The sequence below is a fragment of the Paraburkholderia sp. HC6.4b genome (assembly GCF_014200875.1).
Taxonomy (GTDB): Bacteria; Pseudomonadota; Gammaproteobacteria; order Burkholderiales; family Burkholderiaceae; genus Paraburkholderia; species Paraburkholderia tuberum.
Genome location: NZ_JACHDC010000016.1, coordinates 112580 through 227922 on the forward strand (window position 1 = coordinate 112580; position 115343 = coordinate 227922).

Annotated in this window: 101 protein-coding genes and 2 pseudogenes (1 of these 103 cut by a window edge); 58 read left to right on the forward strand and 45 right to left on the reverse strand. The window is 64.5% G+C overall.

Going from position 1 to position 115343, the window contains the following annotated elements; all coding sequences use genetic code 11:
• The first annotated feature begins 69 nt into the window (after nt 1-69).
• Complete coding sequence (locus HDG34_RS23735) at nt 70-1680, forward strand: YifB family Mg chelatase-like AAA ATPase (RefSeq protein ID WP_184062569.1); 1611 nt, start codon at nt 70-72, stop codon at nt 1678-1680.
• 332 nt (nt 1681-2012) lie between these two features.
• On the opposite strand, the gene HDG34_RS23740 is transcribed toward HDG34_RS23735, so the two are convergent.
• Nucleotides 2013-2696 (reverse strand): hypothetical protein, encoded by a 684-nt coding sequence (locus tag HDG34_RS23740; RefSeq protein WP_184062767.1) that lies wholly within the window; start codon nt 2694-2696, stop codon nt 2013-2015.
• Between the two features lie 205 nt (nt 2697-2901).
• On the opposite strand from HDG34_RS23740, the gene HDG34_RS23745 reads away from it, so the two are divergent.
• Entirely contained in the window at nt 2902-3438 is a 537-nt protein-coding gene (locus tag HDG34_RS23745; protein WP_184062571.1) for a TlpA disulfide reductase family protein, read from the forward strand.
• Between the two features lie 59 nt (nt 3439-3497).
• On the opposite strand, the gene HDG34_RS23750 is transcribed toward HDG34_RS23745, so the two are convergent.
• The 7 genes from HDG34_RS23750 to HDG34_RS23780 form a co-directional block, all read right to left on the reverse strand.
• On the reverse strand, nt 3498-4847 hold the full coding sequence (locus HDG34_RS23750) for a sigma-54 dependent transcriptional regulator (RefSeq protein ID WP_184062573.1): 1350 nt from the start codon (nt 4845-4847) through the stop codon (nt 3498-3500).
• 31 nt (nt 4848-4878) lie between these two features.
• The gene (locus HDG34_RS23755) at nt 4879-6951 is read right to left on the reverse strand and encodes an ATP-binding protein (protein WP_184062576.1); all 2073 of its coding nucleotides are present in this window, start codon (nt 6949-6951) and stop codon (nt 4879-4881) included.
• A gap of 45 nt (nt 6952-6996) precedes the next feature.
• A complete protein-coding gene (locus tag HDG34_RS23760; RefSeq protein ID WP_184062578.1) occupies nt 6997-8277 on the reverse strand; it encodes a dicarboxylate/amino acid:cation symporter in 1281 nt (426 codons plus the stop codon).
• A 376-nt stretch (nt 8278-8653) separates the two neighbouring features.
• Nucleotides 8654-9406, reverse strand: coding sequence for a glycerophosphodiester phosphodiesterase (gene ugpQ, locus HDG34_RS23765; protein ID WP_184062580.1), 753 nt, complete (start codon nt 9404-9406; stop codon nt 8654-8656).
• Nucleotides 9407-9517: 111 nt separating this feature from the next.
• Nucleotides 9518-10525, reverse strand: a complete 1008-nt coding sequence (gene lipA / locus HDG34_RS23770; protein ID WP_018419279.1) for a lipoyl synthase — start codon at nt 10523-10525, stop codon at nt 9518-9520.
• A 13-nt stretch (nt 10526-10538) separates the two neighbouring features.
• Nucleotides 10539-11264 carry a lipoyl(octanoyl) transferase LipB gene (lipB, locus tag HDG34_RS23775; RefSeq protein WP_184062582.1) on the reverse strand — a complete coding sequence of 242 codons (726 nt, stop codon included), beginning with the start codon at nt 11262-11264 and terminating at the stop codon, nt 10539-10541.
• Nucleotides 11265-11383: 119 nt separating this feature from the next.
• Complete coding sequence (locus tag HDG34_RS23780) at nt 11384-11710, reverse strand: DUF2917 domain-containing protein (protein WP_090802839.1); 327 nt, start codon at nt 11708-11710, stop codon at nt 11384-11386.
• A 98-nt stretch (nt 11711-11808) separates the two neighbouring features.
• Here HDG34_RS23780 and HDG34_RS23785 point away from each other — a divergent pair, with 98 nt between their 5' ends.
• Complete coding sequence (locus HDG34_RS23785) at nt 11809-12792, forward strand: transcriptional regulator GcvA (RefSeq protein WP_184062584.1); 984 nt, start codon at nt 11809-11811, stop codon at nt 12790-12792.
• A gap of 19 nt (nt 12793-12811) precedes the next feature.
• On the opposite strand, the gene HDG34_RS23790 is transcribed toward HDG34_RS23785, so the two are convergent.
• From HDG34_RS23790 to HDG34_RS23835, 10 genes are all read right to left on the reverse strand, one after another.
• Nucleotides 12812-13081 (reverse strand): DUF493 family protein, encoded by a 270-nt coding sequence (locus tag HDG34_RS23790; RefSeq protein WP_129960330.1) that lies wholly within the window; start codon nt 13079-13081, stop codon nt 12812-12814.
• Nucleotides 13053-14012, reverse strand: a complete 960-nt coding sequence (locus tag HDG34_RS23795) for a D-amino acid aminotransferase (RefSeq protein ID WP_184062586.1) — start codon at nt 14010-14012, stop codon at nt 13053-13055. The genes HDG34_RS23790 and HDG34_RS23795 overlap by 29 nt, the downstream gene beginning before the upstream one ends.
• Nucleotides 14013-14025: 13 nt before the next feature.
• Nucleotides 14026-15255, reverse strand: coding sequence for a D-alanyl-D-alanine carboxypeptidase family protein (locus HDG34_RS23800; RefSeq protein WP_184062588.1), 1230 nt, complete (start codon nt 15253-15255; stop codon nt 14026-14028).
• Between the two features lie 321 nt (nt 15256-15576).
• Nucleotides 15577-16221, reverse strand: a complete 645-nt coding sequence (locus HDG34_RS23805; RefSeq protein ID WP_090802833.1) for an alpha/beta hydrolase — start codon at nt 16219-16221, stop codon at nt 15577-15579.
• Nucleotides 16222-16247: 26 nt separating this feature from the next.
• Nucleotides 16248-16571, reverse strand: a complete 324-nt coding sequence (locus tag HDG34_RS23810; RefSeq protein WP_090802831.1) for a ferredoxin — start codon at nt 16569-16571, stop codon at nt 16248-16250.
• A gap of 104 nt (nt 16572-16675) precedes the next feature.
• Nucleotides 16676-17833: a VanZ family protein gene (locus tag HDG34_RS23815; protein WP_090802829.1), complete on the reverse strand. Its 1158-nt coding sequence runs from the start codon at nt 17831-17833 to the stop codon at nt 16676-16678.
• A 31-nt stretch (nt 17834-17864) separates the two neighbouring features.
• A complete protein-coding gene (locus HDG34_RS23820) occupies nt 17865-18491 on the reverse strand; it encodes an ABC-type transport auxiliary lipoprotein family protein (protein ID WP_184062590.1) in 627 nt (208 codons plus the stop codon).
• A 30-nt stretch (nt 18492-18521) separates the two neighbouring features.
• Nucleotides 18522-19490, reverse strand: coding sequence for an MlaD family protein (locus HDG34_RS23825; protein WP_184062592.1), 969 nt, complete (start codon nt 19488-19490; stop codon nt 18522-18524).
• A gap of 46 nt (nt 19491-19536) precedes the next feature.
• Nucleotides 19537-20415, reverse strand: a complete 879-nt coding sequence (locus tag HDG34_RS23830) for an ABC transporter ATP-binding protein (RefSeq protein WP_018419267.1) — start codon at nt 20413-20415, stop codon at nt 19537-19539.
• Complete coding sequence (locus tag HDG34_RS23835) at nt 20412-21545, reverse strand: ABC transporter permease (RefSeq protein ID WP_184062594.1); 1134 nt, start codon at nt 21543-21545, stop codon at nt 20412-20414. Before HDG34_RS23835 ends, HDG34_RS23830 begins: the two co-directional genes overlap by 4 nt.
• A 146-nt stretch (nt 21546-21691) precedes the next feature.
• Between HDG34_RS23835 and HDG34_RS23840 the strand changes: the two genes are divergently transcribed.
• The 3 genes from HDG34_RS23840 (at nt 21692) to HDG34_RS23850 (ending at nt 23865) form a co-directional block, all read left to right on the forward strand.
• The gene (locus HDG34_RS23840; protein ID WP_184062596.1) at nt 21692-22630 is read left to right on the forward strand and encodes a biotin--[acetyl-CoA-carboxylase] ligase; all 939 of its coding nucleotides are present in this window, start codon (nt 21692-21694) and stop codon (nt 22628-22630) included.
• The gene (locus tag HDG34_RS23845; protein WP_184062598.1) at nt 22627-23466 is read left to right on the forward strand and encodes a type III pantothenate kinase; all 840 of its coding nucleotides are present in this window, start codon (nt 22627-22629) and stop codon (nt 23464-23466) included. Before HDG34_RS23840 ends, HDG34_RS23845 begins: the two co-directional genes overlap by 4 nt.
• 159 nt (nt 23467-23625) lie before the next feature.
• A complete protein-coding gene (locus HDG34_RS23850; RefSeq protein ID WP_184062600.1) occupies nt 23626-23865 on the forward strand; it encodes a hypothetical protein in 240 nt (79 codons plus the stop codon).
• A 67-nt stretch (nt 23866-23932) separates the two neighbouring features.
• Here HDG34_RS23850 and rfaE2 read toward each other — a convergent pair whose 3' ends face one another.
• The 6 genes from rfaE2 to HDG34_RS23880 form a co-directional block, all read right to left on the reverse strand.
• Nucleotides 23933-24412, reverse strand: coding sequence for a D-glycero-beta-D-manno-heptose 1-phosphate adenylyltransferase (gene rfaE2, locus HDG34_RS23855; protein ID WP_184062602.1), 480 nt, complete (start codon nt 24410-24412; stop codon nt 23933-23935).
• Between the two features lie 160 nt (nt 24413-24572).
• Nucleotides 24573-25451, reverse strand: coding sequence for a ferritin-like domain-containing protein (locus HDG34_RS23860; RefSeq protein ID WP_184026492.1), 879 nt, complete (start codon nt 25449-25451; stop codon nt 24573-24575).
• Between the two features lie 539 nt (nt 25452-25990).
• A complete protein-coding gene (locus HDG34_RS23865) occupies nt 25991-26782 on the reverse strand; it encodes a PhaM family polyhydroxyalkanoate granule multifunctional regulatory protein (RefSeq protein ID WP_184062604.1) in 792 nt (263 codons plus the stop codon).
• An 82-nt stretch (nt 26783-26864) separates the two neighbouring features.
• Nucleotides 26865-27722 carry an enoyl-CoA hydratase/isomerase family protein gene (locus HDG34_RS23870; RefSeq protein ID WP_184062606.1) on the reverse strand — a complete coding sequence of 286 codons (858 nt, stop codon included), beginning with the start codon at nt 27720-27722 and terminating at the stop codon, nt 26865-26867.
• 54 nt (nt 27723-27776) lie between these two features.
• Entirely contained in the window at nt 27777-29030 is a 1254-nt protein-coding gene (locus HDG34_RS23875) for an ABC transporter substrate-binding protein (protein ID WP_184062608.1), read from the reverse strand.
• Between the two features lie 130 nt (nt 29031-29160).
• The gene (locus tag HDG34_RS23880; RefSeq protein WP_184062610.1) at nt 29161-30144 is read right to left on the reverse strand and encodes a fumarylacetoacetate hydrolase family protein; all 984 of its coding nucleotides are present in this window, start codon (nt 30142-30144) and stop codon (nt 29161-29163) included.
• Nucleotides 30145-30291: 147 nt separating this feature from the next.
• Here HDG34_RS23880 and HDG34_RS23885 point away from each other — a divergent pair, with 147 nt between their 5' ends.
• From HDG34_RS23885 to HDG34_RS23915, 7 genes and pseudogenes are all read left to right on the forward strand, one after another.
• Entirely contained in the window at nt 30292-31227 is a 936-nt protein-coding gene (locus HDG34_RS23885; RefSeq protein WP_184062612.1) for an IclR family transcriptional regulator, read from the forward strand.
• Nucleotides 31228-31269: 42 nt separating this feature from the next.
• Nucleotides 31270-32589 carry a DUF3108 domain-containing protein gene (locus tag HDG34_RS23890; protein WP_184062614.1) on the forward strand — a complete coding sequence of 440 codons (1320 nt, stop codon included), beginning with the start codon at nt 31270-31272 and terminating at the stop codon, nt 32587-32589.
• A gap of 150 nt (nt 32590-32739) precedes the next feature.
• Nucleotides 32740-33528 carry an alpha/beta fold hydrolase gene (locus HDG34_RS23895; protein ID WP_184062616.1) on the forward strand — a complete coding sequence of 263 codons (789 nt, stop codon included), beginning with the start codon at nt 32740-32742 and terminating at the stop codon, nt 33526-33528.
• 118 nt (nt 33529-33646) lie between these two features.
• Nucleotides 33647-33904, forward strand: coding sequence for a DUF3567 domain-containing protein (locus HDG34_RS23900; RefSeq protein ID WP_062125693.1), 258 nt, complete (start codon nt 33647-33649; stop codon nt 33902-33904).
• A gap of 293 nt (nt 33905-34197) precedes the next feature.
• A complete protein-coding gene (locus HDG34_RS23905; RefSeq protein ID WP_184062618.1) occupies nt 34198-35268 on the forward strand; it encodes a homocysteine S-methyltransferase family protein in 1071 nt (356 codons plus the stop codon).
• Between the two features lie 68 nt (nt 35269-35336).
• Nucleotides 35337-38066 (forward strand): annotated as a pseudogene (metH, locus tag HDG34_RS23910) (methionine synthase); the annotation flags it as partial.
• 189 nt (nt 38067-38255) lie between these two features.
• Entirely contained in the window at nt 38256-38453 is a 198-nt protein-coding gene (locus HDG34_RS23915) for a hypothetical protein (RefSeq protein ID WP_018419250.1), read from the forward strand.
• 131 nt (nt 38454-38584) lie between these two features.
• Here the strand turns inward: HDG34_RS23915 and HDG34_RS23920 are convergent, their stop codons facing one another.
• Nucleotides 38585-38911 (reverse strand): DUF1840 domain-containing protein, encoded by a 327-nt coding sequence (locus HDG34_RS23920; protein WP_018419249.1) that lies wholly within the window; start codon nt 38909-38911, stop codon nt 38585-38587.
• Between the two features lie 458 nt (nt 38912-39369).
• Here HDG34_RS23920 and argS point away from each other — a divergent pair, with 458 nt between their 5' ends.
• The 8 genes from argS (at nt 39370) to HDG34_RS23960 (ending at nt 47733) form a co-directional block, all read left to right on the forward strand.
• The gene (gene argS / locus HDG34_RS23925; protein ID WP_184062628.1) at nt 39370-41160 is read left to right on the forward strand and encodes an arginine--tRNA ligase; all 1791 of its coding nucleotides are present in this window, start codon (nt 39370-39372) and stop codon (nt 41158-41160) included.
• Nucleotides 41161-41239: 79 nt separating this feature from the next.
• Entirely contained in the window at nt 41240-42037 is a 798-nt protein-coding gene (locus HDG34_RS23930; RefSeq protein WP_260321301.1) for an SPOR domain-containing protein, read from the forward strand.
• A gap of 176 nt (nt 42038-42213) precedes the next feature.
• Entirely contained in the window at nt 42214-42852 is a 639-nt protein-coding gene (locus HDG34_RS23935) for a thiol:disulfide interchange protein DsbA/DsbL (RefSeq protein ID WP_184062632.1), read from the forward strand.
• A gap of 15 nt (nt 42853-42867) precedes the next feature.
• Nucleotides 42868-43641 (forward strand): SDR family oxidoreductase, encoded by a 774-nt coding sequence (locus HDG34_RS23940; RefSeq protein WP_184062634.1) that lies wholly within the window; start codon nt 42868-42870, stop codon nt 43639-43641.
• Nucleotides 43642-43644: 3 nt separating this feature from the next.
• On the forward strand, nt 43645-44463 hold the full coding sequence (locus tag HDG34_RS23945) for a helical backbone metal receptor (RefSeq protein WP_184062636.1): 819 nt from the start codon (nt 43645-43647) through the stop codon (nt 44461-44463).
• A gap of 281 nt (nt 44464-44744) precedes the next feature.
• Nucleotides 44745-46331: an ABC transporter substrate-binding protein gene (locus tag HDG34_RS23950; protein ID WP_184062638.1), complete on the forward strand. Its 1587-nt coding sequence runs from the start codon at nt 44745-44747 to the stop codon at nt 46329-46331.
• Nucleotides 46332-46561: 230 nt separating this feature from the next.
• The gene (locus HDG34_RS23955) at nt 46562-47302 is read left to right on the forward strand and encodes a LysM peptidoglycan-binding domain-containing protein (RefSeq protein WP_184062769.1); all 741 of its coding nucleotides are present in this window, start codon (nt 46562-46564) and stop codon (nt 47300-47302) included.
• Nucleotides 47290-47733 (forward strand): lysozyme inhibitor LprI family protein, encoded by a 444-nt coding sequence (locus HDG34_RS23960; protein ID WP_184062640.1) that lies wholly within the window; start codon nt 47290-47292, stop codon nt 47731-47733. The genes HDG34_RS23955 and HDG34_RS23960 overlap by 13 nt, the downstream gene beginning before the upstream one ends.
• Nucleotides 47734-47801: 68 nt before the next feature.
• Here the strand turns inward: HDG34_RS23960 and HDG34_RS23965 are convergent, their stop codons facing one another.
• On the reverse strand, nt 47802-48875 hold the full coding sequence (locus HDG34_RS23965) for an MBL fold metallo-hydrolase (protein ID WP_184062642.1): 1074 nt from the start codon (nt 48873-48875) through the stop codon (nt 47802-47804).
• 158 nt (nt 48876-49033) lie between these two features.
• On the opposite strand from HDG34_RS23965, the gene HDG34_RS23970 reads away from it, so the two are divergent.
• The 11 genes from HDG34_RS23970 (at nt 49034) to bioB (ending at nt 61623) form a co-directional block, all read left to right on the forward strand.
• Nucleotides 49034-49438 carry a MerR family DNA-binding transcriptional regulator gene (locus HDG34_RS23970; RefSeq protein WP_090802783.1) on the forward strand — a complete coding sequence of 135 codons (405 nt, stop codon included), beginning with the start codon at nt 49034-49036 and terminating at the stop codon, nt 49436-49438.
• 39 nt (nt 49439-49477) lie between these two features.
• Nucleotides 49478-51295, forward strand: coding sequence for a bifunctional isocitrate dehydrogenase kinase/phosphatase (aceK, locus tag HDG34_RS23975; RefSeq protein WP_184062645.1), 1818 nt, complete (start codon nt 49478-49480; stop codon nt 51293-51295).
• A gap of 72 nt (nt 51296-51367) precedes the next feature.
• Nucleotides 51368-52576 carry an acetyl-CoA C-acetyltransferase gene (locus tag HDG34_RS23980; protein ID WP_184051305.1) on the forward strand — a complete coding sequence of 403 codons (1209 nt, stop codon included), beginning with the start codon at nt 51368-51370 and terminating at the stop codon, nt 52574-52576.
• 28 nt (nt 52577-52604) lie between these two features.
• Nucleotides 52605-53282 (forward strand): SDR family oxidoreductase, encoded by a 678-nt coding sequence (locus HDG34_RS23985; protein WP_184062647.1) that lies wholly within the window; start codon nt 52605-52607, stop codon nt 53280-53282.
• A gap of 33 nt (nt 53283-53315) precedes the next feature.
• On the forward strand, nt 53316-54446 hold the full coding sequence (locus HDG34_RS23990) for an acyl-CoA dehydrogenase family protein (RefSeq protein WP_184062649.1): 1131 nt from the start codon (nt 53316-53318) through the stop codon (nt 54444-54446).
• A gap of 7 nt (nt 54447-54453) precedes the next feature.
• Nucleotides 54454-54909, forward strand: a complete 456-nt coding sequence (locus tag HDG34_RS23995) for a YchJ family protein (protein ID WP_184062651.1) — start codon at nt 54454-54456, stop codon at nt 54907-54909.
• Between the two features lie 618 nt (nt 54910-55527).
• Nucleotides 55528-56835, forward strand: a complete 1308-nt coding sequence (locus HDG34_RS24000; RefSeq protein ID WP_184062653.1) for a dienelactone hydrolase family protein — start codon at nt 55528-55530, stop codon at nt 56833-56835.
• A 352-nt stretch (nt 56836-57187) separates the two neighbouring features.
• A complete protein-coding gene (gene bioA / locus HDG34_RS24005) occupies nt 57188-58549 on the forward strand; it encodes an adenosylmethionine--8-amino-7-oxononanoate transaminase (protein WP_184062655.1) in 1362 nt (453 codons plus the stop codon).
• Nucleotides 58549-59733, forward strand: coding sequence for an 8-amino-7-oxononanoate synthase (gene bioF / locus HDG34_RS24010; RefSeq protein ID WP_184062657.1), 1185 nt, complete (start codon nt 58549-58551; stop codon nt 59731-59733). The genes bioA and bioF overlap by 1 nt, the downstream gene beginning before the upstream one ends.
• Nucleotides 59730-60470 (forward strand): dethiobiotin synthase, encoded by a 741-nt coding sequence (gene bioD, locus HDG34_RS24015; RefSeq protein WP_184062660.1) that lies wholly within the window; start codon nt 59730-59732, stop codon nt 60468-60470. The genes bioF and bioD overlap by 4 nt, the downstream gene beginning before the upstream one ends.
• Before the next feature lie 52 nt (nt 60471-60522).
• Entirely contained in the window at nt 60523-61623 is a 1101-nt protein-coding gene (bioB, locus tag HDG34_RS24020; RefSeq protein ID WP_184062662.1) for a biotin synthase BioB, read from the forward strand.
• A gap of 153 nt (nt 61624-61776) precedes the next feature.
• Here bioB and HDG34_RS24025 read toward each other — a convergent pair whose 3' ends face one another.
• Nucleotides 61777-62118: a hypothetical protein gene (locus HDG34_RS24025; RefSeq protein WP_184062664.1), complete on the reverse strand. Its 342-nt coding sequence runs from the start codon at nt 62116-62118 to the stop codon at nt 61777-61779.
• A gap of 32 nt (nt 62119-62150) precedes the next feature.
• On the opposite strand from HDG34_RS24025, the gene HDG34_RS24030 reads away from it, so the two are divergent.
• The 6 genes from HDG34_RS24030 (at nt 62151) to HDG34_RS24055 (ending at nt 66326) form a co-directional block, all read left to right on the forward strand.
• Nucleotides 62151-63092 carry a glyoxylate/hydroxypyruvate reductase A gene (locus HDG34_RS24030; protein WP_184062666.1) on the forward strand — a complete coding sequence of 314 codons (942 nt, stop codon included), beginning with the start codon at nt 62151-62153 and terminating at the stop codon, nt 63090-63092.
• Between the two features lie 116 nt (nt 63093-63208).
• Entirely contained in the window at nt 63209-64135 is a 927-nt protein-coding gene (locus tag HDG34_RS24035) for a hydroxymethylglutaryl-CoA lyase (protein ID WP_184062668.1), read from the forward strand.
• A gap of 34 nt (nt 64136-64169) precedes the next feature.
• Nucleotides 64170-64691, forward strand: coding sequence for a YbaK/EbsC family protein (locus HDG34_RS24040; RefSeq protein WP_184051277.1), 522 nt, complete (start codon nt 64170-64172; stop codon nt 64689-64691).
• Between the two features lie 5 nt (nt 64692-64696).
• Nucleotides 64697-64942, forward strand: a complete 246-nt coding sequence (locus HDG34_RS24045; RefSeq protein ID WP_184062671.1) for a DUF1289 domain-containing protein — start codon at nt 64697-64699, stop codon at nt 64940-64942.
• Nucleotides 64939-65412 carry a MaoC family dehydratase gene (locus HDG34_RS24050; RefSeq protein WP_184062672.1) on the forward strand — a complete coding sequence of 158 codons (474 nt, stop codon included), beginning with the start codon at nt 64939-64941 and terminating at the stop codon, nt 65410-65412. The genes HDG34_RS24045 and HDG34_RS24050 overlap by 4 nt, the downstream gene beginning before the upstream one ends.
• Entirely contained in the window at nt 65409-66326 is a 918-nt protein-coding gene (locus HDG34_RS24055) for an MBL fold metallo-hydrolase (RefSeq protein WP_184062674.1), read from the forward strand. The genes HDG34_RS24050 and HDG34_RS24055 overlap by 4 nt, the downstream gene beginning before the upstream one ends.
• Nucleotides 66327-66625: 299 nt before the next feature.
• Here HDG34_RS24055 and HDG34_RS24060 read toward each other — a convergent pair whose 3' ends face one another.
• Nucleotides 66626-67564 carry a DMT family transporter gene (locus HDG34_RS24060; RefSeq protein WP_184062676.1) on the reverse strand — a complete coding sequence of 313 codons (939 nt, stop codon included), beginning with the start codon at nt 67562-67564 and terminating at the stop codon, nt 66626-66628.
• A 112-nt stretch (nt 67565-67676) separates the two neighbouring features.
• Between HDG34_RS24060 and HDG34_RS24065 the strand changes: the two genes are divergently transcribed.
• Complete coding sequence (locus tag HDG34_RS24065; protein WP_184062678.1) at nt 67677-68147, forward strand: Lrp/AsnC family transcriptional regulator; 471 nt, start codon at nt 67677-67679, stop codon at nt 68145-68147.
• Nucleotides 68148-68196: 49 nt separating this feature from the next.
• Here HDG34_RS24065 and HDG34_RS24070 read toward each other — a convergent pair whose 3' ends face one another.
• Complete coding sequence (locus HDG34_RS24070) at nt 68197-69087, reverse strand: alpha/beta fold hydrolase (protein ID WP_184062680.1); 891 nt, start codon at nt 69085-69087, stop codon at nt 68197-68199.
• A gap of 314 nt (nt 69088-69401) precedes the next feature.
• On the opposite strand from HDG34_RS24070, the gene HDG34_RS24075 reads away from it, so the two are divergent.
• A complete protein-coding gene (locus HDG34_RS24075; protein ID WP_184062682.1) occupies nt 69402-70361 on the forward strand; it encodes a nitronate monooxygenase family protein in 960 nt (319 codons plus the stop codon).
• A 38-nt stretch (nt 70362-70399) separates the two neighbouring features.
• On the opposite strand, the gene icmF is transcribed toward HDG34_RS24075, so the two are convergent.
• From icmF to HDG34_RS24095, 4 genes are all read right to left on the reverse strand, one after another.
• Entirely contained in the window at nt 70400-73780 is a 3381-nt protein-coding gene (icmF, locus tag HDG34_RS24080) for a fused isobutyryl-CoA mutase/GTPase IcmF (protein WP_184062684.1), read from the reverse strand.
• A gap of 118 nt (nt 73781-73898) precedes the next feature.
• Entirely contained in the window at nt 73899-74831 is a 933-nt protein-coding gene (locus HDG34_RS24085) for a LysR family transcriptional regulator (RefSeq protein ID WP_184062686.1), read from the reverse strand.
• Nucleotides 74832-74982: 151 nt separating this feature from the next.
• A complete protein-coding gene (locus tag HDG34_RS24090) occupies nt 74983-76068 on the reverse strand; it encodes a porin (RefSeq protein WP_184062688.1) in 1086 nt (361 codons plus the stop codon).
• A gap of 504 nt (nt 76069-76572) precedes the next feature.
• Nucleotides 76573-77109, reverse strand: a complete 537-nt coding sequence (locus HDG34_RS24095) for a hypothetical protein (RefSeq protein ID WP_311734904.1) — start codon at nt 77107-77109, stop codon at nt 76573-76575.
• Between the two features lie 554 nt (nt 77110-77663).
• On the opposite strand from HDG34_RS24095, the gene HDG34_RS24100 reads away from it, so the two are divergent.
• The 8 genes from HDG34_RS24100 to HDG34_RS24135 all read left to right on the forward strand — a co-directional run bounded on the left by HDG34_RS24100 (nt 77664) and on the right by HDG34_RS24135 (nt 87975).
• Complete coding sequence (locus HDG34_RS24100; protein WP_184062690.1) at nt 77664-78689, forward strand: bile acid:sodium symporter family protein; 1026 nt, start codon at nt 77664-77666, stop codon at nt 78687-78689.
• 370 nt (nt 78690-79059) lie between these two features.
• Nucleotides 79060-80046, forward strand: a complete 987-nt coding sequence (locus HDG34_RS24105; protein ID WP_090805561.1) for a LacI family DNA-binding transcriptional regulator — start codon at nt 79060-79062, stop codon at nt 80044-80046.
• Nucleotides 80043-81344: an AGE family epimerase/isomerase gene (locus tag HDG34_RS24110; protein ID WP_184062692.1), complete on the forward strand. Its 1302-nt coding sequence runs from the start codon at nt 80043-80045 to the stop codon at nt 81342-81344. Before HDG34_RS24105 ends, HDG34_RS24110 begins: the two co-directional genes overlap by 4 nt.
• Nucleotides 81341-82249, forward strand: a complete 909-nt coding sequence (locus HDG34_RS24115) for a carbohydrate kinase (RefSeq protein ID WP_184062694.1) — start codon at nt 81341-81343, stop codon at nt 82247-82249. The genes HDG34_RS24110 and HDG34_RS24115 overlap by 4 nt, the downstream gene beginning before the upstream one ends.
• Nucleotides 82250-82402: 153 nt before the next feature.
• On the forward strand, nt 82403-82633 hold the full coding sequence (locus HDG34_RS24120) for a hypothetical protein (protein ID WP_018419210.1): 231 nt from the start codon (nt 82403-82405) through the stop codon (nt 82631-82633).
• A gap of 76 nt (nt 82634-82709) precedes the next feature.
• Entirely contained in the window at nt 82710-82955 is a 246-nt protein-coding gene (locus HDG34_RS24125; RefSeq protein ID WP_184051250.1) for a hypothetical protein, read from the forward strand.
• 226 nt (nt 82956-83181) lie between these two features.
• Nucleotides 83182-84144: an ion channel gene (locus HDG34_RS24130; RefSeq protein ID WP_184062696.1), complete on the forward strand. Its 963-nt coding sequence runs from the start codon at nt 83182-83184 to the stop codon at nt 84142-84144.
• Between the two features lie 243 nt (nt 84145-84387).
• Nucleotides 84388-87975 (forward strand): indolepyruvate ferredoxin oxidoreductase family protein, encoded by a 3588-nt coding sequence (locus HDG34_RS24135; RefSeq protein ID WP_184062698.1) that lies wholly within the window; start codon nt 84388-84390, stop codon nt 87973-87975.
• Nucleotides 87976-87992: 17 nt separating this feature from the next.
• Here HDG34_RS24135 and HDG34_RS24140 read toward each other — a convergent pair whose 3' ends face one another.
• Both HDG34_RS24140 and HDG34_RS24145 read right to left on the reverse strand, forming a co-directional pair.
• Nucleotides 87993-88709, reverse strand: coding sequence for a copper homeostasis protein CutC (locus HDG34_RS24140; protein ID WP_184026264.1), 717 nt, complete (start codon nt 88707-88709; stop codon nt 87993-87995).
• 35 nt (nt 88710-88744) lie between these two features.
• Nucleotides 88745-90031: an EAL domain-containing protein gene (locus tag HDG34_RS24145; protein WP_184062700.1), complete on the reverse strand. Its 1287-nt coding sequence runs from the start codon at nt 90029-90031 to the stop codon at nt 88745-88747.
• A gap of 312 nt (nt 90032-90343) precedes the next feature.
• Here HDG34_RS24145 and HDG34_RS24150 point away from each other — a divergent pair, with 312 nt between their 5' ends.
• Complete coding sequence (locus HDG34_RS24150) at nt 90344-91999, forward strand: Na+/H+ antiporter (protein ID WP_184062702.1); 1656 nt, start codon at nt 90344-90346, stop codon at nt 91997-91999.
• Between the two features lie 62 nt (nt 92000-92061).
• Here HDG34_RS24150 and HDG34_RS24155 read toward each other — a convergent pair whose 3' ends face one another.
• Nucleotides 92062-93369, reverse strand: a complete 1308-nt coding sequence (locus HDG34_RS24155; RefSeq protein WP_184051238.1) for a solute carrier family 23 protein — start codon at nt 93367-93369, stop codon at nt 92062-92064.
• Between the two features lie 149 nt (nt 93370-93518).
• Nucleotides 93519-95051, reverse strand: a complete 1533-nt coding sequence (locus HDG34_RS24160) for a sensor domain-containing diguanylate cyclase (RefSeq protein WP_184062704.1) — start codon at nt 95049-95051, stop codon at nt 93519-93521.
• Nucleotides 95052-95384: 333 nt separating this feature from the next.
• Here HDG34_RS24160 and antA point away from each other — a divergent pair, with 333 nt between their 5' ends.
• The 3 genes from antA to antC are packed head-to-tail and all read left to right on the forward strand — an operon-like array spanning nt 95385 to nt 98305.
• On the forward strand, nt 95385-96776 hold the full coding sequence (gene antA / locus HDG34_RS24165; RefSeq protein WP_184062706.1) for an anthranilate 1,2-dioxygenase large subunit: 1392 nt from the start codon (nt 95385-95387) through the stop codon (nt 96774-96776).
• The gene (gene antB / locus HDG34_RS24170) at nt 96773-97261 is read left to right on the forward strand and encodes an anthranilate 1,2-dioxygenase small subunit (protein ID WP_184026235.1); all 489 of its coding nucleotides are present in this window, start codon (nt 96773-96775) and stop codon (nt 97259-97261) included. The genes antA and antB overlap by 4 nt, the downstream gene beginning before the upstream one ends.
• Before the next feature lie 15 nt (nt 97262-97276).
• Nucleotides 97277-98305: an anthranilate 1,2-dioxygenase electron transfer component AntC gene (gene antC, locus HDG34_RS24175; protein WP_184062708.1), complete on the forward strand. Its 1029-nt coding sequence runs from the start codon at nt 97277-97279 to the stop codon at nt 98303-98305.
• A 6-nt stretch (nt 98306-98311) separates the two neighbouring features.
• Here antC and HDG34_RS24180 read toward each other — a convergent pair whose 3' ends face one another.
• Complete coding sequence (locus HDG34_RS24180) at nt 98312-99235, reverse strand: AraC family transcriptional regulator (protein WP_260321302.1); 924 nt, start codon at nt 99233-99235, stop codon at nt 98312-98314.
• A gap of 302 nt (nt 99236-99537) precedes the next feature.
• On the opposite strand from HDG34_RS24180, the pseudogene HDG34_RS39870 reads away from it, so the two are divergent.
• A pseudogene (locus tag HDG34_RS39870) lies at nt 99538-99957 on the forward strand (methyl-accepting chemotaxis protein); the annotation flags it as partial.
• Nucleotides 99958-100429: 472 nt separating this feature from the next.
• Here the strand turns inward: HDG34_RS39870 and HDG34_RS24190 are convergent.
• The 7 genes from HDG34_RS24190 to HDG34_RS24220 all read right to left on the reverse strand — a co-directional run bounded on the left by HDG34_RS24190 (nt 100430) and on the right by HDG34_RS24220 (nt 111488).
• Complete coding sequence (locus HDG34_RS24190) at nt 100430-102991, reverse strand: helicase-related protein (protein ID WP_221309234.1); 2562 nt, start codon at nt 102989-102991, stop codon at nt 100430-100432.
• Between the two features lie 291 nt (nt 102992-103282).
• Complete coding sequence (locus tag HDG34_RS24195; protein WP_184062713.1) at nt 103283-104200, reverse strand: restriction endonuclease; 918 nt, start codon at nt 104198-104200, stop codon at nt 103283-103285.
• A 4-nt stretch (nt 104201-104204) separates the two neighbouring features.
• On the reverse strand, nt 104205-105488 hold the full coding sequence (locus HDG34_RS24200; protein ID WP_184062715.1) for a restriction endonuclease subunit S: 1284 nt from the start codon (nt 105486-105488) through the stop codon (nt 104205-104207).
• Nucleotides 105485-106951 (reverse strand): N-6 DNA methylase, encoded by a 1467-nt coding sequence (locus tag HDG34_RS24205; RefSeq protein ID WP_184062717.1) that lies wholly within the window; start codon nt 106949-106951, stop codon nt 105485-105487. Before HDG34_RS24205 ends, HDG34_RS24200 begins: the two co-directional genes overlap by 4 nt.
• Nucleotides 106952-110329, reverse strand: coding sequence for a type I restriction-modification system endonuclease (gene hsdR / locus HDG34_RS24210; RefSeq protein ID WP_184062719.1), 3378 nt, complete (start codon nt 110327-110329; stop codon nt 106952-106954).
• Nucleotides 110330-110372: 43 nt separating this feature from the next.
• Nucleotides 110373-110945, reverse strand: coding sequence for a recombinase family protein (locus HDG34_RS24215; RefSeq protein WP_184062721.1), 573 nt, complete (start codon nt 110943-110945; stop codon nt 110373-110375).
• A gap of 171 nt (nt 110946-111116) precedes the next feature.
• Nucleotides 111117-111488, reverse strand: coding sequence for a hypothetical protein (locus HDG34_RS24220; RefSeq protein ID WP_184062723.1), 372 nt, complete (start codon nt 111486-111488; stop codon nt 111117-111119).
• 1154 nt (nt 111489-112642) lie between these two features.
• On the opposite strand from HDG34_RS24220, the gene HDG34_RS24225 reads away from it, so the two are divergent.
• The 5 genes in view from HDG34_RS24225 to HDG34_RS24245 are tightly spaced (at most 14 nt apart) and all read left to right on the forward strand, a layout consistent with a single transcriptional unit that may run on beyond the window.
• Entirely contained in the window at nt 112643-112915 is a 273-nt protein-coding gene (locus HDG34_RS24225) for a hypothetical protein (RefSeq protein ID WP_184062726.1), read from the forward strand.
• 6 nt (nt 112916-112921) lie between these two features.
• Nucleotides 112922-113284 carry a helix-turn-helix transcriptional regulator gene (locus HDG34_RS24230; RefSeq protein ID WP_184062728.1) on the forward strand — a complete coding sequence of 121 codons (363 nt, stop codon included), beginning with the start codon at nt 112922-112924 and terminating at the stop codon, nt 113282-113284.
• Between the two features lie 3 nt (nt 113285-113287).
• A complete protein-coding gene (locus HDG34_RS24235) occupies nt 113288-114331 on the forward strand; it encodes an ImmA/IrrE family metallo-endopeptidase (protein ID WP_184062737.1) in 1044 nt (347 codons plus the stop codon).
• Between the two features lie 2 nt (nt 114332-114333).
• The gene (locus HDG34_RS24240) at nt 114334-115008 is read left to right on the forward strand and encodes a C1 family peptidase (protein ID WP_184062739.1); all 675 of its coding nucleotides are present in this window, start codon (nt 114334-114336) and stop codon (nt 115006-115008) included.
• A 14-nt stretch (nt 115009-115022) separates the two neighbouring features.
• Nucleotides 115023-115343, forward strand: partial view of a hypothetical protein gene (locus HDG34_RS24245; protein ID WP_184062741.1) — the beginning only. The gene runs 471 nt beyond the window's last position; the window shows 321 of its 792 coding nt (coding positions 1-321); the start codon lies at nt 115023-115025; its stop codon lies beyond the right edge, outside the window.

Here is a 115343-nt window from a genome sequence, read left to right on the forward strand (position 1 = left end):
GGCCGTGACGTCATCAGCGTTTTAGGGGATTTGCGCGCGATGTGAGCGCGCCGTCCGACGGGAGAGAATATGTCGCTTGCCGTGGTGCGCAGCCGCGCGCCGGCCGCTGGCCGTGCGCCCGAAGTGACCGTCGAGGTTCACCTCGCCAATGGGCTGCCGTCCTTTTCGATCGTCGGCCTGCCCGACCTGGAAGTGCGCGAGAGCCGTGAACGCGTGCGCGCGGCGCTGCAGAACTGCGGTTTCGATTTTCCAGTCCGCCGCATCACCGTCAACCTCGCGCCCGCCGATCTACCGAAAGAGTCCGGTCGTTTCGATCTGCCGATCGCGCTCGGCATCCTCGCCGCCAGCGGGCAGATTCCCGCCGAATCGCTGCTCCATCGCGAGTTTGCCGGCGAGCTGTCGCTGACCGGCGCGCTGCGGCCGATGCGCGGCGCGTTCGCGATGGCCTGCGGCACCGCGCGCGGCGCTCTGGCGAACGCCGGCGACGCCGACGCTTCATCTGAAGCGCGTTCTGCGTTGCCCGCCCTCCTCGATCAACTAGCCGCACCGGCCTTCCATACCCCACAGCTTTACCTGCCGGCCGCGAGCGCGGCGGAAGCGGCGCTCGTGCCCGGCGTCGACGTGTTCGGCGCCGCCGATCTGCCGTCGCTATGCGCGCATCTCGCAGGCTCGCCGGACGCGCGTCTTAGTCCTGTCGCCGCGCCCGAGCTCAACGAGCACGCGGCTGCCCCGGCGCCGGACATGGCCGACGTGATTGGCCAGCGCGCCGCTCGGCGCGCCCTTGAAGTCGCGGCGGCCGGCGGCCATCACGTGCTGCTGATCGGACCGCCCGGCGCCGGCAAGTCGATGCTCGCGGCACGCCTGCCCAGCTTGCTGCCGCCCATGACCGACGACGAAGCGCTCGCCTCCGCCGCGCTACTGTCCGCGAGCCGCATCGGCTTCAAGCCGTCGCAGTGGCGCCAGCGGCCGTTTCGCGCGCCGCACCATTCGTCGAGCGCGGCGGCGCTGGTCGGCGGACGCAATCCGCCGCAACCTGGCGAGATCACGCTCGCGCATCTGGGCGTGCTCTTTCTGGACGAGCTTCCCGAATTCGATCGCGTGGTGCTCGAAACGCTGCGCGAGCCGCTCGAAGCTGGCCGCATCACGATCTCGCGCGCCGCCTGGCAAGCGGATTTCCCCGCCGCCTGCCAACTGATCGCCGCAATGAACCCGTGCCCGTGCGGCTGGCGCGGCGATCCGGGCGGGCGCTGCCGCTGTACGCCTGAAGTTGCGGCGCGCTATTTGCGGAAATTGTCGGGACCGCTGCTCGACCGCATCGACATCCAGCTCGAAATTCCAGCACTGACCGCCACCGAACTCGCGGCACGCGCCGCCACCACCGGCGAAGCAAGCGTGGCGATCGCACAGCGCGTGAGCGCTGCGCGCGAGCGGCAACTGGCCCGGCAAGGCAAAACCAACCGCGAGCTGGACGGACGCGAAGTGGACGATGTATGCCGCCCGGACGCAGCGGGCGAGGCGCTGCTGCGCGAAGCCGGCGAGCGCTTTGGCTGGTCGGCGCGGGCGTACTACCGGGTGTTGAAGGTCGCGCGCACCGTCGCGGACCTGGCTGGCGCGGCGATGCCGAGCGCCGCGCAGGTCGCCGAGGCAATCCAATACCGCCGCGCTTTTGGCTCGTTATGAGGAGAAAAAACGACTGTCAAGACTTGACTTATTCACACATGCGCGATCCTGTTAGATTTGGATACAACTCAAAAGCGCGCAGACGAGCATCTCGCCAAGCCATTGATTTCACTGTATTTTTTTAAATTCCCTACGCCTGTGGATTTTGCCGAAAGGCCCGCCTGATGGGCTTTTGCGGCCATTGAGGCCGACTTCTCAACAGAGTTATCCACAGGCTGTGCGCGTAACTCAAAAATCTCAACGTAAACCGGCAATTAGCGTACAAACCTGCGAAGGAACTTTCACTGCGTTCGGCACTCAGAGGTGCGCCCGACCGGCCAAAAATACCGCATTCAGTACAGCTGGAACGACGAAAAAAACTGGTCGACCTGGTCTTGCGGCAGCGGTTGATCGGCGATGATCGCAGCCTGGTACACGTGCCGGCCGCGCGCGACGAGCCGCGCATACACCGTGCGCGTCTCGTGTTTGGCGCCCGCCGCGCCGCTCACCATCATTTCCAGCCCCGGTATCTTGCCGCCCGCCGCCAGCGGGATTTGCGCTGGGTGAGCATCGGGCGTCGCGCCGACATTGCGCGCCAGTCCCGCGCGCAGGAAATCGAGTGCGGCACGCTGGGTCGCGTCGCTGTCGTCGGGCAGCATCACGGTGCCGACCGCAAAGACTGCATCGCCCGCTTCGGCGGTCTGCATTGCCATCTGCATCGGTGTGCCGCCGATCTGCACCGCGCGCTGATCGTTGTCCGGCTTGGCTGGGAAGTCGACCGTGTAGCCCTTGTCGTTGTTCATCACGGTGCGCCAGTCGAAGGTCGGTGAGCAGGCGCTGAGCGCGACGCCGAGCGCCAACGCGGCCGTCGCCGCGCCGATCACGGTTCGAGCGTGACCGGATCGCGTGAATGCGCGGAGAAATAGGCCCGCCGGTTGGAAGACGCCCGCACGGCGGGCGGACAATCGGCTGAGCAACGGAAAACGGCAAGAAACGCGGGCAACTAAAGAGCAGACGCGAAGAACGGTTCGGAGCATGGGACGGAAGATCGGGCTTCTCGGAGCGTAAAGCGCCATTATCCGCTGATCGACTGCCGGGCCGACGCGCGGAGCGCAGTCGTCCCGCCATTTCGGCGCAGCCGAACCCATTGGAGCTAGAATAGAAGAGTTGTTCAGTACCGGCCCGCGGGCCACCACACCGCCCCATTGTTCCGCGCCGCGCGCGACTCACGAGGTTCCGTCCATGAGTTCCAATTCACCGACCGCCGTCCGGCGCACGAACCCGCTTCGCTATCTGATTGCGGTGGCCATGGCCATTGCGCTCGCCGTCGCCGGTTACTTCGCGTTTGCCGGCCAGCAGCGCGTACCCGATGCGACCTTCACGCTGCTATCGGGACAGAAGCTGACGACAGCGGACCTCAAAGGCAAGGTTTATCTGGTCAACTTCTGGGCAACGAGTTGCGACACCTGCATGAAGGAAATGCCGCAGATGGTCGAGACCTATAACCGCTTCAAGGGCCAGGGCCTCGAATTCGTCGCGGTGGCAATGAACTACGACGCGCCGATGTACGTGACCAATTACACGCAAACGCGTCAGCTGCCGTTCAAGGTCGCGATGGACGACGGCTCGGCCGCCAAGCAGTTCGGCAACGTGCAGCTCACGCCGACCACCTTCGTCGTCGATAAAGACGGCAAGATCCTGAAGCGCTATGTCGGCGAGCCGCAGTTCGCGGAACTCGACCAGTTGCTCGCGAAAGCGCTGAAGGCTGGCGCGGCTTAAGCCGGCGCAAGCAGATCCCCACACGCCGGCGCAACCTCCCGCCGCCGGCGTCCGCCTCCTCACCGCTCCCCTTCCCCTTTGGCCGCAAGGCCATATCGCTTGATCTTCTCGTAGAGCGTCGCCTTGCCGAGCTGCAGCCGGTCCGCCGCGACCGCGACCACGCCGCCCGCCTGCTCCAACGCCTCGGCGATCATCGCGCGCTCGAACTGCTCGACACGCTCCTTCAGCGGATGGGTGGCCCCGCCGTCTTCGCCGAACGACAGCACCGGTTCGTCGGCGATGCCGAGCACGAAGCGGTCGGCGGCATTACGCAGCTCGCGCACGTTGCCCGGCCAGTCTCGCTGCATCAGACTCGCACGTTGGCGATCGGTGAGCATCGGCGCCGGCCGCTGATAACGGACGGCAGCATCGAGCAGGAAATGCTCGAACAGCGGCACGATGTCCTCGCGACGCTCGCTCAAAGGCGGCAGCGCGATCGTCACCACGTTGAGCCGGTACAGCAGATCGCGCCGGAACGAGCCATCCGCGACGTGCTCGGCCATGTCGCCTTTTGCAGCCGCGACCACGCGACAATTGACGCGAATCGGCTGATTCGAGCCGAGCCGTTCCAGCACGCCGTCCTGCAGCACGCGCAGCAGCTTGACCTGCAGCGCGAGCGGCATGCTCTCGATCTCGTCGAGAAACAGCGTGCCGCCCGACGCATGTTCGAGCTTGCCGATCCGCCGTTTGGCCGCGCCGGTGAACGCGCCCGGCTCGTAGCCGAACATCTCCGATTCGAACATCGGCTCGGGCAGCGCGCCGCAGTTCACCGCGATGAACGGCTTGTCACGCCGCGGCGACAGCTCGTGCAGGCTGCGCGCGATCAGCTCCTTGCCCGCGCCGGTATCACCGTTGATCAGGACGGACGCATCGGTCGGCGCGACGTTGGCGATCAGCCGCCGCACCTGCTCGATCGCCGGACTGCGGCCGATGATGCGCGGCGCGACCGCGTTCTGCCCGGCCAGCTCACGGCGCAGCGCGAGGTTTTCGAGCACGAGCTTGCGGCGCTCCAGCGCGCGCCGCACGGTTTCGATCAGCCGCTCGGACGCGAACGGCTTTTCGATGAAGTCGTAGGCGCCATCGCGCATCGCCTGCACGGCCATCGAGATCTCGCCGTGGCCGGTGACCAGAATCACCGGCACGTCGGGCGCGCGCTCGTGGCACTGCGCGAGCAGGTCGAGACCGCTCGCGCCGGGCAGCCGGATATCGCTGACGATCACGCCGGAGAAGTCCGCGCTGATCAGCTTCGCCGCGGCCTCGACCGACGCATGGCCGACCACGTCGAAGCCCGCCAGTTGCAGGCTCTGCACGCTCGCGCGGCGCACCAGTTCGTCGTCTTCGATATACAGCACTTGCAGGCCGTCGTTCATTGCGTGTTCCGGGTGATGCTTCGGGGTGAAATCAGGAGCCCGCGGTCAGCGAATCGTGCGAGGGGCTGGTCTGCACACGCGCGCGACGCAGCGTCAACACGAATGATGCGCCACCGTGCGGCGCGTTGCGCGCGACGAGCGAGCCGCCGCAATCGCGCGCGATCGACGATGAAATCGCGAGGCCAAGGCCGAGCCCCTGGCCCATTTCCTTCGTCGTGAAAAACGGTTCGAACAGGTGCGGCAACACGTCGTCGGGAATGCCGGGGCCGTTGTCGCCGACCGCGATCGACAGGGTCGCGACGCCGGCCTCCACCTCGACCGTGATATGCGGCGGGTTCATGCCGGCGGTTGCGTCGAGCGCGTTGCCGAGCAGGTTGATCAGCACCTGTTCGAGCCGCAGATCGTCGCAATTCGCGACCAGCTCCGGATGATCGTCGGCGAGATTCAGCGGCGTGCGCGCGCCGCCTGCCGCAGCGGCGGCGTCGGTGTCGGTGTCGGTGTCGGCCGCGGTATCGATCAGCACGAACTCGAGTTCGACGCCCTGCAGACGCTTTTGCAGCAACGCGACGACGTTGCGCAGGGCCCGCACGATCGACGCGCGCGCGCTGCGCGGTCGCGCGCGGCCGACGAACAGCTTCAGCTGGTTCGTGATCTTGCCCATGCGCTCGGTGAGCGCCGCGATCGCTTCGAGATTCTCGCGCGCCGATGCCTGATCGCCGCGTTCGAGCAGCACGCGCGTGTTATCGGAAAAACTGCGCAGCGCGGCGAGCGGCTGGTTCAGCTCGTGCGTGATGCCGGCCGCCATCTGACCGAGCGCGGCCAGCTTGCTTGCCTGGATCAGTTCGTCTTGCGCGGCGCGCAGTTCCTGCTCGGCGCGTGTACGCTCGGCGACTTCCTTGTGCAACTGCTCGTTCGCCTCGGACAGATCGGCGGTGCGCTCGGCGACGCGCTGGTTCAGCTCGGCATAGGCCTTCTGCAGCAGCGCGCGGCTGCGCATCATTTCGCGCACACGCGCGCGCCGCATGCGCCAGTAGAACGCGAGCAGCACCAGCGACACATAGCCGAAGCCGGTGACGATGGTCGCCTTGCGCGCGTCGGCATCGACCGGATCGACCGGCGACATCGTGATCAGATGCCAGTCCGGCTCGCCCATGGCGTGACGCGACGCGAGGAAGCGCGGCGCGGAGCGCCCGCCGCCGATGCGCAGGATCTGCGCATTGCCTTCGAGCATGCGCTCGACCGTCACCGGTAGCGGCTCGATCGGCTGCTGCGCGTACTGGCGAGCCAGGTAGATCGAATCGGCGATCTGGCCGGGCAGCGGCCGAATCGTGTGGTACTTCCACGCCGGCACCGACGACAGGAAGATCACGCCATGATCGTCGGTGACGACGAGCGGCTCGGACGCGTCCACGCCCTGAAACCATTCGAGATCGAGCTTGACGACCGCCACACCGACGATCTTGCCGTCGCGCCGCACCGGCTGCGAGATGTAGTAGCCGGGCGCCTGCGAAATCGTGCCGATGCCGAAGAAGCGGCCGACGCCGCCTTTCATTGCATCGACGAAATACGGCCGGAACAGATAGCCCGCGCCGACGAAGCTGCCCGGCCCGCGCCAGTTGCTGGCGGCGATGCAGTAGCCGTCGAGCGAAATGATGTAGGTGACCGTCGCGCGCGCGTGGCGGTTCAGGTCGTCGAGATAGAGATTCGCGCGCTTGACGTTGGCGAGATTCGGATCGATCAGCACGTCCTGCACGATCGGATGCTCGGCGAGCAGATACGGCAGCGATTCGTAGCGTTCGAGCGTGCTCTTGAGCGCGCTCGCGGTGCGCTCGGCGCGCACGGCGGCGTTGCGCCGCAGCGTGTCGACACCGCTTTTCCACGCAAGGCTGTAGGTGAGCCAGCATGCCGCCGCGAGCCCGGCCGCGAGCGCAAAGAGAATCAGCAGGCGGCGGGTCACGTTGGCAAAGTCCGATCGATGTGCATCGGACATTGTGGCATAGGGCGGCAAGGCGTCGCCGCCAGACGCGTCGCGGGCTGGGCCGCGACTTTTGCCGGCGGTGTCGCCGCCAGACGCCTCGAAAGGCCGCGCGGACGCCGGTTTCATGCTCAAGCGTCCGCGCTGGTCACGACAGGGTTGGCGAGGCGCGACTCAAACGCCGGCCGGCTCTTTGACCGCCACCTCGCCGCGCAGCACCTTGTTCAGCTTGCTGCGATCGAGCTCCTTTTCCCAGGCCGACACGACGACCGTCGCGACACCGTTGCCGACGATGTTCGTCAGCGCGCGGCACTCGCTCATGAACCGGTCGATGCCAAGGATCAGCACCATGCCCGACAGCGGAATCGTCGGCACCACGGCCAGCGTCGCCGCGAGCGTGATGAAGCCCGCGCCGGTCACGCCGCTCGCACCCTTCGAGGTCAGCATCGTCACCGCGAGCAGCGTCAGCTGCTGGCCCCACGTGAGGTCGGTGTTGGTCGCCTGAGCGATGAACAGCACCGCCATCGTCATGTAGATGTTGGTGCCGTCGAGGTTGAACGAGTAGCCGGTCGGCACCACGAGGCCCACCACCGAGCGCGAGCAGCCGAGCTTTTCGAGTTTCAGCATCAGCTGCGGCAGCGCGGCTTCGGACGAGCTCGTGCCGAGCACGATCAGCATCTCTTCCTTGATGTATGCGACGAAACGCAGGATGTTGAAGCCCACCGCCCGCGCGATCGCGCCGAGCACGACCACCACGAACACGATCGAGGTCAGATAGAACGTGCCGACCAGCTTGAGCATCGGCAGCAGCGAGCCGATGCCGTACTTGCCGATCGTAAAGGCCATCGCGCCGAACGCGCCGATCGGCGCGAGCTTCGTGATGATGCGCACCATGCCGAACAGGATGTGCGAGAGCCCTTCGATGAAGTTGGTCACCGGCTTGCCCTTCTCACCGGCCGTCGCGAGCACGGCGCCGAACAGCAGCGCGATCAGCAGGATCTGCAGGATCTCACCCTGCGCGAACGCCGACAACAGCGTGTCCGGAATGATGTGCATGAAGAAGTCGACCGTCGACTGGCCGTGCGCCTTCGCGGCATACGATGCAACCGCGCGGCCGTCGAGCGAGGCCGGATCGACGTTGAAGCCGGCGCCGGGTCGCAGCAGGTGCGTGGCGGCGAGGCCGAGCACCAGCGCGAAGGTCGAGACGATTTCGAAGTACAACAGCGCCTTGCCGCCGACGCGTCCGACCTTCTTCATGTCCTCCATGCCGGCGATGCCCGTCACGACCGTGCAGAAGATGATCGGCCCGATCACCATCTTGATCAGCTTGATGAAGCCATCGCCGAGCGGCTTCATGTCGATGGCGAGGTTCGGGTAGAAATGCCCGAGTACGATGCCGACGATGATCGCCACGATCACCTGGACGTACAGCACTTTATGGATAGGTTTCTTCACGATGGTTCCTGCGAGGGATATGAGCTGATGACCCGCCGCGAGGCGCGACACGCGAACGAAACGTCGTCGCGCGGGCGCACGTTAGCGGACCGCTGCAAAGACGACGAATTCAGAAATACCGGGAAGGGAAATCGGACATTTTGTCTCCTTGCTTTTTTGTCGGGCCGTGGCGGCCACGCGCTTTATTTCGCAAGGTCGATGCCAGTTTGATTTCAGACTGGAAGCCTTGATTTTTATGGGTTTCCCGGCACAGCTCGGCGCGCGCCGTCCGGGTTTCCGGAAATCCGGACGAGCGCTGTCGGGGAATCCGGAATTCGGTGCGCGCGCGTTTGCGGGGAAACCCGCAGGGGTTTGTGCGGAGCTTGCGAGCGCAACGTCACGTCAACAGATCGATCCGGTCCGTGCAGATCATGTCGACGCCCCATTCTTCGAGCAACCGCGCGCGCGCCGGATCGTTCACCGTGTAGGCGAGCACGCGCAGCCCGGCCGCGCGGATCTGCGCGACCAGCGGTTCGCTCAGATAGCGGTGACTCGCGTGCAGCGAGACGCAGTCGAGTTCGCGCACGATGCGCAGCCAGTCCGCCGGCACCCGCTCGAACAGCATGCCGCGCGGCAGCGACGGCGCGGCATCGCGCGCGGCGGCGAGCGCGTCGAACGAAAACGACGACACCAGCGGCGGCGTCTGCCCTTGCCAAAGCTCGAGCGCGCCCTGGGCGACCAGTGCGCCGGTGATGACTTCGCGGCCCGGACACGGCTTGATCTCGATGTTCGCCGCGATGCCGTCGCGCGCGCAACGCTCGGCCGCGTCGGCCAGCGTCGGGAGCCGCGTGCCGGTGAACTCCGCGCCGCGCCACGCGCCGGCATCCAGAGCGGCGAGTTGCTGCCATGTGTGCGTGGCCGCCGGCCCGTGGCCGTTGGTCGTGCGATCGAGCGTGTCGTCGTGCAGCAGGAACAGCGCGTTGTCGGCGGACAGCTTCGCGTCGAATTCGACCATGCGATAGCCGTAGCGCACGCAGGCGTCGAAACCGGCCAAGGTGTTTTCCGGCGCAAGCGTACCGCCACAGCGGTGCGCGATCAGCCGCGAATAAGGCCATTGTGCGGAGGTCCCGCGATCCATCGGGGTTGCCACGTGTCGTTTCCTTGCTGATAGAAGAGCGGTCTATGAAAAAAGCCCGCACATCGGCGGGCTTTTCGTTTCTGCGGGCGTGAAGCGAGGCAACAGCGGCGAGGCGCCAGCGCGTCAGACCACGCCGGCTCCATGCGCCTGCACGTCGGCGTGATAGCTCGAACGAACCATCGCGCCCACCGCGGCGTGCGTGAAGCCCATCTTGTACGCCTCTTCCTCGTACATCTTGAAGGTGTCCGGATGCACGTAAGCGCGGACCGGCAGATGGTGCTCCGACGGCTGCAGGTACTGGCCGATCGTCAGCATGTCGACGTCGTGCTCGCGCAGATCGCGCATCACTTGCAGGATTTCCTCTTCGGTTTCGCCGAGGCCGACCATCAGGCCGGACTTGGTCGCGACGTGCGGATGCAGCGCCTTGAAGTCCTTCAGCAGCTTCAGCGAATGCGCGTAATCCGACCCCGGGCGCGCTTCCTTGTACAGACGCGGCACCGTTTCGAGGTTGTGGTTCATCACGTCGGGCGGCGCCGCATTCAGGATGCCGAGCGCGCGGTCGAGGCGGCCACGGAAGTCCGGCGTCAGGATTTCGATACGCGTTTGCGGCGACAGCTCGCGCGTCTGACGGATACATTCGACGAAGTGCGCCGCGCCACCGTCGCGCAGATCATCACGGTCGACGCTGGTGATCACGACGTACTTCAACTTCAGCGCAGCGATGGTGCGCGCGAGGTTGGCCGGTTCGTCGGCGTCGAGCGGATCGGGACGGCCGTGGCCGACGTCGCAGAACGGGCAGCGACGCGTGCACTTGTCGCCCATGATCATGAAGGTCGCGGTGCCCTTGCCGAAACATTCGCCGATGTTCGGGCAGCTCGCCTCTTCACACACCGTGTGAAGATTGTGCTCGCGCAGGATCTGCTTGATCTCGTAGAAGCGCGAATTGCCGGTGGCCGCCTTCACGCGGATCCAGTCCGGCTTCTTCAGCTTTTCGATCGGAACGACCTTGATCGGGATGCGCGCGGTCTTGGCTTGCGCTTTCTGCTTCGCGGTGGCGTCGTAGGCGGCGGGGGCCGGCACGCCTTCGGGCGCGGGGGTGGCTGCTGCGGAATTCGCGGTTACGTCAGTCATTCGTTCGATCCAGTCAGGCGGTGAGCGCACCGGCCTGCGGTTGGGCGACGGCCGCGGGATTGCCGTCGAGGTTTGCGGTGAGACTTGCTGCGAGGGTACGGGCCACGTCGTCCCAGCCGGCGGCGATGCCGAGCGTCGCCATGTCGACTGTTTCGAGCCCCGCGTAGCCGCATGGATTGATCGCGAGAAACGGCCGCAGGTCCATGTTCACGTTCAGACTCACGCCGTGATAGCTGCAGCCGTTGCGGATTTTCAGGCCAAGCGCCGCGATCTTGGCGCCGGCATGGAGCCCGGCGTCGGGCCCAGGCGCCACGTAGATGCCGGGGGCGCCCGCCTTGCGTTCTCCGGCGAGATTATACGCCGCGAGGGTGTCGATCACGGCCTGCTCGATCCGGGTGACCAGCTCGCGCACCATCAGCTTGCGCCGACGCAGGTCGAGCAGCAGATAGGCGACCACCTGGCCGGGCCCGTGATACGTGATCTGCCCGCCGCGGTCGACCTTGACGAGCGGAATGTTGCTGTCTGCCGTGAGCAGGTGCGCCGGATCGCCGGCCTGGCCGAGCGTGAAGACGGGTGGATGCTCGACGAGCCAGATTTCGTCGGCGGTGTCGGCGGTGCGGGCGTCGGTGAAGGCGCGCATCGCGTCGAAACTGGCTTCGTAGGGTTCGCGGCCGAGCCAGCGCAGCATGAGCGGCTCGATGGCAGGTAGCGGAGACGGAGAGACCGGGGTGGCGCACATGATTCCGGGAGTTTACCGAAATCTCGGAAACCGCGCCCGCGGCCACCGGGAACCTGCACAGCCGGGGCCGGTACGCTGCCGGCCCCGGCGTCATGCACGGCTTTTGCGCCGCGCCACCGTCAAACGGTGTGCCAGCCGCCGCGCACACGCATCATCCAGCGCTCGCCGATGCGAGCGAGCCAGTTCAGCGCGCGCTCGTCGCAGCGCGTCGGCACCGAGAACGTAACCTTCGCGAACGTGGCACCCTCGGCGCTGAGCCAGAGCCGCTCGCCGCGCCGCAGATGCAGCGTCTGCCCAGGCTGCAGCCAGTAGTCCTTCGTGTCGTCGCTGCGCGTGACCCACACTGCGCCGCCATGCACGCGCAACTTCGTGCTGCGCGCGACCTTCAGCGGCAGCGTGTCGCCAGTGCGGATTTCATATGCAATACTAGAGGAAATTTCTCGCATGAGGCCCTCGCCAAAAATCGTTTCATGACTAGAATCCTATGTGCAGCAAGGACTTGGGCAAAACGATCAATTTTCACGTCTATGTGAGAAATATTGCGATGGACCTCCGTCAACTCCCCGCCCTGAACGCGATCAAGGCGTTCGAAGCCGCCGCCCGCCACGAAAGCTTTTCGCGCGCCGCCGACGAGTTGTTCGTCACGCACGGCGCGGTCAGCCACCAGATCCGCGCGCTCGAGGCCGAGCTCGGCGTGTCGCTGTTCGCGCGCGACGGCAAGCGCGTGCGCCTCACCGAAACCGGCCGTCGCTACGCCACCCAGGTGCGCGCCGCGTTGATGGAGCTCGCCGACGCGACTCGCGCGATCCGTGCCGGCGACCGCGAGCGGCGCCTCGTGATATCGATGCTGTCGTCGTTCGCGGCCCGCTGGGTGACGCCGCGCATCGGCAGCTTTATCGAGGCAAATCCGCAGTGGGATCTCGAATTGCTGACCACCAATGCGCTGACGGACTTCGCGCGCGACGACGTCGACGTCGCGATCCGTTTCGGCTTCGGCAAATATCCGGGGCTGCACGCCGAGCTGCTGCTCGACGAGATTTTCTTCCCCGCCTGCTCGCCCAACTTCAACGGCGGCAAGCTGCCGCAAACCCCGGCCGATCTCGCCAAAGTCCCGCTGCTGCGCTCCGACGACGAGCTATGGCGCCCATGGTTCGACGCCGCCGGCCTCACCGACTGGCCGGAGCCGAAGCGCGGCGTGCTGTATCAGGATTCGTCGAATCTGTTGCAGGCGGCCGTCGACGGCCAGGGGGTCGCGCTGACGCGCCGCTCGCTCGCGATGCACGAAATCGCGGCGGGCCGGCTCGTGCGGCTCTTTGATGTGGATGGGCCGAGCCCGTGGCAATACTATTTGGTCTGCCTGCCGCAGACGCTGGGGACCGCGCGGGTCAAGGCGTTTCGCGACTGGTTGTTCGACGAGGTGGCGCGCTTCAGGCTGCTGTTCGATCTCGCCTGCGAGGCGGGTCCCGCGGCGAGCGCGCGCCTGGCGGCGCAGGGAGTGACGGCGGACGCGTTGCGCGTCGCGCCGTAAGGTGAAAAACCGCGCGGTGTTACAGCACGACCTTGACCATCGGATGGCCGGTCAGCGCGCGATAGATGTCGTCGAGATGCGCGCGGCTCGTTGCCCGCACGTGGACGGTCAGCCCCGTGTAGGTGCCGCTGCTCGACGGCCGCGTCTCGACGCGCGACGCATCGACCTCGCTATCGAACACGCGCACCACTTCGACGATCGTCGCGGCAAACTCGGGGTGCGATTTGCCCATGATCTTGATCGGGAAATCGCAGGGGAATTCAAACAGTGAGTCGTTCTCGGGGTTCATTCTCTACTCCTTCTTCCGCCGCGGCGGCTTCAGCCGCCTTGGCTCGCTGATACGCCGCATACAGCTGCGCAAACACCGCGCCCGGGCGGCCCGCGCCGACCGGCGCGCCATCGAGCCGCGTGACCGGCAGCACTTCCTTGGTCGCCGAGCTGACGATGATTTCATCGGCCGCGCGCACTTCAGCTTCGGTGATGTCGCGCGCTTCGAAGCGGATACCGCATTCGGCCGTCAGCTCCTCGATGAGCCCATAGCGGATCCCTTCGAGAATCCTGTTGCTGCGCGGCGGCGCGGCCAGCACGCCATCCTTCACGATCCACACGTTCGACGACGACCCTTCGGTCAGCAAACCATCGCGGAACTGCAGCGTCTCGAAGGCGTCGTTTTCGGCCGCGTATTGCGCCATCAGCACGTTGCCGAGCAGCGACACCGACTTGATGTCGCAATTGAGCCAGCGACGATCCTCGGCGCTCACGCACGGGACACCGCTTGCGCGCTGCGCGGCGGCGGGCAGGTTCAGCGCGGTGACCATCACGAACACGGTCGGCTTCACGCCGGCCGGAAATGCGTGAGCGCGCTTCGCGACGCCACGCGTGACCTGGATGTATGCGATCGCGTCCTGATCGACACGCAAGCCGCCGTCCGTTTCGTTGGCCTCGGCCACGCGTCCGATCAGCTCGCGCCAGCCAGCGTCGTCGAGCGGATTGGCGATGCCGATCTTGGCGACCGAGCGCGCGAGACGCGCCAGATGCTGCTTCAGACGAAACGCGGTGCGCCGTCCGCTCGCGTGCGCGTACAACGGCGCCACTTCGTAAATGCCGTCGCCGAAAATGAAGCCGCGGTCGAGCACCGGCACGCGCGCTTCGGACAACGGCACCAGTTCGCCGTTCAGATGAACGATCGGGTCCGGCGAAACCTCGGAGACAACGGTCATTGCGACGTAGCCCTTACTTTTTCTTGTTGAACATCAGCATCAGCGAATCCCACACGCGGCCCACCACACCGGCTTGCTGCACCGGCTGCAACGCGACCACCGGGAATTGCGCGAGCACCTTGCCGTCGGCGACGAGCTTGGCGGTGCCGATCTGCTGGCCGTTGGCGATCGGCGCGACGAGCGGATCGTTGAGTTCGATCTGCGGCTTCGCCTTGTCGGCGGCGCCCTTCGGCAGCGTGATGTACTGGTCGCTCTTCACGCCGACCTGCACGCTGTCCTGCGAACCCTTGTAGACGCGCGGCGTGGCCACGACCTGGTTCGCCTTGTACAGACGCGTCGTGTCGTAGGCGGTGTAGCCGTAGTTGAGCATCTTCAGGCTGTCCTGCACGCGGTCGTGCTCCTTGGTCTCGCCCATCATCACCGAGACGAGACGGCGCGACGCGTCGGTCGTGCCCGGCAGCGGACGCTTCGCGCTCGCGATCAGGCAGTAGCCGGCCGCTTGCGTGTGACCGGTCTTCAGACCGTCGACGGTCGGGTCGATCCACAGCAGACGGTTGCGGTTCGGCTGCTTGATCTTGTTGTACGTGAATTCCTTGACCGAGAAGATGTTGTAGTACTCGGGATAGTCGCGAATCAGGCGGGCCGACAGGATCGCGAGATCGCCCGCCGTGGTGTAGTGCTGCGGGTCGGGCATGCCGTTCACGTCGGCGAAATGCGTGTGCGTCATGCCGAGCTTTTGCGCCTCCTTGTTCATCATGTCGACGAACTGCGCCTCGCTGCCGCCCACCAGTTCGGCGAGCGCAATTGCCGCGTCGTTGCCCGACTGCACGATCATGCCGTACACGAGGTCGTGCACGGTCACCGGCTTGAGCGCCTCGATGAACATGCGCGATTCGTCGTTGCGCACGCGCCGCACGGCTTCGCTCGGCTCGATGCTCTGATCCATCGTGATCTTCTTCGTGTCGAGCGCCTCGAACACGAGATACGCGGTCATCAGCTTGGTCAGCGACGCCGGCTCGACGCGCTCGTCGGCATTGGCGGACGCGAGCACCTGGTTGCTGGTCGCGTCGACGAGCACCCACGAGCGCGCGTTGACGCCCGGCGGCGGCACCTGAGCGAACGCGGTGCCGGCGACGAGCGTGGCCGGCAGCACGAGGCCGACGGCGATGGCGCGATTGAGCGAAGCGGGAACGAAAGAAGCGAGTGACGGGAATGCCGTGCGGCCAGAGGAGGAGAAACGCATAGGGTCGATTCGTGCAGAAAAATTCGTTGCGCGACAGCGCGCGGAGTTGGGGGAGCCGGTCGGCGGGGCATCTGGCCGTAAAACGGCGGGCGCCCGTTGGACTGATGGCGACGCAATCGGTTCGCGAGCGCAGCGCTGCGCACCCGGCCGCGCCCTCCCGCGAAATGATTCCGCGGCGCGCGATTCTGCCGGCTGGGCGGCGCTGTGCCCAAAAAAAGAGCGCCCATTATACGCGCGCTACCTGGTCAGCTTCGCGCGCGTGTCGTCGATTTGCACACGTTTGCGCGCACCTGTCCCCCGCAAAATGCGCGTCGCGCGTTTTCAGCGCCAGGCGTCGACGATGATCCGCTTCAGGATGTGAAGCTTGCGATGCAGAAAGTGCTCGGCGCCCGGAATCACGACGACCGGCAGTTCCTGCGGCCGCGCCCAGTCGAACACGGACTGGACGGGGACGGTCTCGTCGACTTCGCCGTGGATCACGAGCGTGCTTTCGGGCACGGGTGCGACGTCCCAGCGGCTCGCCGCGGTACCGACGAACACGATGCGCTCGATTTCCCGGCCTTCATCGCGCAGCTTCGCCGCGACGTGCGACAGCACCACGGTGCCGAACGAAAAGCCCGCCAATACGAGCGGCAGATCGCCGTAGTCCGGATCTGCGCGCATGTGCTCGAGCACCGCGCGCAGATCGTCGCGCTCGCCGACGCCCGCGTCGTGCTCGCCCTGGGTCTGGCCGACGCCGCGGAAATTCGACCGGTAAGTGACGTAGTTCAGCTGCACGAGCGTGCGCGCGAGGGTCTGCGCGACCTTGTTGTCCATCGTGCCGCCAAACAGCGGATGCGGATGCGCGACGAGCGCGATGCCGCGTGGCGCGGCGCCTTTTTCGCGCACGCCGTCGGGCAGGTCCAGCGCGACCTCGATCTTGCCGACCGGGCCGTCGATCAGATACTTCTTCGTGTTGACGTTCATCGGGATGGATCGTTTTGTGGTTCGCGCTATTGATCGATCTTCAGACGCTCGACGATCTTGCCGTTCGCAAGATGCGATTCGACGATCTCGTCGATGTCGCTCTCGTCGACATAGGTGTACCAGACCGCCTCGGGATACACGACGAGCGTCGGGCCCAGTTCGCAGCGATCGAGGCAGCCGGCCTTGTTGATGCGCACCTGGCCGGGCCCGGCGAGGCCGAGTTGCTTCACGCGTTGTTTCGCGTATTCCTGCATCGCCTGTGCGTTGCAGTTCGCGCAGCTCGGACGCTCGGCGCCGGGGTCGCGTTGATTCAGACAGAAGAAAACGTGGTGCTTGTAGAAGGAATCCATGATGTTCGGGAGGCGAGCCTGAAAGGAAGTGCAATGGCGGTGCGGACGATTATAGCGACCGGGCTGTGCGAGCGTCGGGACCTGGCGGCCGGCGCGCAAGCACGTCACGCCCGCCTCGCGCGCCGCTTGAGCCACGCCCGCTCGACCGCGAACGCGAGCCACACCAGCGCCGCATAGGGCCATATCCATGCGAGCCAGCGCGCGAGCCCGTTGAAATGCAGATAGCGTCCCTGCCGCCAGTCGGCGAGCACGGCGTCGAAATACGGGTTCACCGGCAGCAGATTGACGAACACGAGTGCGACGACCAGCGCGACCCCGGCGAGCGTCGCACGCAACCGCCGCCGCAGCGGCAGCGCGACGAGCGCCGCGACGGTGCCGCACACGAGTCCGATTAGCGCGCCGGGCGTCGCCCAGTCGAACGCGAGGCCCGATTGCGATTGCAGGAACGTCGCGCCGGCCTTCACGCACAAGGTCGCGACGATGAACACGAACAGCAGGCGCACGCGCGGCGCATGGCGGCGCGCCGGCAGCGATGCAAGCGCGAGCGCCGCGAACAGGTTTAGCGCCGTGATCAGCGCTTCCCATGTGTCGTCGTCCAGCCACGCGGCGGCCGCCGCCGGCCATGCGCCGACATGCCACGCGGACGGCGTCCACGCGAGCAGCGCGTCCTGGGTGGCCGGATCGACGCTCAGCCACAGCGCGCGCGGCCAGTTGCCGAGACCGAACAGACGCGGCGACGGATACATCGTCGCAAACGGCCACGCGGCGACGAGGCACGCGAGCGTCGCATGGCCGCGCTCGAACCACAGCAACCGCAAACGCCTGAGCAGGCCGCGGTCGAGCAGCGCGCCGGTCAACGGCGACATCACCGCCGCGCCGACGAGCGCGCCCAGCGTGTTGGCGGCGAGATCGAGATTGGAGGCGACGCGTGTCGGCAGATAGGTCTGCACGGCTTCCATCGTGCCTGACAGCAGACCGCCCAACACGAACGCGAGCGCGACGGCCAGCGTGCCGCGCCAACGCGGGTACACCGCGAGCACCACCAGCGCGCCGAACGGCATATAGCCGAGCACGTTGGTGACGACGTCGAACGCCGTCAGGTACTGCGGCATCGGATCGAACAGATAGGCGAACGGCGTGATGCCGAGCGAGCGCCAGCCCGAGAACGGATACCACGACCCGTAGACGATCAGCGCCGTGTAAAGCAGCAGCGCCTGACGGGCCAGCGTCGACGGGCGGCGCAGCCAGGGGCGTTCGCTCATGCAGCGCTCCGTTGCGTGCGCTGCCCGCCCGTCATTGCGCGGCGACCAGCGCCTGCGAGCCGAGCCACGTGGTGATCTGCGCGACGAGGTCGTCGCTGGCCGCGGCGAGCGCCCGCGCGCCGCCGGCCGCATCCGCCGAATGCGCGGGCGCGTGCGCGACGAAGGTCTGCTGGCCGATCACCTTGCCGCCCTGCATCAGCGTCGCGCGCGCGGTGATCGCGCCGTGGCTGTCCGTCTGGCTGTCGAACACCTGCTCGAACTCGGTCAGATCGACCCGCAGCACCGGCGCGCTCACGCCGTCCGCGCCCGTCAGCACGGTGCCGCGTTCGCTCAGCGTGTTGCGCAGGCGCTGCGTCAGCAGTTGCGACGGCATCATCGTCCAGTGGCTGTTGGCGTAGGCGGCCGTCTGCTGCGCGTCGGCGTAGCTCAGCCGATAAGTCATCCGGTCGGATTCGAGCACGGACGGCGCGCTGACCTCCAGCACCTTGACGGCCGGCAGCCGGCTCGCCGCGGCGGCCTGCGGCGGTGGTCCGAAGTCGTAGCGGACATCCGACACCACCGCGGACGTGCCCGCGCAGCCCGCCGCCAGCACGCCGAACGCAAGCAGCGCCGCGAGCGCGGCGCGCGCGGACAACAGTCGGTGAATCGAGCGTGACATGGGCATCTTCCTCTGTTCTAGCCTGCGGATTTAGTGAGCTGCGGGCGCGGTAGCGGCGGGCCACGCGAAGCCGGCCTCGCCCGGACCCGGTGCCGGGCGCGGCGCGCCGAACAGCACGCTGCGCGGATTGGTGTTGAAGGTGTCGGCGGCGCGGTCGATCGATTGCGCCGCCGCGCGCACGTCCTCGGTCAGCGAATTGACGCGCGGCAGCGTCTCGTAGCCGACCCGCGCGGACAGGTCCTGCAGCGACATGTTCATCTGCCCGAGCGCATCGCCCGCCTGCTGCGCGGCCGTGCCGACCTTGTCCAGATTGCGCTCGAGGGGCCCGTCCGGACGGTTCAGGCCGGTGATCATCTGGTTGGTCGACGCGAGCGTGCGGTTCAGCTGGTCGATCGTGCCGGGCAGCTTGCTGGCGACGGGCCCCATCTGACGGGTCAGCGTCGCGACGCCCGAAGCGGCCTGCGCGATGCTCGCCGCCGTGTCGTGCAACTGCGCGACCATTTCCGGCGACAGCATGTCGTTCACGTTGTCGGTGACTTTTTCGAGCTTGCGCAGCAGCACCTCGCCGCGTCGCTGCAACTGGTCGAACAGACCCGGGCGCATCGGCAATTGCGCGACCTTTTGGGCCGACGACGGCAGCGGGGTCAGATCGCGCCCGGTATCGTCGAGCTGGATGAACGCGATGCCGGTCACGCCCTGCAAGCCGAGGCTGCCGAACGTCGAATGCGTGATCGGCGCGTGCTCGTCGACCATGATGCGGATCAGGATCTGCCCCGGATGTGTCGGATCGAACTTGATCGACTGCACACGGCCGACGTCGAGCCCGCGAAAGCGCACCGCCGCGTCCGCAAAGAGGCCGTTCACGCTGGTGCGCGCGATCAGGTCGTACGGCACCCGCACGGTGCGGTCGACGTTGAACAGATACGCCGCCAGCGCGATCGCCGCCGTCAGCACGACCGTGAAGAGCCCGGCCCAGAACGCATGCGCTTTGTTTTCCATTGTCAGTTTCCCTGGTTCATAGCGGCCCGCTTCATGGCGGCCCGCCTCACAGCGGCAACTCGGACGACGCCGGCTCGAGCGCCGCCTGCGGCAGCTTCGCGCGGCGCTCGGGCGGCAGCGCCTGCAGCGCGCGGCGCCCGCGCAGGCCGAGGAAATATTCGTGGATGAACGGATGGTCGACGCCCGCGGCCTCCTCGACCGGGGCGTTGACGAGCACTTTGCGATCGGCCAGCACGGCCACGCGTGTCGACAGTGCGACCATCGTATCGAGATCGTGCGTGATCATCACGACCGTCAGACCGAGCGCGCGATGCAGCCCCGAGATCAGCTCGACGAATTCGTCGGACGCCTCCGGGTCGAGGCCGGCGGTCGGTTCGTCGAGGAACAGCAGTTCGGGTTCGAGCGCGATCGCGCGCGCGATGCCAACCCGCTTGATCATGCCGCCCGACAGCGCCGATGGCATCTTCGACGCGTGCTTGCACGGCAGCCCGACCATTTCGAGCTTCAGCATCACGATGTCGCGCAGCAGGTCTTCGGGCACCTTGCCGAGCTCGCGCACCGGTTGCGCGACGTTGTCGAACACGGACAGCGACGAGAACAGCGCGCCGCGCTGGAACAGCATGCCGGAGCGGCTGCGCATCAGCAGCGCGGTGTCGGGCGAGATCGTTGCGAGGTCTTCGCCGAACAGCTTGATCGTGCCCCTCGACGGGCGCTCGAGGCCGAGAATCTGCCGCACCAGCGTGGTTTTGCCCGAGCCCGAGCCGCCGACGATCGACACGATCTCGCCGCGCCGCACGTCGAGGCTCAGATGCTGATGCACGATGTTGCGGCCGTAGCGCTTGGTGATGTCGATCACCTCGATCACCGGCTCGGCGATCGACGGTACGGGTTGGCCGCGTACGGCTTCGGTGAGTGGCGCGATCATCCTAGCCCCACGTTTTGAAAGAGGATCGCGAACACCGCGTCCGCGAGAATCACGATGGTGATCGACGTGACCACCGAGGTCGTCGTGCCTTCGCCGAGACTCTGCGAATTGGCTTTGATACGGAAGCCGAAATGACAGCCGGCGATCGCGATCAGCATGCCGAATACCGCGCCCTTGCCAAGCCCGATCCACAGGTTCGCGATCGGCACGACGTTCGGCAGCTGGCGCGCGAAGAAGCTCATGTCGATGCCGAGCACGAGCTTCGCGGCGAGCGCGCCGCCCGTCAACGAGATCACGTTGGTCCACATCACGAGCAGCGGCATCGCGACGGCCAGTGCGATCACGCGCGGCAGGATCAGCCGCAGGCCGTGCGGGATGCCCATTACGCGCATCGCGTCGAGCTCCTCGGTCACGCGCATCACGCCGATCTGCGCGGTGATCGCCGAGCCCGAGCGGCCCGCCACCAGAATCGCCGACAGCACCGGGCCGAGTTCGCGAATCACCGCGAGGCCGAGAATATTGACGATGAACTGGTTCGCGCCAAACATGCGCAATTGCTGTGCCGACAGATAGCTCAACACGATGCCGATCAGGAACGCGACCAGCGCGGTGATCGGCAGCGCGCGAGCGCCGGCGTTGTAGATATTCGCGGAGATTTCGGTCCACGGCGTGAGTTTCGGCTTGCGCGCGATCGCGAGCAGATCGAGCACGAAGCGCCCGAGCATCGCGACGCCGCCCTGCAGGTGCTCGACGAACGAGAAGAGCCCGAGGCCGAGACGCGTAAAGGGATCGAGGCGCGTGACCGGCTCGGCGCTCTCGCGCACCGTGTCGAGCAGCGCGATGCGCTCGAAGATGTCGCGCTGCGTGTCCGTGAGCGCGGTGCCCGGCGGCATCTTGCGGCCCCACACGCGCCACAGCGCCTGGCCGCCGACGTGGTCCATCCTGTCGACGCGCGACAGGTCCCACTCGCCGATGCCCTGCGCGCCGGTCAGCGAACGCAGTTGCGGAATCACGTGCCCGGTGTCGCGATCGCGCGCGAGCGCGAGCGCCGTCCACTGGCCCGAGAGACGGACGATCTTGCCTTGGCTGCCGGCCGCGACTTCAAGGCCGGGCGGAGTGTCATTGTTCAAGGATCGCGTGAATCTGGTTATCGGATTAGCGGCCATTGTAACGAAGGCTCGGCCGCCGGTCCGCACTGATGCACATCGATCGGCGTCGCCGTTCACCGCTGCGCATTCGAGTCCCGGGCGGGTTCGCTGTGGCTACAATATGGGACATGAATGCCTCCAAGAATCCCGCCTCCCCGTCCGCAGCGACAAGCGCGGCACCAGCCTCGTCGTCGGCTTCGACCGACTGGCGCATCGATCGCGAACGCGCGGTCAAGCTGTTCGGCGCGCATGCGCATGACTGGCCGATCGAAATCGTCGAAGAAACCGGCTCGACCAACGCCGACTTGATGACCCACGTGAAAGCCCTGCCGCGCCGCGCGAGCGCGCTGCCGCGGCCGATCGTGCGCGTCGCGTATCTGCAGACCGCTGGGCGCGGTCGCCGTGGGCGGCCGTGGTACGCGGAGCCCGGCAACGCGCTGCTGTTTTCGGTCGCGTGCGTCTTGCCGCGACCGCTCGAAGGGCTCGGGGGCTTGAGTCTCGCGGTGGGCGTCGCGCTCGTCGACGGGCTGCGCTCGCTGCCGGTCGCGGGTCCCGGACAGATCGCGCTGAAGTGGCCGAACGACGTGCTGCTCGAAGGCGACAAGCTCGCCGGCATCCTGATCGAAACCGCGTGGAGCACCGACGACGCGAGCGCGGTCGTGATCGGCATCGGCACCAACGTGAAAGGCGCCGACGAACTCGCGGCGAAGGTCGGCGCGCTGAACGCCGAGGTACCGCCGCAGGCGCTCGGCACCGTGCCGACCGCGTTGCAACGCGCGCTGCCGAACGCGAATCTGACCGATACGCTGGCAGCCGAATTGAACGCGCTCGAACCGATGCTGCAGCGCTTCGGCGCCGAAGGCTTCGCGCCGTTCCAGCCGCGCTGGAACGCGGTGCATGCTTACGCGGGCCGCGACGTCGTGCTGCTCGAACAAGGCCAGGAGCTCGCGCGCGGCGTGGCGGCGGGCGTTGACGAGCGTGGCCAGTTGCTGCTCGATACGGCTGAGGGCCGCCAGAGCATCGCGACCGGCGACGTGTCGCTGCGCCTCGCCCACGGTGTCGCATGAGGCAGCGCGCGCCATATCTGCTGATCGACGCGGGCAATAGCCGGATCAAGTGGACGCTGGTGCAGCCCGATGGGACGCAGTTGGCGAGCGGCGCGCTCGCGCATGACGACCTTGCCGGGCCACGCGCGCGGTCAGGTGCGCAACCCGCTTGGACTGACTGGCCGGCGCCATGCGGCGCGTGGCTCTCCAACGTCGCGGGCGCGGAGGTCGCGACGCACATCGCGGCGCTCGTCGACGCGCACTGGCCGCGACTGCCGCTCGCGACGATCCGCGCAAGTGCTCGTCGATGCGGCGTGACCAATTGCTACACGACACCGGACTCGCTCGGCAGCGACCGCTGGGCCGGCATGATCGGCGCGCACGCGACCTTTCCCGGCGAGCATCTGCTGCTCGCGACCTTCGGGACCGCGACGACGCTCGAGGCCTTGCGCGCCGATGGCGCGTTTATCGGCGGATTGATTGCGCCGGGCTGGACGCTGATGATGCGCTCGCTCGGTGAGCACACCGCGCAACTGCCGACGCTCGACGCCGCGCACGCGCGCGGCCTGCTCGACGCCGCCGATACCACCGGCGCGGTCCGTCGCGGTCCGTTCTTCGCAACGGATACGCCGCGCTCGCTGTCGGCGGGCTGCACGCTGGCGCAGGCCGGATTGATCGAGCGGATGTGGCGGGACCTGCAGGATGAGTGGCAGGTGCCGGTGCGTCTCGTGGTCGGCGGCGGCGCTGCCGACGAAGTGGCGAGCGCCCTGAAAGTGCCGCATACTCGCCACGATTCGCTGGTGCTGTCAGGGCTTGCGCTGATCGCAGCCGAGGATACGGCGCGGCAAAGCGGCTGATTGCCTGCCGTGGCTAACGTTTGATTCACGACCGGGTGGCGCGTGATGTACGTGTAGAACGTGCGCCTCAGTTGCGCGCAATTCGCCGCCCATTTTCCGAACCCGAGTCTTTCCCGCACGCCCCAGGCTCAACTTCTTTCTGAATTGGAAACACCCACAATGCTTCGCTGGCCGATCGCCATTCTGATTGTTGTCAACGTGCTGGCTTTCGTCGCGCTGCTTGGCGTCTTCGGCCCCACACCCACCGCCAGCGGACGCGAGCCGAATCATCTGAATCGCCAGATTCATCCGGACTGGCTGAAGGTGCGGCCGGTCAGCGCCGCCGATGCGGCCGACCAGGCGGTGGTCGGCGGACCCGCGCCGCAGGCGCCGATTTCGACATCGGAGTTGCCGCAGTAATCAGGTGAGCGACGCGGTCGGTTAGAAGTTCAGCAGTGCGCCGCGCGTTTTGCGGTAACGGGCGGCATCAACCCTGCCGCACCTTCTTCAACAGCGCGCTCGTCGAGCGATCGTGCTCGAACGCAATCGCGAGCGCCTTGCCGCCCCAACCGCGCACGAGCGCCGATTCGGGCAGCGCGTCCATGTCGTAGTCGCCGCCCTTCACGAGCACGTCCGGGCGCAGCGCGGAAATCAGCTCGACCGGCGTCTTCTCGCCGAAGCCCACCACGTAATCGACGCTTTCCAGCGCCGCTAGCAAGGCCATGCGGTCGGCCTCGTTGTTGATCGGCCGGTCGTCGCCTTTGCCGAGCATCCGCACCGACGCGTCGCTATTGACACCAACGATCAGGCACGCGCCCAGCGCCTTTGCGTCGGCCAGATAGGTCACGTGACCACGATGCAGGATATCGAACACGCCGTTCGTAAACACGACGGGCGCGCGCAGCGAAGGACGAAGCTTCACCAGGGCATCGCGCGTCAGAATCTTGCGTTCAAAGATGGCGGTCATCGCACGGTCACAGAGTTGGGGAATTAGGGAGTTGGGGCGTGACGGGAACAGGAATGCCAGGTGCCGTCACGATACACGGTGGACGGCCCGAAGCAAAACGGTCCGGCAAGCTCGCGCTTGCCGGACCGCCGTTTGATACGGTGCTGAAACGCCTGAGTCGTTACGCCGGCTGCTGCTGCGCCGGGTTTTGTTCAGCGGCTTGCAGACGCGCGACCACTTCCTTGCGATAACGGTTCAGTTCCTGCGCGGTGTTGAACGTGCGTTCGAACAGCAGCGACAGGTTGTGCAGAATGCGCTCGATGACCTTCTTTTCCCAGCCGTCGTCGAAACGGATCTGCTCGTCGAGCCAGCGCTCGAGCCATTCCGGATCCGGCAGACGCGACTGGATCGTGTCGCGCGGGAACAGCGCCTGGTTCACGTGCAGGTTGGTGGGGTGCAGCGGCTTTTCGGTGCGACGCGCCGACGCCATCAGCACGCCGATCTTCGCGAACGCGGCACGCGCGATGTCGCCGGTTTGCGCCATCGCCTTCTTCATGTAGCGCAGATACGCGCCGCCGTGGCGCGCTTCGTCGCGCGAGATAGTTTCGTAGATGTGCTTGATGACTGGCTCGGTATGCCATTCGGCGGCGCGGCGATACCAGTGATTCAGGCGGATTTCGCCGCAGAAGTGCAACATCAGCGTTTCGAGCGGCGGTGCGGGATCGAACTCGAAGCGCACTGCGTGCAGTTCCTCTTCGGTCGGGACCAGTTCCGGCTTGAAGCGGCGCAGGTATTCCATCAGCACCAGCGAGTGCTTCTGCTCCTCGAAGAACCACACGCTCATGAATGCGGAAAAATCGCTGTCGTGATGATTGTCACGCAGAAACATTTCCGTGGCGGGCAACGCCGACCATTCCGTGATCGCGTTCATCTTGATCGTCGCGGCTTGCTCGTCGGTCAACAGCGATGCATCGAATTTGTCCCAGGGAATGTCCTTCTCCATGTCCCATCGAACGGATTCGAGCGATTTATAAAGTTCCGGATAAAGCATGGTGTTCATAGTCCCACCCCTGTTCTGCACATACTGTGTGTGTCTGTTGCTGCTACGTGTAGCCGTTTTTACCTACGACGAACGGACGCGCCGTTTATCGGCCAAGCATTCAATTTTACGCGTTAATCAGCCGCCCAGAAGCATCGGGCAGCAAAGAAGTCCGGGCTTTTGTATTGGCGCCTGAAGCGTGAATCAGGCGCCGTGGCCAACCGTGGGGAGGGATACCCTTTGCCTGAGGTCGAGCCAGTCTGGGTCTGGCAACCGCACGGTCCCGCCCCGTACCGGTAGCGCCGGCGGCGACTGACGCGAGGGCGGCGGGATTGGTTGTTTTCGGCGCACGCCCCAAAGCCAGATCAAGCTTACACAATGATAGCACGCGCCTCCCACGAAACCCGTGACAGAAGCGGCGCGAGCGCACGGTGGTATTGACTTCTCTCAATAAAGTCGGCGATTCGCGCGGGCGGAAACCGCCGGCGCTGGAATAGGGAAAAACGCAGCCGATCAGTGGCCTTCATCAACGGCCACTGATTCCCGGCGCGCCGTCCGGCTCACGTCGACTTTTTCGGCGTTGCCGCGCTCGTTCCGGCCGCGCGTTTGGCCGACGGCGCGGCGCGCTTCGCCGCCGGCCGTTTGACGGCGGGCTTCGCGTTTTGCGCGGCGGCGCCCGACGCATCGGCGCCCGACGCATCCGCGGCCTTCGACGGTTCCGGCTTGCCCTGCGTGCCCCCGCCCGCCGCGGCGACCGCGACGGACGGCTGCGTCATCGCGAACTGCGCGATCTGGTTGAACTGCGATTGCAGCAGATTCCACCACGCGGACGCATCGAAGCCGGGCGCCGCGGGCGCTTCCTCTTCGTCGCTGTCGGCCTGCGTGGCGCTTTCGGGCGTGGGCTCGGCCGGCTTCGTCCAGCTCGGCGCACGGGCGGGGCTCGGGGCGGTGTTCGGCGCGTCACTCGCGGCGGCACCCGACGCAGCAGCCGCCGCCTGCGACATCGACGATTGCGCGAACGCGCCGAACGCCCGCAGCGTCGCTAGCGTCGCACGTTGCACTTCGAGCGCCTGGATCGCCGACTGCAGCATGCTCAGGTTCAGCTTCAGCCATTGCTCGACCGCGCGCATGTCGGTGATGCGCTTGTCGAGCTCCTCGACGCTCGTGAGCGGCGCCATCATGTCGGACATCATCGACAGCGACGGACTCGTGCCCCCACCCGGCTGCGCGCCCGTCATGGCGGCGCCGAACGGCGACAGCCGAATCATGCTCCACATGCGATCGAGCATTTCAGCGGGCGGAAAACCGGGGAAGCCGGGAAAGGGCGGCGCGGAGCCAGTGGTGTCGGTCATGGTTGTCGCCTCGGTGCTGGATGATAGGTGGAGCGCGCGATGCCGCGCGCGTCGATTCGATCATACCGTGTGGGGTATGACATCACGATCGTTGGTCGTTACGTGGACCGCCCGTGCCAAAATCGGGCGCGCGCCGCTCGCGCAACGAGCTCAGGCCCTCGCGCACGTCGGGCCCCGCGAAGCCCATGAATTCCAGCGCGAGCGACGTATCGAACGCCGGGCCCGCCGTGCGCAGCCAGTTGTTCAACGCGTACTTGGTCCAACGGATGGCGGTCTGCGAACCGTCGGCCAGCTTGCGCGCGACTTCGAACGCCTTCGGCAGCAGATCGCTTTCGTCGACGGCCAGCGACACGAGCCCGATGCGCTCCGCCTCCTCGCCGCTCACCGGCTCGCACAGCAGCAGGTAGTACTTCGCCTTCGCCATGCCGCACAGGAGCGGCCAGACGATCGCCGCATGATCGCCCGCGGCGACGCCGAGGCGCGTGTGTCCGTCGATGATGCGGGCCGTCTTCGCCGCGATCGAGATATCGGCGAGCAGCCCCGCGACGAGCCCCGCGCCGACCGCCGGCCCGTGCATCGCCGACACGATCGGCTTGCCGCAGTTGATCACGTTGTAGACGAGATCGCGCGCTTCGCGCCACACACGCGTGCGCACCTCGAAATCGTTCGCCATGTCCTCGACGAGCTGCAGATCGCCGCCGGCCGAAAAGCCTTTACCCTCGCCGCGAATGATCGCGACGCGCGTATCGGGATCGCGATCGATATCGCGCCAGATTTCCGCGAGCTCGTAATGCATGCGTGCGTTCGCGGTCGCGAGGCCGCTTTTATTCGCGCCCTCGCCGCTCATCACGACTTCGAGCACGCCATGCGGATGACGCTGCAAACGCAGCGACTGGTAGTGCGCGTAGTACGCGTCGTTCGGTTGCGATGGCTGAGGCATGGTGAGCAGTCCGGAGGAGATTCGTTCAGTCGCGCGCGGAACGGCGCGCCCCGTTCAATGCGGCTGATAAAGCCACTTGCCATTGGTGATTTCAACCATCACGCGGGCGCGCTGATCGAGCCCGAGATGATCGGCCGCGCTCATGTTGACGACGCCATTGGTGTCCGCGAGACCGCGTGTTCCTTCGAGCGCGTCGCGCAGCGCGCGGCGAAACGGCGGCGTGCCGGGCGCGCCGGCTTTCAGCGCGAGCGGAATCGCATGCTCGAGCAACGCGCCCGCGTCCGACGTGTACGAACCGAATGCCGACACGCTGCCCGCGCCGTGCCGCGCCTCGAAGCGCGCAATGTAATCGAGGGCGAGACCCTTCGCCGGATGATCGGCCGGCAATTGCGTGGCGACCAGCACCGGGCTCGCGGGCAGGAAGGTGCCGTTGCAATCGGCGCCGCACACGCGCAGGAAGTCGTTATTGCCGACGCCGTGGTTGTGATAGATGACGCCTTTGTAGCCGCGCTCGCGCAGCGTTTTCGGCGGCAGCGCGGCAGGCGTGCCGGCCGCGCCGACCACCACCGCGTCGGGATGGGTCGCGAGAATTTTCAGCACCTGCCCGGTCACGCTCGGATCGGTGCGATTGAAACGCTCGCTCGCGACCACGTCGATGTGATGCAACTGCGCGAACTTCGCGACCTCGGCGTAGAACGTCTCGCCGAGCGCGTCGGCCTGGCCGATGAACGCGATCGTCTTCACGCCGTGTCCGCTCGCATGCTCGGCGATCGCCGAGGCCATCATCGCGTCGGTCTGCGGCGTCTTGAAGACCCAGCGACGTTTCGCGTCGACCGGTTCGATGATTTTCGCGGACGACGCGAGCGAGATCATCGGCGTTTCGCCCTCGGCGACCACGTCGATCATCGCGAGCGAATTCGGCGTGATCGACGAGCCGATGATCGCGTCGACGTGATTCTCGCTGATGAGCTTCCTGGTGTCCTGCACGGCGTGGGTCGTGTCCGATGCATCGTCGAGCACGATGTATTCGACGTTCTGCCCGCCGATCTGTTTGGGTAGCAGCGCGACCGTGTCGCGCGCGGGAATGCCGAGCGACGCGGCCGGCCCGGTCAGCGACAGCACGAGACCGATCTTCACCTGCGCGAACGATGTCAGCGGCAACGCGCAGGCAAGCGCGGCCCACAGCGTCGCGGCGCGCCGCGCGAAGCGCCGACCACGTTGAGGCAAGCCACGCGCGCTCGTGCGCGCTTCAACGGGCGACGCGCAAGCGCGCCGACGTTCAGCTGCGGAGAAGTCCAATCGCGGCATGCTGTCCTCACGTCGGGGTTTTCGTTGTGATGTTTGCCGCAGTGTAGCCGCGCGCGCAAGTGGCGGCATCGGGCGAAACCCTTTCGCGCGTGCCGCCCGCGTCACAGCATTGCCGCGTGAGCGCCGCGCTTCATTCGAGCGGCGCGATGCTCTGCTCGATCGCACCGAAAATCGACTTGCCCGCATCGTCGAACATTTCGATCCTCACGGTGTCGCCGTATTTCATGAACTCCGTTTGCGGCGCGCCGTGCTCGATCGTTTCGAGGCAGCGCTTCTCGGCGATACAGCAGTAGCCGCGTTTCGCGTCCTTGTTCGACACCGTGCCCGAACCGACGATGGCACCAGCACGCAGATTGCGCGTTTTCGCGGCATGCGCGATCAGGTGACCGAAGTGAAACACCATATCGGTGCCCGCGTCGGGCTGGCCGACCTTCCTGCCGTTCCAGTGGACGATCATCGGCCGATGCACGCGGCCTTCGCGCCAGTGTTCGCCGAGCTCGTCGGGCGTCACGGCGACCGGCGCGAATGAGGTGGCCGGCTTGCTCTGGAAAAAGCCGAAGCCCTTCGCGAGTTCGGCGGGGATCAGGTTGCGCAGCGACACGTCGTTGACGAGCGTGACCAGCCGCACGCCGCGCAGGGCCTGCTCGGGCGTCGCGCCCATCCGCACATCGCCGGTGACGACCGCGACTTCGGCCTCGAAGTCGATGCCGTACTCTTCCGATGCGCACGCCACGTCGTCGCGCGGGCCGATGAAGTCGTCGCTACCGCCCTGGTACATCAGCGGGTCGGTCCAGAATTCGGGCGGCATTTGCGCGCCGCGCGCGCGCCGCACGAGCTCGACATGGTTCACGTACGACGAGCCGTCGGCCCACTGGAACGCGCGCGGCAGCGGCGCCATGCACTCTTTGGCGTCGAATGAAAAGCTGTTGCGCGCACGGCCCTGGTTCAGCGCATCGTAAAGGTCGTGCAGTTGCGGCGCGTAGAAGGCCCAGTCGTCGAGCACGCGCTGCAGCGTGGGCGCGATCGCGTCGGCGATGGCGGCCGTGTGCAGGTCGCGGGACACGACGATCAGTTGACCGTCGCGCGTGCCGTCCTTCAGCGAGGCAAGTTTCATAGAGCTGTGAACCGTGTATTAGTGACGATGGAAGGAATGTATTCTACGATGGTGAATCGGCGCGGCCCAATATCTGCGTGTTCGTCGTCGTGTCACCGTAGCCGTCTCCATTACGATCACCGAACGCGCTGCCCGCGCCTTTTGCACATGTCCGCCAACGCCCGCTCCGGCACGATCCGCACCCGCACCGACCCCGCGTCCGCCGACGATCTGCTCGATCCCGCCCATGCAACCGACGCAACCGGCGCCGATGACGAACCCGGCGAACCCGGCGAACCCGGCGAAGAAAAACTGCGCTCGGGCATCCAGTCGATCGAGGTCGGTTTCAGGCTGCTCGACGTGCTGACCCACGAGCCGCGCGCGATGATGCTGCGCGATCTCGCGCAGCGCGCGGGCATGAGTCCGGCGAAGGCGCATCGCTATCTGGTCAGCTTTCTGCGTCTCGGCGTGGTCGCGCAGGACCCGCTGTCGGGCCGCTACGAACTCGGCGGCTTCGCTTTGCAGCTGGGGCTCGCGCGGCTTGCTCGCGTCGACGGTGTGAAGCTCGCGCGCATCGCGCTCGCCGAACTGCGCGACCGGCTCGACCTGACCGTCGGCATCGCGGTGTGGGGCAATCAGGGACCGACGATGGTGCACTGGATGGAGTCGAGCTATCCGGCCAAGGCGTCGCTGAAGCTCGGCGACGTGATGCCCTTGCTCAGTTCGGCGACCGGTCTGCTGTTCGCCGCCTACCTGCCGTCCGGCAAGACCGCCGCGATGCTCGAGCGCGAGCTGGCCGACTCGCGGCGCTCGTCGTATAGCGGCGCGCCACGCACCCGCGAAGAGGTCGACAAGGTGCTCGCCGAGGTGCGCGAGCACGAGGCTGCGCGCGTCGAAGGCATGCTGCTGCCGACGATCCACGCGTTTTCGTTGCCGGTGTTCGATTCGACCGGCGAACTCGCGCTCGGTCTCGTCGCGCTCGGCCATGAAGGCGCGTTCGATATCCGCTGGGGCGGCGAGATCGATACCGCGCTGCGCGAATGCGCGCGCAAGCTGTCATACGAACTCGGCTATAGCGCGACCCCGCGTGGTGACAACGGTTGATACGCACCGTATCCTTTCACGCTCTCACCGATTCAAACGCCGATGGATTTTGCTTCCGCCAACCGCCGTCATGATCGCCTGCCCGCTTTTGGTAGCGGGCCGGGACGCGGCGCGCGCGCGTGGCGCTGGATCGCCGTCCTCGCGGCCGTCGCGGTTGTGCACTGGATCGCGGCGCAATGGTTCGAGCGCAATCGCGTGGATCTGAATCCGGCGAATCGCGAGCATGTGCCGGTGCAGGTCGTGCTGCTGACGCCCGAAAGGGTCGAGCGTCAACCCGCGCCACCGCCCGCCGTGCCGGCACCGCATCCCCCCGCGCCAGCACGCAAGCCCGCGGCGAGGCCGCCGCGCGAGCAGCATGTGATGACCGCGTTGCAACCGGCCAAACCGAACGAGCCCGCGGCCACGCCGGCATCGGAGGTGGCGGCTAGCGCGCCACCCGCCACCGCGAACGCGAATCCATCGGCCCATGCGAATGCCAGTGGCGCCGTCGCGAGCGCCCCTGCCGCGGCCAGCGCGCCGCAAGCGTCGCAGGGCGTGAAGTTTTCGGTACCGCCGTCGGCCGAACTCGACTACGACACGTTCTACAACGGCGTGCGCAACGCGCCCGGCACGATCCATTGGGCGAGCGACGGGCAGGGCTACGAAATGGTCGTATCAGTGCCGCTGCCGTTCGTCGGTCCGTTCGTGTTTTCGAGCCACGGCGGCATCGATGCCTTTGGCCTCGCGCCGGCGCAGTACAGCGAAAAGCGTGGCCGTCGCGCCGAAGACATCGCGATCTTCAATCGCAACGACAAGAAGGTTGGCTTTACGCGCACGCCCGCCTCGTTGCCGTTGCCCGACGGCGCACAGGATCGCTTCAGTGTCGTGATGCAGCTCGCGAGCCTCGTGCGCGGCGATCCTGACGCCTATAAGCCTGGCGTGACGCGAGAGTTTTTCGTCGTCGATACCGATAGCGGGGAGAATTGGCCGATCGAGACGATCGGCGACGAAACGATCCGCGCCGCGCAAGGCTATCTGGAGACGCGTCACTTCAAACGTCTGCCGCGGCACGATGGCGACCAGCGCCGCGTCGACGTGTGGCTCGCCCCGTCCCTTGGCTGGCTGCCGGCGCGCATCCTGCAGACGGAGCCGAACGGTACCCAGTTCGAACTGGTGTGGCGCGGCAAGCTGAATGTCGATGGCACGTCGCCGGATGACCGCGGCAATGGTGGCGCGCCGGCCACGCCTGCTGCACCCGCAGCCCCCGCTGCCACGGGCCCTGCAACGCCGGCGCCAGCTCCGGCCGACGCATCGGCAGTAACACCCGAGGCCGCCCCAGCTGCACCGGTCGATTCGACCGCTCCGACCATCATCAAACCGTGACAGGTTTCGTGACAGAGTGTCACGAGCAAATCCGCACGAGATCGGCGAAACTTCCTTTGCAACGCTGACTCGCACGTCAATGGAGCCCCGTTCGCGCGAACGAGGCGACCCACCGCGCTTTTTCACTGCGTTTCCTTCAAAGGAGTCCGCATGCAAGTGAACATCAACGGTATCGACACACGCTACGTGCTGAGCAACGAAGGCGGCGGCCCGTGGCTCACGTTCATCCATCAGTTGGGCGGCGATCTTTCCATCTGGGATCAGATGGCAGGCTATTTCCGCGACGATTACACGGTGCTGCGCTACGACGTGCGCGGCCACGGCCACAGCGCGGTTGCGCGCGAGCCGTTCGCCATGCGCGATCTGGCCGACGATCTCGCCAAACTGCTCGATGCCCTCGGCGCGCGGACGACGCACCTGGTCGGCCTGTCGCTCGGCGGCATGATTGCGCAGCAGTTCGCGCTCGACCATCCATCGCGAATCGACACGCTGACGATTGCCGACAGCACCGGCGGCACTCCGCCCGAGAACCGTGAGTTGTGGAATCAGCGCGCCCACACCGCGCGCAGCGACGGCATGGAGGCGCTGTTGCCGTCGACGATCGCGCGTTGGCTCACGCCCGACTTTCAGGCCGGCCATCCCGAAGCGGTCGAGCCGATCCGTGAGACATTTGCGCGCACCTCGCCGGAAGGTTTTGCGATGGCCTGCGAGGCACTGCGCGATTTCGACCTTCGCGGCCAGCACGGCGCAATCCGCTCGCCGACGCTGACGGTGGCCGGACGTCACGACACTGGCACGCCCCCTGCTGCTACGCAGGCAATAGCGGAGGCGATCGAGGGCGCCCGCTTCGAGTTGCTGGACGCCGCGCATCTCGCGCCAATCGAGCAATCACAGCGTTTTGCCGCCTTGCTTGAATCGTTTCTGGAGCGGCGAGTCTAACCGTCAGGTCCGGAGTTTTTACTTGCGTCGTCCGGACCCACCCCTTGAATTCCATCCCACATGCTCCACCTACGGTGCAGAAAAGGGCAGGAGCCCAACGGAAATAAGGAGTGTCGCCATGCAAATGATCTATAACAGCCCTAACTACTGTGTCGTCGAGTTTCCTCCGCAGGAAGGTCTGCTTGCCATGAAGTCGGGCGGCTATGAGATTGTCGACAAGAACATGCAGCGCGAAATCTACATCGACGGGGCAATGGCGGCGCGTTTTCGCGAGCATGTGCAAAAGCTGATCGAAGGCGAGCCGACGCTCGACGAGGTTGATGAATTCCTCGGTCAATTCGACAGTCTGATGCATCAACCGGTGGTCCTGCATTGACCGGAGGGGTTCAGCTGGCGCTCTGGCGACATCGATCGACCGCACCGCGCGGCTTTGGCGGCGGGTTCCATCAAGCGGTCGGCGGCAGCGAAACGGCCCAGCAGGCTTTGGCTTGCCGGGCCGTTTTTTATTGCATCGTTTGTTAGCGCGTTTCTGAATTCCCGGCGCGGCGCGTTCGTATCGGTCGATTTTGCCGGCCGCGCCTCGCACTCTCCTCCGCGGCGGGCGCATCCGCCCGGCTGCGGCTACAATGACAGGCTTTCCGCCAACGCCGGCGCAAGCCCTCGTCCGCCATGACCCAGCCTGCTCAATCCATCACGCCAGTCCGTTCGGAGCCTGCCTACACCCGCGGCGCAGCGCTGCCCGCGCTGCTGAACTCGCGCATCCTGATTCTGGACGGCGCGATGGGCACGATGATCCAGCGCTACAAGCTCGACGAAGCCAGCTATCGCGGCGAGCGCTTCAAGGACTACGCGCGCGACATCAAGGGCAACAACGAACTGCTGTCGATCACCCAGCCGCAGATCATCGCCGAGATTCACGAGCAGTATCTCGCGGCGGGCTCGGACATCATCGAGACCAACACGTTCGGCGCGACCACGGTCGCGCAGGCCGACTACGGCATGGAATCGCTCGCCGTCGAGATGAACATCGAATCGGCGAAGCTCGCGCGCGCCGCGTGCGACAAATACACAACGCCGGACAAGCCGCGCTTCGTCGCCGGCGCGATCGGCCCGACGCCGAAAACCGCCAGCATTTCGCCGGACGTCAACGATCCGGGCGCGCGCAACGTGACCTTCGACGAACTGCGCGCCGCGTACTACGAGCAGGCGAAAGCGCTGCTCGACGGCGGCGCGGACCTGTTCCTCGTCGAAACGATCTTCGACACGCTGAATGCGAAGGCCGCACTGTTCGCGCTCGACGAGCTGTTCGAAAACACCGGCGAGCGTCTGCCGATCATGATCTCGGGCACCGTCACCGATGCGTCGGGCCGCATTCTGTCGGGCCAGACCGTCGAGGCCTTCTGGAACTCGTTGCGTCACGCGAAGCCGCTCACGTTCGGCCTGAACTGCGCGCTCGGCGCGGCGCTGATGCGTCCGTACATCGCCGAGCTCGCGAAGCTGTGCGACACCTACGTGTCGTGCTATCCGAACGCCGGCCTGCCGAACCCGATGAGCGACACCGGCTTCGACGAATTGCCCGCGGATACCTCTGGCCTGCTGAAGGAATTCGCCGAAGCGGGGCTCGTGAACATCGCGGGCGGCTGCTGCGGCACGACGCCCGAGCACATCGCGGCGATCGCGAAGGCGCTCGCCGAGCTGAAGCCGCGCAAGTGGCCGAGCCAGTATCGCGACGCGGCCTGAGCCCGCCTGAAACACTTCGCCCCGACGCCCTGCACGTCCTGCACGTCCTTTAACGCACGCACCCGACTCGCACACACGCCATGACCGATCACACCATGCGCCTTGCCGGCCTCGAGCCGTTCAACGTCACGTCCGGGACGCTCTTCATCAACGTTGGCGAACGCACCAATGTGACCGGCTCGAAAGCGTTCGCGCGAATGATCCTGAACAATCAGTTCGACGAAGCATTGGCCGTCGCGCGCCACCAGGTCGAGAACGGCGCGCAGGTAATCGACATCAACATGGACGAGGCGATGCTCGATTCGAAAGCGGCAATGGTCCGCTTCATGAATCTGATCGCGTCGGAGCCGGACATCGCGCGCGTGCCGATCATGATCGACTCGTCGAAGTGGGACGTGATCGAGGCGGGTCTCAAGTGCGTGCAGGGCAAGGCGATCGTCAACTCGATCTCGCTGAAGGAAGGCAAGGAAGCGTTCGTTCATCATGCGAAGCTGATTCGCCGCTATGGCGCGGCTGCGGTCGTGATGGCGTTCGACGAACAGGGCCAGGCCGATACGTTCCAGCGCAAGACCGGGATTTGCAAGCGCTCGTACGACGTGCTCGTTAACGAAGTCGGCTTTCCGCCCGAGGACATCATCTTCGATCCGAACATCTTTGCGATCGCGACCGGCATCGAGGAACACAACAACTATGCGGTCGACTTCATCGAGGCGACCCGCTGGATCAAGCAGAACCTGCCGTACGCGAAGGTGAGCGGCGGTGTGTCGAACGTGTCGTTCTCGTTCCGCGGCAACGATCCGGTGCGCGAGGCGATTCACACCGTGTTCCTCTATCACGCGATCCAGGCGGGGATGGACATGGGCATCGTCAACGCGGGCCAGCTCGGCGTGTATGCCGAACTCGATCCCGAACTGCGCGAGCTCGTCGAAGACGTCGTGCTGAATCGCCGTCAAGACGGCACCGACCGCCTGCTCGAAATCGCCGACAAGTTCAAAAGCGGCGGCGCGAAGAAGGAAGAGAACCTCGAGTGGCGCAAGCAGCCGGTCGAGAAGCGTCTCGCGCATGCGCTCGTGAGCGGCATCACCACGTTCATCGTCGAAGACACCGAGGAAGTGCGCGCGAAGATCGCCGCTGCAGGCGGCCGTCCGATCAACGTGATCGAAGGCCCGCTGATGGACGGCATGAACATCGTCGGCGACCTGTTCGGCCAGGGCAAGATGTTCCTGCCGCAGGTCGTGAAGTCGGCGCGCGTAATGAAGCAGGCGGTCGCGCATCTGATCCCGTTCATCGAGGAAGAAAAGCGCCAGCTCGCGGCGGCCGGCGGCGACGTGCGCGCCAAGGGCAAGATCGTCATCGCGACCGTGAAGGGCGACGTGCACGACATCGGCAAGAACATCGTGTCGGTCGTGCTCCAGTGCAACAACTTCGAAGTGGTCAACATGGGCGTGATGGTCCCGTGCAGCGAGATCCTCGCGAAGGCGAAGGTCGAGGGCGCGGACATCATCGGGCTGTCGGGCCTGATTACGCCGAGTCTCGAAGAAATGGCCTACGTCGCATCGGAAATGCAGCGCGACGACTACTTCCGCGTCAAGAAGATTCCGCTCCTGATCGGCGGCGCGACGACCTCGCGTGTGCACACGGCGGTGAAGATCTCTCCGCACTACGACGGGCCGGTGGTCTACGTCCCGGACGCGTCGCGCTCGGTATCGGTCGCCTCGAGCCTGCTGTCCGACGAGGGCGCCGCGAAGTACATCGACGAACTGAATGCCGACTACAACCGCGTCCGCGATCAGCATGCGAACAAAAAAGCACAGCCGATGGTCACGCTCGCGCAAGCGCGCGCCAATAAGACGAAGATCGACTGGGCAGGCTATCAGCCGGTCAAGCCGAAGTTCATCGGCCGGCGCGTGTTCAAGAACTTCGATCTGAACGAGCTCGCGAACTATATCGACTGGGGTCCGTTCTTCCAGACGTGGGATCTCGCCGGCCCATATCCGGCGATTCTCAATGACGAGATCGTCGGCGAATCGGCGCGGCGCGTGTTCTCCGACGGCAAGTCGATGCTCGCGCGCCTGATTCAGGGCCGCTGGCTGCAGGCCAACGGCGTGATCACGCTGTTGCCGGCCAACACGGTGAATGACGACGACATCGAAATCTACACGGACGAATCGCGCACCGAAGTCGCGCTGACGTGGCGCAATCTGCGTCAACAGAGCGTGCGGCCGGTGGTCGACGGGGTGATGCGACCGAACCGCTCGCTGGCCGACTTCATCGCGCCGAAGGACTCGGGCGTCGCCGACTACATCGGCATGTTCGCGGTGACGGCGGGTCTTGGCGTCGACGTGAAGGAGAGGCAGTTCGAGAAGGATCTCGACGACTACAGCGCGATCATGCTGAAGGCGCTCGCGGACCGGCTCGCCGAAGCATTCGCCGAAGCGTTGCACGCGCGCGTGCGGCGCGACCTGTGGGGCTACGCGAACAGCGAAAACCTCTCCAGCGACGAGCTGATCGCCGAAAAATACCGAGGCATCCGCCCGGCGCCAGGCTATCCGGCCTGCCCCGACCACCTCGTCAAGCGCGACATGTTCGACGTGCTGCGGGCGAACGAAATCAACATGAGCGTGACCGAATCGCTGGCGATGCTGCCGGCGGCGAGCGTGTCGGGCTTCTACCTCGCGCATCCGGACAGCACCTATTTCTCGGTCGGCAAGATCGGCGCGGATCAGCTCGACGACTACGCGCAGCGGATGTCGCTCACGAAAGCGGACGCCGAGCGCGCGTTGGCGCCGTTGCTTTGAGCGTGAAGCGATACGTGGCCGGGCCGTGCGGCCCGAGCCGCGCGTGCGCGACTATATTGAGTCCGAAAGACAGAATATTTGGCGCCACCGCAATTTCGGCTTTGTAGACTGAGTCGGCTTTCATCGCGTCAGGCGCGAGCACAACGCGCCGGCTCACCGAGATTGCAACCGTCAACGGAGAAAAATCGTATGAAGAAGCTGACACTGTTATTGACCGCTGTTTCGCTGGCCGCGGGCGCTTCCGTGGCGCTCGCACAACCCGCCGCGCCGGGCGGATCGAGCGCGGTCAGTTCCTACTCGCCCCCCACCGAGGCGCATGTCAAAAAGGCGAAGAAGCAAAAGATGAAGAAAGGCGCGGCAGCCTCGGCGGCCCCCGCGAGCCAGTGAGCGGCGAGGCCGACAAGCCCTCTGAATGACAAAGAGCCCGCGTCAAGCGGGCTCCTTTCTTTGAGTGCGCCCCAAAAGCGCTTATGAAGGCCTTCTGAGATCGGGCCGCGGCGCTCGGGACCCAGCAGAAATCAAAGCCCCCAGACGATATCCGCGTTTTCCTTCTGCGCCGCGCGCAGCATGTCGAGGAACGGATACGCGCGCTGCGCGAGTCCGGGCGGAATCTCGTGACGATCGCGGCCGTCTTCGCCCTCGTGGAAATGGCCCTCGTGCTCGGCGCGCTCCTGCTTGTCGGAGGTGATCGCCGCTTCGAGCTTCTCGATGGCCGGGCCCAGTTCGTCGTGAGTAATGACGCCCCGCTGCCCAAGGCGTTTGCCGACAATGCCAACCAGATACTGCGCCAGATTCTCCAGCATCATCACGTCCGGGCAGGCGTGGCACTTGAAAGTAATCAGCATGACTGTTCCCTTTTTCGTTATGTCGGGTTAATGCATGAGCGTCCCAAGGGCGGCAACAGCGCGCGCCTGACGTGGCGCCGGCAAGGCGCGGCGGCCCCAGCCCCTCGTGGGCAACTCATTGAACATATTAGCACCTGCTAAAATCCGTCTGAACGGAAAAGCGCGCCGCCCAGCGCCACGTATGGCAAGGCTCGACGAGCATCGCGCACGTGGGCCAAGCGGGGGCGTCGAACCATCGGCCGCGATCCGCATGCCGCGCGAGCCTGCGTGCCGGCGGGCCGCCGAGCGGAGTCCACCGGGTTGCGCTGCTTGCGTCTCGTCGCATCGCCTGGGGGACACTCTGCCGGCGGCGCAGCCATCGGCGCCGCAAAGCGCTGCCGCGTTCAACGCTTGCGACACCGGCCTCGGCCGGCGCCTCTTCCGCCTTACCGGATTGCCTCACTGGACTCGCAACAAGCATGCTGCCCGCACACAAACACACACTCGAAACACTGCTCGCCGAGACGGTGAAGCAGGTCGCGACTGCGACCCAAGGCGCGACGGAAGCCGCCTTCGTCTCGCCCGCCATCGCGCTGGAGCGCCCGAAAGTCGCCGCGCACGGCGACGTCGCGTGCAACGTCGCGATGCAGCTCGCCAAGCCGCTGCGCGCCAATCCGCGCCAGCTCGCGCAACAGATCGTCGATGCGCTGCTCGTCAATCCGCAGGCCAAAGGCCTGATCGACACCGCCGAAGTGGCGGGCCCTGGCTTCATCAACCTGCGGCTCACGGCCGCCGCCAAGCAAGGCGTGATCGCCGCCGTGTTAGCCGAGAAGGACGCGTACGGCCGCTCACGGCGCGACGCCGGCAAGCACGTGCTGATCGAGTTCGTGTCGGCCAACCCCACCGGCCCCCTGCACGTCGGCCACGGCCGCCAGGCCGCGCTCGGCGACGCGCTCGCGAACGTGCTCGCGTCGCAGGGCTGGGACGTGCACCGCGAGTTCTACTACAACGACGCCGGCGTGCAGATCCACACGCTCGCCCTGTCGACCCAGGCACGCGCACGCGGCTTCGCCCCCGGCGACGAAGGCTGGCCCGCGTCGGCCTATAACGGCGAGTACATCGCCGACATCGCGAAAGACTATCTGAACGGCATCACGGTCGAGGCGAGCGACGGCGAGCCCGTCACCGGCGCGCGCGACGTCGAGGACCTCGAGGCGATCCGCCGCTTCGCCGTCACGTATCTGCGTCGCGAGCAGGACATGGACCTGCAGGCGTTCGGCGTGAAGTTCGACCAGTACTACCTGGAATCGTCGCTGTACACGGAAGGCCGCGTCGAGAAAACGGTCGACGCGCTGATCGCCGCGGGCAAGACCTACGAGCAGGAAGATGCGCTGTGGCTGCGCACCACCGACGACGGCGACGACAAAGACCGCGTGATGCGCAAGACCGACGGCACCTACACGTACTTCGTGCCGGACGTCGCCTATCACGTCGCGAAGTGGGAGCGCGGCTTCACCAAGGTCATCAACGTGCAGGGCTCGGATCACCACGGCACGATCGCGCGCGTGCGCGCAGGTCTGCAGGGTCTCGGCATCGGCATTCCGAAGGGCTACCCCGACTACATCCTGCACAAGATGGTCACGGTCATGCGCAACGGCGAAGAGGTGAAGATCTCGAAGCGCGCGGGCAGCTACGTGACGGTGCGCGACCTGATCGAATGGTCGGGCGGCGCGACGCCGGGCTCGGAAGCGGCCGTCGATCTGATCGACGAGGAAACCATTCGCCGCGGCCGCGACGCGGTGCGCTTTTTCCTGATCTCGCGCAAGGCGGACACCGAGTTCGTGTTCGACATCGACCTCGCGCTGAAGCAGAACGACGAGAATCCGGTGCACTACGTGCAGTATGCGCACGCGCGCATCTGCTCGGTGATCGCCGAGTGCAACGCGCGCTACGGCCTCGACGAGAACGCGCTCGCAAGCGTGGACTTCGCGCCGCTCACGAGCGAGCGCTCGATGGCGCTGCTCAACAAGCTCGCCGAATTCCCGGACATGCTGCAGCACGCCGCCGACGAACTCGCGCCGCACGCGGTCGCCTTCTACTTGCGCGAACTCGCCGGCGAATTTCACTCGTTCTACAATGACCGTGCCGAGCGCGTGCTGGTCGACGATGCGGCCGAACGCAACGCTCGCGTCGCGCTGCTCGCGGCCACGCGCCAGGTGCTGGCCAATGGTCTCGCGACGATCGGCGTCTCCGCTCCCGTCAAGATGTAACTCCTCCAGCGTAATATGCGCGCGGCCGTCGTTATAATCGGCGGCCGTTCCTGGATTCTTTTTGCAGGTGATTCGTACGATGGCAAAACCACGCCGCACAACAAAGCAATCGAAGCAAACCGGGGGCACTTTTCTCGGCATCGTGCTGGGCCTGATCGTCGGCCTGGCGATCGCGGTAGTGGTGGCGCTGTATATCACCCGTGCACCTACGCCGTTCGTGTCGAAGGTCGCGCCGCCAGCGGCGACCGACAACGGTGCGAGCCAGCCGCAATACGATCCGAACCGTCCGCTGCAAGGCAAGACGCCGGGCCAGCCGGTGCCGCAGGCCGCGCAACCGGCTCCGCCGAACACCGCGCCGGGCCAGACCAACGCCCAGACCCAGTCGGGCATGCTCGAAGAACCGCAGATCGTCGAAGTGCCGCCGTCGGGCGGCAACGCGAATAACAACGGCACGGCGGTCGCGCCGAATCCCGCGCAGGAGAACGGCACCGGCGGCATCGTCGCGCCGGCGCCGGCGAAGAAGCCGCAGACCTCGAGCGCGCCGGCCGCCACGGCGGCAGGCTCCGCGCCTAAGAGCGCGACCACGGTCGCCAACGCCAAGCCGGGCTCGGCTGCCGCTCCGGCACCGGGCGAGGCGAACACCGGCTATTTCCTGCAGGTCGGCGCGTACAAGACCGCCGCCGATGCCGAACAGCAACGCGCGCGCCTCGCGTTCCAGGGCTTCGAATCGAAGGTCACGCAGCGCGATGCCGGCGGCGTCACGTACTACCGCGTGCGCATCGGGCCGTTCTCGAAGTTCGAGGACATGAATTCGAGCCGTCAGCGTCTGTCGGACGCGGGTGTCGATACCGCGGTGATCCGCTTCACCAAACAATAAATAAACGGTAATGCCGGCTCGCACGGTGCGTCGAACTATCCGCGCGGCGCGCGGGTCACAAGCACGATGGCCGCTTCGACCTGTATTGTGGCGGGCGGCCACACCGAATCCGACCAGCGGCGACGGGCCTTTCGCATGGCGTCGCCGCGCTACCGCCTTATCTGGGTCTACACAACATGAAAAAGCTGCTGAGCATCCTGTTTCTCTCGCTGGGCCTGATCGGGGCCAGCGCGCATGCGTCGCCGACCGCGCCGGTTGCCGGCAAGGACTACACCGTGCTGGCCTCGCCGCAACCGACCGACGTGCCGGCCGGCAAGATCGAAGTCATCGAATTCTTCTGGTACGGCTGCCCGCATTGCAATGAATTCGACCCGTTCCTCGAAGCCTGGGTCAAGAAGCAGGGCCCGGACGTCGTATTCCGCCGCGTGCCGGTCGCCTTCCGCGACGACTTCATCCCGCACTCGAAGATGTACCACGCGCTCGACGCGCTCGGCGTCGCGAACGAACTGACGCCGAAGGTGTTCAACGAAATCCATGTCAACAAGAACTATCTGCTGACGCCGGAAGACCAGAGCAAATACCTCGCGACGCTCGGCGTCGATCCGAAGAAGTACATGGAAGCGTACAACTCGTTCTCGACGCAAAGCGCGTTGCAGAAGGACAAGAAGCTGCTCGACGACTACAAGATCGACGGCGTGCCGACGCTCGCGGTGCAGGGCAAGTATGAAACCGGCCCGGCCGCGACCGGCACCCTGCCGGGCACGATCCAGGTGCTCGACTACCTCGTCTCGCAAGTCCGCGCCAAGAAGATGTAATCACGAGGCGCCGGTATGAGCTCTCCGCTGAAGGTTTTCATTACCGGCGCTTCGAGCGGCATCGGCCTTGCGCTCGCCGGCGAATACGCACGGCGCGGCGCGATTCTCGGCCTCGTCGCCCGCCGCGGCGACGCGCTCGCCGCGTTCCAGCGGTCCCATCCCCAGAACACCGTCTCGATCTATGCAGTCGACGTGCGCGACGCGGAAGCGCTCGCCGATGCGGCCGCGCGCTTCATCGCCGCGCACGGCCTGCCGGACGTCGTGATCGCCAACGCCGGCATCAGCCGCGGCGCGCTGACGGGTCACGGCGATCTGCGCACGTTCCGCGAGGTGATGGACATCAATTACTTCGGCATGGTGGCGACGTTCGAGCCATTTGCCGCCGCGATGGCCGCATCGAAGCGCGGCACGCTGGTCGGCATTGCGAGCGTCGCGGGCGTGCGCGGCTTGCCCGGTTCGGGCGCGTACAGCGCGTCGAAGTCGGCGGCCCTGAAGTATCTCGAGGCGTTGCGCGTCGAGATGCGGCCGTTCGGCGTCGGGGTCGTCACGATCGCGCCCGGCTATATCCGCACGCCGATGACCGAGCACAATCCGTACAACATGCCGTTCCTGATGGACCCGGACCGTTTCGCGGCGAAGGTCGCGCGGGCGGTCGAACGGCAGACGTCGTTCGGGGTGTTTCCGTGGCAGATGCGCGTGGCCGCGATGCTGCTGCATGTGCTGCCGCGCTGGCTCTACGACCGCGTGTTCGAACGCGCGCCGCGCAAGCCGCGCGCCGCCACCGAGTAAGCCATGCAGTCACGTGCGGTCGATGCAGCCGGCGTCGCGCACGAATCCGCGGGCACCGACGCGCGCATCGTGTCGCTGGTGCCGAGCCTCACCGAAACGCTTTTCGCGCTCGGCCTCGAACGGCAGATCGTCGGGCGCACCGGCTTTTGCGTGCATCCGCACGACAAGGTCCGGGCGGTGCCGAAGGTCGGCGGCACGAAGGCCGTCAAACTGGACGCGATCCGCGCGCTGCGCCCCACCCATCTGATCGTCAATGTCGACGAGAACGAACGCGACACCGTCGAGCAACTGCGCGCGTTCGTGCCGCACATCGTCGTCACCCATCCGCAGACGCCGCACGACAACCTCGCGCTGTTCGCGCTGCTCGGCGCGATCTTCGGGCGTAAAGAAGAAGCGCGGCGCTTGAGCAACTCGCTCGAAGCGCGTCTGCGCGAAGCCGGCGCTCACGCCTTCGCCGCGCAGAACGTGCTGTACCTGATCTGGCGCGAACCGTGGATGAGCGTCGCACGGGACACCTACATCGCCGCGATGCTGCGCCTCGTGAACTGGCATACGCTGCCCGACGTGCGCGGCGGCAGCGCGGGCGCCGCGCGTTACCCCACGCTCGACTTCGATGACGCGCCGTGGCTCGCGCAGGTCGAGCGCGTGCTGCTGTCGAGCGAGCCGTACCGCTTCACGGCCGCGCATCGCGATGCGCTCGCGCGCGATCCGCGTCTCACCGGCAAGCGCATCGATCTGATCGATGGGGAAATGACGTCGTGGTACGGCGTGCGCGCAATAAGTGGCATCGGCTACCTGCTGCGTCAGGCCGCCGCAGCCTGAGGCGGCGGCATGGTCGCGCCGCCCCCATATGGATATGTCGATTAAATTGTTGTCGCCAAAATGGCGCTTCGATAAGCTTTCGCGAAGGCGCGCCGCCGGCCAGGCCTCGAAGGCCGGCCCCCAGGCCTCGGGCCGGGATCGCCCGACCTGTACGACGGCGCCGGGAACGTATCACAATCGTGGCGACGCGCGCGCCGGGACCGCTGACCTGCCCGCTCACGCATCGCCGCCATAAACACAACCAGACGCACTGCCTGACTGCGCTCGTTACCGGAGATCCTATGCGCTTCAAACTGCTCGCAGCCGCCATCCTGCTCACTGCGCCCGCGCTCGTGCTCGCCAAACCGTTGACCGTCTGTACCGAATCGAGCCCCGACGGCTTCGACGTCGTGCAGTTCAATTCGCTCGTCACGACGAATGCATCGGCCGACGTGATCTTCAACTCGCTGGTGTCGTTCGACGAAGCCGCGAAGAAGGTCGTGCCCGCGCTCGCCGACAAGTGGGAAGTGAGCCCCGACGGCCTGACGTACACGTTCCACCTGCGCCCCAACGTGCAGTTCCAAACCACCGACTACTTCAAGCCCACCCGCGCGCTCAATGCCGACGACGTGATCTTCACGTTCGACCGTATGCTCAACGACAGCAATCCGTGGCACAAGGTGGCGGGCGCGAGCGGCTTCCCGCATGCGCAATCGATGGGGCTGCCGAAGCTGATCAAGTCGATTACCAAGGTCGACGACAACACGGTCAAGTTCGAGCTGAACGAGCCGAACGCGACGTTCCTGTCGATCCTGACGATGGGCTTCGCGTCGATCTATTCGGCCGAGTACGCGGACCAGTTGCTGAAGGCCGGCAAGCAGGTCGATCTGAATGCAAAGCCGATCGGCACCGGCCCGTTCGTGCTGAAAAGCTATACGAAAGACGCGGTGATCCGTTATGACGCGAACCCGACCTACTGGGGACCGAAGCCGAAGATCGAGCGCCTGATCTACGCGATCACGCCGGACGCGACCGTGCGCGCGCAGAAGGTGAAGGCTGGCGAATGCCAGATCGCGCTGTCGCCGAAGCCGCAGGATCTCGCCGACGCGAAGAACGACAAGTCGCTCGCGATCGTGCAGACGCCCGCGTTCATGACGGCCTTCGTCGCGCTGAACACGCAGCAGAAGGAACTTGAAAACCAGAAGGTGCGCGCCGCGCTGAACATGGCGTTCGACCGCACGACATATCTGAAGACCGTGTTCGACAACACCGCGACGCCGGCCGTCAACCCGTTTCCGCCGAATACGTGGAGCTACAACCACTCGATCAGGGGCTGGCCGTACGACCCGGCGAAGGCGAAGAAGCTGCTCGCCGACGCGGGCTATCCGAACGGTTTTGAAACGACGATCTGGGTGCGTCCGAATGGCAGCGTGCTCAATCCCAATCCGAAGGCCGGTGCCGAACTGCTGCAGGCCGACTTCGCGAAGATCGGCGTGAAGGCGGACGTAAAGGTGATCGAATGGGGCGAGCTGATCAAGGAGGCGAAGCAGGGTCAGCATGACACGCTGTTCATGGGCTGGGCCGGCGACAACGGCGATCCGGACAATTATCTGTCGCCGCTCTTCAGTTGCAACGCGGTGAAGTCGGGCATCAACTTCGCGCGCTTCTGCGATCAGGACCTCGACAAGCTGATCGCCGAGGGCAGAGCGACGTCCGATATCGCCAAGCGCACGAAAGCGTATGAAGCCGCGCAGCAGATCATCCACGACGAAGCGCTGTGGATTCCGCTCGGCTATCCGACCGCTGCCGCGATCACGCGCACGAACGTGAGCGGGTATCACGTGAGTCCGTTTGGACGGCAGAATTTCGGGGCGGTGGTGGTGCAGTGATTTTGCGCTGCGGTTAGCGCAGGCGGCCCTGCAAGAAAGCCCGGTTTTTGAACCGGGCTTTTTTTATTCAACGCGCGAATTGGCTGGTTGCATCTGACACTGCGTAACCTTTTTTCGACGTGATCTCGGGCCTTCGCTCGCCAGACCGATTCCTAATGCAATTTTCCTCAGGCAAGAAGCTGATAATTGCTTGCAAAGTAGCCGCCCACACTTTGACAGAAGGAATGGTTATGGCAATGCAAGCTCCAACGAGGACAGGTTTTGAACGGTGGCAGGATGGCGTTAGCAAGGCTGTAAGCGATGCCAAATGGAATTCCTGGGACTGCGAGATCCAGATGGCAGTCCTTGAGTACAACCGCCATCTTCACGGCACTTCCGGGTACGTGCCCTTGGACTGGCAGCTTATCAAGGCGATGTTGTGGGTCGAAACAGGTGCCCACGATCCTCAGTGGAACTCCAAGCCGATGCGAATTGGGGTTGCAGGCGATCCTGGATTAGCATCGCTGCTTTCAGGTAATGAAGGCGGCGATTTGATTGTGCCGCCAGCCTGGATAGGACGGCTGACAATGGCCTCAGTCAGAACGATACCGGCGTATAACATCCGCGCTGGTATTGGTTATTTGCTGATGCGCATGGCACATTTTAAGTACCGAAGCGTACTTCGTGCTGACCCTAAGGTTTACGAAATCGCCGTCAGGCTAGGAGACAGCCTCGACAAGATGGCGAAGGCTCAGGGCACGACGAACGACACGTTAAAAGAGCTGAATCCCACCGCCACCGTTCTGCGACCCGGACAAGTGTTGAAGTACCGGAAGGCTTCAGCTCAAAAGGCTATTACGAGCTGGCGCCCCTTCTCCGCGGCATTGATAGCGGAGCGTTATAACGGAGGCGGTGACCTCAACTACGCCAGAAAGCTTGATTACACTTTGTCAATGGTGCGTAAAGGAAAGGTGGCCCTATGCGCGCGATAAAGCTGATCTGTTTAGGCATGGCCGTCTGCCTGCCAACGTTGGTCCTTGCGGCCTCAACTGCTCTCGTTGCAAGCGAGCGGGCTTTACGCGAAGAATGCAGTGCATTCTCGCAAGCGGGAATGCGGGACTGTCTGGCAGAAAAAGCAGAGGCCAGTCAGAAGGCCCTCAGACGAGCCGAGGAGAAGATGGCTGGCACCCTCTCCAAATGGGATGAAGACAACAAGTACGTGAACCAGGCCAAGGCAAGACTCGTCGCATCAAACAGCAAATTCGCTAAGTACCGCGAGACTCAATGCCAGTTCGCAGCTTCGCTAAGCGGTGGCGGAGCCGGCAGTGCACGCGAAGTGCGCAGTTTGGCTTGCGTTGCGGAACTCAACAACCGGCGTGCCCAGCAACTTCGCGACGCTGCATCTGACTTGCCGTTGAAATAGTTCGAATGAACACACCCAGCACCGTTGCGCCGCTGAGTGCGCTCATATAGCGCATCGAATCGAAAAGATCACGCCGCCGCAAACCGAATCACCCCATCCGCATCCTGCGTCCGCTTCAAATCCCCCGCCCGCCACAGCAGATGCAAATGCGCGAGCGCCTCACCCATCGCGAATGTCATCTGATGGATATCGAGCTGGCGCTTGAACATCAACGGCACGATATCGGCGGCGCTGCGCGGCTTTTCCGCACATGCTTCGCGCACTTCGGCGAGCCGCGCGTCGTGATGCTCGCGCAGTTGCTGAATGCGCGTGCGCACGCCGCGAAACGGCTTGCCATGCGACGGCAGCACGAGCGTGTCTTCAGGCATCGTCTCGTAGCGGCCGAGCGACTCCAGATACAGTTCGAGCGGCGAACCCTCAGGCTCGATATCGAACACCGACACGTTGGTCGAAATGCGCGGCAGCACCATATCGCCGGAAATCAGCGTGCCGGTTTGTGCGCAGTACAGCGCGCAGTGTTCCGGCGAGTGGCCGAAGCCCGTCACCACGCGCCACGCCCTACCGCCAATCCTCACGTCCTCGGCTTCGCGCAAACGGCGGTATTGCCCCGGAATCGCCGGCACGAGGCTCGCGTAGTAGCTATTGCGATTGCGCAGTTTTTCGAGCGATTCGGCGTCGGTCAGACCGTGCCGCGCGAAGTGCCGCGCCGCGGCCTCGCCACCCGCGTTCGAGCCGTCGCCGGTCGCCATCACGCGCGCCTGCATGTATTCGCCAAGCGTCATCCACAGTCGCGCGTCCCAACGCTTTTTATCGCCACCGCCGCACACCCAATGCGCGAGGCCGATGTGATCCGGATGGCAATGCGTGACGATCACGCGCAGCACCGGCAGGCCGTCGAGCACCGATTCGAACACGCTCTCCCAATTCGCCTTGATCGTGTCCGACGTGATGCCGCAATCGACCACGGTCCAGCCTTGCTGGCCATCGATCTCATCGCGCAGCAGCCACAGGTTGATATGGTCGAGCGCGAATGGCAGCGGCATGCGCAGCCAAAGCACGCCGGGCGCGACTTCCATCGTGCGGCCCGCGTCGGGCATCGTGTCGTTGAAGGGGTATTCGAGCTGGTGTTCGAGTGCATTCATGGGGACTGTCTTCCTCCGACGACCCTCCGGCATGGCGAGGTGTGCGATGCCGGTCGGCCGGGTTGTGGTTGCTTTCCGCTCAGGTTGACGATAACGTAAACGTCGATTCTATCGTCCAATCCGGTTTTGTGCCGACCAAGCGGCCACGAGATGTCCCGATGAATACGCAATACACGATTACCGAGCTGGCGCGCGAATTCGACGTCACGCCACGCGCGATCCGTTTCTACGAAGACCAGGGTTTACTCTCACCGAGCCGCGAGGGTTCGAGCGGCTTGCGGCGCGTCTATTCGGGCCGCGACCGCACCCGTCTGAAGCTCACCTTGCGCGGCAAACGGCTTGGCTTCACGCTGTCGGAGATCCGTGACCTGCTCGACGTCTACGAATCGCCGACCGATACCGTACCGCAGTTGCACGCGTTCCTCGCGACGGTCGCGCGTCATCGCGAAGTGCTCGAACGTCAGCGAGAAGATCTCGACGCGACGCTCGAAGATCTCGCGCAGTATGAAGCGCAGGCGCGCGCGCTGCTCGATGGCGCGAGGCACGACGCGAAGCCTGCCTGAAGCGGCCTGACTCTGACCGGCGTTTGCGGAGCGCGCGTGATGAATCACTTCCCCAAGCTGTTATCGTCGCAAATCGGTTTCGACGTCGCGCAGACGATGCTCGATGGGTTCGACCGTCACTACCGGATCTTTCGCGACGCGGCGATCCACGCGAAGACGCTGTTCGAAGCCGGCGACTGGCACGGCCTGCAAAAGCTCGCGCGCGACCGCATCACGTCGTACGACGATCGCGTGCAGGAATGCGTGCAGTTGCTCGAAGACGAGTACGACGCGGAGAACATCGACAGCGAAGTGTGGCAGCAGATCAAGCTGCACTACATCGGCCTCCTGACCACGCACCGTCAGCCGGAATGCGCGGAAACCTTCTTTAATTCGGTTTCCTGCAAGATTCTGCATCGCTCGTACTTCAACAACGATTTCATTTTCGTGCGCCCGGCGATCTCGACCGAATACATCGAGAACGACGAACCGGCCGCGAAGCCGACGTATCGCGCGTATTACCCCGGTACTGATGGACTTGCCGCAACGCTCGAACGGGTCGTCACGAACTTCCAGCTCGATCCGCCGTTCGAGGATCTGACGCGCGACGTCGCCTGCGTGATGCAGTCGATTCGCGAAGCGTTCGGCGTGTTCGACGAGGCGCCGAACTTCCAGATTCACGTGTTGTCGTCGCTGTTTTATCGCAACAAGGGCGCGTATATCGTCGGGCGCATCATCAACGGCGAGGCGCTGCTGCCGTTCGCGGTGCCGCTGCGTCACGTGAAACCGGGCGTGCTCGCGCTCGACACCGTGCTGCTCAAGCGCGAGCAGTTGCTGATCATCTTCAGCTTCTCGCACTCGTATTTTCTGGTCGATATGGAAGTGCCGTCCGCGTATGTCGAGTTTCTGCGCACGATCATGCCGGGCAAGCCGAAGGCGGAAATCTATACATCGGTGGGTCTGCAGAAGCAGGGCAAGAATCTGTTCTATCGCGATCTGCTGCATCACCTGAAGCATTCGAGCGACCGCTTCATCGTCGCGCCCGGCATCAAGGGGCTCGTGATGCTGGTGTTCACGTTGCCGTCGTTCCCCTACGTGTTCAAGCTGATCAAGGACAACTTTCCGCCGCCGAAGGAAACCACGCGCGCGCAGATCCAGCAGAAGTATCTGCTCGTCAAACGTCATGACCGGCTCGGCCGGATGGCCGACACGCTCGAATATTCGAGCGTCGCGCTGCCGCTCGCGCGGCTCGACGAAACGCTGTTGCGCGAACTCGAAAAGGAAGTGCCGTCGCTGATCGAGTACGACGGCGACAACCTCGTGATTCGCCATCTGTACCTCGAGCGACGCATGGAGCCGCTCAATCTGTTCCTGCAGAACGGTAACGACGACGACGTCGAGCGCGGCATCAAGGAATACGGCGACGCGGTGAAGGAGCTGATCCAGGCGAACATCTTCCCGGGCGACTTGCTGTACAAGAACTTCGGCGTCACGCGACACGGCCGCGTCGTGTTCTACGACTACGACGAGATCGAATACCTGACCGACTGCAACGTGCGTGCGGTGCCGGCGCCGCGCAACGAGGAAGACGAAATGTCGGACGAGCCGTGGTACGCGGTAGGCCCGCACGATATTTTCCCGGAGACGTACGGCACGTTCCTGCTCGGCGATCCACGCGTGCGGCGCTCGTTCATGCGGCATCACGCGGATCTCTTCGAGCCCGAGCTGTGGCAGCGATACAAGGATTTTCTGTTGAAGGGCGATCTGCCCGATTTTTTCCCGTACGACCCGAGCGTGCGCTTCTGCGTGCGCTATCCGGAGCGGTTCGCCGAAGCAACCGATGCGCAGGCGAACGAGCCAAATGTGCGCGTGGCTTGATGAATCCCACAAGGGTTCGCAGCGGGCAACGCGCGGCGGTAGCCATCCAAGCTATGACCAAGGAGTTCGAACATGAGTGACGCAAACCACAGTGGTATCAACGCCGATCCAATCGTAATCGTCAGCGCGGCGCGCACGCCGATGGCCGGCTTTCAGGGCGACTTCGCGTCGCTGAGCGCGCCGCAACTCGGCGCGGTCGCGATCAAGGCGGCCGTAGAACGAGCGGGTCTGAAGCCCGAGCAGATCGACGAGGCGGTGATCGGCTGCGTGCTGCCCGCCGGCCTCGGCCAGGCGCCCGCGCGCCAGGCCGCGCTCGGCGCGGGTCTGCCGCTGGCCACCGGCTGCACGACGGTCAACAAGATGTGCGGCTCCGGCATGCGCGCGGCGATGTTCGCGCACGACATGCTGGCCGCCGGCTCGCTCGACGTGATCGTCGCGGGCGGCATGGAGAGCATGACGAACGCGCCGTATCTGCTGCCGAAGGCGCGCGGCGGCATGCGCATGGGCCACGGCCAGGTGCTCGACCACATGTTCTACGACGGCCTCGAAGACGCCTACGACAAAGGCCGTCTGATGGGCGCGTTCGCCGAGGAATGCGCGGCGTCGTTCGACTTCACGCGCGAGGCGCAGGACGCGTTCGCGGTCGAGTCGCTGAACCGCGCGAAGCGCGCGAACGAGGACGGCTCGTTCGACTGGGAAATCGCGCCAGTCACCGTAGCGGGCCGAAAGGGTGACGTCACGATCGCGCGCGACGAGCAGCCGTTCAAGGCCAACCTCGACAAGATCCCCACGCTGAAGCCCGCGTTCAGCAAGACCGGCACCGTGACGGCGGCGAACTCGTCGTCGATCTCGGACGGCGCGGCCGCGCTCGTGATGATGCGCGAGTCGACCGCGAAACGGCTCGGCGTGGCGCCGCTCGCACGCGTCGTCGGTCATTCGACGTTCGCGCAGGCGCCCGCGAAGTTCACCACCGCGCCGGTCGGCGCGATCCGCAAGCTGCTCGGAAAGAACGGTTGGCGCGCCGGCGACGTCGATCTGTACGAGATCAACGAAGCGTTCGCGGTCGTCACGATGGCCGCGATGAAAGAGCACGATTTACCGCACAACAAGGTCAACGTGAACGGCGGCGCGTGCGCGTTAGGCCATCCGATCGGCGCCTCGGGCGCGCGCATTCTCGTCACGCTGATCGGCGCGCTGAAGAATCGCGGTCTGAAGCGCGGTGTCGCGACGCTGTGTATCGGCGGCGGCGAGGCGACTGCGATGGGTGTCGAACTGATCTGATGCATCCACAAAATCTTCGAGGAATACGATGAAGACAGTGTTAATCGTCGGTGCATCGCGTGGCATCGGCCAGGAATTCGTCCGGCAGTACAGAAAGAGCGGCTGGCGCGTGCTCGCGACCGCGCGCGACGGCGCCGCGCTCGATGCGCTCAGCGAACTCGGCGCCGAAACCTTCGCGCTCGACGTCACCGCGCCCGAAGACATCGCGGCGCTCGGCTGGAAGCTCGACGGCGAACGGCTCGATGCCGCGATCCTGGTGTCGGGCGTGTACGGTCCGCGCACCGAAGGCATCGAAACGATCACCGCCGAGGACTTCGATCACGTAATGCACACGAACGTGCGCGGCCCGATGCAGCTGCTGCCAATCCTGCTGCCGCTCGTCGAGGAAACGGACGGCGTGCTCGCGGTGATTTCGAGTCGCATGGGCAGCATCGCCGATGCAAGCGGCACGACCGGCTGGCTGTATCGCGCGAGCAAGGCGGCGCTGAACGCCGTGCTGAAGCTCGCGTCGCTCGACGCGCAGCGCGCGACCTGCGTGTCGCTGCATCCCGGCTGGGTGCGCACCGACATGGGCGGCGCGCAGGCCGCGCTCGATCCCGAGCGCAGCGTCGCCGGCATGCGCGAGGTGCTGGCGCAGGCCGCGGCATCGCGCGACGCGTTCCACGGCCGCTTCTTTCAGCACGACGGCACGCAGCTCGACTGGTAGACAACTACGTTGCATGGGACCGGAGACACGCTCATGGTGCTTGATCAGGATCACCTGATGGTGCGCGACGCGCTGCGCACCTTCGTGCGCGAAGAGATCACGCCGTACGCGGCGCAATGGGACCGCGAGCGCACCTTTCCGCGCGACGTGCACCGGCAGCTCGCCGAGCTCGGTGCTTATGGCGTGCTGGTGCCCGAAGCGTATGGCGGCGCGGGCATGGACGCGCTCGCGCTCGCGTTGATCCTCGAAGAAATCGCGGCCGGCGACGGCGGCACGTCGACCGCGATCTCGGTGAACAACTGCCCCGTGTGCAGCATCCTGCTCACTTATGGCAACGACGCGCAGAAGCGCGACTGGCTCACGCCGCTCGCGCGCGGCGAGATGCTCGGCGCGTTCTGCCTGACCGAGCCGCAAGCGGGCTCGGATGCGTCGGCGCTGCGCACCACCGCGACACGCGACGGCGACGCGTACGTGCTGAATGGCGTCAAACAGTTCATCACGAGCGGCAAGAACGGCGACGTCGCGATCGTGATGGCCGTCACCGACAAGGCCGCTGGCAAGCGCGGCATCAGTGCGTTCATCGTGCCCACCGGCACGCCGGGCTACGTGGTCGCGCGGGTCGAAGACAAGCTCGGCCAGCATTCGTCGGATACCGCACAAATCGTATTCGAGGCGTGCCGCGTGCCGGCCGCGAACCTGATCGGCTCGGAAGGCGAAGGCTACCGGATCGCGTTGTCGGGTCTCGAAGGCGGGCGCATCGGTATCGCCGCGCAAAGCGTCGGCATGGCACGCGCCGCGTTCGAGGCGGCGCTGACTTACGCAAAAGAACGCGAGAGCTTCGGCGCGCCGCTGTTCTCGCACCAGGCGGTGCAGTTTCGCCTTGCCGACATGGCGACCCAACTCGAAGCCGCGCGTCAATTGATCTGGCACGCGGCATCGCTGAAGGACGCGGGCCAGCCGTGTCTGACCGAAGCCGCGATGGCAAAACTGTTCGCCTCCGAAGCGGCCGAGCGCATCTGCTCGGCCGCCTTGCAGACTCACGGCGGCTACGGTTATCTGAGCGACTTCCCGGTCGAGCGGATTTACCGCGACGTGCGCGTGTGCCAGATCTACGAAGGCACGAGCGACATCCAGAAGATCCTGATCGCTCGCGCGCTCAACTGAAATTTCAATGAACAAGCCATTGTTGTCACTGCAAAGACCTGTCGACTGTCCGTGCGGCGGCGCCGCGCCCGACGCACGCGGGGGCACCGCGACCAAAGCCCCGCGTTTCGCGCAATGCTGCGGCCGCTATATCGACGGCGGCGAAGCCGCGCCGCGCGCGCTCGAACTGATGCGCTCGCGCTATAGCGCGTACGTGCTCGGTGCAACCGACTACCTGCGCGCGACGTGGGACCCCAGCACCTGCCCCGCCGATCTCGACGTCGATCCCACCGCGACCGACGCGCCCCGTTGGCTCGGACTGCAGATCAAAGGCTTCGCCGAAAGCGATGCCGATCACGCGACCGTCGAATTCATCGCCCGCTACAAAGTGGGGGGACGTGTTTATCGGTTGCATGAATCGAGTCGATTCGTGCGCGGCGATGATGGCCGCTGGCGTTATGTCGATGGCGACGTCAATGAGTAAATGAAGAGCACGCGCCGATTAAGCAATCGCTGCATTACGCGCCGAAGCTTTCTCGTGTCTTTCACTTGCCCTCCACAAACTTTATAAAGGCCTTTGCATAGGCCTTTTTTCGTTCCTTTCACGCGGGCTTCTTCGTTGGCCTCGCGCCACAGCACTGACACGACCTTTGCTCGCCGCTTCCCGCCACATGTCCCCGGCCCTTGCCCGGCAAGGCTTTGAAGCCTCGTTCGCACATGCAGCAATTTTTTCGTCACGGGTTCTCCTTGATTGCACAAAACAAAATTGTCGTGCCAGGATGAGTCCGTAGTTTCATGACGTCACATTGCGAGAGCGGGTCATACCGGCTCCGCAACATGCAAAGGAAGGCTGACCGGCCGCTGATCGAACGCGAGCCGCGCGGACTCCGACAGCATCAAGTGACGTTCATCCTCGACGCGTGGGGTCGCGTCGGCCGTTGGGTTCATCCCGTGCGATCTCGATTTGCGTGCGTGCGCTTCCCGCAACGTTCGCGAGTGAGTCTGTTTGTGTCGAAATCGCGAACGAAAGCTGAATGTCAGCCGCGTTTTGCGCAACCGGACAGCACGGAGTTCAGGACATGTCTTTAAAGCAGGTGCGTCAATGGTGTTGAGCAAGGTTCTGACGAAGTGTGCGGCGATCTGCGCCGCGGCCACGTGTGCTGTCACGATCGCGCATGCCGATCCGCTCGCCTACTCGTCCCTTTCCGCACACGACGCGACGCCGTCGAGCGACATCCAGGGACCGCTGTCGCGCGCCCGCGTGCCGCGCCTCGCGCTGGACGACGACGTCTACCTGCCCACCGCTCACCTGAACGAAAAGATCATCCGCGTGCCGGTCGACGCCGCCGGCACGGTCACGCTTGAAACCACGATCTACAAGCCGGACGGCCCCGGCCCGTTCCCGATGATCGTCTTCAACCACGGCAAGATTCCGGGCGACCCGCGCACGCAGGAACGCAGCGATCCGCTGCCGTTCGCGCGCGAATTCGTGCGCCGCGGTTACGTGGTCGTCGCGCCGAACCGTCAGGGCTTCGGTCACTCGGACGGCGTGTACGAGCAGGACGGCTGCGACGTCGAGCGCAACGGCCTTGGCCAGGCCGGCGACGTCGCAGCGACGATCGATTACATGTCGAAGCAACCTTATGTCGACGCGACGCACATCGCGGTGGCCGGCACCTCGCATGGCGGTCTTGCGACGATCGCATACGGCACCGAAGCGGCGCCCGGCGTGCGCGCGCTGATCAATTTCTCGGGCGGCCTGCGCCAGGACGCCTGCGAAGACTGGCAAGGCAATCTGACGCGCGCATTCGGCGCGTACGGCGAGAAGACTGCGGTGCCGTCGCTGTGGCTCTATGGCGATAACGATTCGGTGTGGAGCGCGCCGCTCGTCGCGGGCATGTACGCCGCGTACGGCGCACACGGCGCCAGCGCGAAGATGGTCGACTTCGGCCACTACAAGAACGACGCGCATCGGCTGGTCGGCGACCGCGACGGCGTGCACGTATGGTGGCCGGCCGTCGAAGCGTTCCTCGCGCGCGCCGGTATGCCGACTGCCGTGCAGTATCACGTCGCCGATCCGGCCGCGCCGAAGGCAACCGGATTCGCCGCGCTCGACGCGGTCGACTCGGTGCCGTACCTCGACAACGAGGGCCGCAATGGCTATCGCAACTTCCTGCATCAGTATCCGAGCCGCGCGTTCGCGGTGTCGGATTCGGGCGCGTGGTCGTGGGCCGAGGGCGGCGACGATCCGATGTCGGTGGCGGTGACGAATTGCCAGAAGCAGAGCTCCGATCCGTGCCGGTTGTATGCGGTCGATAACGCGGTCGTGTGGGGCAATCAGAACTCGCAGACGGCGGATGCAAGCGATGCCGATGCCAATGGGCGCAAAGCGATAGCGAGCCGGGAGTGAAGTACGAATAGAGCCGTGAATCGAGGCGTGAATCGCGCCTGATTCTGATGTGCCGCAAGCCCGCCGTATCGGCGGGCTTTTTCTTGTGCGCTCAGTTCCCCCGCAAAAAACACCTCGTCGCCCCAAATTCTGGCCAGTAACAGCCCACTACTTTCACGTCGCTATCTCCGTCGATTGGCGAGCTTCCCTCACGAACTCGAACGAGCTGCATCGAACGATGCTAAACCTCGACGCCACCGCGAAAAACGAGCATTTCGCGGTTGATGCGCGCGACCAAATAAACCGCTAATCTCGACCCCGCGCACTCGCCGAGGCTTGCGTGCGTGGCAAAAAAGCACCCTGGAGTACCTCTTTGGAAAAGTCAGCAGTCCCCCCGGTCGCCCCTGAAGATTGGGTCGCCCGCAGCCTGCGCGCGGTGTGGCATCCGTGCACGCAGATGAAGCACCACGAACGTCTGCCGCTGATCCCCGTCGCGCGCGGTCAAGGCGCGTGGCTGTACGATCGCGCCGGTCATCGCTATCTCGACGCGATCAGTTCGTGGTGGGTCAATCTGTTCGGTCATGCGAACCCGCGCATCAACGCGGCGCTGAAAGATCAGCTCGATACGCTCGAACACGCGATGCTCGCCGGCTGCACGCACGAGCCCGCCGTCGAACTCGCGGAACGTCTGCACGCGTTGACCGGCAACACGCTCGGCCACGCGTTCTTCGCGTCGGATGGCGCGTCGGCGGTCGAGATCGCGCTGAAGATGAGCTTTCACAGCTGGCGCAACCGGGGCTACGCCGACAAGCAGGAATTCGTCTGTGTTGCCAACAGCTATCACGGCGAGACGATCGGCGCGCTCGGCGTGACCGACGTCGCGCTGTTCAAGGACGCGTACGATCCGCTGATTCGTCACGCCCACGTCGTCGCCTCGCCCGATGCGCGGCTCGCGCAAGCGGGCGAAACCGCCGCCGACGTCGCGCGCCGCGCGCTCGACCATGTGCGCGCGCTGTTCGAGGCGCGCGCGAACCACATCGCCGCACTGATCGTCGAGCCGCTCGTGCAATGCGCGGCCGGCATGGCGATGCACGACGCGTCGTACATCGCCGGATTGCGCGCGTTGTGCGACCGGTACGGCGTGCATCTGATCGCAGACGAAATCGCAGTCGGCTGCGGCCGCACCGGCACGTTCTTCGCGTGCGAACAGGCGGGCGTGTGGCCGGACTTCCTGTGTCTGTCGAAAGGCATCAGCGGCGGCTATCTGCCGCTGTCGATCGTGCTGTCGCGCGACGAGATCTTCGCGGCCTTCTATCACGACGACACCGCGCGCGGCTTCCTGCACTCGCACTCGTACACCGGCAATCCGCTCGCGTGCCGCGCCGCGCTCGCGACGCTCGATCTGTTCACGAGCGACGACGTGCTCACCACCAACGCACGCAAATCGGCGACCCTCGCGGCCGCGCTCGCGCCGCTCGTCGAGCACGCGCAGGTGCGCAATCTGCGTCAGCGCGGCACGATCTTCGCATTCGACGCAATGATCGACGATCCTCAGCAAGCCAAAACGTTCTCGCGCCGCTTCTTCGAAAACGCGCTGCAACGCGAGCTGTTGTTGCGCCCGATCGGCACCACCGTGTACCTGATGCCGCCGTACATCCTCGACGACGAAGAACTCGCGCTGCTCGCCACGCGCACGCGTGACACCTTCGACGCCACGCTCGCGGAGGCCCGCTGATGCATCTGCTCGACACACTCGCCGAAGGCCTGAAGGAAATCGACGCGCGCGGCCTGCGCCGACGCCGGCGCACCGCCGACACACCATGCGCCGCGCACATGACGGTCGACGGCCGTGAAATCATCGGCTTCGCGAGCAACGACTATCTGGGCCTTGCCGCGCATCCGCAATTGATCGACGCGATCGCCGAAGGCGCGCGCCTGTATGGCGCGGGCAGCGGCGGCTCGCATCTGCTCGGCGGTCATTCGCGTGCGCATGCGCAACTCGAAGACGATCTCGCCGAATTTGCCGGGGGCTTTCTCGACGACGCCCGCGCGTTGTATTTCAGCACCGGCTATATGGCGAATCTCGCGACGCTGACCGCGCTCGCGGGCCGCGGCACGACGCTGTTCTCCGATGCGCTCAATCACGCTTCGCTGATCGACGGCGCGCGGCTGTCGCGCGCGGATGTGCAGATCTATCCGCACTGCGACGTGGATGCATTGAGCGCGATGCTCGAAGCGTCGGAGGCGGACGTCAAGGTGATCGTGTCCGACACGGTGTTCAGCATGGACGGCGACATCGCGCCGCTGCCGCGTTTGCTCGAACTCGCCGAGCGGCACGGCGCATGGCTGATCGTCGACGATGCGCACGGCTTCGGCGTACTGGGTCCGCAAGGCCGTGGCGCGATCGCGCAGACCGCGCTGCGCTCGCCGCATCTGATCTCGATCGGCACGCTCGGCAAGGCGGCGGGTGTCTCCGGCGCGTTCGTCGTCGCGCATGCGACCGTGATCGAATGGCTCGTGCAGCGCGCGCGTCCGTATATCTTCACGACCGCGTCGGTGCCGGCGGCCGCGCATGCGGTGTCGGCGAGTCTGCGCATCATCGGCGGCGTGGAAGGCGATGCGCGCCGCGCGCATCTGCAGCAACTGATCGAACGCACGCGCGCGATGCTGAAGGCGACGCCGTGGCTGCCCGTCGATTCACATACGGCCGTGCAACCGCTGATCATCGGCGCGAACGATGCGACGCTCGACATCGCCGCGTCGCTCGATCGCGCGGGGCTGTGGGTGCCCGCGATCCGTCCGCCGACCGTGCCGACCGGCACGTCGCGCCTGCGCATCTCGCTGTCGGCCGCGCACTCCCATGCGGATCTCGACCGGCTCGAGGCCGGCCTGCAACAAGTCGGAGCGCGCGCGGCATGAGCAACATGATTAACGATGACGGCGCGCTGTCGCTGTTCGTCACCGGCACCGATACGGAAATCGGCAAGACCTTTGTGTCGTCGGCGCTATTGCGCGGCTTCGTGCGCGAAGGCCTGCAGGCAGCAGCGATGAAGCCGATCGCGGCGGGCGCGTTCGAAGTGAACGGCGTGCTGCACAACGAGGACGCGGATCAGCTCGATGCCGCGTCGAGCGTGCTGCTGCCGCCCGCCATGCGCACGCCGTATCTGCTGAGGGAACCGGCCGCGCCGCACATCGCGGCGGCGCTGGAAAACGTCTCGTTCGATCTCGAGCACATCGTCGCGTGCCACAGCCAAGCGTTGAAGCTCGCCGAGGTGGTCGTTGTCGAAGGTGTCGGCGGCTTTCGTGTGCCGTTGACCGCGACGCAGGACACCGCCGATCTCGCCGTCGCGCTGAAGCTGCCGGTGGTGCTGGTGGTCGGCATGCGGCTCGGCTGCATCAGCCACGCGCTGCTGACTGCCGAAGCGATCGCCGCGCGCGGTCTAACGCTCGCGGGCTGGGTCGCGAATCGCATCGACCCGGACATGACCTTTCCCGACGAAAACATCGCGTCGATTCGCGTGCATTTCGCGCAAGCGTACGACGCGCCGTTGCTCGGCGTCGTGCCGCATATCAGCCCGCCGTCGCCGGAGCTTGCAGCGCAACAGCTCCACATTCGACGGCTTCTGCAAACGCTGCGCCAATTGCGCGCGGCATAGCGCTGCCCCGCAGCGCCGAACCCAAATTCATCCGTTTACGAGGATCGATCACATGACACAACTGAATATCGCAGCGGGCACCGCCGACATGAGCGCCGCCAACGGCAATCCGACTGCCGCCGCCACTGAAGCGAAGCCGCTCGCGCGTTGGCGCGTCGCCGATATCGTCGCGTTGTACGAACTGCCGTTCAACGACCTGCTGTTTCGCGCGCAGCAAACGCATCGCGAGCATTTCGACGCCAATGCGGTGCAACTGTCGACGCTGCTGTCGATCAAGACCGGCGGCTGCGAAGAGGATTGCGCATACTGTCCGCAATCGGTGCATCACGACACGGGTCTCGCCGCCGACAAGCTGATGCCGGTCGACGAAGTGCTCGCCGCCGCGCAGGTCGCAAAGCAGAACGGCGCAACGCGCTTCTGCATGGGCGCCGCGTGGCGCAATCCGAAGGACCGCCACCTGGAGCCGATCAAGGACATGATCCGCGGCGTGAAGGCGATGGGCCTCGAAACCTGCGTGACGCTCGGCATGCTCGAAACGCACCAGGCGCAAGCGCTGCGCGATGCGGGCCTCGACTACTACAACCACAATCTCGATACGTCGCCGGAGTTCTACGGCCAGATCATTTCGACGCGCACGTACCAGGATCGGCTCGACACGCTCGAACGCGTGCGCGACGCGGGCATCAACGTGTGCTGCGGCGGCATCGTCGGTATGGGCGAATCGCGCCGCGAACGCGCGGGGCTGATCGCGCAGCTCGCGAACATGGAGCCGTATCCGGAATCGGTGCCGATCAACAATCTGGTGCAGGTGCAAGGCACACCGCTGAGCGGGACCGAAGCGATCGATCCGTTCGAATTCGTGCGCACGATCGCGATTGCGCGCATCACGATGCCGCGCGCGATGGTACGTCTATCGGCCGGACGCGAGCAGATGGATGAGGCGTTGCAGGCAATGTGCTTCCTCGCAGGCGCGAATTCGATTTTCTACGGCGATCAGTTGCTGACCACGAGCAACCCGCAGGCGGAAGCGGATCGCAAGCTGCTCGCGCGCCTGGGGATTCGCGCTGAGTCTGCGCAGCAGATGCCGGTCGAGCAGAGTGGGGGCGAGCATGGGTGTGCGCATGGGCATGGGGATCACGGCGTGGCGAATTGAGTCGCGGAAGCGCTGAGCCGCATGCGCTGCGTGCACGAACTAATGGTCTGCGTCGCCGCATAGTGGCGAAATTCACCCCGAAAGTTGGACGTTGATCCAATCTTCGGGGTGTTTTTCATGGCGAAGCTTTGAACACCAATTCAAGAAACCTAATCAATATTCAAATTGCGTCAAATAGGAATTGTTGCGATCGATCGGGTGCATGAAAGCATGTGCGTGCCTCGCTGCGCAAGGAATCCAGGCAATCATTGTCCCGCCCGGTCGCGCATCGATGAACCAGGTTTTTGTGCTTTCGTTATCGGGCAAACGAAGAAATGCGCGGGTACGCGCGAACTCGACGCCCACCACGGCATGCATCTCGAAGCGCACGTGCGTGCGCAAACGCGCGCGATTTGCGTCGAAAAAGTAGAATGAAGCCTGTTCATACCGGGAGGAGACCCGATCCCGCACGCGTCGTCCGATTGCCGTCGCGCGCTCCGGGTCCGTCCCGCTCACGCCCACATCGACGCCGACGCATTCCGCACCGCATGAAAATACTCTTCTACGCACCGCACACCGAAGCCGCCGCGTGGCTGCACGACTTTGCGCGCGCTCTGCCCGCCGCCGAGCTGCGCGAATGGAAGCCCGGCGACACCGGCCCAGCCGATTTCGCGGTGGTCTGGCGTCCGCCGCGCGAGATGCTGGCCGGACGCAATACGCTGCGCGCGATCTTCAATCTCGGCGCTGGCGTCGATGCGATTCTCGCGCTCGAACGCGCGCATCCGGGCACGTTGCCGCCCGAGGTGCCGTTGATTCGCCTCGAAGATACCGGCATGGGCGCGCAGATGGCCGAGTACGTGACGCATGCGGTGCTGCGCTATCTGCGCCGCTTCGACGAATATCAGGTGCTGCAAGGCGAGCGCCGCTGGAAAGTGCTCGAGCCGCATCCGCGCGCAACGTTCACGGTGGGTGTGCTCGGGCTCGGCGTGCTCGGCACGCAGGTCGCGCAAACGCTCGCTTCGTTCGGCCTGCCGGTGCGCGGCTTTACTCGCGGCGAGAAGCAGATCGATGGCATCGCGACGTTCGCCGGCGACGCGCAATTCGATAGCTTCCTCGACGGCGCGAAGGTGCTCGTCAATCTGCTGCCGCATACACCCGACACGGAAAGCGTGCTGAATGCGCGAGTCTTCGCGAAGCTCGCGCGCGGCGCATATCTGATCAACGTCGCGCGCGGCGCGCATCTCGTCGAAGCGGATCTGCTCGCTGCGCTCGCGAGCGGCCAGCTCGCCGCCGCGACGCTCGACGTGTTCCGCGAGGAACCGCTGCCCGCCGATCATCCTTTCTGGCGCGAGCCGCGCGTCACGATCACGCCGCACACGTCGGCGCTGACGTTGCGCGAGGACAGCGTCGCGCAGGTCGCGGACAAGATCGGCGCGATGATGCGCGGCGAGCAGGTGAGCGGCGCAGTGCAACTGGAACGCGGCTACTGAGTGAAACCCGCGCCCGCACGCGTCGCAGGCGTGCGGGCTGAATTGAATTGCAGCAACGCGGCAGCACCCATCCCGGATGGGACAGCGATCAAACCGCATCGGATCGGAGACACATCATGGCCTTACCGAAGCAAGTGAAAATCGTCGAAGTGGGTCCGCGCGACGGGCTGCAGAACGAGAAGGAATTCGTGCCGACCGCGACCAAGATCGAGCTGATCAACCGGCTGTCGGCGGCGGGCTTCCGCAACGTCGAGGCAGCGTCGTTCGTGTCGCCGAAATGGGTACCGCAGATGGCCGACGGCGCCGACGTGATGGCCGGCATCGAGCGCCGCGGCGGCACCATTTACTCGGTGCTGACGCCGAACCTGCGCGGTCTCGAAGGCGCGCTCGCCGCGCGCGCCGACGAGATCGTCATCTTCGGCGCGGCGAGCGAGGCGTTCTCGCAGAAGAACATCAACTGCAGCATCGCGCAGAGCATCGAGCGATTCGCGCCAGTCGCCGCGGCGGCGAAACAACATAAGCTGCGGATTCGCGGCAGCGTGTCATGCGCGCTCGGCTGTCCGTACCAGGGCGAAGTGCCGGTCGCGTCGGTCGTCGACGTCGTCAAGCGCTTCGCGGCGCTCGGCTGCGACGAGATCGATATCGCCGACACGATCGGCGTCGGCACGCCGAAGCGCACCCGCGAAGTGTTCGAGGCCGTGACCGAAGCGTTTCCGCGCGAGCATCTGTCGGGACACTTCCACGACACCTATGGCCAGGCGCTCGCGAACATCTACGCGGCGCTGCTCGAAGGCGTCGAGATTTTTCATGCATCGGTCGCGGGGCTCGGCGGCTGTCCGTATGCGAAGGGCGCGACCGGCAACGTCGCGACCGAAGACGTGCTGTATCTGATGAACGGCCTCGGCATCGAGACCGGTATCGACCTCGCGCAAGTGGTCGAAATCGGCGACTTCATTTCGAACGCGATCGGCCGGTCCAACGTGTCGCGCGCCGGTAAAGCGCTGCTCGCGAAGGCGCGCAGCGAAGCAAACACCTGCGTATAACCGCAGCATCCATTTTCATTCAGGGTCCCAAACAATGAACGACCTCGCGTCCTTCGACTCCGACGATCTCGCCGCGCTGCCCGACTCGGCACGCCGCGTCGCGCTGCTGCTGCGCGAACGCGGTCACGCGGGGCGAATCGTGATGCTGCCGGAAACCGGCAAGACTTCCGCCGAAGCGGCCGCCGGACTCGGCTGCTCGGTCGCGCAGATCGCGAAGTCGATCCTGTTCCGGCGCCGCGAAGACGACGCGCCGGTGCTCGTGATCGCGAGCGGCGCGAATCGTGTCGACGAAAAGAAAGTGGCCGCGCAGGTCGGCGAGATCGGCCGCGCGGACGCGAAGTTCGTGCGCGAAAAAACCGGCTATGCGATCGGTGGCGTGTGCCCGGTCGGTCACGCGACCGAGCCGGTCACGTTGATCGATGCGGATCTGCTCGAGTTGGAGAGCCTGTGGGCGGCCGCCGGTCATCCGCACGCGGTGTTCAATCTGACCGCGCAGGAGCTGATCTCGCTCACAGGCGCGCCGGTCGTCGATGTCGCGTTGCGCGAGCCGGCCTGAACACGATGGCGAGCGGCAACGACTACGACGACAGGGACGACGGCGGTTGCGTGCCGTCGCCGTGCATCAGCGTGTGCAGGATGGATGCATCGACCGGCTGGTGCGAAGGATGCCTGCGCACGATCGACGAAATCGCCGGCTGGTCGACGCTCGACAACGACGCGAAGCGCGCGGTGTGGGACGCGATCGAAGTGCGCCACGCGACGTTAATGGCGCTGCGCACGACATCGACGGCGAAGGAGAAGCAATGAACGCCGCGCCGCGCATCGTGACGCCCGGTGAGACGTTCAGTTCGACGCTCGAGTTGTCGGTGGATTCGATCAAATCGTTCGCGACGCTCGTCGTCGATCTGAACCCGTTGCATCACGATGAAGCGTATGCCGCGCAAAGCCGCTTTGGAGGCTTGATCGCGTCGGGCACGCAACCCACCGCGTATTTCATGGCGCTGCTCGCCACGCATTTCTCTACTTACGCGCAACCGCTCGGCCTCGAATTCGATATCAAGCTGAAGAAGGCAGTGCAGGCGCACGACACGCTGACGATCACGTGGCGTGTGCGCGACGCTCACTGGAAGCCGAGCCTGAACGGCGATCTGACCTATCTCGAAGGTGCGGTGGTCAATCAGCGCGGCGAGCTGATGTTGACGGGTACCTCGACGATCCTCGTGATGCCGAAGCCCGACGCAGTCGCAAACGCGCACGCGAGCACGGCCACGCCATGATCGCGCTGCCCGCATCGATCCGGGTTTTCGAACGCGGCTGGCTGTCGTCGAACAACGTGCTGCTCGTCGACGACACATGCGCCGCGCTGGTCGATACCGGCTATGCGACGCACGCATCGCAAACGGTCGCGCTGGTACGCAATGCGTTGCGCACGCGGCCGCTCGATCTGATCGTCAACACGCACCTGCATTCGGATCATTGCGGCGGCAACGCACTGTTGCAGGCAACGTGGCCGTGCCGCACGCTGATTCCGTCATCCGAAGCCGATGCCGTGCGCGGCTGGGACGAAACTCGCCTCAGCTTTCGCGCGACTGGTCAAACCTGCGAGCGCTTCGGCTTCACCGGCACGCTGGCACCCGGCGCACGTTTGCGGCTGGGCGCACTCGACTGGCAGGTGCTCGGCGCGCCGGGCCACGATCCGCATTCGCTGATGCTCTATTGCGCGGACGAACGCTTGCTGATCAGCGCGGATGCGCTGTGGGAAAACGGCTTCGGTGTGATCTTTCCAGAACTCGAAGGCGAAAGCGGCTTCGCCGAGCAGCAAGCCGTGCTCGACCTGATCGCAACGCTCGACGTGCGCGTCGTCATCCCAGGCCACGGCGCGCCGTTCACGCAGGTCGAAGCGGCGCTCGAACGCGCGATGTCGCGCGTCGCCTGGTTGCGCGCCGATCCCGCGCGCAACGCAAGGAACGCGCTGAAGGTGCTGATCGTATTCAAGCTGCTCGAAGTCCGCGAGATGAGCGTGGACACGCTTTTGCGCATGCTCGACGACGCGGCCGTGATGCGCGCCGCCGCCTCGATGCTGAAGCCGCGCGGCGAATGGCCCGCGTTGCTGAAGGGAATGATCGGGGAGCTCGCGGCGAACGATGGGCCGCTCGAAGTGGACGGCACGCGCATTCTCGCGCGGCATTGAACTGTGATGTGACCGGTTCGACCGGCGCGGTGGAAAAGCGCACCGGAACGCAAAACCGTGCTCCCAAAAAGAAAACCGCTCGACGAAGCGAGCGGCGGAACATCTGTTGGACGTGATCAGCGTCGCTGTCGATGATACGCGTGTGGGTTTTTGCATCGCATCGGTGATTTCCCTACAGAAATTTGACGCCACGTTTTACGAATGCATACATGATCTGTCATCAAACGGCGTTAGGCGCTTGAACGCTTGCGCGTTGTTCCGGGATCCGTAGCAATATCCGATTGAATGTCGAATCGGCATCACGTGGACGATAAGCGCTTTCTCTGCGGCACGATCCGCCACCCGAGATTGACGCCCGCCGCCGCCAGCAGAATCAGCGCGGCGCCGAGCACCTGAATCCATGCGAGCGTCTGTCCGAACGCAAGCCGGTCGACGATGATCGCGACCACCGGATAGATGAACGACAACGCGCCCGTCATCGACGTCGGCAGCTTCTGGATCGCGCCATACAGCAGCACGTACATGAGCCCGGTATGGACGACGCCGAGCACGATCAGTTCGAGCCACTGCGCGCCGTTTGCCGGCAACGCGTCGAAGCGTACGAACGGCGCGAGCAACAGCACGCCGAGCGATACCTGGATCAGCGCGAGCAGATGCGGCGGCGTGCCCTTCAGCCGCTTCGTGATGATCGACGACACCGCGTACATCGCCGCCGCACCGACCGCATAGGCGACGCCGACCAGATACTGCCCCGGCACCGCGAGCACGGCCGGCTCGACCTTCACGACGAACACGAGCCCGACGAACGCGACCACGAGCCACGCGATCGTCGATGCGCTGATGCGCTCGCGAAACACCAGCGCGCCGAGCCCGACCAACATGAACGGCTGCGTGTTGTAGACGGCCGTTGCCATCGAAATCGACGCGCGTGAATACGCGGCGAACAGCAATACCCAGTTCACGACGATCGCCGCGCCGCCGAGCGACGCGAGGCCGAGCATCTTCCACGAAAACAGCTCGCGGCGGAACAGGCCGAGTACGGCGCACACGAGCGCGAGCGTCGCGCCGCCGAAAATGCAGCGGAAAAACACCACGTTGAAGGGGCTTTGCTGCGAAGACACGACGAGCCAGCCGATCGTGCCCGACATCAGCATCGCGACGCTCATCTCCGCCGCGCCACGGCGGATGTCGCTGGGCGAACTGCTCGAGGTCGTGACGGAAGCCTTGTTCGAAGCCATGATTCGATCCCGGATTGTGACTGCATAACTGGCAGTCTAATTAATCCAGCCGCGCGAATACATGGCTAAACTTAAGCGTTAGCGCATTTTCACCTCATAAACGAAGGCCATCATGAGCAAACGCCTTGCATCGATCGCGCCGGTCGCACTCGACGACACCGACCGCGCACTGCTCGCCGCGCTCGCGCAGGACGCGCGCCAGCCGGTCAGCGAACTCGCGCGCGTCGTCGGCTTATCGGCGCCCAGCACGGCCGAACGCGTGCGGCGGCTCGAAGCGCAGGGCGTGATCGAGCGCTTCACCGTGCAGATCGATCCGCGCGCGCTCGGCTTCACGCTGCAGGCGGTAGTGCGCGTGAAGCCGCTGCCCGGGCAGCTGCATCTGGTGGAGGAAGTGATCCGGCGCATTCCGGAGTTCGTCGAATGCGACAAGGTGACCGGCGACGACTGTTTCATCTGCCGCCTGTACCTGCATTCGATCGAGCAGCTCGACGAGATCCTGTCGAAAGTGACCGAGCGCGCGGAGACCAGCACGGCGATCGTCAAGTCGACGCCGGTCGCGCGACGGCTGCCGCCGCTCGGCTAACGAAGGTCGAGCGCAGGTCAAACGAAGGTCGCGCGAAGCGGCCCGATGCTTATCGTTCGACCGCCTCGAAAAACGACAGCATCTCGGCGACCAGTTCGTCCGGCGCTTCCTCGGGCAGATAGTGCCCGCACGATAGCGCTCGGCCGCTCACGTCGCGCGCGACATGCCGCCATTCGTCGAGCGCATCGAAGCATTTTTCGATCACGCCCTTGTCGCCCCACAGCACCCGCAGCGGACAGCCGATCTTGTTGCCGCGCTCGATATCGGCGCGATCATGTTCGAGGTCGATGCTCGCCGACGCGCGATAGTCCTCGCACATCGCGTGCACCGCACCCGGTTGCGCGAGCGCCGCCCGATACGCGTCGAGCGCAGTGGGATCGAACGGAGCGAGACCCGCGTGACGTCCGCCCATCACCGCGTCGACATAGGCGGCCGGATTTGCGCCGATCAACGTTTCGGGCAGCGGCTCGGGCTGGATCAGGAAGAACCAGTGGAAGTAGTGCGTTGCGAACGCGCGGTCGGTGGCTTCGTACATCGCGAGTGTCGGCGCGATATCGAGCAGCATCAAACGCTCGACCGCGTCGGCGTGATCGAGCGCCATCCGGTGCGCGACGCGCGCGCCGCGATCGTGCGCGCAGACGAGGAAGCGCTCGAAGCCGAAGTGGCGCATCACCGCGACCTGGTCGGCGGCCATCACGCGTTTCGAATACGGTGCGTGCGCGGCATCGCTCGGCGGTTTGCCCGACGCGCCATAGCCGCGCAGATCGGTTGCGATCACCGTGAAGTGCTGCGCGAGCGGCGCGGCGCAGCGTTCCCAGATCAGATGCGATTGCGGATGCCCGTGCAGCAGAAGCAGAGGCGGCCCGGTGCCGCCCTTCACTCCGAAAATGTCGACATCGCCCACGGCGACGCGAAAAGACGTGAAATTTTCGAAGGCCATGACGTCTCGTTGATCGTTTGAGGTCCGTGCATTGTAGAAGGCCAACAGGTCCGTGCGAGGTGGGATATCCCACGCAGACATGGAACCTGAATACTCCTTCGAACCGTTCCAAACGGGCCTACCGCGCGCGGGTCGCCCGCTTCGCCTATAATCGAACGACCGTTCTTAAATGTTTGGCGCGACTTCGACTTGCCGGTTTCGTTCGATTGTCACACGCATTCGCCGGTCAACACGCCGCAAGCCGTGTCGCTAAACTCATTCATCTATTCGCCGGCGCACGTCGCACCGGTTGGCCCAACCTGGAGACTCGCACCATGGCATTGCCCGCCGTTCTGCAAAACCTCGCGCTACCCGTCGTCGCTTCGCCGATGTTCATCGTCAGCTATCCCGAACTGGTGCTGGCGCAGTGCAAGGCCGGTATCGTCGGCTCGTTCCCTGCCCTCAACGCGCGCCCGGCCGAACTGCTCGACGAATGGCTGACGCAGATCCAGGCGCAACTCGCCGGGCACAAGGCCGCGAACCCGGATGCGGTGATCGGCCCGATCGCGGTCAATCAGATCGTTCATCAGTCGAATACGCGGCTCGAGCACGACGTGCGCGTCTGCGTCGAACACAAGGTGCCGATCTTCATCACCAGCCTGCGCGCGCCGGCACGCGAGATCGTCGATGCGGTGCATAGCTACGGCGGCATCGTGCTGCACGACGTGATCAATCTGCGTCATGCGCAGAAAGCGCTGGAAGCCGGCGTCGACGGGCTGATTCTGGTCGCATCGGGCGCGGGCGGCCACGCGGGCACCACCTCGCCGTTCGCGCTGGTCGGCGAGGTGCGGCGCATTTTCGACGGCCCGATCGTGCTGTCGGGCTCGATCGCGAACGGCGGCTCGATTCTCGCCGCGCAGGCGATGGGCGCGGACCTCGCGTACATGGGCACACGCTTCATCGCGACCAAAGAGGCGCACGCGGTCGACAGCTACAAGCAGGCGATCATCAATGCGAAGGCGTCGGACATCATCTACACGAACCTGTTCACCGGCGTGCACGGCAACTACATCCGCGAGAGCATTACGAACGCGGGGCTCGATCCCGACGCGCTGCCCGAATCGGACAAGACCAGGATGAACTTCGGCGGCGACAAGACGAAGGCGTGGAAGGACATCTGGGGCGCGGGCCAGGGCGTCGGCCTGATGGACGACGTGCCGGACGTCGCCGAGCTCGTGCGGCGTCTGAAGAAGGAATACAACGACGCGAAGGCGCGGCTCGGCATCGCGCGCTGAGGTGAAGAACGGAGCGGGCCGGGCCGCCCGCTCGCGGCCTACATATTCCGCCGATACTGCCCGCCCACCTCGAACAGCGCGTGGGTGATCTGCCCGAGCGAACACACGCGCACCACGTCCATCAGCACCGCGAACACGTTGCCGTCGTCGATCACCGCGCGCTTCAGGCGTTCGAGCGCCTCGGGCGCGGCGTCGCGGTGGCGCGCCTGGAAGTCGCGCAACCGCCGCAGCTGACTCTGCTTCTCCGCGTCGGTGGAACGCGCGAGCACCAGCGGCCGCGGCGCTTCATGCGGATGCGCGCTCAGGAACGTATTGACGCCGACGATCGGGTACGAACCGTCATGCTTGCGATGCTCGTACAGCATCGACTCGTCCTGAATCCGTCCGCGCTGATAGCCAGTTTCCATCGCGCCGAGCACGCCGCCGCGCTCTGTCAGCCGCTCGAACTCGGCGAGCACCGCTTCCTCGACCAGATCGGTCAATTCATCGATCACGAAGCTGCCCTGATTCGGATTCTGGTTCTTCGCGAGCCCCCATTCGCGATTGATGATCAGCTGGATCGCAACTGCGCGGCGCACCGATTCCTCGGTCGGCGTCGTGATCGCTTCGTCGAACGCATTGGTGTGCAGCGAGTTGCAGTTGTCGTAGATCGCGATCAGCGCCTGCAGCGTCGTGCGGATGTCGTTGAAATCGATCTCCTGCGCGTGCAGGCTGCGGCCCGACGTCTGCACGTGATACTTGAGCTTCTGACTGCGCTCGTTCGCGCCATAGCGCTCGCGCATCGCGACCGCCCAGATGCGTCGCGCGACGCGGCCGAGCACCGTGTACTCCGGGTCCATGCCGTTCGAGAAGAAGAACGACAGATTCGGCGCGAAGTCGTCGATCGACATGCCGCGCGCGAGATACGCCTCGACGTAGGTGAAGCCGTTCGCGAGCGTGTACGCGAGCTGCGAGATGGGGTTCGCGCCGGCCTCGGCGATGTGATAGCCGGAAATCGACACCGAATAGAAATTGCGCACGCCGTGTTCGACGAAATACGCCTGAATGTCACCCATCACCTTCAGGCTGAATTCGGTCGAGAAGATGCAGGTGTTCTGCCCCTGGTCTTCTTTCAGGATGTCGGCCTGCACGGTGCCGCGCACGTTTTCGAGCGCGGCGCGGCGCGTTGCGGCGAGTTCGGCTTCGGTCAACAGGCGGCCTTGCTGTTGCTCGCTCAGCGCGATCCGCTGGTCGATCGCGACGTTGAAGAACATCGCGAGGATCGTCGGCGCGGGGCCGTTGATCGTCATCGAGACCGACGTATCCGGCGAGCACAGATCGAAGCCGTCATACAGCGTCTTCATGTCGTCGAGCGTCGCGACCGACACACCCGAATTGCCGACCTTGCCGTAGATGTCCGGGCGCTCGTGCGGCTCCTCACCGTAAAGCGTCACCGAGTCGAACGCGGTGGATAGCCGTTTGGCCGGCATGCCTTCCGACAGCAGCCTGAAGCGACGATTCGTGCGCTGCGGATCGCCCTCGCCCGCGAACATGCGCGTCGGGTCCTCGTTCTCGCGACGAAACGGAAAAACGCCAGCGGTGAATGGGAAATAGCCGGGCAGATTGTCGAGCATCAGCCAGCGCAGGATCTCGCCGTGATCGACGAATTTCGGCAGCGACACTTTGCGGATTTCGGAGCCGGACAGCGTCGTGACCGTCAGCGCGGTCCGGATTTCACGCTTGCGGATGCGCACCACATGTTCGTCGCCCGCATAGGCGGCCACCGTTTGCGGCCACGCGTCGAGCAGCTTGCGTTCGCGCTCGCCGAGCGCGGCGCCGCGTTGGTCGATCAGCGCATCGAGCGACGAGGCGTCGCTGCCCGCCTCGCCGAGCATGCGGCGCGTCTCGACGATCTGCCAGCGTTCCCGCGCGATTTGCGCCTGCGCGTCGGCCCGCGCTCGATAGCCGCGTACCGTCTGCGCGATGTCGGCCAGATAGCGCACGCGCGCGGGCGGCACGATTGCATGCAGGTTGCTCGAAAAGCGCAGGCCTTCGGTCGCGCCGAGCCGTGCGCCGCCCTCGCGCAGGCCGTGCGTGCGCAGCGCATTAGCGATGCGCCGGTACAGCGCGCTCACGCCGTCGTCGTTGAAGCGCGACGCGATCGTGCCGAACACCGGCATCGCGTCGGGCGATGTCGCGAAGTCCCCACGATTGCGCTGCACCTGCTTCGCGACGTCGCGCAGCGCATCCTGCGCACCCTTGCGATCGAATTTGTTGATCGCGACGAAGCTCGCGAAGTCGAGCATATCGATCTTCTCGAGCTGGCTCGCGGCGCCGAACTCCGGCGTCATCACGTACAGCGATTCGTCGACGAACGGCACGATCGCCGCATCGCCCTGACCGATCCCCGACGTCTCGACGACGATCAGATCGAAGCCCGCCACCTTGCACAGCATCAGCGCGGCGGGTAGCGAATCGGAGAGTTCGGTCGACGCCTCGCGCGTCGCCATCGAGCGCATATAAATGCGGGCGCCGTCGCCCCAATCGCCGATCGCATTCATGCGGATGCGGTCGCCGAGCAGGGCGCCGCCGGATTTTCGGCGCGACGGATCGATCGCGAGCACGGCGATGTTCAGCGAGTCGCCGTAGTCGAGCCGGAAACGGCGGATCAGCTCGTCGGTCAGCGACGACTTGCCCGCGCCGCCGGTGCCGGTGATGCCGAGCACCGGGATGCGTGGCGCTTGCGCGAGCGTCGCTAGCTGGTCGCACGCGGCGGCGTCGACGCTGTTCGTTTCGAACGCGCTGATCAGTTGCGCGAGGCGGCGGAAGATCGGCGCGGCGGGATCGGCGGGGTGCGAGCCAGCAGCAGTGCCAGCGTGCGGAGCATGGGCCTCACCGCAACGCGGCAACGGCCGCGCGGCCAGCTCGGCGAGCCATTCGCGCACCGGCGTCGGCCGCGCCGCGTCGGCCGCGCGCGCCCCTTCGACGCAGCGCGCGATCATGTCGTCGATCATGCCTTGCAGACCGAGCCGCTGACCGTCGTGCGGCGAGTAGATTTTTTCGACACCGTCGCGTTCGAGCGCGGCAATTTCCTCGGGGACGATCACGCCCCCGCCGCCGCCGAACACCTTGATGCGCTCGCCGCCGCTTGCACGCAGCAAATCCACCAGGTAGCGGAAGTATTCGTTGTGGCCGCCCTGATAGCTCGACACGGCGACGCCGTCGGCGTCCTCGTTGAGCGCGGCGGTCGCGACTTCGGCGACTGAGCGGTTGTGGCCGAGGTGGATCACCTCGACGCCGCTTGCCTGCAGGATGCGCCGCATGATGTTGATCGACGCGTCGTGGCCGTCGAACAGTGCGGCAGCGGTGACGAAGCGCAGGCGCCGGCCCGCGGGCAGCTCGTGGCTGCCGGCACGCTGCGGCGTGGACAGATCGGTCATGTCTCCCCCAGATCATTTAACTGATGGGTGTTCACAATCAGTATATAGAAACGGGGTAACACGGCGCCGGGGCTCGGGGCGGGCGATTGGCGACGTATGCTCGGTGCTTCGCGAAACGCTACCGCACCGCCAACGCCTTGATCTGGTCGAGCGACGGCCACAGCGATTCGTTTGCGAACCGCGCCGCCAGAAAATCGACGAATGAGCGCACCTTGGCCGATAGATGCCGCCGGCTCGTGTAGACGACGTGGATCGGCAGCTCCCGCGGCGGCACCTGGTCGACGAGCAGCGGCACGAGCCGCCCTTCGGCGAGATCGCTGCCGATCACCTCGGTGCCGAGCCTCGCGATGCCCGCGCCATGCAGCACGACCACGCGCTGCGCCTCGAGCTGATTGACGATCAGGTTGCCCGACAGGCGCACACGCGAGCCCGCGTCGCCGGTCGCGACTTCGAGCGCCGATACGCCCGCGTACTGCAGATAGTTGTGGCGCGCGAGATCGGCGACGCTCTTCGGCGTGCCATGCTTGCGCAGATAGGCGGGCGATGCGCACAGCACCAGATGCGCGGTCGCGATCTGCCGCGCGATCAGCGACGACGACTTGAGCCCGCCCGGCGACGCGCGGATCGCGACGTCGAAGCCCTCGTCGATCAGCTCGACGACGCGGTCGGACAGTGTCATATCGACGGTGACCTGCGGATACTGCGCGGCGTAGTCCGCGACCGCGGCCATCACGTGATTCAGGCCGAACGCCGACAGCGACGACACCCGCAGCCGCCCGTGCGGCACGACGCTTGCCGCGCCGACCGCCTGGCCGGCTTCGTCGAGCTCGGTGAGCGCCTGACTCAGCCGCTCGTAGTACTCGCGGCCTGCCTCGGTCGGCGCGACGCGACGCGTGGTGCGGTTCAGGAGCCGCGCGCCGAGCTGCTGCTCCAGATGCATCACATGCTTGCTCGCCATCGCCGCCGACATCTCCATCTTCTCCGCCGCGCCGACGAAACTGCCGGCTTCGACCACGTGGCGAAACACTTTCATGCTGACGAGGGTGTCCATCTCAGTCGCTCGCTTCAGGAATCAATCGACGTCATTTTGCCGGGTTTATCAAAAGAACGGCAGCAAACGCTCGTATCCGGCGGCGCCCGAAATCGACAAAGCCCGCGTTCCGGGCGGAACGCGGGCTTTGCGGTGACACCGTGGGCCGAGCTCAGAACTTCGCGCGCAACCCCGCGCCATATGTATTGCCGCTCGACTGACCGGTGATGTGGTCATACAGGTACGCGGCATAGACATCGGTGCGCTTGGACAGCGGATAGTCGTAGCCGACCGCCGCCGTCTGGCGCGTCTGGTTCGAACCGCCGCCGTTACGCGAATACGCATACGAAGCCATCACCGAGCCAGGCCCGAACGGCACCGTGACGCCGCCCTGGCCCGTGTTGACGTGCCAGCTCGTGACCTGCTGGTCGTTGTACGTGTACATGTACTGGCCGTACAGCTTGACGAACTTCAGGTCGTACGACACGCCCGCCTGCGCGACGCTCTGGCTGCGCAGACCCGGCACGCCCGAGGTTTCGAAGCTGCCGAGGTCGCCCGGCACGTTGTTGAAGTTCACGTACTGGTACACCGCGGTCGCCGCGAACGGGCCGTGGAAGTACAGCACCTGGCCGCTCCACTTCTTCGCGCCGTTCTGGGTCGTGTTGCCGAGCGCGTACATCGCGGTCGCCGAAAGGCCGTTGAAGTTCGGCGACGTATACGACACCGCATTGTTCCAGCCCGAGTCGCCGGTCACGCCCTGGTCGGTCGTGTAGGTCGGGAAGGTGCCGAGGCCGAGGTACACGTGATAGACCATCGGCGAGAACCAGTACGAATCGACGAACGGGTTGAACAGGATCGTCGACACGAACAGCGGCGTCGTCAGGCGGCCGGCGGTCACCGTGCCGTACGGCGATTCGATGCCGACGTACGCGTTGCGCGAGAACGTCGTGTCGCCGGTGAAGCGGCCGTACTCGCCGGTTTGCGCGCGGAAGAAGCCTTCGATAGTGAAGATCGCCTTGTAGCCGTTGCCCAGATCCTCGGTCCCCTTGAAGCCCCAGTACGACGTCGACATGCCGCCGCCCGACACGACCACCGCGGTCTTGCCGCCCGGAAACTTCTGCGAGCCGACCCATTCGTCGACCTGGCCGTAGAGCTGCACGCTCGATTGCGCGAACGCCGACGACGCGCTCGCCAGCGCGACGACGCATGCGGTGGCCTTGAGAGTAGTCTTCAGCGCGCTGCTGAGGCTTGTGTTCATGGGTTCTCCAATCTTTGTCAAAAGGGTGTGGCTGTGCGAAAGGGGGCGCTCGCGCGAAACGTCGTTGTTATCCGTTCGATCGTCGAGTCAATCTGGGCGGGTCCCATCTTTGCGGACCATTTTTATAAACAAAAATATCGCTGCTTATTGCGGGTATATCGGTCTGATTAGTTTGGTCGGTTATCGGCTTGATATGACGCTTCAGAGCGGACTGGCGCCGCCCCCTGGACGCAATGCGGCATGCGGCGAACGGCGCGCCACAGCGTGCTTGAACGCCTTAAATGACGGGCCGATGGCGCGACGCGGCAGAATGCCAAGATTTGACGCTGACCGGTAATTCGATGCCGGGTGTTTTCAAAAAAGTGTGGCGTCGAAACGTCAGATTCGGGGCTACGGCGCAGAGGAAGGCGCGCGAAGCCGCGCGAGGGATCGCGGGAAGGATCTGGAAGACGGGTTTCGGGACTGCGGTTGGGGCGGTGCGGTGGTTTGCGAAATCGCGCTCAGCTAATTCCGGTACGGTGAACCGCCCGGCTGACGCGGATCGTCGGCTGGGCGTTGCAGCGGGCGCGCTGCGCCCCGCTCTTCGTTGTAGCGGGCGACGTCGGCGCGGATCGAGCCGTTGCGCATCGGCATGTTGGACGGGGGATGCGGCACCGGACGCGACTCCGCGCTGACCGGCGTGATCGCGCCCGCATAACCGGACGGATCGCCGACACGGCGCATGCCGGACTCGTAGCTGCCGAAGCCATAACCGAAATTGGCGTCGGCGATATTCGGGTTGCCGCGCTGCGCGCGTGCGTCACGAGAAGCCATCGCATTGCGCGAGCCGCGCGGAGCAGGTGCGCCGCGCGCACCGGCATAACGGCCGTCGCCACGCATCTCCATGCGCGGCGCGCGCCCGGCAGTGTCGCGCGAATAAGCGCCGCCCGCGGCGGCACCGCCGCCATGCGGCCCACCCGGCTCCTTCGCATAGGCGAACGAGCACAGCACGGCGATGACCGCGCCCCACGCCCAGTGCCTCGTTCTCGACAACCCGTCCACCTGTGACTCTCACGCCCGAAGACTTGCCTGAAATCCACCGTTCGAGCTGCGATGGACCTGTTGCGGGAGGAGAAAAGCGCCGCGTTCCTGTCGCGGCGCAGGGCATCCCTGCGGCCTTTGAACGAGTAATTTATGGTCGGGGGCAGAGGGTGTCGAGCCAAAAAGTGTTAGGTCTCGTCGGTGGATGTAACACCCTGTTACTGCGGCGTTTTTTCGCGCCGGAGCCCTCGTGCGGACGCGCCTCGCGGCTTGCTGGCCGGCGTTTTCGCCTGGCCCGCGCGGGTGCCGTTTGTTGCAAATAAACGCCGCTTGCAACGTCAATGGTTAAACGGTTTGTCGCGAGAAAGCACCTCGCCAATACTGAGACCTGGCACGTCGCACGAATGGGCTCGGCCTGATTGGGGAGTCAATGCGCAAACTTCATTAATCGATTCGGCAAATGAATTTGCGTTTTCAATCGGCTTTCGACAACAATAGCCGCTTTCCATTGGCATGGACCACGCCTGACAGACCCGTCCCATGCTTACACCGCGTCATTGAATCGAGATTGCGACATGGCCCGCCCGAAATTCCTGCCCGATAACTTCACCCTGTGCCTCGTCGGCACCGTGATCCTCGCCAGCTTCCTGCCCGTTCATGGGCAGGCCGCCGTGGGGTTCAACTGGGTGACGAACATCGCGGTCGGCCTGCTGTTCTTCCTGCACGGCGCCAAGTTGTCACGCGAGGCGATCATTGCGGGCGCGACGCACTGGCGCCTTCACCTCGTGGTGCTGCTGAGCACGTTCGCGCTGTTTCCGCTGCTCGGCCTCGCGCTTAAACCGGTCCTTTCGCCGCTGGTCACGCCGTCGCTCTACGCCGGCGTCCTCTTCCTCTGCACGCTGCCGTCGACGGTCCAGTCGTCGATCGCGTTCACGTCCATTGCCAAGGGCAACGTGCCGGCCGCGGTATGCAGCGCGTCCGCCTCGAGCCTGCTCGGCATCTTCTTCACTCCAGCACTCGTCAGCGTCATCGTGACGAATCAGGCCGCGAGCGGCGGTGCGTCGCCGTGGCATACGATCGGCAACATCGTGCTGCAACTGCTCGTGCCGTTCGTTGCCGGCCAGCTGCTGCGCCCGCTGATCGGCAAGTGGATCGAGAAGAATCGCGGCGTGCTGAAGTTCGTCGACCAGGGCTCGATCCTGCTCGTCGTCTACGGCGCGTTCAGCGAGGCCGTCACCGAAGGCCTGTGGCACACGATTCCGCTGTCGGCGCTCGGCGGCCTCGTCGTGGTGAGCGCCGTGCTGCTCGCGCTCGCGCTGGCCGTGACGATCTTCGCGAGCAAGCGGCTCGGCTTCAGCCGCGCGGACCAGATCACGATCATCTTCTGCGGCTCGAAGAAGAGCCTCGCCGCCGGCGTGCCGATGGCCAAGGTGATCTTCGCGTCGCATGCGGTCGGCGCCGTGGTGCTGCCGCTGATGCTGTTCCACCAGATCCAGCTGATGGTCTGCGCCGCGCTCGCGCAACGCTGGGGCGCCCGCGACCTCAGCGGCGAGAGCAATGCCGCGGCGCGGCGACCCGCCGCCGCCGTCGCGCGCCGTTGAAAACACACGCAATGCAAACAGGACATTCATTAGCGCCCTCCCTGAGCGTCGTTTTGATCGTGTGAAGCAAGCCGCCTTCGGGCGGCTTTTCTTTTGGCTCTTCACTGGCCTTTGTCGTTATTTCACGCGCAAACGCTCTCGTTGTCGCCTCGGCCGGATGGCATAGGACGATTCTCGAACCGTCTCGAAAACGGCGGCCCGCCTGCTGTTTAGCCTGTTTTACTAAACATTTTAATTTCCGACAACTCCATACAATACGGGTATTTACCTGTGTCATGCTGGCGTTTTGCGAGCGGCTTTAGCTGCGTTTTACTATACAATCGCCCGACCTGAACCCGTGCTGCCTCGCCTCGCGCGGCAGCTTCATTCGATGGCCACAACCATCCGCGACGTCGCCCGCGCGGCCAGCGTTTCGATCGGCACCGTGTCGCGCGCGCTCAAGAATCAGCCGGGCCTTTCCGAGGCCACGCGCGAACGCGTCGTCGAAGCGGCGCGCCAGCTCGGCTACGACTCGGCGCAGCTGCGTCCGCGCATCCGCCGGCTAACTTTCCTGCTGCATCGTCAGCACAACAACTTCGCCGCGAGCCCGTTCTTCTCGCACGTGCTGCACGGTGTCGAAGACGCGTGCCGCGAGCGCGGCATCGTGCCGTCGGTGCTGACTGCCGGGCCGACCGAGGACGTGATTCACCAGATGCGCCTGCACGCGCCCGACGCCGTCGCGATCGCCGGCTTCGTCGAGCCCGAAACGCTCGCCACGCTGGTCGCGATGCAACGCCCGCTGGTGCTGATCGATCTATGGTCGCCGGGCTTGCGCTCGGTCAATCTCGACAACGCCGGCGGCGCCACGCTCGCAATGCGCCATCTGTTCGCGCAGCAGCGCAAGCGCGTCGCGTTCATCGGCGGCTCGCTCGCGCACTTCAGCATCGCCGAGCGCGCGCTCGGCTACCGGCGCGCATTCTTCGAAGCGGGGCTGCTGTTCGATCCGTCGCTCGAAGTGAACATTGACGCCGGGCTCGATCCCGACACCGGCGCCGCGCGCGCGATGCAGCGCCTGCTCGACGCGCCGGGCCCGCGCCCCGACGCCGTATTCGCGTTCAACGACGCCGCCGCGCTTGCCGCGCTGCGCGTGTGTCTCGCGCGCGGCTTCAGCGTGCCCGACGACATCGCGATCATCGGTTTCGACGACATCCCCGCCGCCGCCCACGCTACCCCGCCGCTATCGACGATCGCGGTCGACAAGGAAGCGCTCGGCCGACGCGGCGTCGAACTGCTGCTCGAAGACTCGCCCGCCGAACTCGAAGTCCGCTTGCCCGTTCAACTCGTTGCCCGTGCCAGTACTTTGGTGAAAACGCCATGACGCTAACCGATCCGCTTCAACTTTCCAGCGACGCCGCGAAGGCGCCGCCGTTCGCCAGCTTCCGCAAGCGCGAGTTCCTGCTCGCGCACATCGAAGACACGCTGCGCTTCTATGCGCCGAACGTGCTCGACCCGAGCGGCGGCTTCTACCACTTCTTGCGCGACGACGGTTCGATCTACAACCGCACCACGCGCCACCTGGTCAGCAGTTGCCGCTACGTGTTCAACTACGCGATGGCGTACCGGCAGTTCGGCGACCCGAAGCACCTCGAATACACGCGCCACGGCCTGCGCTTTCTGCGCGACGCGCACTGGGACTCGCAGCACGAGGGCTACGACTGGGAAATCGAATGGCGCGACGGCAAACGGCGCACGCTCGACGCGACGCGCCACTGCTACGGCCTCGCGTTCGTGCTGCTCGCGTACTCGCACGCGGCGATGGCCGGCATCGAGGAAGCGAAGCCGATGATCGGCGCGACCTTCGAGCTGATGGAGCACCGCTTCTGGGACGCCGCCGCCGGCCTCTATGCCGACGACGCGTCGGCCGACTGGCATGTCAGCACGTATCGCGGGCAGAACGCGAACATGCATACCACCGAGGCGCTGCTCGCCGCGCACGAAGCGACCGGTCATCTGGTGTATCTCGATCGCGCCGAGCGCGTGGCGTCGAATATCACGCTGCGCCAGGCGAAGCTGTCGCAAGGGCTCGTGTGGGAGCACTTTCACGCGGACTGGTCGGTCGACTGGCACTACAACGAAGAGGACAGCTCGAACATCTTCCGTCCGTGGGGCTTCCAGCCCGGTCATCAGACCGAATGGGCGAAGCTGCTGCTGATTCTCGAACGCTTCCGTCCGCTGCCGTGGCTGCTGCCGCGCGCGATCGAACTGTTCGACGCCGCGATGACGCACGCGTGGGACGAAGACCACGGCGGCCTCTATTACGGCTTCGGCCCCGACGGCACCGTGTGCGATCACGACAAGTACTTCTGGGTGCAGGCCGAAACGTTCGCGACCGCCGCGCTGCTCGGCAAGCGCACCGGCAACGAGCGCTTCTGGGACTGGTACGACGAGATCTGGCGCTATAGCTGGACGCACTTCGTGGACCACAAGTACGGCGCCTGGTATCGCATCCTCACCTGCGACAACCGCAAGTACAGCGACGAAAAGAGCCCGGCCGGCAAGACCGACTATCACACGATGGGCGCGTGCTACGAAGTGCTCGCCCATGCGCTCGGCGAAAACGCTGCGGCTGAATCAGCCGCTCCCGCCGCAGCGGCTTCCGCGGAGAAAGCACAATGAGCGCGACGACCAACCTCCCCGTTTTCGTATCCGCCGGCGACATCCTGACCGATCTCGTGCGCACCGGCGCATCGCACTGGCTGTCGCGTCCGGGCGGCGCGGGCTGGAACGCCGCGCGCTGCGTCGCGCGGCTCGGCCTGCCGACCGCGTGCGCGGGCTCGCTCGGCGTCGATAACTTTTCCGACGAGCTGTGGGACGCGAGCGTCGCGGCCGGCCTCGACATGCGCTTCCTGCAGCGCGTCGAGCGCCCGCCGCTGCTCGCGATCGTGCATCAGACGCATCCGCCCGCGTACTTCTTCATGGGCGAGAACGGCGCCGACCTCGCGTTCGAGCCGGCGAAGCTGCCCGCCGGTTGGATGAACGCGGTGAAGTGGGCGCACTTCGGCTGCATCAGCCTCGTGCGTCAGCCGCTCGGCGACACACTGGCGAAACTCGCCGCCGAGTTGCGTTCGCACGGCGTGAAGATCAGCTTCGATCCGAACTATCGCAACCTGATGGAGCACGGCTACGAGCCGACGCTGCGCAAGATGGCGGCGCTCGCGGATCTGATCAAGGTATCGGACGAAGACCTGCGCATGATCTTCAAGACCAGCGACGAAGCCGCCGCGCTCGCGCAATTGCGCGCGATGAATCCCGCCGCCACCGTGCTCGTCACGCGCGGCCCCGAAGCGGCGATGCTGCTCGACGGCGCCGCGGTGATCGAGGCGAAGCCGCCGCGCGTCGAAGTGGTCGATACGGTCGGCGCGGGCGATGCGTCGATCGGCGGTCTGCTGTTCAGCCTGATGAGCGCGCCGCAACGCGGGTGGCCCGAGCATCTCGCATTCGCGCTCGCGGCCGGCGCGGCGGCTTGCGGGCACGCCGGCGCGCACGCGCCGACGCTCGACGAGGTGGTCGCGCTGCTATAAAACGCGACGCTGTAATTCTGCTGCCCTGGGGCGCGCGTAGCGTAACGGATGTCGAGCACGTCGCGCGGCGCGAAGCTGCCCCGGGCGGGAACCGATCCCGCCACGCCGTGCTAGGATGAAAACATCGAAACCTTTGCGAAAAGGAGCGAGGCCATGGAGGACGTCACCTACACCAAAGGGCTCTACACGGCCACCGCGTCGATAAGAGAAGTCGCACATGACGCCTGGCAAGGTGTCGTCACCCTCGCGCGCGACGAAGGCGAACCCAGCGCCGATCAGGAAACCACGCTCTACGAAGTCGACTCGACGTCGTCGACGCCGGGAGAAGCGCTCGAAGAAGCCAAAGCGCTCGCACATCGTATCCTCGGGGAAATCGAACTGTAGGCCGAACCAGGGGCTGCGCGTCGCGCGTCCTCGCGCATCGGCGCGCCGCTGCCGGATCGGCCGGCTGGAGGCGATCATGGCTGAACAGCTGTTCCAATACGGCGTGTATTCGATTCACGTTCGTCCGCTCGAACTCAGTGGCGCGCGCTGGGACGCGGAATACGAAATCCGTCATCGCGAGAAGGCCGTCAAGGCGTGGACCACGGTCGGCGGCGACGCGGGTTATGCCGAGCAGGCCGAAGCGGTGGAAAGTGCGCATCGGCAGGCGGTCGACGATATCGAGCATGGCGCGGGAATTCCGAAGCCGCACGTGTTTCCGTGACGGCGAGTGGGTGGGTGTGGCGCGCGGCTGCGCCCGACCCGCACGCCGCGCGTGATGCGACCTGACCCAGCCTGAATTCCGGGACGCGCCCGGAAGCATTTCAACGACGGCATCGCGCAACCTCGCACCCTGGCGATACATCGCGCCGCGCCGCCTTCGCACCGCGCGGGAACTCGCGCAGCGCGCCATGCTACGCTGTCCACGTCTTGATTCCCACGAGCGCGTGATGGCAAGCGAACCGTCAGACCGTTTTTCCACGCTCGGCGACACCGACGCGAGGCGCCGCGCGCACGGCAGTCGCGAAATGCGTCTCGACGATCGCGTGGTGATAGCGCACGGCATGCCGACGCCGCTGTGGCAAGACCTGTATCACCGCGCGCTCGGCGTGCGCTGGCCGGGGTTCTTCGTGTCGCTCGCGCTGCTGTTCCTGCTGCTCAATATCGTGTTCGCCACGCTCTACATGTTCGGCGACGCTCCGATCGCGAATCAGTTTCCGAAGGGCTTCGGCGGTGCGTTCTTCTTTAGCGTCGAAACCCTTGCGACGGTCGGCTACGGCGACATGCATCCGCAAACCGTCTACGCGCACTGGATCGCGACGCTCGAAATCTTCATCGGCATGTCGAGCATCGCGTTGGCGACCGGACTGATCTTCGCGCGCTTTTCGCGGCCGCACGCGAAGATCATGTTCGCGCGCTACGCGGTGATCCGGCCGATCGACGGCCGCATGACGTTGATGGTGCGCTCGGCCAACGCGCGTCAGAACGTGATCGCCGAGGCACGCGCGCGGCTGCGCATCATGCGTCTGGAGACCTCGATCGAAGGCTTTACGCTGCGCAAGCTCTACGACCTCGCGCTGGTGCGCGACCAGCACCCGGTCTTCAAGCTCGGCTGGACGCTGATGCACATCATCGACGAAGCGAGCCCGCTGTTCGGCGAAAACGCCGAATCGTTGAAAGGCCGCGACGTTTCGCTGCTGCTCACGCTCGAAGGCATCGACGAATCGACGTCGCAAACCATGCAAGCGCGCCACATGTGGACCTGCGACCAGATCGTCTGGCAGCACCGGTTCGTCGACATCATGAGTGAGCGCGACGGCGTGAGCCACATCGACTACGCGCACTTCGACGAAATCGTGCCGCTCGATGCGGCACCGCTCCAACCGGACATCGCGGCGAACACGGCGCAATAGCAATAGCCATCGTCCCATTCGCCGCCTCACGATACCCCAGGGCATACCCGAAGCGCGCCGCCGCGTGGCAAATCCGGCTCAAAAGCGGGCCGAAACGCGCGACTCGTCGCGCCCATTCGCGCACGCCCGATTAAAGAAGAAATAATTCACTCTCATGAGCGCTAAAAAATAGAGTCTCTTTCGCTGCGCGGCATCCGTGACCCCACCGCCCGCGCGCGAAGCCAGAACATTGGAGACTCCCCCATGACCGCTCGCCTGCCCATCGACGGCACGCCCGCACTCGCCGACTACAAGCTTTCCGACAATCTCACCGCGACGCGCGGCCGGATCTTTCTGACCGGCACGCAGGCGCTCGTGCGCCTCGCGCTGATGCAGCGCGCGCTCGACAAGACCCGCAACCTGAACACGGCCGGTTTCATCAGCGGCTATCGCGGCTCGCCGCTCGGCATGGTCGATCAGCAGTTGTGGAAGGCAAAAAAACTGCTCGCCGCCAGCGACATCCGCTTTCTGCCCGCGATCAACGAAGAACTCGGCGGCACCGCCGTGCTCGGCACGCAGCGCGTCGAAGCCGATCCCGAGCGCACCGTCGATGGCGTATTCGCGATGTGGTACGGCAAAGGCCCGGGCGTCGACCGCGCGGGCGATGCCTTGAAGCACGGCAACGCGTACGGCTCGTCGCCGCACGGCGGCGTGCTGGTGGTCGCGGGCGACGATCACGGCTGCGTGTCGTCGTCGATGCCGCATCAGAGCGACTTCGCGTTGATCGGCTGGCACATGCCGGTCGTGAATCCGTCGAACATCGCGGACATGCTCGAATTCGGCCTGTATGGCTGGGCGTTGTCGCGCTTCTCCGGTGCGTGGGTCGGCTACAAGGCCATTTCGGAGACCGTCGAATCGGGCTCGACCGTCGATCTCGACGCGCTGCAAACCGAATGGACACCGCCACCGGAATTCGAAGCACCAGCCGGCGGTCTGCACAACCGCTGGCCCGATCTGCCGAGCCTGACGATCGAAGCGCGTCTGCACGCGAAGCTCGACGCGGTGCGCCAGTTTGCGCGCATGAACAGCATCGACAAATGGATCGCGCCGAGCCCGCACGCCAATGTCGGCATCGTCACCTGTGGCAAGGCGCATCTCGATCTGATGGAAGCGCTGCGCCGGCTCGATCTGACGGTCGCCGATCTCGACACGGCCGGCGTGCGCATCTACAAGGTCGGGCTGTCGTTTCCGCTGGAGATGACGCGCATCGACGCGTTCGTGTCGGGTCTGTCCGAAGTGCTCGTGATCGAAGAGAAAGGCCCGGTCATCGAGCAACAGATCAAGGACTATCTGTACAACCGCACACAAGGCACACGGCCGGTCGTGGTCGGCAAGCACGCCGAAGATGGCACGTTGCTGCTGTCGTCGCTCGGCGAATTGCGGCCGTCGCGCATTCTCCCGGTGTTCGCGAACTGGCTCGCGAAGCACAAGCCGGCGCTCGATCGCCGTGAACGCGTCGTCGATCTGGTCGCGCCGCAGATCCTGTCGAACGCGGCGGACAGCGTGAAGCGCACGCCGTACTTCTGTTCCGGCTGCCCGCACAACACGTCGACGAAAGTGCCGGACGGCTCGATCGCGCAGGCGGGCATCGGCTGTCATTTCATGGCGTCGTGGATGGAGCGCGACACGACCGGGCTGATTCAGATGGGCGGCGAAGGCGTCGACTGGGCCGCGCATTCGATGTTCACGAAAACCCGCCACGTATTCCAGAATCTCGGCGACGGCACCTACTTTCACTCCGGCATTCTCGCGATCCGCCAGGCGGTCGCCGCGAACGCGACGATCACCTACAAGATCCTCTATAACGACGCGGTCGCGATGACGGGCGGCCAGCCGGTCGACGGCAGCATCTCGGTGCCGCAGATCGCGCGACAGGTCGAAGCCGAGGGCGTGTCGCGCTTCGTCGTGGTCAGCGACGAGCCGGAGAAATACGACGGTCATCACGGCCAGTTTCCGCAGGGCACGACGTTTCACCATCGCAGCGAGATGGACGCGGTGCAGCGCCAGTTGCGCGACACCGACGGCGTGACCGTGCTGATCTACGACCAGACCTGTGCGGCCGAAAAACGCCGGCGCCGCAAGAAGGGCGAATTCCCCGACCCGAACAAACGGCTCTTCATCAACGAGGAAGTCTGCGAAGGCTGCGGCGATTGCGGCGTGCAGTCGAACTGTTTGTCGGTGGAACCGGTGGAAACCGCGCTCGGTCGCAAGCGCCGCATCGATCAGTCGTCGTGCAACAAGGACTACTCGTGCGTGAACGGCTTTTGCCCGAGCTTCGTCACCATCGAAGGCGGTACGCTGAAAAAAGCCGCGGGCGACGCGTTCGATCCGCAGGCGCTCGCCACGCACGTCGACGCGTTGCCGATTCCCGCGACGCAACTCGATGCCGCGCCGTACGACATCCTCATCACGGGTGTCGGCGGTACCGGCGTCGTGACGGTCGGCGCCTTGATCAGCATGGCCGCGCACCTCGAAGGCAAGAGCGCGTCGGTGCTCGACTTCATGGGCTTCGCGCAGAAGGGCGGCGCGGTGCTGTCGTTCGTGCGCTTTGCCGCCCGCGACGAATGGCTGAACCAGGTCCGCATCGACACGCAGCAGGCCGACGTGCTGCTCGCCTGTGACATGGTGGTCGGCGCGAGTGCCGATGCACTGCAGACGGTGCGACATGGCCGCACGCGCATCGTCGTCAACACGCATGCGATTCCGAACGCGAGCTTCGTGCAGAACCCGGATGCGACGCTGCATGCCGACGCGCTGATCGACAAGATGCGTCACGCGGCCGGGGAAGAGCGTATGTCGACGTGCGACGCGCAAGCACTCGCAACGCGTTTTCTCGGCGATACGATCGGCGCGAACATTCTGATGCTCGGTTTCGCGTGGCAGCTCGGTCTCGTGCCGGTGTCGTTCGCCGCGATGATGCGCGCGATCGAACTGAACAACGTCGCCGTGCAGATGAACCAGCTCGCGTTCTCGATCGGGCGCATGGCAGCGGCCGATTCCGCCGCGCTCGAATCGCTGTGGCAGTCGCGTCATGCACCGAAGCCGAGCGTGCGGGTCGATACGCTCGACGAGCTGATCGCCCATCGCGAAGCACGGCTGCTCGCGTATGGCGGCGCGGCTTATGTGAAGCGGTATCGCTCGCTCGTCGATGCGGCACGGCGCGCGGAAACCGCCGTCGATGCGGCGAGCGAGCGCGTGACGCGCGCGGTCGCGAGCACGTTCTACCGGCTGCTCGCGGTAAAGGATGAATACGAAGTTGCGCGTCTGCATACGGATGCCGCGTTCCGCGATGCGCTCGAAGCGCAGTTCGAGGGCGTCGCCGGCAAGGACTTCACGATCCGCTTCAACCTTGCGCCGCCGACGCTCACGCGCGCGCAACCCGGCGCCGTGCCGACGAAGAAAACCTATGGTCAGTGGATGTGGCCCGTGCTCGGCCTGCTCGCGAAATGGCGCGGTCTGCGTGGCTCTGCGCTCGATCCGTTCGGCCGCACGCTCGAGCGCAAGATGGAGCGCGAGCTCGCGAGCGATTACGAAGCCACGCTGCACCGTGCGCTAGCGAAACTCGACGCGAGCCACTTCGACGACGTCGCGAAACTCGCTGAACTGCATGCGCGCGTGCGCGGGTATGGGCACGTGAAGCTGGCGAATCTGGCGGGGGTCAAGCGTGGTGAGCGTGACCTCGCCGCGCGCCTCGGCATCGATGCGGCGACGGGTGTCGCGGTGAAGAAGTCGCTCGAGGAGATGAAGGGCGCCGGACAGTTGCGCGGCATTCCGGTGGTGGTCGCGAAGTAAGTGGTTCGTTGCGCTGCTCACCGTTGCATTGCGTCGAGCAGCGCCCTCACCTGCATCACCTTCGCCGGATCGACTGGCGCGAGTCCGTTGCCGTTCACGCGCACGCCGGAGCCGAAATGCACGGCCTCGACGTGCGTTTTGCTCACGAACTCCGCGACCGCATCGACCGTCAAGCCGGCACCGGCGAGCACCGTGCAATGCGAGCCGGCAGCCTGCCGCAGCAGTTCGCCGATCGTCGCTTGCGCCCGCAGCACCGACGGCTGTCCGCCCGACGTCAGCACATTCGTCACCGCCTCGAAACCGAGCAATACGTCGAGCGCTTCGCGCAGATCGCGCGCCTCGTCGAACGCGCGATGGAACGTGATCGCGAGTCCATCGGCAGCTTCGCACGCGCGCGCGAGACCTTCGCGGTCGATCGCCCGCTCGGCATCGAGCATGCCGATCACGATGCCGTTCGCGCCGGCCGCCTTGACGGCCCGGATGTCGCGCAGCATCACCGCGTAGTCGTCGGCGTCGTAGACGAACGCGCGGCTATGCGGCCGCACGATTACGTTCACGGGTACGCCCGCTGCCCGGACGCCGACCGCTGAAACCACCGCCTCGATCAACCCCACACTCGGCGTCAGTCCGCCCTCGCCCATCGCGGTCACGAGTTCGAGACGGTCGGCACCGGCCTGCGCGGCAGCGCGCGCATCGGCGACGGTCGTGGCAATCACTTCGAGCAGCACGGACATGAGCGCAACCTGGTGTCGTTGAAAACGACATCATGTCAGATGCGCGCGTCGCGTTCGTCTTCGACCCAGTCGATATCGCCGCACAGCACGCAGGTCTCGCTGCCGACGCGCGTTGCCACCGACAGCGTCACGCACGGCAACGCCTCGTTGATCGACAGATACGGCCGCGTCACATGCACCCGCTCCGGCGCATTGATCGCGACGCTGAAATACGGACGACGCAGCCAGTTCGCGCCCTGCGCGTCGGCGAGCGGCAGAAAGCGCGTTTCGTGCGCCGCGCGATCGGCGCGCAGCACGACGTTGCGGCCGGCCTGGCGCCCCTTCGCGTCGAGCAGAAAACAGCGCGCCACGTGATCGAGCGCGAGGAAATTCCAGCACACCTCGTCGAGCGGCTCACCGGCGGCGAGACGCTCCGCGGCGCGCTCGAACGCGCGCAGATACGGCGCGAGCCGACTCGCGCTGCGCCGCTCGCGTGCCTCGGCCTGCTCACGATAACGCTCGGTGACTTCGCCGATGCAAACCGCCGCGTGGATCGGATCGGCAACACCCGGATTCGGCCGGCCAAAGAAAAAGCCCTGCACGAAGTCGGCATTGCAGGCGAGCGCCATCTGCGCTTCGTGCTCGGTTTCGATGCCCTCGATCAGCACGAGCTTGCCCGCTTCATGCAGCATCGCCACGAGCCCCGGCAGGATCGTCGCCATGTCGGCGCGATGCGCGGCATGCGACAGCATGACGCGGTCGAGCTTCACGATGTCGGGATTCAGTTGCCAGATCCGCTCGATGTTCGAATGGCCGGCGCCGAAATCATCGAGCGCGATCAGGAAGCCGCGCTCGCGAAACTCGCGCACCGCGTCGGCAAGTCGATCGAGATCTTCGGCGCTCTGCTCGAGCACTTCGAGCACGACGCGCCGTGGCGACAGATCGAGCCGCCGCAGATTGGCGAGCAAAGCGGCCGCGAGATACGGGTCGGTCAGCACGCCCGGGTGCACGTTCAGAAACAACCATTCGCGCTCGGCGCCGAGCACCTTGAAGTTCTCCAGATGCAGCGTCTGCGCCAGCCGGTCGACCTGCAGCGCGTCGCCGAGGCGCGCGGCCTCGCCGAACACATCGAGCGGCGACACCGCGCGATCGAGCGCGTCGTGCGCGCGCAGCAAGCCCTCATAGCCGACCGCGCGCAGGTGCGACAGACTGAAAATCGGCTGGAACACGCTGGTAAGCGTCAGTTCGCCGTGCTGCACCGAATAGCGTTGAAGGCCCGAGCTCACCTCGACCTCGAAGCCGTGCGGCACGCTCGCCGCCCTGTCCTGTTGCGCAATCGTCATGCAATCCTCTCACGCGAGAGCCGGCCGGTCCGAACGCGACCGGCAACGAGCTCTCAAAATGTGCGTCATCGTTACCGGTTAAGCAAGGTCCATGCGCACGCTGGCGCACACTGCGCTATAACTCGCTCGAAAGATTGCACCGGCGACAGCGCTCGTGCGCCGCCCGTGGGCGTCGCGCGCACCGTTGCGGTGCACGGATTCGCAGGCCACGTCGCGGCGAAGCTCGCGGCAACTGCGCGCGCCGCCGGGCTACACTCGACCCTGCGCATCGCGCCCTCTCCCGGGACAACCCTGCATCCCCCGAAACACACGATGGAAATTGTCTTTACCGTCCTGATCCTGCTACTCGCCGTCGCCGCGTCCGGCATGCTGACCCGCGCGCTGCCGTTCAAGCTGCCGCTGCCGCTCGTGCAGATCGCGATCGGCGCGATGCTCGCGTGGCCGCGCCTCGAATTGCACGTCGCGTTCGATCCGGAAATCTTCATGCTGCTGTTCATCCCGCCGCTGCTGTTCGCGGACGGCTGGCGCATCCCGAAGCGCGAGTTCTTCATGGCGCGCCGCGCGATCCTGATGCTCGCGCTAGGCCTCGTGTTCATGACGGTGCTGGTGGTCGGTCACTTCGTGCACGCGCTGGTGCCGCAGATCTCGCTGCCGGTCGCATTCGCGCTCGCCGCCGTGTTGTCGCCGACCGACGCGGTCGCGCTGTCCGGCATCGCCGGCAAGGGCAAGATTCCGGTCCAGTTGATGCATATCCTCGAAGGCGAGGCGCTGATGAACGACGCGTCAGGCCTCGTCGCGCTGAAGTTCGCGATCGCCGCCGCGCTGACCGGCGCGTTCTCGCTGCGTGAAGCGTCGGTGAGCTTCGTGATCATCGCGGTGGGCGGCCTCGCGGTCGGCGCGGCGGTGAGCGCGGTGTTCAGCTTCGTGTCCGCGCGCTTCCTGAATCTCACCGAAGAAGGCGATCCCGCGCCGGGCGTCGTGATGACCCTGCTGATCCCGTTCGCCGCCTATCTGACCGCCGAGCGCTTCGAGCTGTCGGGCGTTCTCGCCGCGGTCTCCGCCGGCATGATGATGAACTACGCGAGCATCACGGAAAAATGGCAGGTCGCCTCGCGCGTGCGGGCCTCGAGCACGTGGACGATGATCGAGTTCGTGTTCAACGGCATGGTGTTCATCATGCTCGGCCTGCAGTTTCCGCACATCCTCGGCCGCGCGCTGCTCGACGCGCACGAAACCAACGACGCGCAGGTCGCGCTGCTGATCGGCTATATCGTTGCGGTGGCGCTCGCGCTGTACGCGATGCGCTTCGCGTGGGTGTGGCTGCTGCGCTGGTTCGCGAGCCGCGGCGCGACGAAGCACGGCGTCGCGAACGCAGTGCCCGGGTTGCGCATGGTGTCGGTGACGACGGTGGCCGGCGTGCGCGGCGCGGTGACGCTCGCGGGCGTGCTGTCGCTGCCGGAGGTGCTGCCGAACGGCACGCCGCTGCCGGGACGCGATCTCGCGATCTTCATCGCGTCGGGGGTGATCCTGGTGTCGCTGCTGGTGGCGGTGGTCGCGTTGCCGCTGCTGCTGCGCGGCTGGCGGCGCGGCAAGGACCCGCATGCCGCAGAGGAAGCACTCGCGCGTACGCTCGCCGCGCAGTCGGCGATTCGCGCGGTCGATCATCTGCACGACACGGAATGCGCGGACCTCGAGGAATCGGCTCAGGCGTATGCGACCGATGTAACCGCGCGGGTGATGGACCTGTACCGCCGCCGGCTCGCGACGCTCGACGACGAACAGGCGCCACGCGAACTCGCGCGCCGTGCCGATGCCCTCGAATTCCGCATGAAGCTCGCGGCGATGCGCGCCGAGCGCAAGACGCTGCTCGACCTGCGCGACACCCAGCGCATCAACGACGAGACGCTGTACAAGCTGATGCGCGAGGTGGATCTGTCGGAAACGGCGCTGACCGCGCGCAAAAGGTAGGAGGTGGCTGCCGCATTGGCATCGGCACCGGCGCTTGACATGCCAGTGCCGATAAAAGACGCTCAGGCCACCGGCCCTTGCGTCGGCTTTCTTCTCAGCAGCGCGTACAGGATGATCGCGCCGAACGTCGCGGTGCCGATGCCGCCGAGCCCGAAGCTGCCGAGCTTCAGCGAGAAGTCGCCGGCGCCGAGCACGAGCGTGACGGCCGCGACGATCAGATTGCGGTTGTCGGAGAAGTCGACCTTGTTGACGACCCAGATGCGCGCGCCCGTCACCGCGATCAGCCCGAATACGACGATCGACACACCGCCCAGCACCGGTCCCGGAATCGTCTGGATCACCGCGCCGAACTTCGGCGAGAAGCCGAGCACGAGGGCGATCAACGCGGCGATCACGAACACCAGCGTCGAATAGATTTTCGTGACCGCCATCACGCCGATGTTCTCCGCGTACGTGGTCACGCCGGTACCGCCCGCGAAGCCGGACACGATCGTCGCGAGCGCATCGCCGAGAAACGCGCGGCCGATGTAGCGGTCGAGGTTCTGGCCCGTCATCGCGCTGACGGCCTTGATGTGGCCGAGGTTTTCGGCGACGAGGATCACCGCGATCGGCGCGAGCAGCGTCATCGCGTGCGGGTCGAACACCGGCGACATGAAGTGCGGCATGCCGAACCACGCGGCGTTCGCGACGATCGAGAAATCGATCGGCTTGCCCATGCCGAGGCCGTTCGTGACGATCGCGTAAATGACGTAGGCGAGCAGCAGGCCGACCAGGATCAGCAGACGCTGAAGCATGCCGCGCGTGAACACCGCGACTGCGCCGACGCACAGCACCGTGACGAGCGCCATCCACGACTCGAAATTGCTGCCGCTCACGCCATGCACGGCGATCGGCGCGAGGTTCAGACCGATCACGCAGACGATCGCGCCGGTCACGACCGGCGGCATCAGCGTTTCGATCCAGCCCGTGCCGACCGCCGCCACGATCAGACCGATCACCCCGTACGCGACGCCGCACGCGATGATGCCGCCCAACGCGACCGCAATATTCGGGTTCGCGCCGTGTCCGCCGTAGCCGGTCACCGCGATCACGAGGCCGATGAACGCAAAGCTCGAACCGAGATAGCTCGGCACGCGCCCGCCGACGAGCACGAAGAACAGCAGCGTGCCGATCCCCGACATGAAGATGGCCAGGTTCGGATCGAAGCCCATCAGCAGCGGCGCGAGCACGGTCGAGCCGAACATCGCGACGACGTGCTGGACGCCCATCGCAAACATCTGCGGCCACCCGAGCCGTTCGTCGATGCCGACGATGCCGCCTTCGGCGCCGGCAGGCTGGCGGCGCCAGCGGGGGAAATAGGATGCGGCCATCGCGGGGATTCTCCTCAGGGTCGGCGTGGTGTGTGCCGATCACGCGCTGCGGCGTGGGTCCGGCAAAAGTTACGCGCGAGTTTACGGAGAGCAATAAGGGCTGGCAAGCGGGCCGACGAGTGGCTCGGGAAACGAGCCCTGGAAGCGCGTCAATTCGCGCGGCGCGGGTCGGGGTCCGGCGTCACCGCGGCGCCGTCCCGCGAGGAGTGGTCCGTCGGCGCGCCGTACGGCATCACCCGATTGCGGCCGGCATCCTTCGCGCGATACAGCGCTTCGTCGGCGGCGTCGACGAGCGCGCGGCTCGTCGCGAGCGCCGCGCCCTGCGCGGTCGCAACGCCTGCGCTCACCGTCAGCACGTGATGCGTGCTGGCCACATGGCGGCATTGCAGCGCCTGCACCGCCGCGCGGATCTGCTCGGCGATCCGCTCTGCGCCCGTCGCATCGGTGTCCGGCAGCAGCACCGCGAACTCCTCGCCGCCGAAGCGCGCGGCCGTATCGCCCGGACGTCGTGCGTTCTGCGCGATACAGCGCGCGACGCCGATCAGCGCTTCGTCGCCGGCCGAATGGCCGTAAAGGTCGTTGAAGCCCTTGAAGTTGTCGACATCGATCAGTAGCAGCGACAGCGGCCGGCCGGTGCGCTGCGCGCGTCGCCATTCGTCGTTCGCGTGCTGCTCGAAGGCGCGGCGGTTGTTCAGGCCGGTCAGCCCGTCCGTGCGCGCCAGTTCGCGCAACTCTTCCTCGGCCGCGCGGCGCAGACGCAACTGGCGTGAGAACAGGATCGCGAGCGCGATGATCGTCACGTCGAGCGCGCCGATCAGCGTGCCGATGATCCATGCGCGCCGCCGCCACTCGACGTAGATGTCGCGCGTCGAGAGCGCGACGTCGAGGATCAGCGGAAAGCCGTCGATATGGCGGAACGCATACCAGCGCTCGACGCGATCGATCGCCGCCGTGCCGAAGAAGTCGCCGCTCGGCCGCTTGATGAAGCGCGAGAAGTTGGCCGTGCCGGTCAGGTTGATGCCGATCGTTTTCGAATCGTAAGGACGGCGCATCAACATCGTGCCGTCGCTGAGCATCAATGCCATCGAGCCGCTCGGCCCGAGCTTCATGCCGTCGAACAGCCGATGGAAATACGTGAGGCGCAGCGTGCCGACCACCACGCCGCTGAAGCTGCCGTCCGGCCTCGAGATGCGCCGGCTCAGCGCGATGCGCAGGTCGTCGTCGGTGCCGCTCAGGCTGAACGGATGGCTGATGTACAGGCCGACGTCGGGTGAAGCGCGCTGCGTCTTGAAGTAGTCGCGGTCCGCATGGTTACTTGCGCGCGGCGGCCACGCGCGCGAATCGAAGCGCACGTTGCCGTTCTCGTCGAGCACGAATACCGAGCCCATGTCCTTTGCGCTGATCGAGCCGTCGAACAGCACCATCTGGCGGATCTCCGGCGGCAGATCGAGCACGCCCGGCTGCTTCAGTCCGTCGATCACCGCGCGCAGCGACAGGTCGTAGATCTCGAGATTGCGCGAAACATCGCGCTGGACCAGCAGGGATATGTTGGCGATGGAGTCCTGCGCGCGCCGCAACGCATCGTCGCGCATCTGTGCGAGCAGCGACACGGCGATCGCGAGGATCGCGCCAGCCAGTAAGACACTGATCGCAATCACGTTGTTCGGTCGGCGCGTCACCATGCGTTTTTGGTTCTGACATGCGCTGAACGTCGCGCGTGAAGAAGCGGCCGCGTCTCGGCAATCACCGTCAAAAACGCGACCTACGAAAACGTGAGCGTAGCAGACATGGCGCGCAGGCAAACGTTTGCGTAGCCGGGTGTTTGCCCGCATGCACCGGAACGGCACGCCAGAAGTCCCGTCCGGCGGGGGTTGCGTCCGATCGCCAGATTATCCAGGCGCGGTCCAATTATTCGGATAGCAAATGCGAATTGGCTGGATAGTTGGCCTCGCCACTTGGGTATTCAATCGAGCCTGTCACGTTCAAACGATTGGACACAAGGAGAGAGAGACATCATGAGCGAGAAGCGCAGCGCCTCGGAATGGCGCGAATTCGTCAGCGGCTGTCTGGACTTCCGCCCCGCGGAAGGCGTGTACCGGATTGCCCGCGAAATGTTCACGGAGCCCGAGCTGTTCTCGCTCGAGATGGAGCACATCTTCGAGAAGGCCTGGATCTATGCGTGCCACGAAAGCGAGATCCCCAACAAGGACGATTTCCTGACGATGCGCGCGGGCCGCCAGCCGCTGATCATCTCGCGCGACGGCGCCGGCAACCTGAACGCGATGATCAACGCGTGCCAGCACCGCGGTGCGACGCTCACGCGTATGACCAAGGGCAACCAGTCGACCTTCACGTGCCCGTTCCATGCATGGTGCTACAAGAACGACGGCCGGCTCGTGAAGGTGAAGGCGCCGGGCGAATACTGCGACGACTTCGACAAGTCGGTGCGCGGCCTGAAGAAAGCGCGCATCGCGAGCTACAAGGGCTTCGTGTTCGTGAGCCTCGACGTCGACGGCATCGACACGCTCGAAGACTATCTCGGCGACGCGCGCATCTTCTTCGACATGATGGTCGCGCAGTCGCCGACCGGCGAGCTCGAAGTGCTGCCCGGCAAGTCGACCTACACGTTCGACGGCAACTGGAAGCTGCAGAACGAGAACGGTCTCGACGGCTATCACGTGAGCACCGTGCACTACAACTACGTGGCGACCGTGCAGCACCGCATCGAGGCGAATGCGAAGAAAGGGGATAACCCCGGCGGCACGCTCGACTACAGCAAGCTCGGCGCCGGCGACAGCGAAACCGACGACGGCTGGTTCGCGTTCAGGAATGGCCACAGCGTGCTGTTCAGCGACATGCCGAATCCGCAAGTGCGTCCCGGCTACGAGAGCGTGATGCCGCGGCTCGTCGAAGCCTATGGCGAGGACAAGGCCGAATGGATGATGCACCGGCTGCGCAATCTGAATGTCTACCCGAGCCTGTTCTTCATGGACCAGATCAGCTCGCAGCTGCGCATCGTGCGGCCGCTCGCGTGGAACAAGACCGAGGTCATCAGCCAGTGCATCGGCGTGAAGGGCGAATCGGCGAAGGATCGCGAGAACCGCATCCGTCAGTTCGAAGACTTCTTCAACGTGTCCGGCATGGGCACGCCCGACGATCTCGTCGAGTTCCGCGAGCAGCAGCGCGGCTTCCAGGCGCGCCTCGAACGCTGGAGCGACATCTCGCGCGGGCATCACAAGTGGGCCAGCGGCGCGACCGCGAACACCACGCTGCTCGGCATCGAGCCGAATCTGACCGGCACCGAGCTGACCCACGAAGGGCTTTACGTGAACCAGCACGGCACCTGGCGCGACACGATCCTCAAGGGTCTCGACAAATCCATCGAATCGCAGGGAGAGCAGGCATGAGCCAACTCCAACACTCCGTCGAGCAGTTTCTGTATCTGAAGGCCGATCTGTGCGACAAGCAGCAATGGGACGAATACCTCGATCTATTCGATCCGCAGAGCGTGTTTCATGTGCCGCAGTGGGATTCCGAGCACGTGTACACGACCGATCCGAAGCAGGGCATGTCGCTGATTTACTACTCGGATCGCGCCGGTCTCGAAGACCGCGTGTTCCGGCTGCGCACCGGCAAGTCGGCCGCGTCGACACCGCTGCCGCGCACGATGCATCAGATCAGTAACGTGCGACTGAGCGAGCGCGAAGATTCGAGCGTCGAAGCGAACGTGAACTGGTCGACGCTGTACACGCGTCACGGCTCGACCGACTACTTCTACGGCCGCGCGGTGTACGACCTGCAAGCGTCGGGCGATAGCTGGAAGATCAAGCGCAAGCACGTGCTGCTGCTGAACGACCACATCAACGCGGTGCTGGATTTCTACCATCTGTAAGCCGGGAGCACGACGATGAAACATAAGGTCGCGTTGAGCTTTGCCGACGGCAAAACCGCGTTCTTCGATGTGAGCCCGAACGAGTTGCTGCTCGACGCGGCGCTGAAGAACGGCGTGAACATTCCGCTCGACTGCCGCGAAGGCGTGTGCGGCACCTGTCAGGGGCGCTGCGAATCGGGCGACTACACGCTCGATTACGTCGACGAGGAAACGCTCAGCGAAGAGGACCTCGCGCAGCGCAAGATCCTCTCGTGCCAGACGCGCGTGAAGTCGGATGCGTCGTTCTATTTCGACTTCGACTCGACGCTGTGCGAAGGCGCCGGCACGAGCACCGTGTCCGCGAGCGTGGTCGGCGTCGAGCTGGTGTCGGCGACGACCGCGATTCTGCGAGTCGATGCGAGCGCGCATGAGCGTCAGCTCGATTTTCTGCCGGGCCAGTATGCGCGCGTGAAGGTGCCCGGCACCGAAGAATGGCGTTCGTACTCGTTCGCGAATCATCCGAACGCGCGCAACGAGTTGCAATTCCTGATCCGTCTGCTGCCCGACGGCATGATGAGCAACTATCTGCGCGAACGTTGCAAGGCCGGTGATACGGTCGAGTTCGAGGCGCCGCTCGGCGCGTTCTATCTGCGCCAGGTCGAGCGTCCGCTCGTGATGGTGGCGGGCGGCACGGGACTCTCTGCCTTCCTCGGCATGCTCGACGACATCTCGGCGAAACGCAAAGTCGCGCATCCGGTGCATCTGTACTACGGCGTCACGAATGCAGCCGATCTGTGCGAGACCGGGCGCATCAACGGCTACAAGGCGAGCATCGAAGGATTCGCGGTCGAGACGGTCGTGATGAATCCGGCGCCGGAATGGTCGGGCAAGACCGGGCTGATTCCCGAGCATTTCGACCGCTCGTTTCTCGAATCGAATGGCTTCGACATGTACGTGTGCGGACCGCCGCCGATGGTCGAAGCGATCAAGACCTGGCTCACCGAACAGGGTATTCAGGATTACCGGCTGTTTTACGAGAAGTTCGGCGAAAGCAACGCGCGATAGGACGTTCTAACGCCGCGCCGCGCGCTTCAGCGTCTCGGATGGCGACTCGCCGAACAACGCCTTGTATTCGGTCGAGAAACGGCCGAGATGGGACATCCCCCAGCCCAACGCCACCGACGAGATATTGCGCACCGAGCGGTCGTCGAGAATATCGCGCCGCGCCGATTCGAGCCGGTAGCGTTTCAGATACGCGATCGGCGCGCAGCCAAAATATTGACGGAAGCCGTCGAACAGCTTGAAGCGCGACACACCCGAAGCGCGCTCGATGTCTTCGAGCGTGATCGGCTCGCGCGCGTTGTCGTGGATGAACTGACGCGCGCGGGTCAGATAATGCGGTGGCGTCGGCGCGGTCGCGTTGGCCAGCTGTTCCGAATAGTTATGCGGCTGTGACAGCAGCAGCCCCTTCAGCAACGTCAGTTCGAACTCGCTGGACATGTAAAGCTGCCCCAGCGATGGTCCCGAGCGCTCCATCTCGCCGGCCAGGAACTTGACCATGCGCCACCACGATGCCTGGTCGCCGGCGGCTGCGTCCATGTCAGGCTGGAACACGAGCGGCGCTTCGACGGGGCGTTGCAGCATCGTCTGCAGTACCTGTTGGAGCGCGGAGCGCGGAATCGCGACGTGCAGCTTGCGGCAATTGCCGGTGATCGCGAGATCCTGCGATTCCTGCGGACTGACGATCAGACCGCAATCCTGATCCGACAACCACCTCTTGCCGTGTGCTGCGAGCTCCTGTTGACCGACCATCGGCAGGCTCACGCTGTAGCAGTTCAGCGGACTGCTCTCGCTCACCGCGACCGTCACGTCGGTGCCGTATTCAACGTAGCCTATCGTCGTCGCCATCGAACGAAGTACGGTGCCGGACTGGTGGAAGCGCAAGCGCTCTGGATGACTGACCTGGAGGCCGTGGGGGCCGCAGATGGACGCCATCCAGTTGCGGGCGCCGTCTAGGTCGCTTAAGGCGGCGCGGAGGTCGCGGTTGTTGGGGTCCGGAGTTGACATACGTGGAGACGAGCTATTGAGGTGCGTGCCCCGAGGGGAGGCAGTCCATCTGGGCGCAGAACGGGGGACATAAGGGGATTGACTAAGCCTACCTCAACCGTGGTCGCTCCGGGTGGACGAATGAAACATTGTCGTCGGGTAAAGCACCGCTGTGCTGCACGGAGAATTGCTGACAAATGGAAAAGAGACCGAAATTCAAACGAAAAGCGATGCATTCATCAAGCATTTTAAATACGCGCAAAACCGTGCAAGCTTCTAATTTTTCGGTCATTGCGTTGTCTGTTGCGCAGAAGGGCAGCGCGGTGGCCGGCCCTGGGTCGTCAACACGACGCGGCACATCATCGACAGCGCGACGAAGATCGCGGAGATCACGGCGATCATCGAGGCGTTGCGTTTCAGACCAACATTCTCGCGCTGAACGCGGTCGTCGAAACGGCGCGCGCCCGCGAGCAGGGACGCAGCTTCGCGGTGGTCGCAAGCGAGGTACGCAGCCTCGCGCAACGCTCGTCGAGCGCCGCCAGGAGATCAAGGACCCGATCGCGACGTCGGTCGACCGGATCCGCGACGGCTCGGCGCTCGCTGGCGAAGCGGGGAGGACGATGAACGAGCTCATGCACGCCGTCGCACGCGCGACCGACTTGATCGCGGAGAGGTGGGATAGGTTCTGAGCGGCGCTTTTTCGCCTGCGCGTCGCGCCTGCTGTTCCCGAAGGCACGGCATGCGGTCAACTCGTTCATCGAGGGTAATGACGATATGCGTTTGTCGATGTAGAAAACAAAAATTGGCGGGAGGCCGGTTTTTGTTTGAAGAATCTGGTGGGAGGAGGGCTACAAAAACGTCTAAAAACGCAAATCAGATACGCTGACTTTTCCGTCATGGCTTTTCAGCGTGCCCCGGAATTTGCCCCAAAGCCGATTCGGCTGCAAATCGGCCTCAAAGTCGGACCGCAGAGACTGCAACAAGACACCCAATGCGCACTGCCACTGGACCTATTACCGTCAATTCTGCCCGGCTCCAATGCGTGTTTCTGATTGGAAGCAGGTGCCAGATTTGCGCATGGATCCCCCAAGGCGTGATGCTGATGGCCATGCTCGGCAAAGAACGTCTCGAGTCCCGCTGAGTTTAGCCTAGTCCAGATGTTCGCCTACTGCCATCTATCCGCACGGACGCCGGCCCCACGGCGAACGCATCTTCCTCCGCCTCTAAGGGAACAGCCACAACAGACCCATGACTGTTCGCCCGCGTTAAATGGGCGACGCTCGTCATTTGCCGCAGCCCCATCGCGGAAAGGTCAAGTACGAGGGGTTGCAATATTTTGCGAGTCGCCTCGCCACCGCGGGACAACACGTCGATAAAGTCCTCCTGATTTGGCTGCCCGAGAGCCAAGCGATAGATCATGCGCTGCTCTCGAAGTTGGGCGAAACGTGCAACATCTCTCCCGAAAGGGCGCTCGAAAACATGGCGGCGGATTTCGGCGCCGTCCAGCACCCGCCAAGGGCGAAGGCCGCTTGCATCAACCGAACGTTCCGCATGCCTCTGTACGCAGTGCCAAGGGGAGCTGTTGGCTATTTCCGGATCGTTCCACACCTCGTGCTGCAACACCGTCGAAAGCCGCCGCCTGACGGCCAGCCCCGCATAACGCTGAACTCGACCTTCGCGCTGCTCGAGATCAAGCGGATTGGACGAAAGATCCCAATGAACCACGTGCGAGCACCAAGGGTGAAAATCGAGGCCTTCTTGCCCAACGGACGTCGTCGCCAGGACGTGCGGCCAGAAGGGCGTGTTGAAGCTCTGGCGAACTTCATCGGGACGAGCCTGAGTGACATGGGCAACACCCCCTTCCATTTTGACCACCGGCTCGGTCTGAGCGTCGCCGAACGGCACAGCGGCATGGCAACGTACAGGGATTTTGTGTGGCGCCCCGCCGATTCCATGAAAACTGAAGCTGCCCGCGCGTAGACCGAGCGACGATTGCAGATCCTTGGCGAGCTCCGCCACGCCCCCTTGAAGAGTCTGCGCGCGAAGCCAGAAATGCTCGTCGAGAACGCTTTCGAAGCCACCATCGACGACGGCACTCATGACTTGCTCGACCGCATTCTTCCCAGGCAGCGACGACAGAAACACCGGATTGTCGAGATAGGCGCGCAACCCCTGCCAACTTAGTTGAATCAGTTCAAGGTAGCGCGCTGCGTCAAGAATCGTCGGGTCATGCCGCAGCAGAGCCCGCCCGAGTGCAACGCCTGGTGCCCCAATCGCATAGTCCACGAGGTCCGAAAGCTCGACAGGAGAGAGCCCGTCTATCGGCTGTGCCTGCCGCCATTTTCGGACCGCGGACTGCGCGGCACGATCATCGCCGATCGCGCTGCTCCAGCCTTCTGCGGACTTGTCCGCGACACCAGCAATGCATTCAATTGACGCTAAGATCCGTGCAATTGATCTGTGCCGTCGCCGGGCCTTCACGGTCTTCCGTTCAACAATGCCTTTAGGTAGAGCGGCGAGGATCTGCCGCCGGACCTCTTTGCGAACGGCGCTGAGCGTCGCCCCGCCTTTTGCGAGTGGGTCTGTGTTACGGATTAGCCAAGGCGAAGGATGGAACGCCGCCATCACAGGTCCGGGTATGGCCACCAGTTTGAAGCGTCGGCGCGCATAGGCTTTTTCATAGCCGCCGCGCTGTCTGGGAAGACAGTGGGCCTCGACGCCAAAACTTAGAAGCGCGGCGACGCTCGGCGGCGTTGCACGGAAACGACTGAACATTAGCAACTTGGGGTCGGTCGCTGCGTTCTTCCAACCTCCGCTTAACGGCCACCAGGGAAGCGATGGAGCAACCCACGGAAGCGACAACAGCTTCGGCGGAGCCACGCTGCTTAGCGCCCGAAGCTTTGCATCTGGCCAAGCCGTTGGCGCGTTGAGCTTGTCACGACGTCCCCGTGTCATCCGTGTGAGCTTCGGCGCAGCCTTGATCTTGGCGCGTTTCCAGGCCGCATATCGAGGACCAAGAGATTGAGCTGGCAACGGAACTGACGACCAATACGGCAACGCCTCATAGCGCAGCTGCTCAGTGAAACTGTCTGCCAGGTGCCGGTACACCTGAAAGTCCTCAGGCAACGGATCCGCATAAAGAAATTTGGTTCCGGCAAGTGGGTCTGCCGATGCTACGCTGTCTCGCTCGGTTCGCGACATCACCGGCGTCAACAGGATGCGCAGCTCATCTCTGAGCCGCCCAGCTTCGGCCACCTCATCCTTCAGCTCTGGATGATTCGCATCAGTATGCGCGGCGATGTCACGCAGCTTATCGCCGAAATTTGAAAAGAGCGTCTTCGCACGATCACGCACATCGGAACCGGCAAGAAACTCGATCAACTTCAGAAGCTCCGTATGAGCGAGGGCGCCGCGTGCCTCCTCCCATCGTGTTGTAAGGTGCGGATAGGGTGTTGCACTAAGCAGTAGAATCGCCGGCGGCGTGGCCGAGCCCTGAGGTTCCAGAAGAGCCCTTAGAAGCGGATCAGCGTCTCTCTCATCCAGAAGCTGTCGGTAACGCTGAAACTCGTCGAGAATGACGAGATCAGGTGGTTCTTGGCGCAGCGTCGCCAGTGCCAAGGCACGTCGGAGACGCCCGACGAAGATTGTGGGCTTGAGAGGCTTGACGTTCCGCTCCGCGTCACCGAGCACCGCCAGATCGAGCATCGCGCGCACCGGTTCGCCGAACTCAGCCGCCAACGCTTCACGAAACCGTTGCCGCAGACGCGGTGGTGAAGCTATGAGCTTCGTTTCTGCGTCCGCGACAGCCCAATCCCACGACCCGCGCGCGCTAAGCCGCAACACCGGCCACAAAGACCCACGCATGTTGATGCGTTACTACCATCCGCGAGCCGAGGATCTAGCAAAGAAACTATCGTAACTGCAACAGCAGCTTGCACGGCGTCATCCCTCATTGGGTCTCGCTCTGCGAAGGTGTTTCGAGTGCGTACTGCCGGGCTATTCTTCCGCGAAAAAATCCTCGTCTAGCCGCTTGAACTCGATCCTACGGCTGACGCGGACGCCAACGCCATATTCGATCATCAGGTCGGTCAGCCGGTCCCCGTCGATCAGGATCACGCGCTGAGCGAGATGTTTGACATAGTCGCGCGCCTGGCTACTGAAGGTGGATGTGGTGACGAACACGCCCTTGGTGGCGCCGCGGCCGACAAGGCTGCCGACGAAGGCCTGCACATCGGGGCGGCCAACTGTCGTGTCGGCATAGCGTTTGGCCTGCACATAGACCCGGTCCAGCCCCAGCCTGTCCTCGTTGATGACGCCGTCCACGCCGCCATCGCCAGAACGGCCGAGCTGGGTGGCGGCATTTTTGTGCGATCCGCCATAGTCCATGGCGATCAACAGATCGACGATCAGTTGCTCAAAAAACGCCGGGCTGTTCTGGACGATGCGTTCCAGCAGTTCCGCGCGAAGGGCTGATTCCACGGCCTGATGGGCCGCCTCAATCTGCTCCTCAGGCGTCCCGGTTTCGACTGACGGGACGCTGACAGCAAGCGGGGCATCGTCGTCGGCCGATTTCTGCCCGCTATAAAATTCGCGGAAGCCCTCATAGTCCTTCAGCTCGTGCACGCCGATCCGCGCGGGATTGGATGCCAGCAGCGCCCGCCCCGCATCAGTCGCGATGAATCGCCCCCGCTTCGGCGAGGTGACAAGGCCCGCCTTGGACATATAGAACTTTGCCCAATGGATGCGGTTGTGGAGTAGGCGTTGCCGCCGACTGGGTAGCATTTCTTCGCGTTCAACTGGACTGAGGCCAAGATCATCGGCAATGCGTTCGGCGGCATCGGCCACGCGCTGTTCACCAGTGGCAGCGAGGCGCAGCACCGGCAGCATCAATGTCTGGTAATCGGGAATGGCCATGGAATCAGGCGGCCTTCTTGCGGCCGCGCTTGGGTTTCGGCGCGGCAGCGCGTTCTGCCCGGATGCGTTCGAGCAAAGCGCTGGCGGGTTCGTCGGTAGGGTCTTGCGGAACCAGTTCGCCCCTAAAGGCCTTAGCCAACAACGATTGGTCGAGGCGATCGATTAGCTTGCGGGCGCTAGTGGCGTCAGCAGTCAGGCGGTCAATCCATGTGAAAGCGGATTCTATACTTGCGATCCGCTCCTTTTGCGCAGCGATACTCGGCAAGGGCAGCTCAAGGGTTTGAAGCTCTTGCGCGTTGACGTTGTTAACGCCGCTGGTCGATTTTGCTGCATTCGTTATGGTATTGCGTGCGACAGAGGATTGCAGGAACCAATGCAGGTATTCCGGCAGGCACCGGGTGGGATCAAGGCGCAATCGAATGAGATAGCCGGCAAAAAGCATTCCTGCTGCACGATGATCAACAACAGCGGAACGTCCTACGAGGTCTAGGCTGCCGTTAGAGCGTATCACCAATATATCGCCGGTTTGCAGCTCCAGCTTCAAAAGCTCTTTCGCGTCAAAATCGGCTGATTTCATATCTCCGAGATCGATGCGACCGCCCTGCACGTTGGGAATGCGGAGGACAGGAACAGCACCGCCATCGTAATTACATTTCTTGGCCGTGCCGTAGCGAATGTCAGTGATGACGTCGCCGACGCGGGCCAACTCCGCGTCACCCCGGAAGGCGGCGGCGAGGATGGCCTGTTTGTATTTCTCGACGAGGCGGGGGATGTGCTCGAGATGGTCGCGAGCGCGTTTGGTTTTGCCGATGAGGCTGTCGATCTTCGCCACGATCCGCCGCTGTTCGGGTAATGGCGGAAGGGCAAATCTACGCGCTTCCATATCACCTTTAGTCACGTGGATCATCGTCGATCCAGTGCCGTGATCGGATTTGATATTCTCTTTATCCCATTCGAACCAGTGGTAAAGAAAACGTTTTTCGATAAGCGCATCAACTGGCCGCGTTTTCCAGATATGGTAGTGAAAGATAACTTTCCCGCCATCCCATATCCGAGGACCGAACGAGGCAGACCACGCATACAGCAGGTCGCCACTGTCACAATATTTGTCGCGATCGAGGTCTAGATCGGAATAATACCAGTGTCTATTGGAAAAGAAGTTTCCAACGCGGAGAACAGGATACCTTCCCTTATCAAGCAGTTCATCTTGCTTATACGCGCGACCGTTTATGAGTTCACAAACGTCACGAAGGCGGGCACCCGCCCACCCTTCCGGCAAATTACTCATTCGGCTGCCTCCGCAATGGCAGCGGCTTCCTCAACGCTATCCGGCTCCAACTCCTCCGACAGCGTTTCGATCTCCTCCAGCGCCGCTTTCAAATGGCCAATGATAGCGGCGGCAATGTCTTCCGGCTCCGTCAGCGCTTCTTCCGCTTCGGCTTCGGTATCGCGAAGCCAGCTTATGTCGAGATTGTCGTTGCGGTGGGTAATGGCGGCACGGTCGAACTTGCGCCAGCGGCTGTCTTCGCCCTGATCCTGCCGCTCGGCTTTGCCATTGGCATCAGCGCCATAGGCCGCCTCGAAATCCGCGAAGTCGGCGATGGTCAGCGGGCGGGTCTTGCCATAGGCCGGCATGTTCGCCCGCATGTCATAGACCCAGACGGCCTTGGTATTGCCTTTGTCGCTCTTGCCCCGTCGGAAGAACAGCACGTTGGTCTTGACGCCCTGCGCATAGAAAATGCCGGTCGGCAGGCGCAGGACGGTGTGCAGGTCGCACAGGTCCATCAGCCAAGTGCGCAGGCGGCGGCCGGTGTTATCCTCGAACAGCACATTGTCGGGGATGACCACGGCGGCGCGCCCGCCCGGGGCCAATGCGCGCACGATATGTTCGACGAAGGCAAGCTGCTTATTCGACGTATCAGCCGTGATCGAGAAGTCGGATCGGGTCGGACGACCGCCCCCCTTCTTGGTGCCGAAGGGTGGATTGGTTAGGATCAGATTGGCCTTGGGCAGCGCCTCGCCATCGGGTGACAACGTGTCGATATTCTCCATCCCGCCTTCGATACCGTGCAGCAGTAGGTTCATCATGCTCAGGCGATGGGTATCGGGCACCAGTTCCGCGCCGGAAAAAGCGTTGTGCCGCTGGAAGAAGGCCTGTTGCTCGGTCAGCCTGTACAGGTCGTCGGTATGGTCCTTGATGTAGCGATCGGCGGCGACGAGGAAGCCCGCCGTTCCCCCTGCCGGGTCCTGGATCACTTCCCCCGGCTGCGGCTGCATGAGGCGGACGATGCAGTCGATCAGCGGACGGGGCGTGAAATATTGCCCGGCGCCGGATTTCTTGTCGGCCGCGTTCTTTTCCAACAGGCCTTCATAAAGGTTGCCCAGCCCCTCCTCACGGGCGGAAAACCAGTCGAGCTGATCGATGTTGGAGGTCAGCGCCTTGAGGTTGGTCGGCTTGCGCAGGCGGGTCTGGGCGTCGATGAAAATCGCGCTGACCAGCTTGTCCTTCGCCTTGCCGAGTTCGAGCAGCATCGCCTTGTAATAATCGAGCTGTTCCATGCCCTCGCGCTGGGCGAGCAGGCCCCAGCGCCACCCTTCCGGCAAACGCTTCTCCTTGCCGGTTTCCTCCAGCATCTTGAGGAACAGCAGATAGGTCAGCTCCGTCACATATTCGTTATAGGTGACGCCATCGTCGCGCAGGACGTTGCACAGGCCCCAGAGCTTGGCGACGATATCAGTGGTGGTGCTCATTTACGCGGTCTTCTTCCACAATTGTTCATTAATCCCGGCGAGGATGCTTTCCAGCTCCCCGCCGAACACCTTGTTAAGGCGATTGAAGCCGCCATCGGCGATGAACGGCTCTTTGTCGATGGCGGCGCGGTCCACCACGATTTCTTTTTCAATCTGTTCGCCGATCCGCTTGAGCCAGCGTTTCTGTGGATCTGTCCATGCGCGGCTCGCCATGATCGCACGCATCGCGTCCCGCACGCGGTCTTCATAGGGAATCAGCGCATCGCCCAGCGCGGCCTGACGGACGAAGCCGATGACCGAGGCGGCGATTTCCTCATTGCGCGCATCGGCCCAGGCACGGCGCAGATTGGCGTCCGAAAAGCCCTTGGAGTCGAGGGCAAGGCGCAATTCCGTCAGATCGGCGCGGGTCAGATCACGAGGGCGCTGCACGACGAGTTTCAGCGCGGCGATCGTGTTGATATTGTCGCGCACGAAAGCGGCAAAACTATCCAGAAAATCCTCTGGCTTCGCGGCACTCCCGTAACCGCGCGACACATCGACGACCTGATCCGCGTGCCTAGAAATCGGGACATAGCCGGCATTATCGCCTTCAGCCTGCCAATCGAGGATGGGGCCGACCGCGGCGCGGTCCTTCAGCCATGCGGCAAGCTCCGGTGCATCGCTGGAAGCGACCCGTTGCAGCATAGCTTCCGGCGTTTCACCCGCTTCGGCCTCGAACTGCTGCCTTGCCTCGTCGGTCAGCTTCTTGATCCGGCGGCGCAGCTTCACAGCAAGCTGTTCGCGAATGGCCTCCCGCTGCTCATCGTTCTCGGCTTCCGTCATTTCCCGGACGAGCTGGGCGAAGCTGATCGACGGGTTGACGACGACAGGCTTCATGTCGGTCATGTTCTGGAGATGCGGATAGAGATCGACGGCGTCGAAAATCCGGAAAACCTCTTTGCCTATTTCCGGACACTGGCGCGTCGCACGGCCGGTCATCTGTTCATACAGGATGCGGCTATTCACGCGGCGCAGAAACACGAGGTTCGTGATCTTCGGCACGTCGATGCCGGTGGTGAGCAGATCGACCGTCACCACGATTTGCGGATTGGCATCATTGCGGAACGAGCGAATCCAGTTCTTCACCTTGTCCACGCTGCCTGTGATTTTCTTCACGGCGGCATCGTCAATTTCGCCATATTGCTTAGCGAAGGCGGTCTTGATGGCGCTGACCACCATGTCTGCATGGGCATCGGTAGCCGCGAAGATCAACGTTTTGCCGGGTAGCGCCGGATCAATGTGCTGTGCCAGCTCCTCCGCTACGACGCGGTTGAACTCCGGCGTAATGACCTGGCGGTTGAATGCCTCGATCTCGAAACGGATTTCGTCTGGCGCGTGGGCCAGATCGACTTCGCCGGTCCGGGTGTTGAGCAGCTCAAGCTCCTCATCCTTCTCGAACTTGATACCGGCACGCGCCAGCGCGGTTTCGATGCGGATCGGTGGCTCGTGGTCGATCAGGAAGCCATCGACCACTGCCTCGCGATAGGAATAGGTGAACACCGGATCGCCGAAAATGTCGGTGGTGTGCAGCGCAGGCGTGGCGGTCAGGCCGATCTTTACCGCATCGAAATAGTCCAGCACGCGCCGATATTTGGAGATGTAATCGTCCTGCCCCCGGAAGCTGAGTTCGGCGTCGGACATTTCCCGATCGAGCAGATAGCCGCGATGGCATTCGTCGATGACCATCAGGTCATATTGGTCAACGGGTGGCACCGATGCCCCATCGGCAGCGAACAGCACGCGCTTCACCAGGCCTTGGATCGTACAGATGTGGACTTTGGTTTCCACATCGGGCGTCACGTCGCCAAGCCCCTTGAGCCCGAAGATTTCCGCAAATGTCTTGCCGGAAACGACCTTGGTGGTCGAAAACTCCCCCTCAGTCTGATCACCAAGGGCGCTGCGATCGACGACGAAGCAAATGCGCCGGAACCGCTTGGCTGACAGCAAACGGTACAACATGGCGATGGCGAGCTTGGTCTTTCCGGTGCCGGTTGCCATCGCGACCAAGACCGCCCGTTGCTCAGCAGACAAGGCTGCTTCTACCGAGCGGATCGCGCTTTCCTGATAATGGCGGAGCGGAAATCCGAACTCGAATGGCTGCGCTTGCAGGGCGGCGTCGGCAGCATCCTGATCGACTTCAAGCTGACCGGTTAGGCCTTCCGGTGTCGGCCAGTCGACCAATGCACGGCGATGGTTTGCGGCGCGGCGGGTATCGCGGAACCAGATGCCGCTCTCGGTCTCAATCTGCTTGAGATAGGATCGGCCATTCGCGCTGAACACAAATGGCACCTTGTGCTGACCCCAAGGGCCACCGGCATAAATGAAATCGGCGCTGTCGTTGATACCAGTCGAATAGCGCTCAGCTTGGTCGATCGCAGCGGACACATTCTTCCGCCGCCGCTTCGCCTCAACGACGCCGACTAGGGTGGCGCCGACAAACAGGGCGTAATCAGCGGGACCATTTGCGGTTGGCCATTCAGCGATAGCGAGATTCCGGCCTTTGGCTGGGCGCACGCCATTGCTGTATCGAAGATCGCGGGTATCGACCTCCCATCCGCGGTCGCGCAGTTGCTGGTCTATGAGCGCGCGTGTTTCCGCCTCGTCGAGGTCAATCTTTACTGCAGCCTTTTCGCCCCGTTCCACCAATTGAGCAGCCTCAGCGCGAGGGGCGGTTTCCGCCTCGGCTTGAAGTGCGGCGAGCCGGCTTGTGACCTCTGCCTTCTCGGCATCAATGTCTTGGGCGATCCTCTCCCAAGCGGCACGCTCCTCAGCCTCGCGCGCCAATCTCTCTTCCACCGCCTCACGCGCGTGAGCCTGTTCCTCGGCTTCAAGGCGGGCGCGAGCCGCATCGCCCTCAGTTTCCGCTACTCTTTGCCTGAGCTTTTCAATCTCTTCACGCAGCGCAACCGTCGCATCGACGGGCTGGCGCGGCGGCACAAAGGCACCCGACCGAAAGTTCGCAGCGCGACCATAGGTCCGATGAAACCAGATGCCGAGCGACCAAGCGAACTTGAGCGCCGTAAGAGCGGTAGAGTGGTCGCCCGTTGCTTCGTGCACGGCGCTGTTGCCGGCCTTCCGTAACGCATGAAAAATATCAGCGGCTTCCTTCGGTATCAGTCGATCATATGACAGGCGCCGCAGAGTTTCTTCGAATATTTCACGCTCATCACGATAAACGGCGTGATGGGCAGCGACAAGCTTCGCCATCAATTCAGCAAACTGGCGTAGCTTGACGATCGCTGTAGAGGGATCGCTAGGGAAATAGCTCTCCGCAAGGCCGCCGAGCGTCACTAATTGTTTATTGTGCGGTCCCAAGAAACCGAAGTTCGACGAATCCACTGCTTCCCCCCGTCCATTACCAAGTGGCGATGCGCAACTAAGGTCATCGGTGCCGCGGGGCAACGACGCCGACGTGCTTGTAAAGCGTGGTACGGGAAACGCCGTAGCGTCGGGCCACGTCGGCAACCTGAATTTCCGGGTCACGCAGCAGCGCCTTGATCTCGCGCACCTGCTTCTCCCCCAGCTTGGGCTTGCGACCGCCAGAGCGGCCTCTGGCACGCGCAGCCGCAAGCCCAGCATGGGTGCGCTCACGGATCAGACTGCGCTCGAACTCCGCAAGAGCTGCGAAGACGTGGAAAACCAGCTTGCCCGCAGCGCTGTTCGTTTCGATCTTCTCGGTGAGGCTCTCGAAGCCAATTCCCGAGCGTTCCAGCTCGGCGACGATCTGCACGAGATCGGCCAGGCTGCGCCCGAGCCGATCCAGGCGCCACACCACCAGCGTGTCGCCGCGGCGCAGGGCTTTGCGGCATTGCTCCAGCTCAAGGCGCGCAGCGCTCTTGCCACTCGCCGCCTCCTCATAGATGACACGGCAACCAGCCTGCTGAAGCGCATCACGCTGCAGGTCTAAGTGCTGGTCCTCCGTGGAGACCCGCGCGTAGCCGATCCGCTGATTCATTTACACAACCGGGACGTTGAAAAATTGACGAGAATATTAACGGGGTAATTAGGGTTGCGATAGCCCGGCATGAGAATTTTAGACGTGTCTAGAAAACCACCGTTTTCTGGACTAGCACGCGACACCCGCGTTTCCGGGTTGCCGGTAACGACCGACAGGAAATAGACAAGCTCAAGGGCTTGCAGGCGTACGTGCGCTCGATCCGGCCGGACCTGCCGGCGTGCGCTCACTAGCTTGCTGCGCTTTGCGTATCTTGCGGTCCAGCCGCCGGGCCTCCTTCTCCAACGCGTCAATCCGCCGGAGGAACGGGCGCATTTGATCCAGCAGCTGGGCCTCCCGCTCCTGAAGTTGCGGGACCACGTGCGCGTAGTTCCACTCGTATTGTTTCAGGGCGAGCCGCGTATCGGACCACGCGCGATCAATCGGGCGCAGGGTGGCCCGCAGCTCGCGCAGCTCCTGCAAGATGGCTTTCTGCCGCCGCTGGTCGGTCTTGATAAGGGCCATCCGCCGCAGTTCTTCAGCCAGTTCGGGGCTTATGGTCATGAACCGTGTCTGGTAGAGGAAGGATGGTCGAACTCCCGGCCTTGGCGTTGCGAACGCCGCGTTCTCCCATTTTTGAGCCATCCTCCCATCAGCCGCAGCGAGTGTTAATCGTAATTCATCCCATGCCCGATTTGGGAATAACAGTTTTTTCCTACTGCGTAACACCTCATATACCTACAAAAAGCAAAACCGGCCTCGCGATCACCGATAGGAACCGGCCGACGTCAGGCGCAGTCCGGCCAGCTTCCGCCATTCACGATTGGTGCCGCATCGACATTCGAACGGCTACTCCGCAAGCGGTCATTCAATCACCAAGAGCCCGCGTCATGTCTTCGGCCATTGCCGACGCTCGGCCAGACAGAGTTTCACGGCAGCAATGCGGCAGAGTGCAGACGGTGGCGACATCACGGGGTTCGACGTGGGCTTCCTTCTTCAGCGAACTCACACTTTCGTTTAGGTTTGTTCGGTGCCTGCCCTCGACCACGAGCTCGTGATTCAAACAACGCGTGAGGGCAGGCGTTGAATAAACCTCGCGGAAGGAAACCGCGGAGTGGTCTGATGCGGCCAGCGTCTTCGCTATGGCGAATGATCAATCTGGCCGGTTGTTGATTTCCAGCAAGTCTTAACCCACGGCCGTATGAAAGTAGCGAGCAACTGCGGGCGCGGCTGCTGGCCATTGCGATTGCCACCCGCGAGCAGGCGATGCAGCCGCGCACGGTCCCCTTCCCCGAACACGTGACCGAGCCCGCAAGCGCGGCCGTGCTCACGCGCAGGCCGTCTTCAACCATCCAGACAGCCTGCGGCTGGAGGAGGAGGCCGCCTGTGCCCGGAGCGATCCCGCCATGATCAACGCTGCGCGGCGTCGCGGCGAACTCCACCGGACGACTTGTTGCACGCCCGTCTGGGTGAGCACGAGGAGGGGATGTATCGAAAGCCCACGTCTTTAAGTCCGCTTATCTGGCCTAAGGCGTCAAGTCGAAATTGGGCTCTGCCTCACTTCTGCACGGAATGTTGACTCTGCGTGTTAGCGGTTGACGCTACGATCCGTGCAACTCCAGACCGTCCCGATGCAAAGAGCACAATATGTTCGAAATTCAAACATTTTTTTCAACTCTGTCCTATAATCGAACTACCAACGTTGACGGAGAAACACGATGACGACTTTTGACGCAGATGCCGTTCGTGCGGAACTGGAGCGGTTCTACGACGCCACCCGTTCGGTCGAACTAGTGGGCGAGGATCCGTTCGACCTGGGCCCCGATCTCGACTCGCTCACGGCGACGGGCGTGCTTGCCACCCTTGAGCCCATAGTCGGGGTCGGTGAGCTTCCACTCAAGTTGATCCGGCGCGGTGGGTACACCGGGCGCGAGGATTTTGTGTCCAGTTTGCTGGCCGAACTAACCCGATACGTTGCCTCGCTTGGGTGAGCGGCCATGAACGATATCGAGATGCGTGCGCTAATAGCCGCTCGTCTGCGTGAAGCTCGCCTGTACGTTGGAATCAGTCAGGAAGAGGCAGCGAAAGGGGTGGGCGTAACGCGCACGGCAATCGTCCAGATCGAGAAAGGTGAACGTCGCGTCGAGGCCGTCGAACTGACCCGACTGGCTGCGCTGTACCAGCGTCCGGTGGAACACTTCACCGATAGCGGGCAGGAAGAAAACGCAGCGACCGATGACAACGTGAAACTCCGTGCCCTTGCGCGTATGGCGAACGGGCTTGAAGACGACGACATTAAGGAACTGGAACAGTTCGCCGCCTTCCTGCGTGACAAGTCGAAAATCAAAAAGCGAGGCTAGCAGATGGCTGACGAGTACAGCGCACGATTGGAGGCGCACGCCGAGGCGGCCCGTGTGCATACGCGCCTAGGACTCGACTCTACGCTCCTCCAGCGCGGAGAAACGCGTATCGACGTCTTTGATGCGGCCCATCAACTTGGCATCACCGTCGCGTTCAAACCGCTTAAAGGCCTGCTCGGCGCGTACCTGAAGGAAGAAGAACCCGGGATGCTCATCAGCACGTTGCGCCCACAGAGCATGCAACGCTTCACCGGCGCGCATGAACTTGGGCACCACTGCCTGCGCCACGCCAGCAACCTCGATTCTGAGGCGTCGCTTCTGCATCCTGATGATCCCATTGAAAAGCAAGCCAATCATTTCGCTTCCGCGTTTCTCTTGCCACCGTGGCTCTTGCGTGCGGTTGCGATCCAGAAACAGATTGTGCGCGGCGATCTGCTCAATCCGGGCGTCGTCTATCAGCTTGCACTGCGATTTGGGTGCAGCTATGTCGCAACCGCTATTGCCATTGCGAACCTGTTGAAGCTCTCGGCGCAACAGCGCGCGCCGCTGGTCAAGGCGAAGCCTCAGACCATCAAGCTGAACGAACTCGGCGCCGAAGGCGTGCCGCCGAGCAAAGCAGATGTCTGGGTACTGAATGAGCGCGACGACAACATGCGCATTCATGCAGGACCGCGAGATCAGTTTGTTCTGCGCCTGAAAGAGCGCCCATCAGCAGGTTACCGGTGGGATATCAGCGAAGCACGTCGGGCCGGATTCGATATCGTTGAGCGAACACCAGCCGCGGCACCCGCGGTTGGTCCCGAAAATACGGTATACGGTGCGCAGCGGGAGCGGACCTTCATTCTGCAAGCCCCGCAGGCCGTGCGCGATCTGAAAAGCGATGACGAGGATTTTCTCAACACGCTCGAGCAATACGCGAGCGTAGTCGGCTTGCGACAGCAGCGGCCGTGGGATCGCAATTCGGAACCCGCATCGACCTTCCGACTGGCCTACGAGCCGACGTATCAGCCCAGCGGGCTGCTTGTTCAACAACGCATCCCTTCCTGAGCATGCCGATCACACTTCAAGTGGACCTGCGTCCGCGACTGGGTCCCGTCTTTGATCAATCTGATCGTGCGACGTGCCTTGCCTTCAGCGTAAGCGATGTGCACGCGTTCCACGTGAACGGGGCGTCGCCATTTAAGCCGCTGTCGGTCGAGCATCTGGTGTATCACGCGTCGCCACTGCCGTTGCCGAAATTGGACCCGACCGTGGGCCTCACGCCGATCGCAGTTGCTGCGGCTGTCGGTGTGGCTGGTCAACCCCACTCGTCTGCTTACCCGTACAACCCGAATCAGAAGCCTGGTGCCGCCTTGCCCGTTCCTCCAATATTGGCCCCGTTGATGTCGCGCAAATTCGACGTGCACCCCTTTTCGCTGGCGCTCGCAAACCAGTTGATCGGAACCTCAGAACAAGGTAAGCCGGCCGTGCTCGGACTTCAGATGACTGAGGTGTTTTTTGATCCGAAAGCGTCGCATGCGGATTCCCTGATCGACGGTAGCGCCAACGATCCTCAGTACGGTGGCCATGCGGTGATTCTCGCGGGAAGAGGCACGGACGATTCCAACGGTCAGGATGTCTATCTGATCAAGAATAGCTGGGGCACTGGCTGGGGCATGGGCGGGTATGCCTGGCTTACGTCAGCCTACCTCCAGCATCATGCAAAGCTGCTGATGGTTGCCTAGAAAGGAGAACAGGTATGGTGATGATTGCGCGCGGCGAGTCCGTCGGGGAAGCGTGGATTGACGGCCTTCAGGGCATGCTCAATTTGCAAGGTGACGTCGGTTACATGCTGGTGACCGAGATTGGCGCGCCGACCATCCAGGGCCCTCACGATCGGGAAATCGCCCGACAGGTAGACGCGATGCTAAGACGTGCACGCAAGCAGCCGGTGCAGGCAGTCTCGAATACGCTGTTTCCCCAAGACGTCGCCTCACGGTTCACTGCGCCGCTGATGTATCGGCATTACCTCGATGAGGTCTATCCGTTGCTTAAACAGGAGCGGGCAAACTGGTGGGGA

Coding starts and splice junctions, on each gene's coding strand:
- HDG34_RS23735 (WP_184062569.1), top strand. CDS start 70: ATGTCGCTTGCCGTGGTGCGCAGCCGCGCGCCGGCCGCTGGCCGTGCG.
- HDG34_RS23740 (WP_184062767.1), bottom strand. CDS start 2,696: ATGCTCCGAACCGTTCTTCGCGTCTGCTCTTTAGTTGCCCGCGTTTCT.
- HDG34_RS23745 (WP_184062571.1), top strand. CDS start 2,902: ATGAGTTCCAATTCACCGACCGCCGTCCGGCGCACGAACCCGCTTCGC.
- HDG34_RS23750 (WP_184062573.1), bottom strand. CDS start 4,847: ATGAACGACGGCCTGCAAGTGCTGTATATCGAAGACGACGAACTGGTG.
- HDG34_RS23755 (WP_184062576.1), bottom strand. CDS start 6,951: ATGAAACCGGCGTCCGCGCGGCCTTTCGAGGCGTCTGGCGGCGACACC.
- lipA (WP_018419279.1), bottom strand. CDS start 10,525: ATGACTGACGTAACCGCGAATTCCGCAGCAGCCACCCCCGCGCCCGAA.
- lipB (WP_184062582.1), bottom strand. CDS start 11,264: ATGTGCGCCACCCCGGTCTCTCCGTCTCCGCTACCTGCCATCGAGCCG.
- HDG34_RS23780 (WP_090802839.1), bottom strand. CDS start 11,710: ATGCGAGAAATTTCCTCTAGTATTGCATATGAAATCCGCACTGGCGAC.
- HDG34_RS23785 (WP_184062584.1), top strand. CDS start 11,809: ATGGACCTCCGTCAACTCCCCGCCCTGAACGCGATCAAGGCGTTCGAA.
- HDG34_RS23790 (WP_129960330.1), bottom strand. CDS start 13,081: ATGAACCCCGAGAACGACTCACTGTTTGAATTCCCCTGCGATTTCCCG.
- HDG34_RS23795 (WP_184062586.1), bottom strand. CDS start 14,012: ATGACCGTTGTCTCCGAGGTTTCGCCGGACCCGATCGTTCATCTGAAC.
- HDG34_RS23800 (WP_184062588.1), bottom strand. CDS start 15,255: ATGCGTTTCTCCTCCTCTGGCCGCACGGCATTCCCGTCACTCGCTTCT.
- HDG34_RS23805 (WP_090802833.1), bottom strand. CDS start 16,221: ATGAACGTCAACACGAAGAAGTATCTGATCGACGGCCCGGTCGGCAAG.
- HDG34_RS23810 (WP_090802831.1), bottom strand. CDS start 16,571: ATGGATTCCTTCTACAAGCACCACGTTTTCTTCTGTCTGAATCAACGC.
- HDG34_RS23815 (WP_090802829.1), bottom strand. CDS start 17,833: ATGAGCGAACGCCCCTGGCTGCGCCGCCCGTCGACGCTGGCCCGTCAG.
- HDG34_RS23820 (WP_184062590.1), bottom strand. CDS start 18,491: ATGTCACGCTCGATTCACCGACTGTTGTCCGCGCGCGCCGCGCTCGCG.
- HDG34_RS23825 (WP_184062592.1), bottom strand. CDS start 19,490: ATGGAAAACAAAGCGCATGCGTTCTGGGCCGGGCTCTTCACGGTCGTG.
- HDG34_RS23830 (WP_018419267.1), bottom strand. CDS start 20,415: ATGATCGCGCCACTCACCGAAGCCGTACGCGGCCAACCCGTACCGTCG.
- HDG34_RS23840 (WP_184062596.1), top strand. CDS start 21,692: ATGAATGCCTCCAAGAATCCCGCCTCCCCGTCCGCAGCGACAAGCGCG.
- HDG34_RS23845 (WP_184062598.1), top strand. CDS start 22,627: ATGAGGCAGCGCGCGCCATATCTGCTGATCGACGCGGGCAATAGCCGG.
- HDG34_RS23850 (WP_184062600.1), top strand. CDS start 23,626: ATGCTTCGCTGGCCGATCGCCATTCTGATTGTTGTCAACGTGCTGGCT.
- rfaE2 (WP_184062602.1), bottom strand. CDS start 24,412: ATGACCGCCATCTTTGAACGCAAGATTCTGACGCGCGATGCCCTGGTG.
- HDG34_RS23860 (WP_184026492.1), bottom strand. CDS start 25,451: ATGAACACCATGCTTTATCCGGAACTTTATAAATCGCTCGAATCCGTT.
- HDG34_RS23865 (WP_184062604.1), bottom strand. CDS start 26,782: ATGACCGACACCACTGGCTCCGCGCCGCCCTTTCCCGGCTTCCCCGGT.
- HDG34_RS23870 (WP_184062606.1), bottom strand. CDS start 27,722: ATGCCTCAGCCATCGCAACCGAACGACGCGTACTACGCGCACTACCAG.
- HDG34_RS23875 (WP_184062608.1), bottom strand. CDS start 29,030: ATGCCGCGATTGGACTTCTCCGCAGCTGAACGTCGGCGCGCTTGCGCG.
- HDG34_RS23880 (WP_184062610.1), bottom strand. CDS start 30,144: ATGAAACTTGCCTCGCTGAAGGACGGCACGCGCGACGGTCAACTGATC.
- HDG34_RS23885 (WP_184062612.1), top strand. CDS start 30,292: ATGTCCGCCAACGCCCGCTCCGGCACGATCCGCACCCGCACCGACCCC.
- HDG34_RS23890 (WP_184062614.1), top strand. CDS start 31,270: ATGGATTTTGCTTCCGCCAACCGCCGTCATGATCGCCTGCCCGCTTTT.
- HDG34_RS23895 (WP_184062616.1), top strand. CDS start 32,740: ATGCAAGTGAACATCAACGGTATCGACACACGCTACGTGCTGAGCAAC.
- HDG34_RS23900 (WP_062125693.1), top strand. CDS start 33,647: ATGCAAATGATCTATAACAGCCCTAACTACTGTGTCGTCGAGTTTCCT.
- HDG34_RS23905 (WP_184062618.1), top strand. CDS start 34,198: ATGACCCAGCCTGCTCAATCCATCACGCCAGTCCGTTCGGAGCCTGCC.
- HDG34_RS23915 (WP_018419250.1), top strand. CDS start 38,256: ATGAAGAAGCTGACACTGTTATTGACCGCTGTTTCGCTGGCCGCGGGC.
- HDG34_RS23920 (WP_018419249.1), bottom strand. CDS start 38,911: ATGCTGATTACTTTCAAGTGCCACGCCTGCCCGGACGTGATGATGCTG.
- argS (WP_184062628.1), top strand. CDS start 39,370: ATGCTGCCCGCACACAAACACACACTCGAAACACTGCTCGCCGAGACG.
- HDG34_RS23930 (WP_260321301.1), top strand. CDS start 41,240: ATGGCAAAACCACGCCGCACAACAAAGCAATCGAAGCAAACCGGGGGC.
- HDG34_RS23935 (WP_184062632.1), top strand. CDS start 42,214: ATGAAAAAGCTGCTGAGCATCCTGTTTCTCTCGCTGGGCCTGATCGGG.
- HDG34_RS23940 (WP_184062634.1), top strand. CDS start 42,868: ATGAGCTCTCCGCTGAAGGTTTTCATTACCGGCGCTTCGAGCGGCATC.
- HDG34_RS23945 (WP_184062636.1), top strand. CDS start 43,645: ATGCAGTCACGTGCGGTCGATGCAGCCGGCGTCGCGCACGAATCCGCG.
- HDG34_RS23950 (WP_184062638.1), top strand. CDS start 44,745: ATGCGCTTCAAACTGCTCGCAGCCGCCATCCTGCTCACTGCGCCCGCG.
- HDG34_RS23955 (WP_184062769.1), top strand. CDS start 46,562: ATGGCAATGCAAGCTCCAACGAGGACAGGTTTTGAACGGTGGCAGGAT.
- HDG34_RS23960 (WP_184062640.1), top strand. CDS start 47,290: ATGCGCGCGATAAAGCTGATCTGTTTAGGCATGGCCGTCTGCCTGCCA.
- HDG34_RS23965 (WP_184062642.1), bottom strand. CDS start 48,875: ATGAATGCACTCGAACACCAGCTCGAATACCCCTTCAACGACACGATG.
- HDG34_RS23970 (WP_090802783.1), top strand. CDS start 49,034: ATGAATACGCAATACACGATTACCGAGCTGGCGCGCGAATTCGACGTC.
- aceK (WP_184062645.1), top strand. CDS start 49,478: ATGAATCACTTCCCCAAGCTGTTATCGTCGCAAATCGGTTTCGACGTC.
- HDG34_RS23980 (WP_184051305.1), top strand. CDS start 51,368: ATGAGTGACGCAAACCACAGTGGTATCAACGCCGATCCAATCGTAATC.
- HDG34_RS23985 (WP_184062647.1), top strand. CDS start 52,605: ATGAAGACAGTGTTAATCGTCGGTGCATCGCGTGGCATCGGCCAGGAA.
- HDG34_RS23990 (WP_184062649.1), top strand. CDS start 53,316: ATGGTGCTTGATCAGGATCACCTGATGGTGCGCGACGCGCTGCGCACC.
- HDG34_RS23995 (WP_184062651.1), top strand. CDS start 54,454: ATGAACAAGCCATTGTTGTCACTGCAAAGACCTGTCGACTGTCCGTGC.
- HDG34_RS24000 (WP_184062653.1), top strand. CDS start 55,528: ATGGTGTTGAGCAAGGTTCTGACGAAGTGTGCGGCGATCTGCGCCGCG.
- bioF (WP_184062657.1), top strand. CDS start 58,549: ATGCATCTGCTCGACACACTCGCCGAAGGCCTGAAGGAAATCGACGCG.
- bioD (WP_184062660.1), top strand. CDS start 59,730: ATGAGCAACATGATTAACGATGACGGCGCGCTGTCGCTGTTCGTCACC.
- bioB (WP_184062662.1), top strand. CDS start 60,523: ATGACACAACTGAATATCGCAGCGGGCACCGCCGACATGAGCGCCGCC.
- HDG34_RS24030 (WP_184062666.1), top strand. CDS start 62,151: ATGAAAATACTCTTCTACGCACCGCACACCGAAGCCGCCGCGTGGCTG.
- HDG34_RS24035 (WP_184062668.1), top strand. CDS start 63,209: ATGGCCTTACCGAAGCAAGTGAAAATCGTCGAAGTGGGTCCGCGCGAC.
- HDG34_RS24040 (WP_184051277.1), top strand. CDS start 64,170: ATGAACGACCTCGCGTCCTTCGACTCCGACGATCTCGCCGCGCTGCCC.
- HDG34_RS24045 (WP_184062671.1), top strand. CDS start 64,697: ATGGCGAGCGGCAACGACTACGACGACAGGGACGACGGCGGTTGCGTG.
- HDG34_RS24050 (WP_184062672.1), top strand. CDS start 64,939: ATGAACGCCGCGCCGCGCATCGTGACGCCCGGTGAGACGTTCAGTTCG.
- HDG34_RS24055 (WP_184062674.1), top strand. CDS start 65,409: ATGATCGCGCTGCCCGCATCGATCCGGGTTTTCGAACGCGGCTGGCTG.
- HDG34_RS24060 (WP_184062676.1), bottom strand. CDS start 67,564: ATGGCTTCGAACAAGGCTTCCGTCACGACCTCGAGCAGTTCGCCCAGC.
- HDG34_RS24065 (WP_184062678.1), top strand. CDS start 67,677: ATGAGCAAACGCCTTGCATCGATCGCGCCGGTCGCACTCGACGACACC.
- HDG34_RS24070 (WP_184062680.1), bottom strand. CDS start 69,087: ATGGCCTTCGAAAATTTCACGTCTTTTCGCGTCGCCGTGGGCGATGTC.
- HDG34_RS24075 (WP_184062682.1), top strand. CDS start 69,402: ATGGCATTGCCCGCCGTTCTGCAAAACCTCGCGCTACCCGTCGTCGCT.
- icmF (WP_184062684.1), bottom strand. CDS start 73,780: ATGACCGATCTGTCCACGCCGCAGCGTGCCGGCAGCCACGAGCTGCCC.
- HDG34_RS24085 (WP_184062686.1), bottom strand. CDS start 74,831: ATGGACACCCTCGTCAGCATGAAAGTGTTTCGCCACGTGGTCGAAGCC.
- HDG34_RS24090 (WP_184062688.1), bottom strand. CDS start 76,068: ATGAACACAAGCCTCAGCAGCGCGCTGAAGACTACTCTCAAGGCCACC.
- HDG34_RS24100 (WP_184062690.1), top strand. CDS start 77,664: ATGGCCCGCCCGAAATTCCTGCCCGATAACTTCACCCTGTGCCTCGTC.
- HDG34_RS24105 (WP_090805561.1), top strand. CDS start 79,060: ATGGCCACAACCATCCGCGACGTCGCCCGCGCGGCCAGCGTTTCGATC.
- HDG34_RS24110 (WP_184062692.1), top strand. CDS start 80,043: ATGACGCTAACCGATCCGCTTCAACTTTCCAGCGACGCCGCGAAGGCG.
- HDG34_RS24115 (WP_184062694.1), top strand. CDS start 81,341: ATGAGCGCGACGACCAACCTCCCCGTTTTCGTATCCGCCGGCGACATC.
- HDG34_RS24120 (WP_018419210.1), top strand. CDS start 82,403: ATGGAGGACGTCACCTACACCAAAGGGCTCTACACGGCCACCGCGTCG.
- HDG34_RS24125 (WP_184051250.1), top strand. CDS start 82,710: ATGGCTGAACAGCTGTTCCAATACGGCGTGTATTCGATTCACGTTCGT.
- HDG34_RS24130 (WP_184062696.1), top strand. CDS start 83,182: ATGGCAAGCGAACCGTCAGACCGTTTTTCCACGCTCGGCGACACCGAC.
- HDG34_RS24135 (WP_184062698.1), top strand. CDS start 84,388: ATGACCGCTCGCCTGCCCATCGACGGCACGCCCGCACTCGCCGACTAC.
- HDG34_RS24140 (WP_184026264.1), bottom strand. CDS start 88,709: ATGTCCGTGCTGCTCGAAGTGATTGCCACGACCGTCGCCGATGCGCGC.
- HDG34_RS24145 (WP_184062700.1), bottom strand. CDS start 90,031: ATGACGATTGCGCAACAGGACAGGGCGGCGAGCGTGCCGCACGGCTTC.
- HDG34_RS24150 (WP_184062702.1), top strand. CDS start 90,344: ATGGAAATTGTCTTTACCGTCCTGATCCTGCTACTCGCCGTCGCCGCG.
- HDG34_RS24155 (WP_184051238.1), bottom strand. CDS start 93,369: ATGGCCGCATCCTATTTCCCCCGCTGGCGCCGCCAGCCTGCCGGCGCC.
- HDG34_RS24160 (WP_184062704.1), bottom strand. CDS start 95,051: ATGGTGACGCGCCGACCGAACAACGTGATTGCGATCAGTGTCTTACTG.
- antA (WP_184062706.1), top strand. CDS start 95,385: ATGAGCGAGAAGCGCAGCGCCTCGGAATGGCGCGAATTCGTCAGCGGC.
- antB (WP_184026235.1), top strand. CDS start 96,773: ATGAGCCAACTCCAACACTCCGTCGAGCAGTTTCTGTATCTGAAGGCC.
- antC (WP_184062708.1), top strand. CDS start 97,277: ATGAAACATAAGGTCGCGTTGAGCTTTGCCGACGGCAAAACCGCGTTC.
- HDG34_RS24180 (WP_260321302.1), bottom strand. CDS start 99,235: ATGGCGTCCATCTGCGGCCCCCACGGCCTCCAGGTCAGTCATCCAGAG.
- HDG34_RS24190 (WP_221309234.1), bottom strand. CDS start 102,991: ATGCTCGATCTGGCGGTGCTCGGTGACGCGGAGCGGAACGTCAAGCCT.
- HDG34_RS24195 (WP_184062713.1), bottom strand. CDS start 104,200: ATGGCCATTCCCGATTACCAGACATTGATGCTGCCGGTGCTGCGCCTC.
- HDG34_RS24200 (WP_184062715.1), bottom strand. CDS start 105,488: ATGAGTAATTTGCCGGAAGGGTGGGCGGGTGCCCGCCTTCGTGACGTT.
- HDG34_RS24205 (WP_184062717.1), bottom strand. CDS start 106,951: ATGAGCACCACCACTGATATCGTCGCCAAGCTCTGGGGCCTGTGCAAC.
- HDG34_RS24215 (WP_184062721.1), bottom strand. CDS start 110,945: ATGAATCAGCGGATCGGCTACGCGCGGGTCTCCACGGAGGACCAGCAC.
- HDG34_RS24220 (WP_184062723.1), bottom strand. CDS start 111,488: ATGACCATAAGCCCCGAACTGGCTGAAGAACTGCGGCGGATGGCCCTT.
- HDG34_RS24225 (WP_184062726.1), top strand. CDS start 112,643: ATGACGACTTTTGACGCAGATGCCGTTCGTGCGGAACTGGAGCGGTTC.
- HDG34_RS24230 (WP_184062728.1), top strand. CDS start 112,922: ATGAACGATATCGAGATGCGTGCGCTAATAGCCGCTCGTCTGCGTGAA.
- HDG34_RS24235 (WP_184062737.1), top strand. CDS start 113,288: ATGGCTGACGAGTACAGCGCACGATTGGAGGCGCACGCCGAGGCGGCC.
- HDG34_RS24240 (WP_184062739.1), top strand. CDS start 114,334: ATGCCGATCACACTTCAAGTGGACCTGCGTCCGCGACTGGGTCCCGTC.